Origin of the sequence: Photorhabdus noenieputensis, assembly GCF_018448935.1 — a bacterium.
GTDB lineage: Bacteria > Pseudomonadota > Gammaproteobacteria > Enterobacterales > Enterobacteriaceae > Photorhabdus > Photorhabdus noenieputensis.
Genome location: NZ_RCWC01000008.1, coordinates 1 through 115343 on the forward strand (window position 1 = coordinate 1; position 115343 = coordinate 115343).

General features: G+C 40.4%; 102 protein-coding genes and 5 pseudogenes (1 of these 107 running past the window's edge). 50 read left to right on the plus strand and 57 right to left on the minus strand.

From position 1 onward, the window contains the following. From EAE91_RS07845 to aptA, 6 genes and pseudogenes are all read left to right on the plus strand, one after another. Positions 1–158, plus strand: a pseudogene (locus EAE91_RS07845) (IS5/IS1182 family transposase); the annotation flags it as partial. A 46-nt stretch (positions 159–204) separates the two neighbouring features. Continuing rightward, positions 205–396 carry a hypothetical protein gene (locus EAE91_RS07850; RefSeq protein ID WP_214088003.1) on the plus strand — a complete coding sequence of 64 codons (192 nt, stop codon included), beginning with the start codon at positions 205–207 and terminating at the stop codon, positions 394–396. A gap of 206 nt (positions 397–602) precedes the next feature. Then, positions 603–4049 carry a molybdopterin-dependent oxidoreductase gene (locus tag EAE91_RS07855; protein ID WP_214088004.1) on the plus strand — a complete coding sequence of 1149 codons (3447 nt, stop codon included), beginning with the start codon at positions 603–605 and terminating at the stop codon, positions 4047–4049. A 630-nt stretch (positions 4050–4679) separates the two neighbouring features. Next, entirely contained in the window at positions 4680–5315 is a 636-nt protein-coding gene (locus tag EAE91_RS07860) for a protein RhiA (protein ID WP_214088005.1), read from the plus strand. 102 nt (positions 5316–5417) lie between these two features. Beyond that, on the plus strand, positions 5418–5756 hold the full coding sequence (locus EAE91_RS07865; protein WP_214088006.1) for a hypothetical protein: 339 nt from the start codon (positions 5418–5420) through the stop codon (positions 5754–5756). A gap of 219 nt (positions 5757–5975) precedes the next feature. Further along, positions 5976–7307 carry an omega-aminotransferase AptA gene (gene aptA / locus EAE91_RS07870; protein WP_214088007.1) on the plus strand — a complete coding sequence of 444 codons (1332 nt, stop codon included), beginning with the start codon at positions 5976–5978 and terminating at the stop codon, positions 7305–7307. Positions 7308–7536: 229 nt separating this feature from the next. Here the strand turns inward: aptA and EAE91_RS07875 are convergent, their stop codons facing one another. Next, positions 7537–9948 (minus strand): hypothetical protein, encoded by a 2412-nt coding sequence (locus EAE91_RS07875; RefSeq protein ID WP_214088008.1) that lies wholly within the window; start codon positions 9946–9948, stop codon positions 7537–7539. Positions 9949–10370: 422 nt separating this feature from the next. Between EAE91_RS07875 and EAE91_RS07880 the strand changes: the two genes are divergently transcribed. The 3 genes from EAE91_RS07880 to EAE91_RS07890 all read left to right on the plus strand — a co-directional run bounded on the left by EAE91_RS07880 (position 10371) and on the right by EAE91_RS07890 (position 12981). Beyond that, a complete protein-coding gene (locus tag EAE91_RS07880) occupies positions 10371–10823 on the plus strand; it encodes a cytidine deaminase (protein ID WP_214088009.1) in 453 nt (150 codons plus the stop codon). A gap of 122 nt (positions 10824–10945) precedes the next feature. Further along, complete coding sequence (locus EAE91_RS07885; RefSeq protein WP_214088010.1) at positions 10946–12139, plus strand: DmpA family aminopeptidase; 1194 nt, start codon at positions 10946–10948, stop codon at positions 12137–12139. 83 nt (positions 12140–12222) lie between these two features. After that, positions 12223–12981 (plus strand): DUF4184 family protein, encoded by a 759-nt coding sequence (locus EAE91_RS07890; protein WP_214088011.1) that lies wholly within the window; start codon positions 12223–12225, stop codon positions 12979–12981. Positions 12982–13159: 178 nt separating this feature from the next. On the opposite strand, the gene EAE91_RS07895 is transcribed toward EAE91_RS07890, so the two are convergent. From EAE91_RS07895 to EAE91_RS07915, 5 genes and pseudogenes are all read right to left on the minus strand, one after another. Then, positions 13160–13420 (minus strand): LCI fold-containing protein, encoded by a 261-nt coding sequence (locus EAE91_RS07895; protein WP_214088012.1) that lies wholly within the window; start codon positions 13418–13420, stop codon positions 13160–13162. Between the two features lie 779 nt (positions 13421–14199). Beyond that, a pseudogene (locus tag EAE91_RS07900) lies at positions 14200–14322 on the minus strand (type II toxin-antitoxin system death-on-curing family toxin); the annotation flags it as partial. After that, positions 14319–14552, minus strand: a complete 234-nt coding sequence (locus EAE91_RS07905) for a type II toxin-antitoxin system Phd/YefM family antitoxin (RefSeq protein ID WP_214088013.1) — start codon at positions 14550–14552, stop codon at positions 14319–14321. The gene EAE91_RS07905 and the pseudogene EAE91_RS07900, both read right to left, overlap by 4 nt. Before the next feature lie 295 nt (positions 14553–14847). Beyond that, the gene (locus EAE91_RS07910) at positions 14848–15090 is read right to left on the minus strand and encodes a type II toxin-antitoxin system ParD family antitoxin (RefSeq protein ID WP_214088126.1); all 243 of its coding nucleotides are present in this window, start codon (positions 15088–15090) and stop codon (positions 14848–14850) included. A gap of 192 nt (positions 15091–15282) precedes the next feature. Beyond that, a complete protein-coding gene (locus tag EAE91_RS07915; RefSeq protein WP_244868731.1) occupies positions 15283–15777 on the minus strand; it encodes a cupin domain-containing protein in 495 nt (164 codons plus the stop codon). Positions 15778–16023: 246 nt separating this feature from the next. Between EAE91_RS07915 and EAE91_RS07920 the strand changes: the two genes are divergently transcribed. Continuing rightward, positions 16024–16605, plus strand: a complete 582-nt coding sequence (locus tag EAE91_RS07920; RefSeq protein ID WP_214088014.1) for a beta-class carbonic anhydrase — start codon at positions 16024–16026, stop codon at positions 16603–16605. 371 nt (positions 16606–16976) lie between these two features. On the opposite strand, the gene EAE91_RS07925 is transcribed toward EAE91_RS07920, so the two are convergent. The 4 genes from EAE91_RS07925 to EAE91_RS07940 all read right to left on the minus strand — a co-directional run bounded on the left by EAE91_RS07925 (position 16977) and on the right by EAE91_RS07940 (position 22291). Next, positions 16977–18578, minus strand: a complete 1602-nt coding sequence (locus tag EAE91_RS07925; protein WP_214088015.1) for an APC family permease — start codon at positions 18576–18578, stop codon at positions 16977–16979. A 60-nt stretch (positions 18579–18638) separates the two neighbouring features. Continuing rightward, positions 18639–20228, minus strand: coding sequence for an aldehyde dehydrogenase (NADP(+)) (locus EAE91_RS07930; protein WP_214088016.1), 1590 nt, complete (start codon positions 20226–20228; stop codon positions 18639–18641). A 41-nt stretch (positions 20229–20269) separates the two neighbouring features. After that, the gene (locus EAE91_RS07935; RefSeq protein ID WP_214088017.1) at positions 20270–21190 is read right to left on the minus strand and encodes a dihydrodipicolinate synthase family protein; all 921 of its coding nucleotides are present in this window, start codon (positions 21188–21190) and stop codon (positions 20270–20272) included. 264 nt (positions 21191–21454) lie between these two features. Continuing rightward, positions 21455–22291 (minus strand): helix-turn-helix domain-containing protein, encoded by an 837-nt coding sequence (locus tag EAE91_RS07940; protein ID WP_214088018.1) that lies wholly within the window; start codon positions 22289–22291, stop codon positions 21455–21457. Positions 22292–22681: 390 nt separating this feature from the next. Here EAE91_RS07940 and EAE91_RS07945 point away from each other — a divergent pair, with 390 nt between their 5' ends. The 6 genes from EAE91_RS07945 to attM all read left to right on the plus strand — a co-directional run bounded on the left by EAE91_RS07945 (position 22682) and on the right by attM (position 28287). Beyond that, positions 22682–23632, plus strand: coding sequence for a 4-hydroxyproline epimerase (locus EAE91_RS07945; protein ID WP_214088019.1), 951 nt, complete (start codon positions 22682–22684; stop codon positions 23630–23632). Next, positions 23629–24756: an NAD(P)/FAD-dependent oxidoreductase gene (locus tag EAE91_RS07950; RefSeq protein ID WP_214088020.1), complete on the plus strand. Its 1128-nt coding sequence runs from the start codon at positions 23629–23631 to the stop codon at positions 24754–24756. The genes EAE91_RS07945 and EAE91_RS07950 overlap by 4 nt, the downstream gene beginning before the upstream one ends. Further along, complete coding sequence (locus EAE91_RS07955) at positions 24753–25007, plus strand: (2Fe-2S)-binding protein (protein ID WP_214088021.1); 255 nt, start codon at positions 24753–24755, stop codon at positions 25005–25007. The genes EAE91_RS07950 and EAE91_RS07955 overlap by 4 nt, the downstream gene beginning before the upstream one ends. A 2-nt stretch (positions 25008–25009) precedes the next feature. Beyond that, the gene (locus tag EAE91_RS07960) at positions 25010–26302 is read left to right on the plus strand and encodes an FAD-dependent oxidoreductase (RefSeq protein ID WP_214088022.1); all 1293 of its coding nucleotides are present in this window, start codon (positions 25010–25012) and stop codon (positions 26300–26302) included. Positions 26303–26441: 139 nt separating this feature from the next. Beyond that, on the plus strand, positions 26442–27419 hold the full coding sequence (locus tag EAE91_RS07965; RefSeq protein ID WP_214088023.1) for a P1 family peptidase: 978 nt from the start codon (positions 26442–26444) through the stop codon (positions 27417–27419). 76 nt (positions 27420–27495) lie between these two features. Further along, complete coding sequence (attM, locus tag EAE91_RS07970) at positions 27496–28287, plus strand: AttM family quorum-quenching N-acyl homoserine lactonase (RefSeq protein ID WP_214088024.1); 792 nt, start codon at positions 27496–27498, stop codon at positions 28285–28287. Positions 28288–28406: 119 nt separating this feature from the next. Here attM and EAE91_RS07975 read toward each other — a convergent pair whose 3' ends face one another. Next, the gene (locus EAE91_RS07975) at positions 28407–29378 is read right to left on the minus strand and encodes a class I SAM-dependent methyltransferase (RefSeq protein WP_244868732.1); all 972 of its coding nucleotides are present in this window, start codon (positions 29376–29378) and stop codon (positions 28407–28409) included. Positions 29379–29915: 537 nt separating this feature from the next. Here EAE91_RS07975 and EAE91_RS07980 point away from each other — a divergent pair. Next, the gene (locus tag EAE91_RS07980; RefSeq protein ID WP_214088025.1) at positions 29916–31151 is read left to right on the plus strand and encodes a stiblene epoxidase; all 1236 of its coding nucleotides are present in this window, start codon (positions 29916–29918) and stop codon (positions 31149–31151) included. A gap of 155 nt (positions 31152–31306) precedes the next feature. Here EAE91_RS07980 and EAE91_RS07985 read toward each other — a convergent pair whose 3' ends face one another. After that, a complete protein-coding gene (locus EAE91_RS07985) occupies positions 31307–33010 on the minus strand; it encodes a glycoside hydrolase family 18 protein (RefSeq protein ID WP_214088026.1) in 1704 nt (567 codons plus the stop codon). A gap of 401 nt (positions 33011–33411) precedes the next feature. On the opposite strand from EAE91_RS07985, the gene stlA reads away from it, so the two are divergent. The 5 genes from stlA to EAE91_RS08010 all read left to right on the plus strand — a co-directional run bounded on the left by stlA (position 33412) and on the right by EAE91_RS08010 (position 38497). Further along, positions 33412–35010 carry a phenylalanine ammonia-lyase StlA gene (gene stlA, locus EAE91_RS07990; RefSeq protein ID WP_214088027.1) on the plus strand — a complete coding sequence of 533 codons (1599 nt, stop codon included), beginning with the start codon at positions 33412–33414 and terminating at the stop codon, positions 35008–35010. 98 nt (positions 35011–35108) lie between these two features. Beyond that, positions 35109–35858: a bifunctional NADP-dependent 3-hydroxy acid dehydrogenase/3-hydroxypropionate dehydrogenase YdfG gene (ydfG, locus tag EAE91_RS07995; RefSeq protein ID WP_214088028.1), complete on the plus strand. Its 750-nt coding sequence runs from the start codon at positions 35109–35111 to the stop codon at positions 35856–35858. Between the two features lie 240 nt (positions 35859–36098). Further along, a complete protein-coding gene (locus EAE91_RS08000) occupies positions 36099–36461 on the plus strand; it encodes a DUF1283 family protein (RefSeq protein ID WP_214088029.1) in 363 nt (120 codons plus the stop codon). Between the two features lie 22 nt (positions 36462–36483). After that, positions 36484–36756 carry a DUF1161 domain-containing protein gene (locus tag EAE91_RS08005; RefSeq protein WP_214088129.1) on the plus strand — a complete coding sequence of 91 codons (273 nt, stop codon included), beginning with the start codon at positions 36484–36486 and terminating at the stop codon, positions 36754–36756. 343 nt (positions 36757–37099) lie between these two features. Further along, entirely contained in the window at positions 37100–38497 is a 1398-nt protein-coding gene (locus EAE91_RS08010) for a metallophosphoesterase (RefSeq protein ID WP_214088030.1), read from the plus strand. A 231-nt stretch (positions 38498–38728) separates the two neighbouring features. Here the strand turns inward: EAE91_RS08010 and EAE91_RS08015 are convergent. Further along, positions 38729–39025, minus strand: a pseudogene (locus EAE91_RS08015) (transposase); the annotation flags it as partial. A gap of 372 nt (positions 39026–39397) precedes the next feature. On the opposite strand from EAE91_RS08015, the gene EAE91_RS08020 reads away from it, so the two are divergent. Then, a complete protein-coding gene (locus tag EAE91_RS08020) occupies positions 39398–39790 on the plus strand; it encodes a hypothetical protein (protein WP_040150683.1) in 393 nt (130 codons plus the stop codon). Between the two features lie 69 nt (positions 39791–39859). On the opposite strand, the gene EAE91_RS24565 is transcribed toward EAE91_RS08020, so the two are convergent. The 4 genes from EAE91_RS24565 to EAE91_RS08035 all read right to left on the minus strand — a co-directional run bounded on the left by EAE91_RS24565 (position 39860) and on the right by EAE91_RS08035 (position 43544). Then, positions 39860–40123 carry a colicin Z C-terminal domain-related protein gene (locus EAE91_RS24565; protein ID WP_280520274.1) on the minus strand — a complete coding sequence of 88 codons (264 nt, stop codon included), beginning with the start codon at positions 40121–40123 and terminating at the stop codon, positions 39860–39862. Between the two features lie 157 nt (positions 40124–40280). Then, positions 40281–40988, minus strand: a complete 708-nt coding sequence (bioD, locus tag EAE91_RS08025) for a dethiobiotin synthase (RefSeq protein ID WP_214088031.1) — start codon at positions 40986–40988, stop codon at positions 40281–40283. A 299-nt stretch (positions 40989–41287) separates the two neighbouring features. Next, positions 41288–42499, minus strand: a complete 1212-nt coding sequence (gene mlc / locus EAE91_RS08030; RefSeq protein WP_214088032.1) for a sugar metabolism global transcriptional regulator Mlc — start codon at positions 42497–42499, stop codon at positions 41288–41290. A gap of 130 nt (positions 42500–42629) precedes the next feature. After that, on the minus strand, positions 42630–43544 hold the full coding sequence (locus tag EAE91_RS08035; protein WP_214088033.1) for a LysR family transcriptional regulator: 915 nt from the start codon (positions 43542–43544) through the stop codon (positions 42630–42632). Between the two features lie 201 nt (positions 43545–43745). Here EAE91_RS08035 and EAE91_RS08040 point away from each other — a divergent pair, with 201 nt between their 5' ends. Further along, entirely contained in the window at positions 43746–44987 is a 1242-nt protein-coding gene (locus EAE91_RS08040; RefSeq protein ID WP_214088130.1) for an MFS transporter, read from the plus strand. A gap of 180 nt (positions 44988–45167) precedes the next feature. On the opposite strand, the gene EAE91_RS08045 is transcribed toward EAE91_RS08040, so the two are convergent. Further along, positions 45168–45704, minus strand: a complete 537-nt coding sequence (locus EAE91_RS08045) for a hypothetical protein (RefSeq protein ID WP_214088034.1) — start codon at positions 45702–45704, stop codon at positions 45168–45170. Positions 45705–46166: 462 nt separating this feature from the next. Between EAE91_RS08045 and EAE91_RS08050 the strand changes: the two genes are divergently transcribed. Together EAE91_RS08050 and EAE91_RS08055 are read left to right on the plus strand one after the other, a co-directional pair. Beyond that, on the plus strand, positions 46167–46385 hold the full coding sequence (locus EAE91_RS08050; protein WP_214053660.1) for an antitoxin MazE family protein: 219 nt from the start codon (positions 46167–46169) through the stop codon (positions 46383–46385). After that, positions 46382–46708, plus strand: a complete 327-nt coding sequence (locus EAE91_RS08055) for a type II toxin-antitoxin system PemK/MazF family toxin (RefSeq protein WP_046394614.1) — start codon at positions 46382–46384, stop codon at positions 46706–46708. Before EAE91_RS08050 ends, EAE91_RS08055 begins: the two co-directional genes overlap by 4 nt. A 188-nt stretch (positions 46709–46896) precedes the next feature. Here the strand turns inward: EAE91_RS08055 and EAE91_RS08060 are convergent, their stop codons facing one another. From EAE91_RS08060 to EAE91_RS08110, 11 genes are all read right to left on the minus strand, one after another. Then, positions 46897–47592: an SDR family oxidoreductase gene (locus tag EAE91_RS08060; protein ID WP_214088035.1), complete on the minus strand. Its 696-nt coding sequence runs from the start codon at positions 47590–47592 to the stop codon at positions 46897–46899. A 109-nt stretch (positions 47593–47701) separates the two neighbouring features. Continuing rightward, complete coding sequence (locus EAE91_RS08065) at positions 47702–47884, minus strand: hypothetical protein (protein WP_214053731.1); 183 nt, start codon at positions 47882–47884, stop codon at positions 47702–47704. 59 nt (positions 47885–47943) lie between these two features. Beyond that, positions 47944–48867: a hypothetical protein gene (locus EAE91_RS08070; protein WP_214053663.1), complete on the minus strand. Its 924-nt coding sequence runs from the start codon at positions 48865–48867 to the stop codon at positions 47944–47946. Beyond that, entirely contained in the window at positions 48857–49780 is a 924-nt protein-coding gene (locus EAE91_RS08075; protein WP_214088036.1) for a hypothetical protein, read from the minus strand. Before EAE91_RS08075 ends, EAE91_RS08070 begins: the two co-directional genes overlap by 11 nt. A 2-nt stretch (positions 49781–49782) precedes the next feature. Next, complete coding sequence (locus EAE91_RS08080) at positions 49783–51600, minus strand: HEAT repeat domain-containing protein (RefSeq protein WP_214088037.1); 1818 nt, start codon at positions 51598–51600, stop codon at positions 49783–49785. A gap of 463 nt (positions 51601–52063) precedes the next feature. Next, the gene (locus tag EAE91_RS08085) at positions 52064–56941 is read right to left on the minus strand and encodes an RHS repeat domain-containing protein (RefSeq protein WP_214088038.1); all 4878 of its coding nucleotides are present in this window, start codon (positions 56939–56941) and stop codon (positions 52064–52066) included. 176 nt (positions 56942–57117) lie between these two features. Beyond that, on the minus strand, positions 57118–58128 hold the full coding sequence (locus EAE91_RS08090) for a hypothetical protein (RefSeq protein WP_214088039.1): 1011 nt from the start codon (positions 58126–58128) through the stop codon (positions 57118–57120). 23 nt (positions 58129–58151) lie between these two features. Next, positions 58152–58712 (minus strand): hypothetical protein, encoded by a 561-nt coding sequence (locus EAE91_RS08095; protein WP_214088040.1) that lies wholly within the window; start codon positions 58710–58712, stop codon positions 58152–58154. A gap of 95 nt (positions 58713–58807) precedes the next feature. Beyond that, a complete protein-coding gene (locus tag EAE91_RS08100; RefSeq protein WP_214088041.1) occupies positions 58808–59053 on the minus strand; it encodes an acyl carrier protein in 246 nt (81 codons plus the stop codon). 12 nt (positions 59054–59065) lie between these two features. Then, complete coding sequence (locus EAE91_RS08105) at positions 59066–59842, minus strand: hotdog family protein (RefSeq protein ID WP_214088042.1); 777 nt, start codon at positions 59840–59842, stop codon at positions 59066–59068. A 5-nt stretch (positions 59843–59847) separates the two neighbouring features. Further along, a complete protein-coding gene (locus tag EAE91_RS08110; protein ID WP_244868733.1) occupies positions 59848–61101 on the minus strand; it encodes a beta-ketoacyl-[acyl-carrier-protein] synthase family protein in 1254 nt (417 codons plus the stop codon). A gap of 731 nt (positions 61102–61832) precedes the next feature. Here EAE91_RS08110 and EAE91_RS08115 point away from each other — a divergent pair. Next, positions 61833–62459, plus strand: coding sequence for an RES family NAD+ phosphorylase (locus tag EAE91_RS08115; protein WP_214088044.1), 627 nt, complete (start codon positions 61833–61835; stop codon positions 62457–62459). Positions 62460–62499: 40 nt separating this feature from the next. On the opposite strand, the gene EAE91_RS08120 is transcribed toward EAE91_RS08115, so the two are convergent. Next, entirely contained in the window at positions 62500–63189 is a 690-nt protein-coding gene (locus tag EAE91_RS08120; RefSeq protein WP_244868734.1) for a hypothetical protein, read from the minus strand. A 179-nt stretch (positions 63190–63368) separates the two neighbouring features. On the opposite strand from EAE91_RS08120, the pseudogene EAE91_RS08125 reads away from it, so the two are divergent. Continuing rightward, positions 63369–64245: pseudogene (locus EAE91_RS08125) on the plus strand (IS982 family transposase). A gap of 247 nt (positions 64246–64492) precedes the next feature. On the opposite strand, the gene EAE91_RS08130 reads toward EAE91_RS08125, so the two are convergent. From EAE91_RS08130 to EAE91_RS08145, 4 genes are read right to left on the minus strand one after another with little or no spacing between them, the layout of a single operon-like run. Beyond that, positions 64493–65872, minus strand: coding sequence for an ATP-binding cassette domain-containing protein (locus EAE91_RS08130; RefSeq protein ID WP_214088046.1), 1380 nt, complete (start codon positions 65870–65872; stop codon positions 64493–64495). Beyond that, a complete protein-coding gene (locus tag EAE91_RS08135) occupies positions 65863–66741 on the minus strand; it encodes an SAM-dependent methyltransferase (RefSeq protein ID WP_214088047.1) in 879 nt (292 codons plus the stop codon). The genes EAE91_RS08130 and EAE91_RS08135 overlap by 10 nt, the downstream gene beginning before the upstream one ends. Further along, positions 66741–67613, minus strand: a complete 873-nt coding sequence (locus EAE91_RS08140) for an aKG-HExxH-type peptide beta-hydroxylase (RefSeq protein ID WP_214088048.1) — start codon at positions 67611–67613, stop codon at positions 66741–66743. The genes EAE91_RS08135 and EAE91_RS08140 overlap by 1 nt, the downstream gene beginning before the upstream one ends. A gap of 59 nt (positions 67614–67672) precedes the next feature. Further along, positions 67673–67810: a hypothetical protein gene (locus EAE91_RS08145; protein ID WP_011146464.1), complete on the minus strand. Its 138-nt coding sequence runs from the start codon at positions 67808–67810 to the stop codon at positions 67673–67675. A gap of 355 nt (positions 67811–68165) precedes the next feature. On the opposite strand from EAE91_RS08145, the gene EAE91_RS08150 reads away from it, so the two are divergent. Then, positions 68166–69773 carry an ABC transporter substrate-binding protein gene (locus EAE91_RS08150; RefSeq protein WP_214088049.1) on the plus strand — a complete coding sequence of 536 codons (1608 nt, stop codon included), beginning with the start codon at positions 68166–68168 and terminating at the stop codon, positions 69771–69773. A gap of 110 nt (positions 69774–69883) precedes the next feature. On the opposite strand, the gene hcaD is transcribed toward EAE91_RS08150, so the two are convergent. The 6 genes from hcaD to hcaE are packed head-to-tail and all read right to left on the minus strand — an operon-like array spanning position 69884 to position 75057. Then, positions 69884–71053, minus strand: a complete 1170-nt coding sequence (gene hcaD, locus EAE91_RS08155; protein WP_214088050.1) for a phenylpropionate dioxygenase ferredoxin reductase subunit — start codon at positions 71051–71053, stop codon at positions 69884–69886. A gap of 1 nt (position 71054) precedes the next feature. Then, entirely contained in the window at positions 71055–72008 is a 954-nt protein-coding gene (locus EAE91_RS08160) for a 3-carboxyethylcatechol 2,3-dioxygenase (protein ID WP_214088051.1), read from the minus strand. After that, positions 71998–72840 (minus strand): 3-phenylpropionate-dihydrodiol/cinnamic acid-dihydrodiol dehydrogenase, encoded by an 843-nt coding sequence (gene hcaB, locus EAE91_RS08165; RefSeq protein WP_214088052.1) that lies wholly within the window; start codon positions 72838–72840, stop codon positions 71998–72000. Before hcaB ends, EAE91_RS08160 begins: the two co-directional genes overlap by 11 nt. Further along, on the minus strand, positions 72840–73157 hold the full coding sequence (gene hcaC / locus EAE91_RS08170) for a 3-phenylpropionate/cinnamic acid dioxygenase ferredoxin subunit (protein ID WP_049581681.1): 318 nt from the start codon (positions 73155–73157) through the stop codon (positions 72840–72842). Before hcaC ends, hcaB begins: the two co-directional genes overlap by 1 nt. Next, entirely contained in the window at positions 73157–73699 is a 543-nt protein-coding gene (gene hcaF, locus EAE91_RS08175) for a 3-phenylpropionate/cinnamic acid dioxygenase subunit beta (protein ID WP_214088053.1), read from the minus strand. Before hcaF ends, hcaC begins: the two co-directional genes overlap by 1 nt. Further along, positions 73696–75057 (minus strand): 3-phenylpropionate/cinnamic acid dioxygenase subunit alpha, encoded by a 1362-nt coding sequence (gene hcaE, locus EAE91_RS08180; protein ID WP_214088054.1) that lies wholly within the window; start codon positions 75055–75057, stop codon positions 73696–73698. Before hcaE ends, hcaF begins: the two co-directional genes overlap by 4 nt. Positions 75058–75193: 136 nt before the next feature. On the opposite strand from hcaE, the gene hcaR reads away from it, so the two are divergent. The 5 genes from hcaR (at position 75194) to uspE (ending at position 80611) form a co-directional block, all read left to right on the plus strand. Continuing rightward, the gene (gene hcaR, locus EAE91_RS08185) at positions 75194–76072 is read left to right on the plus strand and encodes a DNA-binding transcriptional regulator HcaR (RefSeq protein WP_214088055.1); all 879 of its coding nucleotides are present in this window, start codon (positions 75194–75196) and stop codon (positions 76070–76072) included. Positions 76073–76191: 119 nt separating this feature from the next. Then, on the plus strand, positions 76192–77091 hold the full coding sequence (locus EAE91_RS08190) for an alpha/beta fold hydrolase (protein WP_214088056.1): 900 nt from the start codon (positions 76192–76194) through the stop codon (positions 77089–77091). Between the two features lie 69 nt (positions 77092–77160). Continuing rightward, positions 77161–77943, plus strand: a complete 783-nt coding sequence (locus tag EAE91_RS08195) for a fumarylacetoacetate hydrolase family protein (RefSeq protein ID WP_214088057.1) — start codon at positions 77161–77163, stop codon at positions 77941–77943. Between the two features lie 832 nt (positions 77944–78775). After that, a complete protein-coding gene (locus EAE91_RS08200) occupies positions 78776–79531 on the plus strand; it encodes a fumarate/nitrate reduction transcriptional regulator Fnr (protein WP_214088058.1) in 756 nt (251 codons plus the stop codon). A 135-nt stretch (positions 79532–79666) separates the two neighbouring features. Further along, positions 79667–80611, plus strand: a complete 945-nt coding sequence (gene uspE, locus EAE91_RS08205) for a universal stress protein UspE (RefSeq protein ID WP_214088059.1) — start codon at positions 79667–79669, stop codon at positions 80609–80611. Positions 80612–80676: 65 nt separating this feature from the next. Here uspE and EAE91_RS08210 read toward each other — a convergent pair whose 3' ends face one another. From EAE91_RS08210 to EAE91_RS08240, 7 genes are all read right to left on the minus strand, one after another. Beyond that, entirely contained in the window at positions 80677–81642 is a 966-nt protein-coding gene (locus EAE91_RS08210; RefSeq protein ID WP_214088060.1) for an urease accessory protein UreD, read from the minus strand. Continuing rightward, complete coding sequence (gene ureG / locus EAE91_RS08215; protein ID WP_214088061.1) at positions 81639–82274, minus strand: urease accessory protein UreG; 636 nt, start codon at positions 82272–82274, stop codon at positions 81639–81641. Before ureG ends, EAE91_RS08210 begins: the two co-directional genes overlap by 4 nt. 51 nt (positions 82275–82325) lie before the next feature. Then, positions 82326–83012, minus strand: coding sequence for an urease accessory protein UreF (locus tag EAE91_RS08220; RefSeq protein ID WP_214088062.1), 687 nt, complete (start codon positions 83010–83012; stop codon positions 82326–82328). Then, positions 83009–83605 (minus strand): urease accessory protein UreE, encoded by a 597-nt coding sequence (locus EAE91_RS08225; RefSeq protein WP_036775655.1) that lies wholly within the window; start codon positions 83603–83605, stop codon positions 83009–83011. The genes EAE91_RS08220 and EAE91_RS08225 overlap by 4 nt, the downstream gene beginning before the upstream one ends. Positions 83606–83679: 74 nt before the next feature. Continuing rightward, entirely contained in the window at positions 83680–85395 is a 1716-nt protein-coding gene (locus EAE91_RS08230; protein ID WP_214088063.1) for an urease subunit alpha, read from the minus strand. A 78-nt stretch (positions 85396–85473) separates the two neighbouring features. Continuing rightward, positions 85474–85863 (minus strand): urease subunit beta, encoded by a 390-nt coding sequence (locus EAE91_RS08235; protein WP_214088064.1) that lies wholly within the window; start codon positions 85861–85863, stop codon positions 85474–85476. Between the two features lie 91 nt (positions 85864–85954). Then, entirely contained in the window at positions 85955–86257 is a 303-nt protein-coding gene (locus tag EAE91_RS08240; protein ID WP_011146425.1) for an urease subunit gamma, read from the minus strand. Positions 86258–86629: 372 nt separating this feature from the next. Here EAE91_RS08240 and EAE91_RS08245 point away from each other — a divergent pair, with 372 nt between their 5' ends. The 4 genes from EAE91_RS08245 (at position 86630) to EAE91_RS08260 (ending at position 89322) form a co-directional block, all read left to right on the plus strand. Further along, positions 86630–87655, plus strand: a complete 1026-nt coding sequence (locus tag EAE91_RS08245) for a HoxN/HupN/NixA family nickel/cobalt transporter (protein ID WP_214088065.1) — start codon at positions 86630–86632, stop codon at positions 87653–87655. 113 nt (positions 87656–87768) lie between these two features. Further along, on the plus strand, positions 87769–88059 hold the full coding sequence (locus EAE91_RS08250; RefSeq protein WP_036806311.1) for a CopG family ribbon-helix-helix protein: 291 nt from the start codon (positions 87769–87771) through the stop codon (positions 88057–88059). Further along, positions 88047–88343, plus strand: a complete 297-nt coding sequence (locus tag EAE91_RS08255) for a type II toxin-antitoxin system RelE/ParE family toxin (RefSeq protein WP_214088066.1) — start codon at positions 88047–88049, stop codon at positions 88341–88343. The genes EAE91_RS08250 and EAE91_RS08255 overlap by 13 nt, the downstream gene beginning before the upstream one ends. 94 nt (positions 88344–88437) lie before the next feature. After that, a complete protein-coding gene (locus EAE91_RS08260) occupies positions 88438–89322 on the plus strand; it encodes an IS982-like element ISPlu11 family transposase (protein ID WP_214088067.1) in 885 nt (294 codons plus the stop codon). Positions 89323–89465: 143 nt separating this feature from the next. On the opposite strand, the gene pntB is transcribed toward EAE91_RS08260, so the two are convergent. Both pntB and pntA read right to left on the minus strand, forming a co-directional pair. Continuing rightward, complete coding sequence (pntB, locus tag EAE91_RS08265) at positions 89466–90854, minus strand: Re/Si-specific NAD(P)(+) transhydrogenase subunit beta (protein ID WP_214088068.1); 1389 nt, start codon at positions 90852–90854, stop codon at positions 89466–89468. A gap of 10 nt (positions 90855–90864) precedes the next feature. Beyond that, the gene (gene pntA / locus EAE91_RS08270) at positions 90865–92394 is read right to left on the minus strand and encodes a Re/Si-specific NAD(P)(+) transhydrogenase subunit alpha (protein WP_214088069.1); all 1530 of its coding nucleotides are present in this window, start codon (positions 92392–92394) and stop codon (positions 90865–90867) included. Positions 92395–92797: 403 nt separating this feature from the next. Between pntA and ydgH the strand changes: the two genes are divergently transcribed. Then, positions 92798–93751 carry a DUF1471 family protein YdgH gene (ydgH, locus tag EAE91_RS08275; RefSeq protein ID WP_214088070.1) on the plus strand — a complete coding sequence of 318 codons (954 nt, stop codon included), beginning with the start codon at positions 92798–92800 and terminating at the stop codon, positions 93749–93751. A 217-nt stretch (positions 93752–93968) separates the two neighbouring features. On the opposite strand, the gene stlE is transcribed toward ydgH, so the two are convergent. The 3 genes from stlE to stlC form a co-directional block, all read right to left on the minus strand. Beyond that, positions 93969–94211, minus strand: coding sequence for a stilbene biosynthesis acyl carrier protein StlE (gene stlE, locus EAE91_RS08280; protein ID WP_036775642.1), 243 nt, complete (start codon positions 94209–94211; stop codon positions 93969–93971). 79 nt (positions 94212–94290) lie between these two features. Beyond that, on the minus strand, positions 94291–95439 hold the full coding sequence (stlD, locus tag EAE91_RS08285) for a beta-ketosynthase StlD (protein WP_214088071.1): 1149 nt from the start codon (positions 95437–95439) through the stop codon (positions 94291–94293). Beyond that, the gene (gene stlC / locus EAE91_RS08290; RefSeq protein ID WP_214088072.1) at positions 95440–96387 is read right to left on the minus strand and encodes a stilbene biosynthesis aromatase StlC; all 948 of its coding nucleotides are present in this window, start codon (positions 96385–96387) and stop codon (positions 95440–95442) included. 1072 nt (positions 96388–97459) lie between these two features. Here stlC and EAE91_RS08295 point away from each other — a divergent pair. Further along, the gene (locus tag EAE91_RS08295) at positions 97460–98851 is read left to right on the plus strand and encodes an amino acid permease (RefSeq protein ID WP_214088073.1); all 1392 of its coding nucleotides are present in this window, start codon (positions 97460–97462) and stop codon (positions 98849–98851) included. 378 nt (positions 98852–99229) lie between these two features. On the opposite strand, the gene EAE91_RS08300 is transcribed toward EAE91_RS08295, so the two are convergent. Next, positions 99230–100072, minus strand: a complete 843-nt coding sequence (locus EAE91_RS08300; RefSeq protein WP_214088074.1) for an alpha/beta fold hydrolase — start codon at positions 100070–100072, stop codon at positions 99230–99232. Between the two features lie 593 nt (positions 100073–100665). Here EAE91_RS08300 and EAE91_RS08305 point away from each other — a divergent pair. The 9 genes from EAE91_RS08305 (at position 100666) to EAE91_RS08345 (ending at position 108727) form a co-directional block, all read left to right on the plus strand. Beyond that, the gene (locus tag EAE91_RS08305; protein ID WP_214088075.1) at positions 100666–101196 is read left to right on the plus strand and encodes a fimbrial protein; all 531 of its coding nucleotides are present in this window, start codon (positions 100666–100668) and stop codon (positions 101194–101196) included. Between the two features lie 115 nt (positions 101197–101311). Further along, positions 101312–101986, plus strand: a complete 675-nt coding sequence (locus EAE91_RS08310) for a fimbrial biogenesis chaperone (protein ID WP_214088076.1) — start codon at positions 101312–101314, stop codon at positions 101984–101986. Positions 101987–102028: 42 nt separating this feature from the next. Beyond that, positions 102029–104569 carry a fimbria/pilus outer membrane usher protein gene (locus tag EAE91_RS08315; RefSeq protein WP_214088077.1) on the plus strand — a complete coding sequence of 847 codons (2541 nt, stop codon included), beginning with the start codon at positions 102029–102031 and terminating at the stop codon, positions 104567–104569. Between the two features lie 19 nt (positions 104570–104588). Beyond that, positions 104589–105581, plus strand: coding sequence for a fimbrial protein (locus EAE91_RS08320; protein WP_214088078.1), 993 nt, complete (start codon positions 104589–104591; stop codon positions 105579–105581). Positions 105582–106059: 478 nt separating this feature from the next. Next, a complete protein-coding gene (locus EAE91_RS08325) occupies positions 106060–106425 on the plus strand; it encodes a tlde1 domain-containing protein (protein WP_214088079.1) in 366 nt (121 codons plus the stop codon). Beyond that, entirely contained in the window at positions 106422–106955 is a 534-nt protein-coding gene (locus tag EAE91_RS08330) for a hypothetical protein (protein ID WP_214088080.1), read from the plus strand. The genes EAE91_RS08325 and EAE91_RS08330 overlap by 4 nt, the downstream gene beginning before the upstream one ends. A gap of 48 nt (positions 106956–107003) precedes the next feature. Beyond that, positions 107004–107531 (plus strand): hypothetical protein, encoded by a 528-nt coding sequence (locus tag EAE91_RS08335; protein WP_214088081.1) that lies wholly within the window; start codon positions 107004–107006, stop codon positions 107529–107531. A 574-nt stretch (positions 107532–108105) separates the two neighbouring features. Further along, positions 108106–108618 carry a hypothetical protein gene (locus EAE91_RS08340; protein WP_214088082.1) on the plus strand — a complete coding sequence of 171 codons (513 nt, stop codon included), beginning with the start codon at positions 108106–108108 and terminating at the stop codon, positions 108616–108618. Next, positions 108590–108727, plus strand: coding sequence for a hypothetical protein (locus EAE91_RS08345; protein WP_158537745.1), 138 nt, complete (start codon positions 108590–108592; stop codon positions 108725–108727). The genes EAE91_RS08340 and EAE91_RS08345 overlap by 29 nt, the downstream gene beginning before the upstream one ends. A gap of 267 nt (positions 108728–108994) precedes the next feature. Here EAE91_RS08345 and hrpA read toward each other — a convergent pair. Then, positions 108995–112726 (minus strand): annotated as a pseudogene (gene hrpA / locus EAE91_RS08350) (ATP-dependent RNA helicase HrpA); the annotation flags it as partial. A gap of 303 nt (positions 112727–113029) precedes the next feature. On the opposite strand from hrpA, the gene EAE91_RS08355 reads away from it, so the two are divergent. Next, positions 113030–113632: an FMN-dependent NADH-azoreductase gene (locus EAE91_RS08355; protein WP_214088084.1), complete on the plus strand. Its 603-nt coding sequence runs from the start codon at positions 113030–113032 to the stop codon at positions 113630–113632. Positions 113633–113710: 78 nt separating this feature from the next. On the opposite strand, the gene EAE91_RS08360 is transcribed toward EAE91_RS08355, so the two are convergent. The 3 genes in view from EAE91_RS08360 to EAE91_RS08370 are tightly spaced (at most 12 nt apart) and all read right to left on the minus strand, a layout consistent with a single transcriptional unit that may run on beyond the window. After that, entirely contained in the window at positions 113711–114037 is a 327-nt protein-coding gene (locus EAE91_RS08360; protein ID WP_214088085.1) for a YdbL family probable chaperone protein, read from the minus strand. A gap of 12 nt (positions 114038–114049) precedes the next feature. Beyond that, positions 114050–114247: a YnbE family lipoprotein gene (locus tag EAE91_RS08365; protein ID WP_214088086.1), complete on the minus strand. Its 198-nt coding sequence runs from the start codon at positions 114245–114247 to the stop codon at positions 114050–114052. Continuing rightward, a protein-coding gene (locus EAE91_RS08370) for a YdbH family protein (protein ID WP_214088087.1) crosses the window boundary here: on the minus strand, positions 114244–115343 show its end. Its footprint extends 1528 nt past the window's final position; only the last 1100 of its 2628 coding nucleotides appear in the window; its start codon lies off the right edge, out of view — the gene reads right to left on this strand; it ends in the stop codon at positions 114244–114246. The genes EAE91_RS08365 and EAE91_RS08370 overlap by 4 nt, the downstream gene beginning before the upstream one ends.

Consider the following 115343-nt stretch of genomic DNA (forward strand, 5'->3'; position numbering starts at 1 on the left):
AACAGGCTTATTGTGACCGTAATGTTGTCGAACGCTGTTTTGGTTTTTTGAAAGGTAATAGACGTATTGCAACACGCTATGAAAAAACAGCACGAAACTATCTGTCGATGGTGAAATTAGGCTGTATTCGACTCTTTTGCCGGAGATTATATAATTAAGGGACACTACCTAGGTGTCTCCCCCGCAAAGAATTCGGTATCCACAGTGCAGAATATTACCCGCTCAGTCATTAATAACGGATATAGTGGTATGATGGTATGGTCACCTAATACAATATTTACAATTGACCAAGCATCCCAATATTACACCCAAATCATTAAAGCAGAAGAGGGGGTAAATGAAGAAGTTATCTATGTCCCGGATACCAGCAAAGACAATGCAAGTAATTATGAATAATTACATTGTTAATACTTTAGTTGGTTATAAAAATAAATACCGTTGAATTTTTGATTTTATTGTGTAGCTTGAAAAGCAATTACACATTACCCAATTTGATGAAAAATAATAAAAGAGAAGAGAAGAGAACCAGTAATACGTACTGGTATTAACCATCCGCAAGAACCGTGAAGTAAATATTTTGTGAAGCCGTATGAGGTTATCTTATGAAGAGCGAGTTTAAAGAGGGATATTGTACTCTCTGTAGATCAAGATGTGGCACTGTCAACGAAGTTCGTAACGATACACTGATAAAAATCCAACAAAACCCAAAACATCCGACCGGCAACGCCATGTGCATGAAGGGTAAAGCAGCACCAGAACTGGCTCATAGTCCTAACCGGATTCTTTATCCTCTCCGTAGAACAAATCCCAAAGGTGATGCCGATCCAGGCTGGGAAAAGATCACCTGGGATGAAGCGTTGAAGTATGTTGCAGAGAAACTGGCTTTCTATAAAGCTGAGTCTGGTGCAGAATCGGTTGCTTTCTCAATCACCTCACCAAGTGGCACACCTCTTAGTGACAGCCTTGAATGGATAGAACGCTTCATTCGGAATTTCGGCAGCCCTAACGTTTGCAATAGTACAGAGGTGTGTAACTGGCATAAAGACGAGGCGCATAAGTTTACCTTTGGGTGCAATATTCCTGTGGCTGATTACAGAAATGCCGAGCTGATCATTCTATGGGGGCACAATCCAACAAATACATGGCTTGCGCAAGCAGAAGCCCTTGGAGCGGGAAGAAATGCAGGGGCCAAACTTATCGTTGTTGATCCTAGATATACGGCTCTTGCTAAAGAATCTGATAATTGGCTCAATATAAATCCTGGGACGGATGCCGCGTTAGCCCTCGGGCTCATAAATATCATCATAAACCGAAGAGGATATGATCAGGCGTTTGTAGCACGCTGGACGAACGCCTCATTGTTAGTACGAAATGATAATGGTCTTTTCTTGAGAGAAAAAGATATAAACATTTCAGCTAAGAAAAACAGATATGTTGTCTGGAATAACATAACTCAATCTCCGCTACCCTATGATATTCACGAAAATGAGCCATGTGCTGAAAATGATAATTATGCTTTATTAGGCGAATTTTTGGTTAACTCTGCGGAAGATGTAAATAAAAAAATACCATGCAAATCTGCATTCCAACTACTTCTAGATGAGTGTCAACCATACACACCTGAATATGTAGAAAAAATCACCGGCATAACCAAAGAAAAACTCCTATATGCCGCAGGTTTAATCATCTCTTCCAAACGAATTGCTTATCATTCTTGGACTGGTGTAGCTCAACATACCAATGCAACCCAGACTGAACGAGCAATTGCCGTGCTGTACGCATTAACCGGGTGTTTTGACACGCAGGGAAGCAACAGAGTGTACAATAAGCATCCAGTTAATCCTGTGAATGCCCGCAGACTTATGCCGAAGGAACAACAAGAAAAAGCCCTTGGCTTTAAGGAAAAACCGTTGGGGCCACCTCTGGATGGTTGGGTAACATCACAGGATCTGTATCAAGCAATCTTGCACAAACGGCCTTACCCGATTAGAGCTATGATGGCATTTGGTACCAATATGTTGTCATCTCATGCTGACACCAAGATTGGGATAGATGCGCTAAAACAGCTTGAATTTCATGTTCATTGTGATCTCTTTGAAACGCCTACTGCACATTATGCTGACATCTTACTACCCGTGAATACGCCTTGGGAGAGAGAAGGGCTACGTGTAGGATTTGAGATTTCAGCTAAGGCAGAAGAACTTGTTCAGTTAAGACAAAGAATGATTTCGCCTCGGGGAGAAAGCCGGTCAGATAATGAAATTGTCTTCGACTTGGCCTGTCGCTTAGGCATGAATGAGCTATTTTTTAATGGCAGTGTTGAAGCAGGATGGAATTATATTCTTGAGCCTATTGGCTTGACCGTAGCGGCGTTAAGAGAAAAACCGGAAGGAGTTTCAATTCCATTAATTCAGCATGACAAGAAATACGCAGAAATCGATCCTGTTAAGAACACAGTTAAAGGTTTTGATACCGAAACAGGAATGGTTGAAATCTATTCTGAGAAATTGTGGCGGCATGGTTATCCACCACTACCGATATATGATGAACCAAAAGAGAATTTAAACTCTGAGTCACATTTCCCTTATCGACTGACCTCGGTAAAAAATGGTTTCTATTGTCATAGCCAGCAGAGAAGTTTAACCAGTCTGCGAAAAAAATCACCTTATCCTAAGCTTGAGATAAACAATAGATTGGCTGAAAAGAAAGGTATTAACAATGGAGATTGGGTAGAGGTCATCACTCGCAACGGCAAGGCGCGTTTTAAAGCATCGTTAGATGATCATATTGCTTACGATACGATAATTGCCGAGTTTGGTTGGTGGCAAGCGTGCCCTGATTATGGGAAAGAGGGTTTTCCCGTCATAGGAAAAAACAGCAGTAACTATAATGCGCTTATTTCTGACGACTCTTGCGATCCTATCAGCGGCGCTTCTCCGCTCCGTTCATTCCGCTGTGATATTAAACTCGCAGAAGATATCAACCCGGAGAGAAGGCCGTGGCAGGGCCGTAAAGCATTTCGGGTTGTAAATATAAAACCCGAGGCCAAAGGTGTCAAAACCGTTATTTTTGAGTCACAAGATGGAGCAATGTTGCCTGATTATGAACCTGGCCAACATATCACAGTACAAGTTTCCATACCTGGGCAGGATGACCCTGTTATCAGGGCCTATTCATTGACAGGAACGGCAACACTGGCGGGTAGAAAAACTTACAGTGTCTCCGTACGGCATCAAAAAGGCATAACTTCTGACGGGGAAACTTTTGAAGGTGTCATGTCTTCATATATTAACAGGGCGCTGGTAGCCGGAGCCGAGGTGAATCTGACACCTCCGGGAGGAAACTTTATTATTCCGCTTAATGCTAAGCAACCTGTTGTTATGTTGGCAGGAGGAATTGGTGTTACGCCATTTATAAGTTATCTTGAATCTCTTTCAGCTAATGGTGAAAAGCCCGAACTCTTATTGTTGTATGCTAATCAAAACAGCAATACACATGCCTTTTCCAAAAGGCTAAAAGAGCTTGAGTCAAAAATTAAACAGTTGAAAGTAATCAACTATTACAGTAATCCGCTGCCAGTGGATATTGAGGGTATTAATTACCAGCATCATGGATATATTACTGCGAATGCCGTTCCTGAAACATTGATCAAGCAGCAAGCTCGTTTTTATATGTGTGGCCCGGCTCTTATGATGAAAACTTTCGAAGAAGGTTTACGTACTCTAGGAGTTCCGCCTTTTGATATCTATAAAGAAGTGTTCCGATCGCTAACTCCGGTAAAAATTAAAGACGGGAAGAGTTTTGCCGTTAAATTTGAAAAATCTGGCATTCTTCTTGAATGGTCTCCTGACAAAGGGACACTCCTTAATTTTGGCGAAAAAATGGGTATTAAGATGGCAAGTGGATGCCGGGTTGGACAGTGTGAAAGTTGTGCTGTGAAATTAAAAAGTGGCGAAGTGCAACACTTGAATGACGTAGAACTTTCAGAGCAAGAGATGTGTCTTACTTGTCAGTGTATACCTATCACTGATATTTCCATTGATGCCTAAAAAAATACTAAGGTAACTTACAGCGGCGTTCAGGGAGAAATGTACGATGACGACATTTCTCCCTCGCTCATTGTCAAGGTCACTGATGCCGTCAAAAGGATGGGGGAGTGAATGGCGGAATCGTCCAAAGCTAATATAGAATTTATATCTAGTGAAAATTAAGTCCATAAAATAACTTGTATATATTTAATTGAATTTATTGAAAATAAATTTAAGCTTGGTTTTAGTGAGTTTTTATCATATCTAAGATAGTAAATTCAGCATTCAGCACTATTTAAATCACAGGCTCAAGTATCAGGCATAATCTTAAACATAATCATATAGTTGATAACCTAATCTCCCATATAAACACCAATCTCATATCTTTTAATAACAAAACATGTCAGTTTGTAATAAAATAAATAATGACATGATTAATTTATATTAATTAAGTTAAATTGGATTTTTAAATTCCCTGTACTACTCTTTTCTATAGCAGCTTTTGATTTATATAAACCGTCTCTGTCTTTGCAATATAATTAATTGCTGCTACAGATCTATATTATTATCACGGCAAACATAAATAACCACATATTTCACTGAACATGTTATTTATATGGTTTATTCATAAACTCATAGGAGTAATAACACATGAGCCAATTAGACATATCATCTGCAAGTGGTACACCTTATACTGTTAGGTTCGAAAATAAATCACCTTCTGCTTGGACAGTTTATCTTTACCAAAAAATGCCAGAGCAACCATCTGATGTTTTTTCTTTAGCATGGCAGGCAAGTCCTTTTAAAATAGCGTCAGGGGCATACTTTACTTTTAAATGGTCAATTGAGTATTCATTTATTTGGGGTATAACAGGAACATTAACGGATGGCGTTGTTTTCGAAGCGGGCCAAATTGTAGATGCAAATCTTATAGACAGAAATATAATTACGTTTAATACAAATGATAATACTCCAGCATTTGGGGCAGCAACTGATGGAGGAGAAAGTGGAATTTTAACGATAAAGGAAAACAAAAATATTCCAAATAACCTTTACACAACAGGTATTGGAATGTCTAAACAGGGTACATTTGTTCAACAAGTATTGGCAAATACAATCCAATTTTATACACCTGAACCAAAATATCATATTGCCGTGGGAGTTGGTGTTAAAATGGGGCAAGTGCTGGCTCACACAGTCAGTCAATCATCTGAATTATTATTTAAACCCAACGTATATAACCTGACAGCAACTTTAACTGATTCACAAACATGGTCAATTAGTTAATTTTTTACTTACAATTAAATTAATACATTATAAATTCCGTGATTAATATTTTTATATTGTAGTTAATCATATAATCCTAATACTTTGTTTATAGGTGAAATTATGTCATCAGAACACAAGAAAGAATCGGAAGTATCCGGCGTTGAAGAGCCTATCCTTTACATAATAGGTGTAGCTGTTACCTTGGCAGCAGGATTTACCTACAAGACGCTATTACCAATTTTACAACATAAAATAGTGAAACACCTGTTTTCAGATTATAAATTGCAGGAAATAAGTATTATTGACTCTGGTTATGCGTTGAAATATACCAAAGATGAAGAAATGGTCATGTTAAAGAGTAATAAAGATAAGGATTATCTTGTGAGGATAACTAAAGAGGTTTTGGATGAAGAGAAAGGAGATATAATTACGGATTATAAAATAACCGCAATATTATAAAATAAGTTTCCTCACCTTATTATAACTTCTTATAGGGCGGCATCGCCGCCCTATATTTCACTCTATTCTACTTCACAACTGTAAAATAGGTTAAAGATAAAGGATTTAAATATATAATTACGTCCAACATTATTTGTTATCTAATAATACTCGTCATTGTTGGAAAATAATAGGAGATTGAACTAAACTCAAATTTCATTCTTTTGGAAGGAGTTATCGATGTCTAAAACCTATTATTCTGAATCATTAAACCTAAAATCTCACTGGATGCCATTCAGTGCCAACCGAAATTTCCAACGCGATCCACGCCTTATCGTTGCTGCCGAGGGTCAATGGCTAAAAGACGATAAAGGACGCCAGATTTATGACAGCCTATCCGGTCTTTGGACTTGTGGAGCGGGCCATACCCGAACCGAAATTCAAAAAGCTGTCGCTACTCAATTAAGCACCCTCGATTACTCACCAGGCTTTCAGTTCGGTCATCCCTTGTCGTTTCAACTGGCAGAAAAAATTGCCAATTTAACACCAGGTGATCTCAATCACGTCTTTTTCACCAGCTCAGGTTCTGAGACTTTAGACACCTCAGTCAAAATGGCGCAAGCCTACTGGCGTGTGAAAGGCCAACCCACAAAAACCAAACTGATTGGCCGTGCACGTGGTTATCACGGTGTCAATATTGCAGGTACCAGTTTGGGAGGGATTGGTGGCAATCGCAAAATGTTCGGGCAGTTGATGGACGTAGATCACTTACCCCATACGCTACAGGCCAATATGGCATTTACGCAAGGTATGGCAGAAACCGGCGGCGTGGAATTAGCCAATGAGATGCTCAAGTTGATCGAACTGCATGATGCCTCCAATATCGCGGCAGTGATTGTCGAGCCTGTGGCCGGTTCTGCCGGTGCGATTATTCCGCCCAAAGGGTATTTACAGCGTCTGCGTGAAATTTGTGATCAACATAATATTTTGTTGATTTTTGATGAAGTTATTACTGGCTTTGGTCGCATGGGGCGCTGGACTGGTGCCGAATATTTTGGTGTGACGCCAGATATGCTTAATTTTGCCAAACAAATTACCAATGGTGCCATTCCTCTGGGAGGCGTAGTGGCAAGCAGTGAAATTTATGAAGCATTTATGTCTCAGCCACTGCCGGAACATCTTGTGGAGTTTAATCATGGTCATACCTACTCGGGACATCCGGTAGCTTGTGCCGCCGGGTTGGCAACCTTGGATCTGCTAGATAAAGACCACCTTATCCAGCGCTCTGCTGAACTTGCCCCTCATTTTGAAATGGCCCTTCATTCTCTCACAAATTGTCCAAATGTGACTGATATCCGCAACTGTGGCTTGGTGGGGGCAATTGAATTGGCTGCCCGTGACGGTGATACCGCTGTACGTCCTTTTGATGCCAGCATGATACTTTGGAAAGCGGGCTTTTACGTACGCTTTAGCGCTGATACGCTGCAATTCGGGCCTATGTTCAATGCTGAACGCGCTGATTTGGATCGTCTTTTTGACGCTGTTGGAGAAGTATTGCATTACATTGACTAAGGAAAGTATGTACCCATAAGATCTTCAATATTGCTAAACTCAAAGGATTATACCCTATGGATTTCAAGATGCATCGCGACGGCAAAGGAGTGAATCCCCGGGAGCATAGCAAACTATGTGACTGGGGTGAGCGAGTGCAGCCAACAAAGAGGCAACTTGAAAGATGACGGGTATAGAGTAAAGCCCAAAAGTACAGCTACTCTTGGGCTTTTTAAATTTCAATCCTTCCTTATATTATATTGGCACGCTGCCATGTGGTTTCAGAGAACAGGACCATCCCGTCTCCATCGGAGCTATGTGAGAGCATGACATCGATAAAATAGATGGTTTGAGGGGTTGTTAACATGGTTTCACAATAGGTTGCGTCAAATGTTGTCCAACGCTCACGAATTACCTGTGTTGTTGCATGTACGTCAGGGATAATCTGGACATTAGAAGCAGTAAACAAAGACAAATTACGCGATGATGCAGCAAGAAAGGTCTGTTTTGTATTATTCGTCGCACTCCGCATATCGATATATGATCGAATCATCGACAGCATGCCATTGCAAAGATAAAACACAGAAATATTGATCTTCTGCCGATGAGGATTTTGCATCAATGCTCGTTCAACATGGGACTCAATGTTTGGGATTAAATCTCTGGCACCATCACCAATAAATGCCAGAATATTCTGGGATGATGTCCGAGCCAAATAAGGCAATGACATCAACGCATCCCCCATCAGTGCCCGACCATACCAACCTGAAAACCCTTTCCCTGTTTTCGGTAAATTCCGCATCGCCCCGATTCCGCACTTCCCTACATCATAAACACCGGTATAGACAAACCCCTGCTCACTAATCAGATTATGCAACTGTTTCCCTAAATGGGCATAAAAGTAATTGGGTGACATCGGTACCTGTGGCAACCAATCTATCGGGGTGGTGTTAGGGTAATTCTGAACTCGCTCCAGTTCGCGACGACGATAAGCAAGTACCTTTTCATCCACATTAAGTCGAGTAAGAACGGTTTTTAAGAACGAGAGTAAATAGCTATGTACAGCCAGATCAGTGTAAGGTGACATATGCTCTAAACGACAATTCACCTGAATAATATGACATTTATTTTTAAGTTTACTGGCGGAAAATGGCGAGGATACCTCATCGACTTTACTTTTAAGGAAAAAAATACTCTGGCTTTCAGGATCAGCAAGCTGCTGCCCCTCATGTAGGTAATGAAATACTTTGCTACTAAAGCCGTAAACCGACAGAGTTCCAATATAGTTACTAACAGGCTTTTGCTGGTAGTAATCACTGACTGCCCCCGGAGATACTATCGTATCTACTAACGCTATCCCTGCTTTTTCAGCAATCTGATAAATCAGTTCACGTTCGTGATCCGTTAAATGACAACATTGCCACAGTATACGACGTTTATCATGGTTGATCAGAAACATCACTGCATCCATGACGGACGCTTCATTATCCTCAATCTGTGGAACCAAAAGGCTCCACTGACTCGGGAGGGGTAGCTGCTCAGGTTTCAGTGTACATTCCAAAACTGATTGGGTCGCAAGAATAAACACTGGGCCGGGTTGAGAATGTAATAAATCTATCGCCTCATTTAACCGCTCAGGCAAGTTCAATTGATTATCGATATAAACGCATGGAATTCCTTTTGCTTCAATCGACTTCTTACTATCATAATCTCTATGCATCGTACCTTGAAATGGGAACCAGCTACTTCTAGGACTATCTGCACAAATGATGATGCCTGGCGCATGAGCACGTTTCAGATTGTATAGTGTGCCGCGAAACTCATCGATCATGCCTGAAGTCACCGCAATCACGTAACCACGCTGATAAAACTGCCAGCCACAAAGCGCAGAAACTGCCAGACTGTGCTCATTCGGCCCACTTTCACACAGGGTAGATGTACCATCACACAAACGAAGCATGGAATCGATAAACCCGGAGATCACCGACCCAGTATAGTAGTGGAAGTCCCAACGCTCCTGGAAGTGGTACTCCATATAATCATGAATAAACTGTGCCATTGATGATATTGTTACTTTAGACGTCGTCGCTCTAACAAGTAATGGATTAATATAAGTACTATCCAAATGATTCATTAGGTTTTTTAGCACCTGTATCTGCCAAACAAGCGGATCTGGCTGCCAAATATTGAGTGTCACTGAATCCATCACTTGTACCCGTGCACTACCAGGAATCATCTCTGACAAAGAGAGTAGGAAAGAATAGGGTGATAATTTCCCAGGATTCGACTCAAACAATCGGAAAAACTGATGACTGACCTGCTCGTAATGTCCATGTTGTAAAAACAGATCATCAGCAATTACCAAATCGAGTGTTCTGTCTGGATGCAGTGCGATATCGGCCAGAGCTTCATCCAGCGTTTCATAGGTCATAACATGAAAAGAAAATTGATGCTTTTTCTGATAGAAAAGTAAATATCTTCTAGCTTGCTGAAGCAAGTACGTCATAATAAGATCAACTGAAACTGTTGAATTAAGTTTACAGACTTCACCATGATTAGATTCAGCAGCAATTGACAATTCCAATTTGTTAATCGCTTCTTTCACTCCTTGGCTCACGATTTGGGACTGAGCAACCACACAAATTCCGATGTAATGATGCATTGACTAGCTTCTCTACAATTAATTATCAAAATGTACTGGCTTTAATCATGCCTCAAGCCACAAGTAAAGCCTGATACAGTAAAAAGTATCCATAAGGTATATAAGGTATTTATATGATTTTATGTTTTATATAAAATCGGTATAGCAATGTCCATTATCTTATCTCGTTAATTATTATTGATCTTAGTCTTTATTCAATATTGAGAATACAAATTTTCACTATTTTTTTAAGTTTTATGTGATCTTTGTAGGTATACCACAAACATGGAGACAGAAAGGATCAATAATAGGCTTGGCGGTGTTGTCGATGTCCTTATTAAGATCGGTTTTTTCTTGGTCGAAAGTTATAATCTTAGAACAAGCACTCAATATTATCTTTTATCTATAACTCAAGTTAATTAGAAATAATGCGAGAAATAATAATGATTCCAAACAATGAAAACGTCGTTCTTGAAGAACAAGATGTTTCCCTAATTGAAGCAGCAAAAGCCGCGATCATATCTCGATACAAACCGGATTGGCATGTTGTGGGTGCCGCACTGCGTCTGTGCTCTGGCGAAATTGTAACGGGCGTGCATCTTGAGGCAAATGTTGGTCGCATCGCAGTTTGCGCAGAAGCCATTGCGCTTGGGCGTGCTGTGACAGAATACGGCTCCGCCGACATCGACACTATAGTGGCTGTTTATCACTCTCGTGAAGGGGAGATTAGTATCGTGTCTCCATGTGGTATGTGTCGAGAACTGATTTCTGACTATGCGCCACAAGCAATGGCGCTTATCCAAGACGAGAAACACAACTGCGTGAAATGTCCAATCATGGACTTACTCCCGGCTAAATATCAGCGGAATATCACAATAAATTACAAACCTAAATAATATAATTACGGTAATGGTACAAAAGGGTATACCGACTGGTCAAAAACGTATCCCTTTCGTATCGGATCTTCATATTCAGAATCTTAAACCTTAGAGTTAATTTGGTATAACAAGGAGTAGTTATGAAAATATTAAATGCTATCATTTTATCTATATCGACAGTGATAGCTTCCAACTCTTTAGCCGATGAGATTAGAGCAAGGGATTTAGGCATTCCTTTCTCTGGAGTAACCGGGAAATATAATGCGATTACCGATGTTAGCGGTGTAGAAGTTGGCTATTCAACCATAATAGAAGGCGATGGAAAGCTAGAGGTTGGAAAAGGCCCAATAAGAACAGGCGTGACAGCGATATTGCCAAGAGGAAAGAAATTTAGCCCGGTATTTTCTAGTACATTCTCTTTAAATGGAAATGGAGATATGACAGGCAATCAATGGGTCAAAGAAAGTGGTTTTCTGGAAACGCCAATATTAATAACCAACACTCATAGTGTTGGTGTTGTTAGAGACTCAACAATTAGCTGGATGTTTGATAACAATCTAACATCGCCACTAAAAGATGATTTATTTTGGTTATTACCTGTGGTTGCAGAAACGTGGGATGGAATATTAAATGATATAAACGGTATGCATGTAAAAAAAGAACATGTATATCATGCGTTGGATAGCGCTAAATCAGGAGCGATAGAAGAGGGTAATGTCGGCGGTGGAACGGGAATGAACCTTTTCAAGTTTAAGGGAGGCACAGGTACCTCATCAAGAATTCTAGATAAAAAAGATGGCGGATATACTGTTGGAGTTCTTGTTCAAGGCAACTTTGGTGATAGGGACGATTTGATTATTGCAGGGATTCCAGTTGGTAAAGAAATACAGGATCTCAAGCCGATATATCATGGAAACAAGAAAGAAATAAAGGATGCCGGTTCTATAATAGCCGCAGTGGCTACAGACGCACCATTAACTCCTCACCAATTAGACAAAATAGCTAAACGAGTATCTCTTGGACTGGCAAAGGTTGGTGGGGTAGCCAGAAATACCAGCGGTGAGATATTTATTGCATTTTCGACCGCAAATAGTGATGCATTCTCTAGAAAAGATGTAAAAACAATAAAAATACTGTCAAATGACCAACTAGATCCTTTGTATGAAGCCACAATAAATGCAACAGAAGAAGCAATAATTAATGCTATGATCGCCGCAAAAAAAATGGTTGGGAGAAATGGCAATACTTCGTTTTCTATTCCTAAAGATAGAGTTCAAGAGATATTAAAAAAACATAATGTCTTAGCTCAGACTCAATCTGACACTTCAATTTAAAAGAAATGAGTTACCGACTTTGATTAAACTGCAATCGAAGTCGGTAACTTTCATGTTTCAACAATATTTCAGGATCTTTCGCAATGCCGTGGACATTTTCACATCCAGCAGCCGTTTTTCCTTTGAAAAATCTTCCGGGGGGAAGGTTATTGAATTTGCCTGCGCTAATTGTGGGTAGTTTGTCTCCTGATTTCTTTTACTCTGTTGGGTTATATAATGTAGCAACGACTGCGCATCACTTACTCGGATGGTTTTATACTGCATTTCCTCTATGTTTATTGATATTTTTGATCGTACGCCTCTTGTCACATCCTTTATCCATCCTTTTCCCAATACCCTTTGTTCGCTATGAAAAACAGGGCTACAAGGATAGAGTTATTTTTGTGATATCGTTATTTCTAGGGGCTGTAACCCATATTGTCTGGGATGCATTCACACACGATAAAGGTTTCTTTGTCGAGCTAATTCCTCTACTGCAATTCCGAACTTTCCATTCCATTACCAACGGGCAGGGGATAAGTATATATAAAATTCTACAGCATCTCAGTTCATTGTTAGGGTTATTGTATCTCACCATAAAGTATTGGCGATATCAGAAAACATTAGCTCCTGTTATTCAAAAAAAGAACAAAAGAAAACTTTATTATTTGATTGTTATTGGATTTATCTCAGGGTTTCTAACATGCCCTGTAGCATTGTTTTTATCCTGGGAGGTATCGGGAATAAATATTGGCAGGTTTGTTTTTAAGGAACTTACTCTGTCTGTATCAGTATTTTTTATTATTTTAGTACTTGTTGCGTTATGGATAAGGTATTACTCTGCGAAGATTAAATCTGTTTAGTCTTCATCGAAAGAGAAATATTATTTTTAAAGTCAATCAACACTTTGAATATATGGTAACTAAAAGAAAAACAGAAAATATTATTATTCATGATAAAAGCAAAAACCCCGTTATTTTAAACGGGGTTTGTCAGTGTTCCAAAAAATCCTTTAATTAAAGGATTTTTGGTAAAATTTTTCTACCTTTCATAAAGAGCGACATATTGTAGTCCATCACCACAAGATTTAGAAGCTTTAAAATACCATTTAAACCCATCTCTATAAAGTACATTAGAAAAATTGTTATAAGAATGGACAATAGATAGAACATTCTTCCCACCATCGTATCCTTGCAAACCGTCTATACAGTAAGTATATCCGCTAAATTCTGCCGATGCAGTCCCAATTCCTCCGATTAATGCTGTTGCTAATGCCCCAACTGTTAATAATTTCTTTAACATAAAACTCTCCTTAAATAGTTTCAGAATTTACATATTTAAACGTATTATTTACCAAAATCATATGTGATAATGTATGCAAAATCTAAATCATCACATTGATGATGTTACAATTTTAAAATTCAAAAACTGCTTATATATATTTCTCATCCTAGGTGGAATTAGGTTGGAAACCTAAATTCCATTTACCATAATAGTGCCAGGAATTAAAAAGGGCAAATCTAATATATAATGATAATTTATTTTCCTATAGTTTTCCATGAAACTATCTTTAATGCCAGTATATTTAACCTATCTGGAATTTATGATTTATCTCACATATTTAATCTGGAAAGGTAACAGTATGGTGGTGTTTTAAATAAGGGAAAGTCGGCGCTGACAATTGAGATCGTTTATATTTTACTCACTCGCGCCGAATGGATTTTCTGGTAATAATGTCAACTATCCTGACTCTGGATGTTCTTAATGTGATTAACAGCAAACATTTTACTTCATTATTTTTTCAGAATAATCATAGTAAAAAATTATTTTTATAATTATTGCCTTTAAATGCTATATCTATTAACTATAATACTTACGAATAAGTACTTTCATCGTAATTATGTGGCTTCCAAATAAAAACATTCATTATTCCCTAAAAACATCATTTTTATTTTCATAATAAATTCATTTTTTATATTTTCATATAAAAAATGAATTTAATTTAACGGTTAATCGTCAAACATGGGCCTCAAAAAATACCAGTGTGCTCATCCAGAAAAGTAGGAGAGGAGGGCAATAGAGTTTTGCACACGATAAATCAATGCCTGCGCTCTACCAGGATCTGCTATCCCGGCAACGCCGGGAAAACGTCGCAATATGCGATCGTGGAAAGCAACAACTTCTTGAGCACTCACCCAAATCATCGGTCAGTCAACGCTGCTACTGTATGACCATGACGTTGCATCATTGCATCAAACTCGGCATCCAGCTTTGCATTCTGATACACCTCGAATTCTGCTTTACTGATCACTACAGCAGCGCTGCCGTCCCGACGGGTGATTTCAACAGGCTCACCATTGACTGCGGTATCCAGCACCACAGAAATATTGGCCTTGGCCTGAACACTGGAAAAGGAAAGGGTGTCAAAAACCACCTAGTTCTATGTGAAGTCGTTTATCGTTGAAGGCTATTTAACATAATATACATTAGACGCACTATGATAGCCGAGGAAGAAATCTGAACCGATAGACCGAATATTAGACCTGGCTTAATTGATGAACTTTAAATCGATTCGCCCTGGCTAAATGCCGGTACTGATCCCGCTGACACGTTCTTTCGTCTCCGACCATCAGACAACCCGTCCGCTTAACGAAAGACATTTTTCAGTTCATCGTGATAACGCCTCGCCTGGTTTTGACCAAATTGCTGTATCAGCCAACTCGGAAAACTTATACATTTAAGTCCTTCGCTGCCATTACAAAAATATCATCCATGCTGTTTTTGCTGACAGGGGAATTCAGGCCAGCCAGCACCATTTCACGAACATTCTGAATACGCTGCTCGCGAGCCTCCATCAGGCGCAAAGCATCGAGGATAACTTCGGATGTGTTGCCATAACGACCAGATTGGATCATATCACCAACAAACCTGTTGAAATGCTCACCAAGGGTAACGCTAGTTACTCGTGCCATAAATTCGTCTCTTAATAGCAAGGCATAATAATGATCGCCAGCGGACCATGTTGGTACACCGCCCGCTAGCTGACGGGAAAAAGGAGGCACGCCTGAAATGGGGTCATCCTTCCCTACTCCACTTATCTGTACCAACAGTTCTCAGGTTGTTAAAGGTCGTCTAGAGTGCACCTTGTCGTACATGAGTGATTTTCATTCAACGGTTTTAGAAAGAGGAATCCCTTTTTGCCCCGCGTAGAAGACCACAAGAGTAGCACCTTCTTTGCCTGTGTAACCGCGATGTGTACTGTCAACCATCTCCGGTACCGCCTCTCCCGCCTTTATAAGACGTTTTTCGCCACTGGATTTTTTCTCTGCCGTTAACACCCCGTCCAGCACGTAAGCGACATTAGGTATCGGGTGCTGATGCCAGGCAAGACTGGTATTTGGAGCAATAGTAATTTTGAGAACTGAAAGCTGAGGAGTGCCTTTAGGGTATTCCTGATAAGACACGCCATCCCAAGACTTTTCAGTCTCAAGCAATTTTTCAACGTTAATACCAGCAGTATTGCCGCTATGTGCTTGAGTGAGAAACGGAGCAATGAAGAAAGCAAAAGATGTAAAGGCTGATAAGGTTCGAATAGATAGCCGCATATGGATTCCTTGTGCATAGTGCATAAATTGGGTAGGTGACCTGTAGCGAACCATACCATGCGCACCATGATTACTTTAAAACTTTTTTAAGATACAACTTTCTCCACTGAAAACTCCGAAAACATCATTACATCACAATGTCTATTGAAACACTTAGGATTTACTTGACCAGTACCAAGGATACGAGGTATATATTTTTCATAAATTTTTTTTATATATCTGTATTTTCAGCCTCATATTCATTTATCTAGATAGATGTTCTAGCTTTTTATTAAACCAGAAAATATGAAGGGAGGAAGGATGAGCCGTGTTATCAGAGAAATAAGTGATGCTAATATTGCATATGCAGAAACTTTTGGTGATAAAAAAAACCTTGGTTTACCTGCTGTCAGACGATTTGCCATATTGACGTGTATGGATGCTAGGTTAGATCCAGCAAAATTTGCAGGTTTATCTGAAGGTGACGCTCATATTATTCGTAATGCAGGCGGAAGGGCCAGCGATGATGCCATTCGTTCACTTATTATTTCCTATAAACTTTTTGGCACAAAAGAGTGGTTTGTAATTCACCATACTAATTGTGGGATGGAACTTTTTACAGACAATATCATGGGCGATCTACTGGAAAGCAGCCTGGAAAGCGCGATAATGACGGATGAAGGATTTAAAGATGTCGGCAACGGCACAGGATCATCTGAGGGAAAATATATCAAATGGCTTACCATTAATAATCAAGTTGATAGTGTAGTTGAAGATATTCATCGTATTCGTACCCACCCTCTTGTCCCCGCAAATATCTCCATATATGGGTACATATATGATGTGAGGTCAGGAAAATTAATTGAGGTTCCTGAGGCAACAAGCATTGCAGAAGGTGCTTGATTTTTCAGGAAATGAAGGCGTTCTGGCTAGAATGAATCTATGCTCATCTCCGTTTTTGTAACTATTGATCTTAATTTATGATGAGCTTGTTTAAATCTATCCAGCATCAATGTGGACAAGGATGTCCCGTTAATCTCCCGCTCAGTTATAGTTAACCAGACTAAATAATTTGGGGAATATAGCTCATATTAAGGCACCCATTCTCCCAAATTAAAACTAAATTCAATTGAAACAAAATATCACCGGTTTAAAAAAAGTTTAAACATCACATTAGAGCTTTGAACGTCAATTACCCTTCTCTTCCGAACAAAATAATTAAGCCCTGAACTCTCTTTCTGAATGAAGTTGTTTTTTTACATAATCCACCAGCACTAATCCTCATCCTCCGTTGGTAAAATAGCATTGGGTAAAGCACTAAAAGTTCCCCAATAGAAGGCGATTAGAGAAATCACTGCTACTGCAACAATATCCCAAGGCGCAGGAATAATGCCTTTACCGCCAAATGTGCCCAAATAGGACAGAATAATCATGGCACTGTAAAAACCAATCAACCACAGGGCTGAGATTATCTGTTGGCGCAGACTCACTTTTCCTATCGGAACTTTATTTTTAAATAACAAGTAGATAAAAAACAAGACAATCTGTAATCCGAGCAACCAAGAAACGGTTTTCCAACCAGACCAGTAAACAATGAAAGCAGAAATAATAAAGGAAAGCGGGCCAATGAGTGCAAACCATTTAACATAAAAAGGGCGTTTTATCTCTTTAGCATTACGGCGTAAGGCAGAAGCGGTTACTGGCGCTAATGCGTAACTCAGAATTAACGCCGCAGAAACAACACTGATAAGTTTTTCCCATGAAGGAAAAGGTAATGTCCAGAAAACAGCAAGAATAAACGTCAACCAAAGTGCAGGACGTGGTATCCCCGATTTTTCATCGACATGGGTAAACACATTAAATAACGTCCCACTTTTTGCCCAACCATAAACTACACGGGGAGTGGCATTCATATAAATATTCCCAGTACCGCTTGGAGAAATCACCGCATCACATACCACCAAAAAAGCGAGCCACCCCACACCGAGGATTAAAGCTATATCACGAAACGGCAATGAAAAATATTGCCCAATGTTATTCCAGCCACCAACGAGTAGATCAGAGGGTATCCCGCCAAGAAACGCTAACTGTAATAAAACATAAATAACCGTAGACAGTGAAATAGACAGAATGAGGGCAATAGGAATTGTTTTTTGAGGTTTTTCTACTTCACCAGCGACAGAAATAATGGGTGTTAGGCCAAGATAAGCAAAAATAATGCCACCTGCTGAAACCGCAGCTTCAACACCCGATACCCCAAAAGGAGAAAATCCGTGAACTTGCAGATTACTCGGATTGAAATAATTAAACAGGATAATAATGACGAGCAGCGGAACGATGAACTTGAAAATACTAATAATATTGTTGGATTTCGCAAAGGTTTTCACGCTGTTGTAGTTAAGGTAAAAGAAAAATGCTAATAAGATAAATTGAACCAGCCAGCCTGTCAGAGTCGGATTACCCGAACCCGGCTGACTAAGAGACGGGAACCACGCCGCCGCATATTGTCGAGCAGCGACGACTTCGATGGCTATTAGGCTGGAAAACGCAATTAAGGTGATGGAACCCATTAAATATCCCATGAGTTCACCATGAGAAAACACCGGATAACGAATCATGCCACCTGATTTCGGCAGTGCCGCACCCAGTTCGCAATAAACAATACCGAGTAAGAGCACAGCAATACCGCCAATCACCCAGGAAAAAATCCCTGCTGGTCCTGCAATAACAGATACATGACTGGCCGCAAATAACCAGCCAGAGCCAAAAATAGCCCCTAACCCGATGAAGGTTAAATCCGTGAGTGTTAACTGTTTCTTAAATTTACCCTGCCCTGAACCGGATTTTGGCCGTGAAGAGGCTTCGTGTAGCGCCATAATTATTCGCCTTTTTCTGTTTCTTATTTGATATATGTCAACGTGGGATAACTGTGGGTTTTACAACACTTCCCGACTCATTACCCCATTGATTAATCGAGAAATATTTAACGGATTATGGTCTTGCAGTGCAGGCGGAAGTAAGGATTTGGGATAGTTTTGGAAACAGACCGGGCGCAGAAAACGCCAAATGGCCAGTGTGCCAACTGAAGTCCCTCTCGCATCTGAAGTCGCAGGGTAAGGCCCGCCATGAACCACGGCATCACAGACTTCAACGCCCGTTGGATAGCCATTGACAACCACCCTGCCTGCAATGTTTTGTAATCGTTGACTGAACTCGTGTGCATTCGCTAATTCATCATCCTCACCAATCAAGGTAGCGGTAAGCTGCCCCGGCAAACAGTCAATTGCACGCAAAAGCTGATATTGGCTTTCGGCTTCGACCATAATCGCAACAGGGCCAAACACCTCCTCTTGTAACAGGGCATTTTTACTCAACAACAAAGCAATATCGGCGCGATACAGCATTGCACTTGCCTGATTTTCATGATGTTCACCAATGGCTAACCGTGTCATTAAGGGTTCATCATCCAGTTGATGAATACCTATTTGGTAGTTGAGTAATGTGCCTCGGTTTAGCATTGACTGTGCCGGACGAAGCGTGATCTCCTGCGTCAATTGCGTAATAAATTGATCAAATTCGGGTGAACGAATACCCAAGATTATTCCTGGCTTGGTACAAAACTGACCGCTACCTAATGTGAATGAATTCACCAACTCTTGGGCGATCTGTTTTCCTCGCAGTGCTAAGGCGTTTGGCAGCACAATGACCGGGTTGATACTCGACATTTCAGCAAAAACCGGAATAGGTTGTGGTCGCTGCATAGCCATATCGAACAGTGCACGTCCACCAGCGAGTGAACCGGTAAAACCAACAGCCTGAATAATTGGGTGTTTGACTAGATCTGCCCCCACACTATTGCCATAAATCATATTAAATACACCGGCGGGCATTTGTGCGGCGATAATAGCGCGTTCAATGGCTTCTGCGATGATTTCGGCGGTAGCCATATGGCCGCTATGCGCTTTGAAAACAACGGTACAGCCTGCGGCTAATGCTGACGCCGTGTCACCACCAGCCGTTGAAAAAGCCAACGGGAAATTACTGGCACCGAAAACCGCAATAGGGCCTAGAGGAATATGGCATTGGCGAATATCAACTCTGGGGAACGGTTTTCTCTCAGGTTGCGCAGTATCAATGCGGGCTGCATGAATATCACCACGGCGTAACAGCGTGGCAAACAGCCTCATTTGCCCGCTGGTTCTCGACCGTTCACCTTGAAGCCGGGCTGGGGGCAGAGCCGTTTCTTCTGATACAAGGGTAATGAAGTCGTCACCGAGAGCATCAATTTCATCGGCAATTTTATCTAAAAAAACGGCACGTTCTTCTAATGATGTCTGGCTATAACGGGTAAATGCATCGGCTGCTGCCTGGGCGGCAAGATCGACCTCATGTCGTGTAGCCTGATAAAACACATAACCTATTGGTAAGTTATCCACCGCTCGCCGGTTGTGCAAACAGCGTTCGCCCTCGGCTTGCCTGCGACCACCAATAAACTGCATACCTGAATGTGTTACCAACATAGTCATAGTGATTCCTCCAAGGGTATCAGAAACGGTTACAGCCCAATTCAGAGACCTACATCAGGCAGCGCAGGACGATTAGCAAGAGCTTTTTCTACAATGGTACGTACCTTAGCCAATGTTTCCCCTTCGAGTGGTAAACGCGGTGGACGGGTAATGGCACTACCACGGCCAACCATTTCTTCACACAGTTTGATGCATTGCACCAAATCAGGACGGAAATCCAAATGCAACAGAGGCATAAACCAGCGATATAATTCCCGCGCTTCTTCATAACGTTTCTGTTTAGCCAGACGGAATAAAGTTTCTCCTTCCCGTGGAAAGGCATTCGACATACCTGAAATCCACCCTTCTGCGCCCACTGCGACTGACTCTAAAACCACGTCATCCAAACCTGCAAAAAGAATGAAGCGATCGCCTGCTTCGTTGGGAATATCACTAAAAGGACGGGTATTGCCTGATGAGTCTTTAAATGCAACGATATTTTCGCAATCGGCCAGGGACGTCAGCATTTTCGGCGTAATATCATTTTTATACAGCAGAGGGTTGTTATATAGCATGACGGGTAAATCGGTAGAGGCAGCAATTGTACGGAAATACGCCCTGCTTTCTTTCGGTGTTGGGGTATAAATCAGAGGTGGCATGATCATCACCCCATTAGCGCCTGCCTGACGGCATTCAGAAACCATTTTGCACGCATTATCGGTTGTCAATTCCGCGATACCTGAAAGAACGGGAACTTTCCCACCAGCAACATCTACGGCGAGTTCAACGATAGCACGCTTCTCTTTCATAGACAGAGACGTGTTTTCCCCCACAGAACCATTGACGACTAAACCGGAAACCCCATCTTTAATCAGGTTTGTCATTACCTTCTGTGTGGCATCCCAATTAATGGAAAAATCGGGGTTAAATTGTGTCGTCACTGCCGGAAAAACACCATGCCAACTAACCTTTCTCTTGCTCATAGCCTTATCCTTTCAATCGTCATTGATTTACTTGATATTTAAAATGCAAATTGTTTTTATTTTGTTAACAAAATGTGACTCATTGGTTTTAGTGGAATGATGGCTATTTCACTACAGAGAAGCTTGTGACTTTTCACAGTGAACAATGACGAAATTAGCATAATAGGAATGGCAAACTTAAAGCGAGAGACCTTGATGGAGCCCTAATGACAGGTAAAAAGATCGGCTTCTCAAATATATGATTAATTAACCCAATACGGCAAATTACTCCGGTCCTATTGACTGACGAAAATCACTGGGCGTGAGTCCAGTTGACGCTTTAAATTGCCGAGTAAATGCGCTGTGATCCGTATAACCACATTGCAAGGCGACATCTGTGATAGATAATTCTGTAGCCAACAATTCAGACGCTTTTTCAATTCTAATTTTGTGGATCATTTGCCGAGGTGTCAGGTGAAAGATACGTTTACAGTAACGTTCCAATTGAGCAACCGAGAGACGTGTTAAATCAGTTAACTCTTCGAGACGAATTGTTCGATCAAAATTTTCACGAATATAATCATCAACGATAGCCAATTTTTGGTACACAGGGTGATTTTCCTTAACTTCCATTAAATCATGAGAAATTCCTGCCATACCAATAACTTGATTATGCTGATTATACAATGGCAATTTATATGTCATGCACCAACCTGCTTTGCGTCCATGATAAAAATGTAGCTCCAGTTGGTTTTGGATAATTATCCCTTGATGCAACACACGTAAATCCTGTTCGGTGTAACAACTACCCATCTGAGCAGGAAAGATTTCGGAAGAGGTTTTACCGAGTAGCGCAGAGATCGACTTAAATCCGCAGCGTGTGGCTAGCGTAAGGTTCGCAATTAGATAACGTGCTTTGATATCTTTGATAAAGAAAACCACGCTGGGAATTGCATTTAACAATGGTGTAATTAAAGCAACCGCATTGAGAATATCTTGCAGGTTATTGGGTTTGTGATTAACTAATCCACTACAAAGCGCCGATAAAAACTCAACATTACAAGCATCATGACCATTTGTACCAATGCCATTTTTTTCATTGTTCTGGTATATATTCATCATCAATATCTCCACTCTATTACCATTAAAATGGGATTTTTGACCCATGTTTAGTTATTTACCTTGATTAAAAAGATAAATATCAGATTCGACATATTAGCAATATTCAAAAGAGCTATTTTATGTTCATGTGATAATTGTCACAGAAAGTTATTCCGGCCTCCTTGTTTACCTATTTGATTTTATAGATTAATGCATAAATTTTTTCTGGTAAAAACAGAAATAACACTCATCGGGTTTATGTATAATTTTTCATTTTATTGAAGTGCCTCTATGATAATTCAATGATTTTTTCATTGTGCTGATTTCAGCATATTGCAGTATGAAATTCATCAAGCGGCAAACGAAATACTACGCCACCATTTACTAAAAATACGTTAATTGGATGGCTTTATGGCAGATAAGCATGATTATCAGATTGTTCGCGTCATTGATTCACACACAGGTGGAGAACCTACCCGCACGGTAATCGAGGGATTTCCATCTCTTGGCGAAGGAACCGTCGCCAAACAGCGTCAACGCTTTGAAGCCGAATTTGATCACTGGCGCAAGGCTCTCATTCTTGAGCCAAAAGGGAATAATATGTTGGTAGGTGCACTTTTATGTCCGCCTACTACACCTGACGCAGATATGGGGGTTATCTTCTTTAATAACACGGGATACTTAGGCATGTGCGGCCACGGCACGATGGGCCTTATTACTTCGCTCTATCATCTGAGCTGGTTGACCCCCAACAAATATAAAATTGAGACCCCTGTTGGGATTGTCGAGGCGGTACTCCATAAGGATGGAGCAGTGTCTGTTTATAATGTCCCCTCTTATCGTTATCAGCAAAATGTCACCGTGAACGTGCCTGATATAGGTGATGTTAATGGAGATATTGCCTGGGGAGGAAATTGGTTTTTTCTGATCGGTCAGCATAACCTGTTTCTAACCCCTCACCATATCGATGAACTTACGCAATACAGTTGGGCAGTCAGGCAGGCTCTGGAACAAGCGGGGATCACCGGTGAAAATGGTGAATGTATTGACCATATTGAATTGTTCGCTCCTGATAACGATGCTGATAGTCGCAATTTTGTGTTATGTCCGGGGAAAGCCTATGACCGTTCACCGTGTGGCACTGGTACAAGCGCTAAGTTAGCCTGTTTGGCGGCGGATGGAAAATTGCAGCCGGGTGAGATTTGGCACCAATCCAGCATTATTGGTAGTGTTTTTGAAGCCCAATATCAGTGGGTTGGTCGGAAAATTGCTCCAGTGATCAGGGGAACAGCGCATGTTTACGGTGATAACAAGTTAATCATTGCCAAGAGCGATCCTTTTGTCTGGGGAATCAATGTATGACTCCCTGCCAAATATCGGATGTCATTATCGTTGGCGCTGGCATCGTTGGAACCGCATGTGCTTATCAATTGGTACAGGATGGTTTGAAAGTCGCTGTAATTGATGATGGTGGTAAAGGGGCAACACAGGCAGGAATGGGGCATCTCGTGTGTATGGACGATAATCCTGCTGAACTGGCACTGAGTAGTTACTCATTAGATATATGGCGAACGTTCACCCCACATATGCCAGAAAATTGTGCCTGGCGTAGATGCGGCACACTTTGGCTGGCGGATGCAGAGGATGAAATGGCACTGGCTGAGGAAAAAAGCGCACGTCTCGCCGCCTATGGAATTGAAAATACCCCGATGACAGCGACACAGATTCACCAACTGGAACCTATGGTGAGAAGTGGGATTGCCGGTGGTTTGTCTGTTCCTGAGGATGGGATGGTCTATGCACCGAATGTCGTACACTGGTTTCTTGCTCGCTGTAATGAAAAGACTCAGTTTATTAAAGGGCAAGTACATGCCTTAGAGCCTCAGACCGTTGTGCTACATGATGGAAAGAAATATTGCGCGCCGAGAATATTGTTGGCAAATGGGCTGTGGAGCACACATCTATTACCTGAATTACCGATTATCCCTAAAAAAGGGCAACTGGCGATTACAGATCGTTACCCTACCTGCATCACACATCAACTGGTGGAATTAGGGTATAGCGCCAGTACACATGCATCGAATGGTACGTCAATCGCTTTCAACGTTCAGGCTCGCCCTACTGGTCAGCTTCTAATCGGCTCCTCACGCCAGTTCCATAATGAACAACACACTATTGATCTCGCCCTACTCCGTTCTATGCTCCAACGCGCACTTTATTTCTTACCTCAACTTGGTCAGATGAATATCTTACGTTGTTGGTCTGGCTTTCGTGCTGCGACTCCAGATGGATTGCCGCTATTGGGGCAACATCCTGATTACGAATGGCTATGGCTGGCTGTGGGCCATGAAGGATTAGGTGTGACGACCGCACCGGGCAGCGCCAAAATCATCTCTGCATCGATGCTGAACAGAAAAACGGAGATTGATCCACTGCCTTACCAACCCGCACGTTTCACTGCTATGGCCTGTAAGAGGTCGCCATGACACTCAAAAAACCACCATTTACCGCTTTATTTATTGATGGCGAACTGATCACCGTGCCTGCGGGGATTACTGTAGCGGCAGCGCTAGCGTATATCGGTGATGAGCATTGCCGTATCTCTGTATCACATCAATTGAGAGTGCCTTTTTGCGGTATGGGGATCTGCCAGGAATGCCGTTTGATGATTAATGGTCGCCGTCGTGTAGCGTGCCAGACAATTTGCGAAATGGGTATGAAAGTCGAGAGGATCTGAACATGACAACACCCTCTTCTTCTACGGTATTGCACTGTGATGTTCTGGTTGTTGGCGCAGGACCGGCAGGATTAGCTACCGCACAAGCTGCGATACAAGGACAACAATCCGTTATCCTGATTGATGACAATCCCAAAGCAGGCGGGCAAATTTGGCGTCAAGGACCATTTCATACATTGCCACCGATAGCGAAACGTTATTTGTCGGTACTATCAGAAGATGACTTGATCTATTTACCGGGTTGTAAAGTGATTGCAGTAGACAGCCAATGTGTGATTGTTGAAACGGCAAGTAGGCACCGAATGGTTCACTACCAACGCCTCATTCTTTGTACTGGAGCCAAAGAAAAATTACTTCCTTTTCCCGGATGGACGTTGCCGGGTGTCACGGGCGCAGGCGGATTGCAGGCATTGATAAAAAATGGCCTGCCCATGACTGATGAGCGTGTCGTTATTGCCGGTAGCGGTCCCCTTCTGCTCGCGGTTGCGAAGACGGTAAAAAAAGCGGGAGGGAACGTGGTTGGTATCATTGAACAAGCGCCTTTACACCGCTTATTTTCGTTTGGCTTGCGACTGCTGCGCTGGCCTAACAAGTTGCATCAAGCCATCGCTCTCATGCCACTTAAAAATTATTACAAAAACAGTATGGTGTTAGGCGTGGAAACCTCGATAGAAGGCAGGTTGACCGGAGTGTATATCAGTAATAAAGGGCAGAAACAGAAATTACCCTGTACACGTTTAGCTTGCGGTTTTGGTTTAAGACCAAATACAGAATTGGCACAATTACTTGGTTGCTTGCTGGATGAACAAGGAAATGTTCAGGTAGATGCGTGGCAACAGACGACTATACCTAGTGTATATGCAGCAGGAGAATGCACAGGTATTGGCGGCAGTGAACTTGCACTTTGTGAAGGATTTATTGCCGGGTTTGCAGCGAGTGGTAAATACGCACTGGCTGCAAAATGGCAGCAGAAACGAAGAAAATGGCACTGTTTTGCCACAGCGGTAGCACAAACGTTTAAATTAAATAAAGAGATCACACAGGCACTTCCCGCCGATACCTTGATCTGTCGTTGTGAAGACGTAAGTTTAAACGAGCTTGAACCATTCCAAGATTGGAATAGTGCAAAAATGGCAACACGGTGTGGCATGGGAGCTTGTCAGGGAAAAATCTGTTCTGCCATTCTCCACGATATCAAACATTGGGCAATACCAGCTCCTCGCATTCCACTATCGCCTACCAGTCTTGAAACGCTGGCAGCAGGAGCCACGGAAAAAATTAATTTTTCTGACTGATAGATCAATGTCCCCTTTCGTTTATCAAACAGAACTCCCACTAAACATCACAGTTTGTTTGGTCGCCTTTGCTATGATTCACATCGAAAATCATTAAAACCTGTAATGAGTTATTTTAAAGATTAAGGTGTGAACATTTATGTATAAGACAAATGGAACCATTTTAGATGTACCGGGTGTTAAGGTTGGGCATGCTGAGGATGAGTTGGAACAAACCGGTTGTAGCATTATCATTTTTGACAACGGAGCTGTTTGTGGCGTTGATGTCAGAGGCTCTGCCCCGGGGACAAGGGAAACCGAGCTTTTAGATCCCATTAATACTGTTCAGAAAGTCAACGCGGTGGTGTTAAGCGGAGGTAGTGCTTTCGGGTTAGATTCCGCCTCTGGCGTAATGCGCTATCTTGAAGAAAGAAAACAAGGGTTTGATGTCGGTGTTACTGTCGTACCTATCGTCCCTGCCGCGATAATTTTTGATCTAAATTTTGGCGATCCTGCTGTGCGCCCTGACGCTAAAATGGGCTATGTTGCCACGCAAAACGCTTCTGTAAGTCCTTTTCCATCGGGAAATACTGGTGCCGGTGCCGGAGCCACTATAGGTAAAATGGCCGGTTTTGACAAAGCCATGAAAGGTGGCCTTGGAACCGCATCGGTTAAATTACCTGGGGGGCTGACAATTGGCGCAATGGTTGTTGTAAATGCTGTTGGTGAAATCAGAGACCCTAAAAATGGTAAAACCATTGCAGGTGCATGTGATAAAAACGGTCATCTTATCGATCTCACTCCCTACATTATAAAAAATAATAAAGATAATAATTTCATTCAGGGAGCAAATACGACTATTGGCATAATTTGTTGTAACGCCAATATGAACAAAAGCCAGATGAAAAAAGTTGCCCAGATGGCTCATGATGGCCTGGCGAGAACGATATACCCCGTTCATACCATGAGCGACGGGGATACTATTTTTGCAGCGGCAACAGGTGGTGTGAACTCATCAGTGAATACGGTTGGTATTCTTGCTGCCGAGGTCATGGCTGCTGCGGTTTTAGATGCTGTAAAATCAGCTAAATCAAAATTTGGTGTTAGAGGCTATGCTGATTTAGCACTTTCGATTTAGCACTTTTAAGGTAAGGTGATGCTGGTAGCCTTCCAAACTTGAACTACCCTACAAACCCGATAAAAAGGTTAACGTTATGTCAGACATTCGCCTGTATATGCTGCAAACCGGAACCATAAAATGTAAGGTTCACAACATCAAGATGAATCAAGGCAACGGTGCCGATTATGAAATTCCGATTCCATTTTTCTTACTCACTCATCCTAACGGCCATACACTAATTGACGGCGGCAATGCAGTTGAAACTGCAACTGACCCCAAAGGCTACTGGGGAAATATCACCAAAGCCTACTGGCCGGTGATGCGTGAAGATGAAGGTTGTGTCGCTCAAGTTAAAAAGTTGGGTATCGATCCCGCAGATATCCGCTATGTAGTGCAATCCCATCTTCATCTCGATCACACTGGCGCAATAGGACGCTTCCCCAACGCGACACATATCGTACAACGACGTGAATATGAATACGCCTACACACCTGACTGGTTTTCTGCTGGTGGCTATATCCGCAAGGATTTTGACCGTCCCGGTCTGAAATGGGAATTTCTCGATGGGGAACGCAATGACATGTTTGATGTTTATGGCGATGGCACGTTAAAAACGATATTTACTCCAGGGCATTCGCCGGGACATCAATCACTACTGGTGACCCTGCCGAACAGCGGCAACCTGCTGTTAACGATTGATGCCGCTTATACCCTCGATCACTGGGAAGAACGTGCATTACCTGGGTTTCTCACCTCTGCCACTGAAACCGTACGTTCGGTGCAAAAACTGCGGCATCTAGCCAAACGCACGAATGCAATTGTGGTAACAGGGCACGATCCGGATGCCTGGCCAACATTCCGTCAGGCACCGGAATATTACGATTAACTCGAATTTGTCAATGCAAAATAGCCAGTAACGAGAAAGTAGACGTTTCTGGCTTGGCACTCACTTTACGAAAGTTTAACTTACTATCCGAAATAACCGTTATTCCTCCTATTATCCTATTATCCTCTTAGCCAATCATTGACAAAAGACTGGGCATTTTCAGATTTAAACCCAATTGAAGATATACCGGTTGGTTTCCACAAAAGCTCAATAACACGCACTTTCTGGTTATAATCAAGAGTATTAAATAGTTGACTTAACTGTTTATCTAAAAGCAAATCTCGATATTGAAGAAAACATTCATCATTGAATTGATCGCCACATCCAGCAAAAAGCTTACTGCCGTTTTCACGATTAAACCCACAACATTTCACACACTTAAAGCCAGATTTATAATAAAAATCGCATATCTCATCATATCTATATGCATTGACAATAGGATTCAAAAATGCGTCTACATTAACAGCAATCTGATCAACACTATCATCCAAATGATTAGCTGTTCTATCGCCATATTGATTCTGACTTAAGTTTTTGCATAGTTTATTCATTAAATCAGTATGTAAAAAATATTCTTCTGTATGAATTTGTTTTGCAAAAATCTGTAAAAGTTCTCGCTGCCTTAATCGTTCATATTCTCCTATAGCATTGTATAGCCAAATAAGCGCCATACCTTCTTCATTTAATGAACGTGACGCTGTTAAAAAACCCTCTTGTGGACACTCCATATGATGAATAACACCGGTAGAAACAACAACATCAAATTGATTATCTCGTGTTAGCTTCTCAATCGTATTATTTTCTAACGTGACGTTATCCAATCGATGATAAGAGATCAACTTATCTGCTACCTCTAACGCTTTATCCGTCATATCAACGCCCACAAATTGGGTATCGGGATACATACTTGCCAGCCCTACCAAACGATGTCCCGTTCCATACCCTAAATCGAGCACATATTTTCCCGTTAAATAACCCGGCTTAAATATCAACCCTACCACCGTGGCCATATCATAAATAAGATTATCCCCAATGGCAGAACTAGGATATGGATATCGGTTATACATCGCTTTAACATCCTGATTACTCATATCTATTTCTCCGAACAAAATGATAAATCAGTGGTACTAGCTCATAATGACCAATCATAGTTAGTATAGTGGTCACCCTCACTAAATTCATGACAACAAGTAATTAAAGTATTTCATAACGGGAAAAATATATTAGACTTAATTAAAGTTGGAATAATTTCATATCCATAAGAATATAGCTAATAATTTATTACATGATCTTTACCCTTATCATATTTATAATCCATTTGAATAGTTTAAGACAATAACAATCAAAGCAAGATGAATATTGATTTAATAACGAATCAAAACCTGTAAAAAATAAAAGTTCACTTCTGTAACTTAAGCATTCAATTATTTAATAAACAGCAATATAAATTTTTGGCGAAATATTTTTAAAAAAATAACTAGAGAACACCTTGCTCTCTTTCTATGTACCGTATATTTTTATTTTAAATACTACAAAAAAAATCATGGCTACGATTAGATAATATCAGATAGATATAGTCTCACCTGATCTAGCCAGAATCTCTTGTATCTACAACTGGAGAAAATATTATGCACGTTGGTATTATTGGGGCAGGAATTGGGGGTGCATGTTTAGCTCATGGATTACGTAAAAATGGAATCAGAGTAACGATCTATGAACGAAACCCTGCGTTGTCATCCGAACTTCCCGGTTATGGAATTCATATTAATACATTCGGCAAGCAGGCACTGCAAGAATGCCTCCCGGATGCAAACTGGCTAACCTTTAAGGAGGCATCAAGATATATTGGCGGACAATCACGGTTTTATAATGAACGTATGCGTCTTCTCGCCGTTCAGGGTGGTATTTCGCCAATGGCAGGAAAGATTATTTCCGAGCAACGTCTGTCAATCAGCAGAACTGAACTGAAAGAAATACTAAACAAGGGGCTTTCAAGCATAATTCAATGGAATAAAACATTCGTCCGTTATGAACATATTGAAAACGGTGGTATTAAAATTTTCTTTGCCGATGGCAGTCACGAAAATGTCGATGTGCTTATCGGTGCAGATGCCAGCAATTCAAAAGTACGTAAACAATACCTTCCTTTTATCGAAAGATTCGATGTTGGTGTTAGTATGGTCATTGGTCGTGCGCGTCTTACCCCGGATCTCACAGCTTTACTACCCCAAAATTTCCTGGACGGCACACCTAACAGCATCGTACCTAAAAGCCCCGACTGGTTGTTCATCTCTATGTGGCGTGCCCCAGTTAATATCCATGTAGACGCCGCTTTAGCAGAAATCGATAACTTTATAGTATGGGTTTACGTAGCGGCAACAGATAGTCTTCCTTACAATATCACCGATTTTTCCGCAGAAGCCCTCTGTGATCTGGTCCGAGCCCGTATGATTTCATGGGACCCAAGCCTACATACTCTGATTAAACAAAGTGATATGGAAAACATATCTCCGCTACATTTACGCAGCATGCCTCATCTTCTACCTTGGAAATCGAGTGCTGTCACATTACTTGGGGATGCTATTCATAACATGACGCCAATGACAGGCTCAGGAGCGAACACAGCGCTGCGAGATGCTCTTTTACTCACACAGAAGCTTGCCAGTGTAGCGTCGGGCCACGAAGAGTTAGTCAAGGCAATTTCAGATTATGAGCAACAAATGCGCGCATATGCTAACGAGATCGTTGGAATTTCACTGCGCAGCGCTCAGAATGCGGTAGGACATTTTTCAATACCACCATTAAAACAACGGCATTTGAGCATAAGAAGAAATACATCTCAAGGTTATCAACACCGGCGTTAATATTCCGAGTGAATTGTCATACCTGAGCGGATATATCATTACATATCATTACTCCAGATACACTGATTACAACAGTAAGAAAAAAGTAAAGATAAAAAAGAACTAAAAAGGAGCCGCCACCAGTATATATCATACTGGTGGCTTGGTTTAATTAATTATGCAATTTTTACCCAAGGATAAGCATCAGATGTTTCTGCACCGTCTGGCACGGTTCCTCTATTCCACCATTTAGCTTCCCAATTTTGCTTGTTCCAACTCACTCTATCGCCAGCCTTATACACTTTATTTGCATCCCAGACAGGGTAATCACTCCCTGTATCTGGATTAACTGGATCAACCGGTTCAACATTAATACCTTTGAAATAGAATGGTGCCATATCTATCTTTTTCGTGATTAACTCACAACCAAGACCTTCTCTAGCTGCATTGACTAATAAACCACGATCTTGGTCTGCGGTCCATGTAAATATTCCCCCCAGATTCTTTTCTAATGCATATTGTGCCTTAGCTTTAACGGAACGAGGAGTATCAAGAGAAATAAACAACTTGCTTTCCTTATTATAGAGATAATCAGCATCTGCTATTTCATCAGTATACAAGTCAAAATTATATATCCCCCTCTTTTCTTCCAAATCTAAATAATTATATATCGTGTCGTACCATTCTGTTGTCCCTGATTCAAATGAGCCGGTCGTTGTAATCTTCGGATCTTTTTTCGGGACATAGCCAGGATCATAACTGCCAGATAATGGAGAATAACTATCAATAACCGTATTTCTTCCATTGCGTGAATAGCCGGTGTAACCAATGTTGATTGCAGACGCAGGCACACCAAGGCTCAATAAGTATTCAACCGCCTTTTCCACACTATTCTCACCGCCAGGATAATTACGGAGATTCGTGTGATGTAACAACCTTTCAGCCCACGGAGTACCAAAGAAATCATAGGTCATAACGTTAATACCATATAGCCCAGCTTGCAGTAATTCAGGTATTTTTGATTTTTCCATTTTCTCTGGTACCGCCGAACAAGCGATACTTATTTTTATATCTGAACGACCTGCTTCTTTAAAAGCAGCAGTTAAATCTTTAATTAAACTAACATAATAATCGCCATCGTCTGGCGCATATATGTTACCTTCATTTCCAGCAACTCCCGGATACTCCCAATCAATATCAATTTCTGTAAACATAGGGAAACGTTGGAATATATCAACTAGACTCGAACAGAAATAGGATTTTAATGTTTCGTCTCTGACCATATTATAAAAGCCATTACTCATGGTCCAACCGCCAACACTAAATGACATAATAAGGTCATGGCCTTGAGCTTTTGCCGCTTGTTGAACTTTAGCCAATCCACCTAATACGCCCATACTTTTAGATTGTTCAAAATCCCTTGGCATTTGGATATCTTGCCAACCAGAATAAGTACAATTCTGATAAGATTGGCAATCTCCCCAAGCATCTGTGAATGTTACTTCTCCATTATTGGTGCGGGCAAATAATGGCGCTTGCTCTTTAATTTGCTGCTTTTTTTCACCCTCATCACCTAATATTCCACAGAAACCAATAACTAATTTATCATAAGCAAAAGGATTATCTAAAAGGTGCTGTAAATCTATTCCTCTACCTCGACGAATAGGATCTTGATTTCCTTGTAATCTACCATCATATTGCGACCAATCTGTATAATAGCCAAAAACTTTAGGTTTATTTCGTGTGTCATATTTATTGTAGACTGGTAATGCGGTTCTTCCCGATGTGTAACTGAAATTTATTGTTTCAGTTGATGGATTGAAATTATCTATCTTATAAGACTGTTCACTAAGAGAATCTGTCTGGATTATTTTTGACATAAATCACCTCGACTAGATATCAATTTATTTTTCGATGAACACTCCAGTTGCTTTACTTGCGTGGTAACATAATCACATTCTAGCTTGTATTCTTAGGAAAACAAATAATTGCTATTTGTTTGATTGTTAATGGTCAACTCAAATTTATGTCAACGGAATTTATATTACCGACAATTTATTGTCAGATAGTAAAAGCAAATAATTGCAAATTGTAAATATATTCATTGTCATTATTGCATCATCCACCTCCATTAAATTTGTAAATTAATTTTTACGAATTATTTATTTTAATTTTGTTTTCAATTGACTAATTCTTATATTTTATATCTATACTAATTTGTATCCTTAGGGGTGTTCGTTTCTTTGAAATATTATTACCATACTTATATATGGAGATTAAAATGAAAGCTAAAGATGTTCAGCCAACCATTATTATTAATAAAAATGGCCTTATCTCTTTGGAAGATATCTATGACATTGCGATAAAACAAAAAAAAGTCGAGATATCAGAGGAAATCACTGAGCTTTTGGCGCATGGTCGTGAAAAATTGGAGGAAAAATTAAACTCAGGAGAGGTTATATATGGAATCAATACGGGGTTTGGGGGGAATGCCAATTTAGTTGTACCATTTGAAAAGATTTCAGAGCATCAGCAAAATCTGTTAACTTTTCTTTCTGCTGGTACTGGGGACTATATGTCCAAACCTTGTATTAAAGCGTCACAATTTACTATGTTACTTTCTGTTTGCAAAGGTTGGTCTGCAACCAGGCCAATTGTCGCTCAAGCAATTGTTGATCATATTAATCATGACATTGTTCCTCTGGTTCCTCGCTATGGCTCCGTGGGTGCAAGCGGTGATTTAATTCCTTTATCTTATATTGCACGCGCATTATGTGGCATCGGCAAAGTTTATTATATGGGTGCAGAAATTGATGCTGCTGAGGCAATTAAACGCGCAGGGTTGACACCATTATCGTTAAAAGCAAAAGAAGGTCTTGCTCTGATTAACGGCACACGGGTAATGTCAGGCATCAGTGCAATTGCCGTCATTAAACTGGAAAAACTATTTAAAGCCTCAATCTCTGCTATTGCCCTTGCTGTTGAAGCATTACTTGCATCTCATGAACATTACGATGCCCGCATTCAGCAAGTAAAAAATCATCCTGGGCAAAAAGCGGTGGCAAGCGCATTGCGTAATTTATTGACGGGTTCAACTCAGGTTAATTTATTAACTGGGATTAAAGAACAAGCCAATAAAGCTTGTCGTCATCAAGAAATTACCCAGCTAAATGATACCTTACAGGAAGTTTATTCAATTCGTTGTGTACCACAGATATTAGGTATAGTGCCAGAATCGTTAGCTACCGCACGGAAAATATTGGAACGGGAAGTTATCTCAGCTAATGATAACCCACTGATAGATCCAGAAAATGGCGACGTTCTACACGGTGGGAATTTTATGGGACAGTATGTCGCCCGGACAATGGATGCATTAAAACTGGATATTGCTTTAATTGCCAATCATCTTCATGCCATTGTGGCACTGATGATGGATAACCGTTTCTCACGTGGATTACCTAATTCACTTAGTCCGACACCCGGCATGTATCAAGGTTTTAAAGGAGTCCAACTTTCTCAAACCGCTTTAGTTGCTGCAATTCGCCATGATTGTGCTGCATCAGGCATTCATACCCTCGCCACAGAACAATACAATCAAGATATTGTCAGTTTAGGTCTGCATGCCGCTCAAGATGTTTTAGAAATGGAGCAAAAATTACGCAATATTGTTTCAATGACCATTCTGGTAGTTTGTCAGGCGATTCATCTGCGCGGCAATATTAGTGAAATTGCGCCTGAAACCGCTAAATTTTACCATGCAGTACGCGAAATCAGCTCTCCTTTAATCACTGATCGTGCATTGGATGAAGATATAATCCGCATTGCGGATGCAATTATTAATGATCAACTTCCTCTGCCAGAAATCATGCTGGAAGAATGAAAAGAAAATCACTGAAAGTTTTTCAACCATCGCTTGACTAAAAATACAGAACCCCCTTTACTGAGGTAGAAACAGTGTAAGTAAATAAGGGGTTTTGTATGATCGTTTTTGTGACAGGAGCAACGTCAGGTTTTGGTGAATCAATTGCCAGAAGATTCATTCAAAACGGTGCTAAAGTTATTGCGACTGGACGACGTAAAGAACGGTTAGAGAAACTAAAAGCTGAACTAGGTGATAACTTTTACTTTGTTCAATTTGATGTAACTGATCGGGCAGCTATCAACCAAGTTGTAGAACAATTACCAGAATCACTCCGTCATATCGATATTTTAGTCAATAATGCAGGTTTAGCGCTTGGATTAGAACCTGCTTATCTGGCTAACCTGGATGACTGGGAAAGCATGATTGATACTAATGTCAAAGGGCTTGTCAATATGACCCGTGCTCTGCTGCCTGGAATGGTAGCAAGAAATCATGGGCATATTATTAATATCGGTTCTACCGCTGCAAGTTGGCCATATTCCGGTGGGAATGTTTACGGCGCAACTAAAGCTTTCGTCAAACAGTTTAGTTTAGGTTTACGGGCCGATTTACAGGGAAAAAATATCCGTGTTACTGATATAGAACCCGGTTTAGTTGGTGGAACTGAGTTTTCTTTAGTACGTTTTAAAGGCGACAATGATAAAGTAAATAAAACCTACGATGGCACCCAGGCATTAACCGCTGAAGATGTCACTGAAGCTGTTTTTTGGGTAGCTAATTTACCTGCACATGTCAACATTAATACATTAGAAATGATGCCAGTTTGCCAATCATTTGCCGGACTTAGTGTGCACAGAGATGAATAATCACATTCTTCTTGATAATTTGTTGAACATCTTGATGCTATCTTATAATTTATCTATCTGATAATTTCTTGTTGTGCCATCTATACCCTATGGATTTCAAGTTGCATCGCGACGGCAAGGGAACGAATCCCCGGGAGCATAGATAACTATGTGACTGGGGTGAGTGAGTGCAGCCAACAAAGAGGCAGCTTGAAAGATGACGGGTATAAATTGACTCCATCTCTTTCAAGAGGATAAAAGATGAATATTTGTAATTCTTTAATATTAAAAGCTATGCCAGCTATCGCTCTGGCAATACCATTGTTATGGCAAACACCGGCACTGGCGGCAACTTGCACTTCGGGAAGTACCTGCGTCACAGTGCATGGCAGCGGAGATTCTGTGCTTGATAAAGAAGCCGCCCGTCAAAGCAAAGAACAATGGGATGAAACCAAAAATCTTCGCACTAAGGTTAATAAACGTGCTGAGAAAGAGTTCGACAAGTTCGATAAAGCCATTGATGCTCGTGATGCATGTATGAAAAGCACCAATATCAATGCTTATTGGGAACCCAATACCGAACGTTGTTTAGACAGCAATACAGGTATGCCTATCAGACCGTAATATAAAGGTAATGATAATGAAGATGAAAAAAGCACTTTTATGTAGTGCGCTGCTCCTTACCCTATCCCCACTTGCACTTGCTGCACAAGCTTCATGCGAAAGCGTGAAAGAACAAATTGCGCAGAAGATTATCAATAATGGTGTGCCGGAATCTGGCTTTACATTGGAAATTGTTGCTAATGACCACGTTGAACAAGCTGGAAGTAAAATCGTTGGGCATTGTGAAAATAATACCAAAAAGATTGTGTATACCCGGCAAGGAAACCAATCTCAACCTCATCCAACCTCAAACTAGACCCACATCATCTTTCTGAAGGAAAACACATACAGTTCAGAGAAAATATTACGCCAATATTTTACCATTAATGAGTAGAGGTCGAGGCTATACGCTTCGGCCCTTTTTCATATTGTCTCTCGATGAACAGCGCGTTAGCAGTGTCTTCCGTGGCAAGTTGTACCTGAATGATAACTTTAATATAGTTTCATATATAAACCATTAGTTTTTTTAAAACTGACAATTCAAATAACCAACTCTAATATTATAAAGTTTTGAAACATAAATATTTACCGAATAATGGTGAGTTAAATATCTTTTTAGCTCAAAAAATCACATTGAAATTTTAAAATAGGAAACCGTTATGAGTGATCTTATCGCTAAGAAAATTCTCTCTATTATGGTGTTTTTAATAGCATTAGCGATATCAGGATGTAGCGCTGTCGCAGGAAATCAAACAGAAACCGAGAATTTTAATGGCAGCAGCAGTGAGCAATATGTGAAAATTTATTTGCATAATAATACATCACGTTTATTAGTGGCTGAAAAAACAAATTTATTTTGGGGAAGTTGGATTGAAAAACCATCGTCATCAATACCTGCATATAGTCGCGATTCATTTACCTCAAAAGGTAAGATTTTTAGTGGCACTGAGGGTGAAATTATTTATCGTTTACCCAATAGTGAGGATAAGTTAAATGTTCACTGGAGCCTTTCATATTGGGGTGCTCAGAACCACAATATCTCTCTCTCCGCAGTATCAGCTAATTATAAAGTTGAGAAAACAGTTAAAAGTTTGTCTTCTTCGGGCATAAAGATTGATATTTATCTCACTGAAAAAAATATAGATAGCAATTATAAAATTGCCGTAATGTCAGATCCCCAGCCGTGGCGTTTAGATCCTGAAAAAGGTGATCCTAATGCCGACAAAAAACCGTGGGAAGAATTAAATAGAAAAGTAGCAGACAGTATCAATAATATTTATGAACGCAATCATCTTGCCTTTGGTATCGTTAATGGCGATCTTACCGAGTTTGGACGCGCCAGTACCAGAAGAAGCCTTGAGGAGATATATACATCAAAAATCAAATTCCCGCTATTTATGGGATTGGGAAATCATGATTATGCAAATAATGTTAATGATTGTACTTCCCTCGAAAATCTTGATTTCAGTCGTAATGCCTGTGCCAGATCCGCTGTATTTGATATGGCAGAGAGAATAAGTAATTATAGTAAAGAATTAAATAATTTCTCCTATGACTATGACAATAAAGCATGGAAAGGAAGTCTATCTTATTCATGGGATTTTGGTGATATTCATTACGTTCAATTACAAAATTACCCTACCTATAGCGTCAATTTGAACCACTATATCAGCCCAACTGTTTATATTACAAAATCCCTTGACTGGTTGGAAAGCGATCTTAAATCTGCTCAAACAAGAGGAAAGGCTGTGGTTTTAAATTTTCATGATGGGTATGACCATTTTATTAGTAACAGCAGTTATGCTGAAAAAGAAAAATTTAAATCACTGATTAAAAAATACAACGTTATGGCGGTTTTCGTTGGACATTCACATTTTCTTAAAGAATACAACGCCCCTGTATTTGGAAATGCCATAGTCTATGATAGCGGAGCACTATTTAAAGGTGATTTCTTTATCATTAATGTTAACAAAAAATGCATGCAAATATCTGCATATAATGGAATAAATGGCATTCCCAAGTTTGTTAAAAAAATGACAAGTGTTTGTGGTAAATAGAGATCAAACCTATTATATCGAATTGAGATTTTAGATTAATAATAAACCTCACTTTTTCGCAAGTGAGGTTTTCTTATTGATTGCTTATAGATCACAATCACGATATTTATGTATAAATAAGATTCCAAAATAGCGCTACATCTTATTCCACAAATAATTATATGTATAACAATGGGTTGAATAAGGCTGCGTGTAGCAGAATTATGAAACGTTATTTATACCCGTCATCTTTCAAGATGCAGTTTTTAGCACCTGAAAATGGTCGTTAATTCCAGACATCAGCGAGTCCGCTATATCAGGTAGCGTTGTGGTGAAAAATTTGAATACTTTGTCTCGAAATTCATGTTTATCAGCGAAATAACGGTTATTTCGAACAGGTTCATTCATAACCTTCCATAATCGTTCTATCGGGTTTAAATTTGGGCTATATGGAGGAAGGTAATGTCACTCAATGTTGCTAACATAAGCCTACTCCTCCACAAGATGAGCTTTGTTGTCACCCGCACCATCCACAATAAGATGAATTTTTTAATATTTGCCATTTATTAACCATCCTGAATTCGATGATAGGAATATTTTTGATATTACGTCCCAAATATCACCCGCTAAAACACCATTATCTCAAGAGGAGATACAAGCTCATATTGCTGCCGGCAATAAAAGAAGAAATAAAAAAAGCAAATAATCTTATTATTAGGGAGTAGCATAGGATGCTCCCCTGATAACATTGCTGATAAAAGATCACAGGAAACAATGTACTTGATTAGAAAACCGAACTCTTTAATAAATTTACCCGCTCTTAATTAATAAAACCGACAAAGAAAAAAATAACTTGCATAAAATAACTTATTTTGGTAGCTATAATTGAGAATACTAATGTCAACAATGAGGGCAAACTGAATGACTAAATTCATCCTTACGCTGTCTATTATCCTTGGTCTTACAGGGTGTGTTTCGCAGAAACAACCACTTTCTCTTGATTACATCGCAGGTAATGAAACATTTCATTTATCCAAACCTTGTATAGAACAAGCTCTTCCTGTAGGAGAAGTCGGTGATGATTTAGCTGTGAATGCCAATAACATTTTTATTAAGGTTAAAAAAGGACTGAATTGTAGTGACCGGTTCAAACTTTTTTTAGCAAGAAACTTAGGGAAAGAGTTGTTTATTTACTTTGACGGTAAGCCAGTCATAAAAACCAGACTTGTTTCTATGATTCATCCAGAAGAAGGCTTCCATCAAGCAATAGAATCGAAATCATTGTCAGATGGAATTCTTAGATCCTTGAATTAATGAAAAGCCTATGGTTGCTACTCTTGTGTTTCATTTATCCATCAAAAAAAGCAAACCATAGGCTCAACTTTAAGCGTTGTAAATGATCCTAATGACTTGACCTATAGAGTAACTTTTAAACCTAATACGATCCGTACCAGCACCATTATTATCCGTAATTTGATGTGATCCAGGTCCCGTTGTACTTATTCGTTTCACTCCAGTCGATACGGGATATTCAATTTCAACACCAAAAGCTGATGGGGCCGATGAGTCGGTATCAAAACTTATGGTATATACTGAAATTCCTGAATGCATCCGAAGATCAACCCACGGTCCCCATGTTTTAGACAGAAAATTAACTAAATTCTAATTAATATAAAATTATAACTCATTATAGTAATATTTTATGTAGATTAATGAGTTATTAAATGATATATATCCAAAATGGAGGAAGGTAATGATCTCCATTTCGGATAAAATCAAGCATCTTCAATGATTACGGGTATATTTATGTATATTGGTTCTCTATACCAACTTCACTCTCACTTCCCCCAACTTGTTTAAATATAGTGGCGACATCCAAGTAGCAGGATAAATCTTTCTCTTCGGGGCGTAAAATATAAGGAATTTCACCTAATTGTGGCGCATTAATGTGACGGCGTAATCTACCCATCACTTTAGTATAGTGCGATAAGCCAGGATTAATTCTGTTAGCTACCCACCCGACTAATTGCAATCCATCATTTATTATTGCCTGCGCAGTTAAAATTGAGTGATTTACACAGCCAGGCTGAATACCAACAACTAAAATCACTGGGATTTTTTCCCTAATCACCCAATCAAAATAAAAAGTTTCATCATCCAATAATACACGCCAACCACCGTTACCCTCAATAATAACGCGATCTGCTTTATTACTAAGATTATTCAATCCTTTTTTCATCTGTTCGAAATCAACCTGATTTCCTTCACAATACCTGCTTTTCCAGATAACTGGGTTAATTTCTTCATAGTTAAGCGGAACGGGAGAAGATTTTTGTAGGATCACGCCATCTCGATTACGTATACCTTCTTCTGTTTCATACCCTTCTGTAGCTATAGGCTTATACCCTACTGCCGTTGCTCCGTCACGATTAAAAACTTGTAATAATGCACGGGTAACAACCGTTTTACCTATGTTGGTATCTGTCCCCGTAACAAATAGGCGCGTTAACATAAATTCTGTTTTCCATAATGACAGATAGAATCCGATTAATGAGCGCTTAAGTCTAGAGGATGCAACTATAAGGGAGATTGCGTTAGCTCAATGTTTTGTTTAATTGCCAGGTCAATTTAGCAAAAAAATCCATATAAAGTTGATATTACAACCAGAAAATCGCTATCAAGCATATACCCTATGGATTTCAAGATGCATCGCGACGGCAAGGGAGCGAATCCCCGGGAGCATAGCGAACTATGTGACCGGGGTGAGAGAGTGCAGCCAACAAAGAGGCAACTTGAAAGATGACGGGTGCATTATCCTTTCATTAAATTGATCAACAATGAACCATCATATAAAGCTTTTTTAATTGATGCTACCGCAGATAATGTGCCTGAATTATTGAATTTTGTCGCAACTAACTCAATCTGTTTGCCATAAGCAGGCAAAGAGTGTCGTTGAATACATTCATTAATCACCGGATACAAAACCTGCTGTGAAGCATTAAGGGGTGAACCCATCAAAATTTTTTCTGGGTTAAATAAATTAACCATAATTGCGATAATATGACCAATTTTCACCCCGATATCACGAATAATATCTATTGCCAAAGTATCGCCGTTATTAACCGCTTGACAAAATGATTCAATAGTCAATGGCTCACCGTTCAGTAAAGAATCTGGTACCACTGACAACTGCTGTTTTGCTCTGGATAAAATATGGCTGATACCCGCAACTGTTTCCAAACACCCCAAATTCCCACAATAGCAGCGTTTACCATCAGGTTCAGCCTGAATATGTCCTATCTCCATTACACCACCGTTGCCAGCATGTAATGTCTGCCCCGCAATAATCACGCCAACGCCAACATATTCATCAATGACCATTTGGATAATATTCTGACAATTTTTTGCCGCTCCATATAATGATTCAGCTATCGTCCAGGCGGTTATTTCATGTTGAAGAAATACCGGTAATCCAGTTCGACAATGCAGGTATTCTCCTATTGGTAACTCCTGAACCTGATAATAAGGGAAACTATGGATTAAACCCTTGGTCGGATCAACAATGGCATTTATAGTTATGCTAATTGCCGTCAAACGTTCAAGACGAGATTGATAGCGACCGAAAAATGCATCAATCTCATCAATAATAGTATCTAAAAAGGATTTTTCCTGGTTGACCGGTAATGGCAATACATCTTCAACAATTAACTTGCTGCTTAAATCACGCAGTCCCAATATTAAACTTCCCAAGTTAATACCGACACACAGGAAATGCCAACTTTCAGAATCCAGCTTCAATCCGGTCGCCGGACGCCCTCTGAATCCTAAATCCAGAAATTCCGTTTCCATGACTAAATGCGCATCAACCAATTCACGGACAATCTTAGTAATACTGGCTGGAGCAAGTTGAGCTGTTTTGGATAGTTCAATACGGGAAATTGGCCCATATTGATCAATTAACCGATAAACAGTACCAATATTAATCTGTTTTATCTGATCAATATGCCCCGGTTGTCCATCCATTATTTATCCTTTTACGCTCTAATTAATTCACGTTCCAAAATAATTGTTGGCTGATTATGTCTAGGTTTTAGGCAAAAAGTATGATTTTTTCAGTAAATATGTGATATTCAGCACGAAATTTAGCTGATTTCTACTTATTTTTTCCATCTAATATATTAGATATGAGCAGGCTTATCAGCCTGTCTGCGGCGGCCGATATTGGCCTATTTTTGTGATTTACCAACCAGACCTCAGAGCAAGAGTGGTTATCAACGATTGGAATATACTGAACACCATCCACTTTCATTCGAGTAAAAGATTCAGTCACAATACTGACGCCTAATCCCGCCGAAACCAGCCCAAGAATAGTCATTGCTTCGCCTGCTTCCTGTGAAATCATCGGTGTCACACCTGCTTGAGCCAGTAATGTCATGATTTCATCATACAAAGCCGTTCCTACTTCGCGCTCAAAAAACACCATCGAATAACCAGCCAACATTTCGAGCTTTATTCCCTGTGAGGCATATTCCAGCAAAGGATGTCCATCATAAACAGCAAGCATAAAAGGTTCTCGAAATAATAGCCGATACTCAAGATTATCTGGCAATTGGGTATTACGCATGATGCCAACATCGATCCGCCCAGTCAGTAATGGCGCAATTTGTTGTTTAGTATTCATCTGATGCATATGAATAGCGACTTCCGGGTAACGTTCCCGAAATTGCCGTAAACTCAGAGTAACCTTATGCATAAAGGGTGTCGTAGAGGTGAAACCAATAGATATTTCACCTAATTCTCCTTTCTGCATTCTTGCTGCTTTTGTTGCGGCAGCATCAACCTGAGCCAGGATCTGATAAGCTTCTTTTAGAAACATGCTACCGGCTGGCGTCAAGCTCACATTCCGGTTATTACGTTCTAACAACTGCGCATTTATACTATTTTCAAGTGATTGAATTTGTTGGCTTAACGGAGGCTGTGAAATATTAAGCCGTTCTGCCGCACGACCAAAATGTAATTCCTCTGCCACTGCAATAAAGTAGCGCAAATGCCGTAGTTCGATAGCCATAATCACCTTTGAGATCTAATACATATTATTATCAATGATTAATATATTAGACAAAATATTTTGCAATTCATATGCTTGATCTTCATAAAAATATAAGCCTGCTAATGCGTTAAGTAAGGAAATTATGTGAGCGCCAGCCCTAGTAGTAATACCAACCTTAGTCGTAATACCGACCTTAGTCGTAATAGTAATAATAGTAGTATCAGTGAAAATCCGGCTCTTGGTCATCATCTTGTCCAAAATGTTCAACATAAGAAAAACCACATTCAGAAAGACGATCCTCTCTATGTTAAAGTTACATTGTCACTCTTTACCGTAGGGTTAGCTGCATTTGCCCTACTCTATTTCGTTCAACCAATCTTACCCATGCTGTCGGATGATTTTGGTGTTTCTCCCGCTACCAGTAGCTTATCTCTATCCCTTTCAACTGGCATGCTAGCATTGGGCTTATTAATCACAGGTCCTCTGTCTGATGCTATTGGCCGTAAAAATGTGATGGTAACGGCACTATTTGCCGCTGCATTTTTCACTTTGCTCAGTGCATTTATAACCAGTTGGCATGGAATCCTGATTGTACGCGCTCTGGTTGGTTTATCTCTTAGTGGCGTAGCCGCCGTGGCAATGACTTATCTTAGTGAAGAAATCCACCCTAACTTTGTTGCTTTATCAATGGGACTTTATGTTAGTGGTAATTCTATTGGCGGCATGAGTGGACGATTAATATCGGGTGTTATCACTGATTATTTCTCATGGCGGGTTTCTGTCATCGTACTAGGTTTATTAGCATTAATTGCGGCAATGATGTTTTGGCGTATGTTGCCTGAATCACGTCATTTTAGACCAAGCTCTCTCAAGCCTAAATCTTTATTAGTCAATCTGAGATTACATTTTCGTGATAAAGGATTGCCATTACTGTTTTTTGAAGCCTTTTTACTCATGGGCAGTTTTGTTACCCTATTTAATTACATAAGTTATCGTTTATTAGATTCACCTTACCATTTTAATCAATCAATTGTCGGTATGTTATCTATTGTTTATTTGGCAGGGACATTCGGCGCATCTAAAGTGGGCACATTAGCTAATCAATATGGACTCGGAAAAGTGCTGATCGCGACGATAAGTATGATGCTGATCGGTACGCTTATTACCTTATTCTCATCTGCGGTGATGATTATCATTGGGATGATAGTCCTCACTTTTGGTTTCTTTGCTGCACATGCTGTTGCCAGTAGTTGGGTCGGACGTCGTGCTCGCCGGGCCAAAGCACAAGCCTCTTCCCTTTATCTGTTTTGTTATTATTTTGGTTCAAGTGTGGTCGGCACTTTTGGCGGTATATTTTGGCTCCAATTAGGTTGGAATGGCGTTATTTTATTTATTGCCATTCTTATCTTCTTGGCTCTACTTTTAGGGTTTAAACTCGCCAAACTTACAGAAGCAAGGTAATAGAAAGAGAGAACGAGGCAGTTAAAGAAACCTATTTATACCCGTCATCTTTCAAGTTGCCTCTTTGTTGGCTGCACTCGCTCACCCCGGTCACATAGTTTTCTATGCTCCCGGGGATTCGTTCCCTTGCCGTCGCGATGCATCTTGAAATCCATTGGGTATATACAACCAAGCCATTGACTAATTAATAATGACTTCAAAATCTGTGGAAATTAAATTTGCTAAAAAATTTGAACTCACTTTATTTTTTACAAAAAAAGAGAGATTTGGAAAAATAGAGCCTTTACCACTATAACTTAATTCACCCTCTTTTATAATATAACAACAGGGTTCAATTAAATTTATGCTGTACTCTCCGGCACCTGTATCATCGGAATAGATGCCAAAATTATCAAAACCGTTCTCAACGTATTCCCCATTATTGAAAAACCAATCTTGAGTTGGCTTCTCCCTAGACATTTCTGCTGTAAAATTTCGTGGAGTGAAAAACTGTGCTTTAAACGTGAATGCAAGATAAAGATTTGAAACATTTGGATAACAAAATAAGTTGCGAAATTCTGAAATATTCCGGCCATCCAACCATATAAATCCTGGAGTACCAATGCGAAAATTCAAATTTTCTGCTTTCCACTTCTCTATCTTTCTATCGGGTGCTAATGGGAATTTCATGACGATACCATTTGGAGCATATTTGTTTACATAAATATTAGTCATCATTGTGCCTCATTTTTTAATTGATTTACTTGGCTCAATCGCCCCAACCTTGTTTATTATCTCTTTTTCACAGTATAATGCCATAATCTGATTACCGCTAATATTCCACGGTTAAAATCACTTCATATTCATCATATTGCTAAGAAAATAACAAGATGATTAAGAAAATAGTAAAATACCGAAATTTATTTAGGATAAATGCAAAATATTCACCTATTGAAAAATTATTATCAACACTGATATCAATATTAAAATAATATACAAGAAGATTATTCCCATGTGGAAATAAACAGGAAATCGAGTAACGAGAATACGCCGGATTAATACCTTAAAAACTTTTTGGGATTTTAACTCGATATCTCCGCCTACATTGAGAGAAAATTTACAACAATTTTTACTAACGTGTTGCATGTAACGTTTTTTTGGTTATATTATAGACATCGTTACATGTCACGAGGGTGAAGTATGAATAAGGTTGCAGATCGTGTCAAAAAACACAGACAACAGCTCAGGATGTCAGGATTAAGGCCCGTTCAAATATGGGTGCCTGATACACGCCTTCCTCATTTTAAAGAAGAGTGTCGGCGTCAAAGCCGTCTGGCTATGGCAACACAGGACAAGGAAACGGATACACTATTGGAAAACGCGATAAATGAACTAGCTGATTCAGGAGACTGGGAGTGAAACGGGGAGACTTGATAACAGTTGCTCTACAAGGGGCTTATGGCAAGCCCCGCCCTGCGCTGGTTATCCAATCTGACAACTTTGATGAACATCCCAGTGTTACTATTTTGCCCGTGACCTCAACATTAATTGATGCACCACTTTTCCGGGTGATGATCGAGCCTCTTCCTGAAACAAATCTTGAAAAACCGTCACAGGTCATGATTGATAAAACCATGACTCTCCCGAAAGAAAAAGCTGGCGCAGTATTTGGTAAACTCGATTACGCGACGATGCAACAAGTGGATCGATGTTTAGCTTTGTTTTTAGGTATCGCAAAATAAAAAAATCATCATCATATAACTTCTTGCAAAATAGTTTTAAATTCAATTTTCGACTTCTCATAAAAGGCGACATCCATGATAACTATGTGACCGGGGTGAGCGAGCGCAGCCAACAAAGAGGCAACTTGAAAGATGACGGGTATATTTAATCAGTCAAAAACAACAGACAAGCAAGACTTTATTTATGATTAACAAGTCGCTATCGGCCGTAAAACAATTTCTGCCGGACAACTACCTACTGGATGCTGAAGAATAAAAACAATCGCGTCAGTGACGGATGAAAGCGGGACAGTTCCTACACCATTTGGTAATACCGCACCTAACACTTCAAGCTGACCCGGTGAGATTGCACATACTCGTACACCTTGTTTCCATAGTTCTTGTTGTAACGCTACAGTAAACCCAACGACTGCCCATTTTGATGCTGCATAGCAACTAGCCCCAGGCAAACTGGCTTTTCCAGCCAAAGAGCTAATATTGATAACCGAGGGCTGTGCGCTTGATAATAGATGTGGCAAAGCGAGATATGTCATATGAATTAAAGCAGTGACATTAGTCGTAATAACCTGATCAATTTCTTCCGGTATTAGATCCACCAGTTTGCCAAAATGGAAAGCGCCGGCATTATTGATTAATACATCCAATCCACCCAACTTTGCACAGGTGAAATCTATCAACTGCTGGCGGAAATTATCATGACAGATGTCCCCAGCAAATGAATATATTTCGCAGTTATCCTGATATTGTCGGGACAATTCTTTAAGTCGATTCTCACATCTTCCGGTTACTACCATTCGAGAATCATTGCCTGCAAGCATTTCAGTGATTGCGTGACCAAGCAGGCCACTGGCACCGGTGAGTAATACACGTTTACCACGCAACACCTTCCCTCCCTAATAACTCAAAATAGCGGACCTCCATCCGGTGGTATTATTCGCCAATTAGAAATCCGCTCAACTTTATATTGCTATCAAATAGCTACAGAATTATTTATCATTCGTGTTTTGATGATTCGGTACAAGAACGACAACCAAAGCCAAGCACCCTTCCCGCTTCACTACCAGATAAGGTACGCGGTACGGCCCCAGCCAGACTAACCGGTTGGGAAAAAGTCGCTAACCGGAGAGAATTTTCCATTTGGCCTGTTTCAATCTTGCCCAATTTAGTGTTTTTCATATAATTTACCTCTTTTTTATATTAGTGCGTCTGATATGACGCGGTACTATTAACGCTCGCTAGGCCAGCGCTAACATACATTGCTGAGCTTGCACACGGACATAACTACTGGGATCACTCATGGCAAGGTGATAAATCTGATCACGATATTGTGTATCGGTAGAAAAACTCAGCATGGAAACAAAAGCGATAGAACGTAGCTCTTCACGAGTATGGCTGCTGGCAATTATATGCAGTAGCTCTCTGCTACGTTCATTGCCTTCTTTCATCAAAACAGAAAACAAGGCTTTATGTGCACGAAATCGTTCAAACCGCCCGTTTTTAATACGTGCAACCTGAAAGCCAGAATTATTTTCCCTATCCAGATCAAATTCATATTGGCGCTGTCCATTCCCTCTGGGTTGAATGATGATATTGATAGAGACGGATAAATTTGGTGGTGGAAATTGAATATGCATATCTTTACTGCGAAAGAAAAATATGACTTTGCCTGGGGATAACATTTGTTCGCCAAAGTAATTCATAGCGACTTCTTCACCCTCAACGCCATCAACACTGTCATAGTCGTATTCATAAAGACGTGTCGTATAGCCATCACCAAAAAAGTTAGTTGTCAAAAAATCAAAATTATGGTCATGAGGTTCTAGCCAGGAAAATGGGGCGGGTGCTGACTGAGGACCAGGTGGTAACCATAGAACCATGCGAATAGCAAATCTCCAGTCGCTGTACAGAATAAATGTCGGTGGCTGAACATCGTTTCCAGACTGGAACTGGTTAGGGGAGACTAATTGGTCACAGATGATGTCCAATATTTCTTGCTTGTTAGCCGCAAAATCTACCAACCATTGACTGGCTATCTCTATCTCTTCCCGCTGGTAATGGCCACAGGAAACATTGTCCACCATATTACTGGTCTTCAAAAGCTGAACCAACTCAGGCAATGCCAATGGCTTACCGGGTTTAGGCGTGAATTCAAGCGTCATGAATTTTCTCCTGCAAAGTTGCCAATACTGCCTGAATCGCATTACGAACATAGTTGCTATTGTCAGCCAATGCGCTATCAATCAACGATTGTGGGGCCTGATGACGAAGAATAGCAGCCCATGCCATTGCCCTGGCTTCTTCCGACTGGTGAGTTTTAGCAATATGGATCAACAGTTTTTGTGTACGTAGATTCCCCTGATGCGCCATCAATGAAAAAATCGAGCGTTGGGAAATTACCCGTTGTAAGCTATTGAATATTGGTTTACCAACAATACGCCCTTCCGATTCCGATAATTCAAAAATCGTTTGTCGAACTGAAGGAATACTTTTAGGAATAATGAGATTCAAAGATGCTGATAACGAAACAGGTTCATGCTGAATGTGCACATCCTTATTCGCGTAATAATAAATAATATCCCCTTCTTCCAGAAACATATCCCCTGCGTAGCTGAAAAGTGTTTCCCCGCTGTCACTCTGCTCGATCTGAGAATAGTCAAAACCATACAGAGAAGTACGATATCCAGGACCAAAAAAACCCACACTCATCAGGTCAAATGCATGATCATGGGCATAACGATAGGAAAAAGGGATACTCCGAGCCTGAAATCCCGTAGGTATCCAGACCATTAAACGCAATGTAAAAACTGGGCAAGTGTACAAAACATAGCTTTGTGATTGTCCATTATTGGTATCTTGGAAAGTTTCAGGTGTCACTAAGGCATTACTTATATGTTGCAACATTTCATGGCGATTAAGCGCTAAAGCCTTAAGATGAGTTGCTGTATTTAACATATCATCCTGGCTATAACAGGATGCTCTCAAACTCTCAAGCACGCCGGAATCGGTCAGATATTCAATTAAAGCCGTCAAAGTGATTTGAAAGCCAGGCTCGACTGCCAATTTTATCGCCATGTTTAGTCCTCCCTTGCAACGTCAAACCCACTGAGCCGTAAACTATTTTTTGCCGTTTCTCGCATCATCATATCGGTATCTTCACGAGCTATCTGGTGTAACAATGCCAGACACGCAGCACTATCAATCTGTGCAAGACTTTCAACCGCCTCCCAGCGAACAAAATTGGCATAATCAGATGTCGCAAGTTTCTCCAGTACAGCACTTGCGCCATGATATTTCATCGCCCCCAGCAGCCGGACATATAGCTGAATACGTGACGCACTTAAATTAGTACAAATGGTTTCGACGGGTTGTAAGCTCACTCGATCGTAAATCCAACTAATCCACCCTTTAGCATCTGAATGTGCAATGAGTAAGAAAGAGCCATTACGATTCTCATAACCGAAATCAAGAATATCCTCGTAAGCTTTAAAGCTATATAGCTGGTTTGGTTCGAAAGTAAAAACGCCTAATGAAGTCAATGCTTCTGGTTGTACAAATGGATCATTATGATTAATTTTACATTTGTAATATGGAACTTGTATTGCCTCTTGTGATGGATTGATGATAAAAGTATCGAATTCATTGACGTACAGTCTTTCATTATTGGTTTTGCCAATAAAGCGAACAAGTAAATGAAAGTTTTTCTGTCGGTGAATATAAATACTATCTTCAGAAAGAAGTTCATATTTATCAGTAATTTCTTTCTTTTCTAACAGATCATTTAATATATCGATAATGTTATCACGTGATAACTTACCCAAAACCTCACCAACCGACCAGAAATCTCCACCATTATCCGCCATCTTCTTGGTAATTATTTCCTGCAATTGGGCTAATTTGGCAATTTCTTCCGCTGCCTGCTCATCAAAATGTAACTGTTTACTCTTGCTAGCTTTGGGTAATCCATGTTTTTCATATAGCGAGGAAAAATAACTATCACGTGAAGCACGTAACCAGTCTGATAGAGAAATATTTTTTTCTTCTGCCTCAGTGATAAGATTATCAATGCCTTTTTTCGCGATTAACTGGGCAATACCTTTATTAATGAGCATGTTTTCCAAACGATCTTCTGTTTCTTTATTCACTACAATACCCATTCCAACTGAATATTGTGGCGTATTGCCAATATGATAATGATGTGGTGGAAGAATAAATATATCACCAGCCTCTATTATCCAGTTATCGGCATAAGGCCGTAGTTTCTCCATATTAAACCGATATTTTATTCCCTCTATTTCTTCAAAAATATCCTTATTAAACAGAGACATTTCTTTGGCATTAGGCCCACAATGGAAATGCACTACCGAGCTATAAGGATCATCAAGATGAACACCAAATGGCGTGTACCCATAGTTACCAATAAACAGACAAGTCCCTATGAAAGTATTTCTTTCGCCAAGAATTTTTCGCAAAGGAGCGAAAATAGAAGAAACTGCTTGAACAATATAATCAGACCAACGTTCAGTGTCATTGACAATCACACAGAACCGTTCCCCCCCAGTAGCTCGTGATATCCAACTCTCAAATGTCTCGTTTTCATGAAGCTCCGTATAAAGAATAGGATCAATATGTTCCGCGCTCAATCTCCCTTCTATATATACCCGAATTAAAGACTCCTGAGAAACCATCATTTCTTTTTTCAATATGCTGAATAGTGAAAATAAAACATCATCAGAAAACAACTCAGGATTAAAAGCTTCTTTTATTAACTTAGCTGACATAATCACAGGTTTATTAACTTGATCATAAACTTTTTCATCTTCTCTTATCTTATGCATCTGATAATGTTCACAAACCTCATTGAATTTTTTAACGTACTTAATATAAGCGTTCATATGTGATCCCGCCTTTTGATGATAACGAAGAGAGAGATAGGTAGGTAGATAAAAAAAATAATAGGTCAGGATGCTAGAATAGCAAGGGACAATTATATAAGCACTCATTCATGTGAATAGGTCAAGATCCACTTTAGAACACGTTAATTAAAACAGGAACTGGATAAAAAAAACAAACCCAAGAATATGATCTAGAAATAATTTATTTTGGTTTCATAATGAGATAATAATTTATTAAAAATAAAATTATAAGGTGATTTCGCATAGTAAATGCAATAAAGTTAAATAATCAGAAGCATTATATTGACATATAAATGCGAATAAAATCACATATTTTACAATTAACTATTATAATCCTTGACAATATCTCACTCTATCTTTTGCCTCAAAAAAACCAAAAGGCGACGCAAGCGTCGCCCAATAGCTCTTTTTCGTGAGACTTAACAATCAGCCCACAGGATTTTTATATGGTCAAACGGCCTCGCAACACATTACGGGTTTCAATGGACGATTGACTAAATAGATTCCCGGTACTATTGCGAAATGCTTGATTCACTTCAACGGCTCGAATAGAGGGGTGAACATTTACCGCTTCCGGTTCCAATTGCGTAAGACGAGATAAAGTATAGGCTTCGCTTCCTTCAGAAGTGCCTGCCGATGAGCTAAGTTCCCAAGTATGATGATTCACTGCATAAGCTGTACGCGCAAGATTAATTAGCCCCGAAGTTGTTGACACAGCACCAAAACCCACAGAGACCCAGCCCAAGATATTAGCGGCATTCGCATTACTATTCTCAACGGCGGAAGCCGCTATCCCCGTAGAGAGGGCCACAGCATTCGCACTCAATGATACTGTGGATAAAGCGATGTCCCAACGTCTGCTAGAACGGCTGGCAATTTCACCAAATTCAATAGGTACTGACCCGATAACACCCGCGCTGGCTACCTGAGAACCACTCCGTGCCGATTTTATCAGCGAAGAGGTAAAGGTTATTGCGCTGATACCAAAGCTTAAAACCCCCAACCCCGAACTAATCCAATTTAATATCCCGGCTGTTTTCGGATCTTTTTCCGATAATGCGGCTGACGCAATCCCTATCGAATCAGCAGCCAATCCAATGACGGTCGCAGTAACTGCAAGTGTACTGGTAGAAGCAACCGCCCCCAGAGCTCCCCCTGCGGCAATTAAACCTGCGCTAATTGCCGCGCCAGCCCCCAGTGATACAATCCCAACAATGATACCAATTGCCCCTAGCACAATACCTAATATCCCACCGGCACTAAGATGACCGTTAAGATCAATCCGATTTATAGGATCGCCCTGGCAATAAGTATAGAGATTAACCCCTCCCCGACCAAAAGGACTCCAACTGTCGGGACTATGAAATCTCATGAGAACCGGATTGAAAACACGATATCCGTTACCTAAGAAGTACCATCCTGTTACCGGATCAATCTGCGCACCATTCAAACCCGGTAATGAAGAAATTAAACTCCTAAAACCATAAGGCGTGTAGGACAAAGCCATCAACTCGTTTTCGTTTTGGCTGGCTATCACCGTGTTATTATGATCAGTGCCATATTGATAGTAGGCGGACTGGCCATTTTTGGTACTCTGATGACCAAGCCGTTGCTTATCGCTGTTCAACCAGGTAATGGTTTCATCACCCAATTGGATATTCGTCACTTTACCGGAAGCATAATACTGACGATTAATCGTCCCATTCGCTAAAACTTGTGCGGTTAATTTGTTCAATGCATCATACTGATATTGGCATACCAGAGTACCCTTACTGTCTTTGACCTGTACCAAGCGATTATTCTGATCGTAAATAAGCGTCTGCCCTTTTTCGTCGCGCGTCAGATTACCGTTGGCATCATAACTTAACTCTATTTGCTGTTTGTCACTGGTAATACGAATAAGTTGAGTTGGATCAGTTTGACTGAAATGATAATCCACGGTTTCTTTACCATCTCGATATATATTATCAAGCCGTTTGATATTACCCCATTGGTCATAATGGTAAATTTGCTGATTTAACACACGGCCAGTATGATCAATCGGAGACTGTTCTCCCTCACATTGGTACTGGCTTAAGCGCTGATTACTATCATATTGATAACGTTCATTTTTCATAACCACCCCATCGGCGGAGGTGATACGTTGACTGATTTGATTATTTTTTGTATAGCTTAAGGTAATGACTTGTATTGAGAAATCACTAATTAGCGAGCGTTTTATCTCTCGATCAAAAACATCATATTCGATTTTTGTAACTAATTGGGATAATGATGTTGTGTCTTTTGTCGTCGTTGTTATTAGCCGTCCAACACTGTCATATTCAAATGTCGCGTATTGCGAACTCTGTTCTGTTTTGACTAATCTTCCTTGGGCATCGTAGCTATAAACATGATCATGACCAAAACTATCTTTATGACGTTGAATTAAGCCGGACATCGTATAACGGTAATCGCCCGATGAAACGGGTTTATTATCCCGCGAAAACGATTCGTGCTGTAATACACCCGATGGGAAATAACTGTAATTGCTCTGGGATACCCCTTCTGACGCAGATAATAATGCCCCCGTTTTCGGATGGTAACGAAAGTTTTGTTGGCTTGTCTCTGTGGTAAATTTGGACATCACACTGCCGAGAGAGTAAAGATAATCGATGTTTTGTTTATTATGTGCAGGAGTGACAGACTGGATAGGTTTATCACCTTGAGGACCATATAAATATTCCGTTTTGCGCCCACCCACCGTATCGCTGGTTACTCGCCCAAGACCATCATAAGCTAACGAGCCTAATTGTGTTCCATTCACGTTCAGTGCAGAAATTAATTCTTCATGGCTAAAGCTGGCATAAGCGGATTCTAATATTGTTCGGTCTGGCAACGTTTTTTTCACTATACGATCAAATACATCGTATTCAATTTGGGTAGCATAACCTTCCGCATCTGTTTCAGTCACCGTACGACCAAATCCATCATAACGATAGGTTCGAGTGCTATATATCACACCATCAGGATACACAACTTTAATTGAAGCAGGTTGTTCAAAGTTATTTTGCTGAATATTTAGCATCCCCAATCCTTTGACCCCTTGAGTAATTGTTCTCGTAATAGGATCATGGATTTCTAGCTCTATCCGACCATCGCTGTATTCAGTGCTGTAACGATTTCCCCAACCATCATATTGATAGGTTTTCGTTGCAACCAAAGGAGTCGTCAAGCGAGTCAAAGGATTAGCAGATAAATCCCATAACCAATCATTTGAAATTTCTTTGATCAATTGCCCCAAAACATCATATTGTCTGGCAAGAACTTTTCGATATGTACCTTGATAAACCCCCGATGTTCCCCAAGTACCATCATCATCTTGTTCTTCAATCGAACAAATACGCCCCATTCCATCGTAATGGGTTTTACGCCTGACACCTTGGGAATCAATTTCTATCATCACCGGCCAAAAATCATTTTCGTCACCACCGGGATATTGATAAACATAATTACGTTTAGTTTCTTTTGTCGTACCAGGGTCAATAATTTGACCTGTAATTCGGCCCAGAAGATCATAAGACTGATCTGTAATCACACGGTTTACATCAACTTTACGAAGCTGGCGATGTGTATAAATAGAGGTCACATTTTTCGATTCCATATGCGCCCCATCAAACCCCGTCACCGTAGAGTTTGTGGTCATCTCACTTTCTGAATATTCATATTTAAATGTTGTGACCGTTTGCTGATTATTCATTACCGATGTTATTTTCGCTAACGAGCCATGAGATTTGCTCGTCGGTGAATTCACATAACTAAACGTTCTCACTATTTTACTATCTATGGTTTCTGAAACTTTGCTGACATATTCCTTTATATAAGCACCTGTAAAAGTCGGCAATTTTTGATATGTGTAGTGAGTTACTCTATTCGCAACACTTTGAGCGGCATCAGGCGATCCTTTTTGCGTCGCTGATTTTAAAAACCGGGAAAAGCCCAATGGATCGGCAGGACAATTATTACCTTCACCATTCACCGGATAATAAACATATTCTTTCTGTACTCCACTGGTTTCAGTAATAAGTAGAGTATTTCCCCAATCATCGCTTTTAATATTAACGGTCTCTTCTCGTGAAGTATTGGTCTGTAAGTCTGTGTAATGCGTTAACACCCGAGAGGGTTGTTGTAAATTTTCTGGTTGCTCGGAGAAACTTTTTGACGGATCTTCATTGTAAGTAATTTCTGTTGTAATTCTCTTATTATCTTGTGTTCTTGCTTCTTTAGTCATTAAATGGAATTTATTAAACACTCTTTCTGTTACTGAAATGACATTTTGACCATCTAAAATACGTTCAATGGATGAATAGGTATATTTTCCTGTGACCAAATACAAATTATCCTGGTTAGAATCAAAACTTGTCCGGCCAGAAGAATAGCCCAAGAAATTATGTACTGAACTATATTCATAGGATTTGCTGATCGCAGGCTGCCCATTACCAGGTTGAATAGTCAATGCAGCAGCATAAGGAATAGATTCCGTGTCCGTCACTTTATGTCCATTCTCTTTATAACTTACCAGCTCAACATAGCCTGTTGGTGTACGAAAAGCGCTAATAACCGGAAATATTCCTTTTAATGTCTGATAGGTCATCTTAAATCTGGCAGAATCAATAGGGCCAGAAGCATCATAAGGTACCGTCACCGTAATAAGGTAATCATTACGATAATCGAATGAGATTTTCGCAGAGATATTATTATCATCAGGGTATTCGACTGATGTACAATTATTTCCAGAGTAATTGAGTTTAAGGTAGGTTTTACCCGTCACACGGTATTTTATTTCAGACAATGCAAATCTTGAATTATAAATTAAATCAAATGCTTCACCATCTGGAAATTCAAGTGCCACCGTTTTTGCAATGTCACTTGATCCAATTCGTTTAAGTGTTTCTATAATACCATTCTTATTATAAACATAGAAAGTGTTACTATCGAGTTTATATACACGTAAATCTTTTAATTTTTTATCTTTAAAACTAATGTCATTATTATTTGGTGGCAATGGCTTACATTTAAATTGCTCTCCATTTGCCCGGCTAAATGTGAGTGTCTTTACATCTAGTGTTGTTAATGAAAACCGCCAGCCAATCCCAAATCCATTATTTAACGTTGTTAATGGCGAAAATGATAAATTAAGTACCTGTTCAATATTACCGACATTATTTGGTCTCAACGTGATAATGTTGATATTTGCGCTATATTGACCTGTTCTGGGATCGACACCGGTATCAATATAAGATCCAAAATTAAATGCATTGGAATATATATCGTTAGCCTTCATTTTAAATTTCCTGTTTAATTAATTAAGAACATAGCAAAACCAAATATCTATTTAGCTATTCATTTATGTACAATAACAGATATCGCTATATTCCTATTTCAATAATGGAATATCTTAATTGCTGGTAAACACATATGCGATTACCAGCATAGACAAAGGTTATTTACTAAGGAAAATCAACTTATTCTCGCTATACTTAGCGCACGTCCAATATTAGCCGAGGATATTCTAAATTTATGCTGGCAACCGTAGTTATCAATGATTGTGACATCATGATATCCATCATGATAACCACTTGTCCATGAACATCCTGTCACATGGAGTACTTCAGCAGCAAGCTGCGTATCTGGAACAGTTACGGTGTAAGAATAGTCCATGACACATCCTCCACTTACATTATCACGTGCATTCACATATGAAGTTCCTCGTTTAAATACCCTTCCTCTTGTCAGGAATCTATCGTCTGATGGATCTTTACCAAGGACATATATTCTATTAACAGTACTATCATTCCCTTCAAGAATTCTCAGATGATATGGCAATGTCCAAGTATAAAGATTAATGGTTTGATGGTGAGTATCCGATTTCGTCGGTTCTTCTGTTTTATCAAATAATGTATTGATGTTTTCATGCAATTGATTTGCATTAATTGCATAAGGAGCAATAGCTTTTAATAAAATCTTGCTGTCAAAAACTTCATCGCCAACTGACATATTCGTTGTTAGTGTGCGTTTCCCGTCTGTATCTTCGAAGGTCATTTTTGCTATTAGATACTCTGTGCTTGTTCTATTACTACTAACATAACGATAGATATATTCAGGAACACTTTTCACACTGTTCTGATAGCTTTCATTTGTACAACAATCTCCTGCATGATCCATTGTCGGCTCCTTAATAGAAGCGTCAATACGATAAACACCATTTAATAACCCAAGATCATATCTATTTCTTGTCTCTGTTGTTGTCCAACCTGAAGGCATTTTTAATTGGTCATATATGAGGCTATCACTTAATGCTGCCACCTGAATCGATCTTTTTTCAGCATCACTAAGTGCTAATTTTACCCAATCACCATTCTTATATTCTTGTTTAAGTACAGAGATTTTCACCATACATTGATGCCGACCATTAGCATAAAAACTATCATCAGTTTTCTCAATGGTAAATGTTGTTATTCTCTTTTCCATAACATTCTCCATAATATTGTAAATTAAGCTGTAATAGAAATAATATCAAGTTCAAAGCCATAATATGGCCCTTGCAATTCTGGAATAATTCTTACGCGATAGCGTTTTGATAATTCATCTTCAAAGTCTCTCAAGGCGTTCATGATAAATTCGCTGTATTTTCCTTGTGCAAAAAAGATAAATTGCGTGGTTGAAGGATTAATAGCAACATATTTGCCAAGAGCATGGCGTAATGTCTTAATAAACAGTGTTCCATCTTCATTTAATTCGAATAGCTTTTTATCTGTCGTCGTTCTATCCATAAAATTACCTTCACCTAAAAGATAAATATTTATCTCACGATGGTCACGACGCAGTAAAAATTGTTTATTGATATCCAAATCGAATATTCTGGGTTTAACCGTTTTATCAAGCAAATGATCTGGAATAACAAATTCAATCAAGAAACGACGCCCATTCACGATAATAGGCAAATGCTCTCGATCAATTGAGAAACAGCACAAATTTCCAACCCACGAAGAACCTTCCGTCTCTGAATAGGCTGAATATAAAGCAGCGACTTTACTTTGCTCTAGAATGTTCATTTTAACCTCTTAAATATTAATGGTAAAAAATAAGGTTAGTGAAAGACCACCTCTTAAAGAGCAGGTGGTTTAAAGATGACAATTAAAATTTCAGTTTATAACTTAGATTTCACATAATCAGTGAGTTCATTTAACGTTAAAATAGAATGATTTGAAAAAAGCTCAGCTTTAATGCTAATACCATATACCTCCAATACAAAAACCTGAATTTCCACATAATCAAGGCTATCAAATTTAAGCGAAATAAAAGAAGATTCTGGTGTTATTTCTTCCTCTTCTATATCCTTCATCATTAATATTCTATTCTTTATTTTAGTAAAAATATCACTTTGTGTTGGCATTTCGCTTTCCTTTTATTTCATCTTAGAGATAATTGAAATCTTTGACACAAAAATAGGTTTTTTATCATATAAACATCGATAATAAAAAATACGAATATAGTCTTTAGGGCCATTCTTAATTATTAATGGTGGATTTAATTCAATACAGATATCCGGCACAGATGATAATGATGTACTATTAACAACTGTTTTTTTTATCTTAATCGCTTGTCCAGTATGCACAGTAAAGGATTGGTTCAAATAATCTTGTAATTGGTTAAAATGGTAGTGCTCAAAATTAAGAAAACTTGTCGAATTAATAACAAGATGAAAAGCAAGCGCATCCAGAAACCACCCAATAGAAGTGACACTCGGGAAATAGAGTCTAAAGAGAGCATATTTTTCACAAACTTCTCTCTCTGTTATCGTTAATTTTTGACAGTTATCCTGAACAATCCAATCTTCAATTGACTCCATTGTATTTTCTACGTTGGTATTGCCGGACAATGTGCTTTTTTTACTAGGATTTTCTAATTTAAACGTTTTGTTTTCAGTATTAATCCTCAGTTGATATGGTAATGCGGTATAAACATATTGCCGGAACGACGCATCAATGTTCAATATTCCAGTTGTAAGCGCTGAAGTTAATTGAGAAAACTGTTGCCGCACATAGAGCAAATTCAACATCCCCTGTACCGGATGTTGCTGCATATTGTGTGAAGACTCACTTTTTGCCGGATAATGAATGGGATTAAAATCCCCGGAAAAATCCGACCAATGTTCAATATCTTCCATTTCAAAAATCAACATAGCAGTTACCTTACCTTAGAGATAACCAACGCAGCATTATGTCCCCCAAAACCCGCACTAATATTGAGCATCACTTCTGGTCGAGCGGTGTAGCAATGTTGATTAGGTAAATAATTGAGGTCGCAATCTGGATCGGCCCGATGTAAATTCAAGGTTGCCGGCAAGCAATTTTCAGTCAATGCCTTTACACATACAATAGTTTCGAAACTACCGGCAGCAGCAATAAGATGACCGGTATACGATTTTGTACTTGATATGGGGACCTGATAAGCATGCTGCCCCAGTGCCGCTTTAATTGACTGGGTTTCATAAAGATCATTTAACGGTGTAGAAGTGCCATGAGCATTAATGTAGTCAATCTCTTCCGGCAAAATCTGTGCCTGCTTAATGGCTTTGGTTATCGCTAATATTTTAGGTTCAATATCTTCTGTTGGCCGAGTTAAATTAGCGGCATCTGAATATTGAGCATAACCTTTAATTTCCGCCAGAATCGTTGCACCACGCGCGACGGCTGAATCATAATCTTCCAGACAAACCACCGCCGCGCCTTCGGCTAATACAAACCCAGAGCGATCAAGGCTAAATGGACAACATGCGAGATTTGGGTCCGTTTGCTCTTTCGATAGTGCATTCAATACATCAATACTCCAAATATTGCATTCCCGGGTTAGTGATTCAGAAGCTCCGGCAATCATACATTTTGCCCGTCCTGAGCGAATAATTTCAAAGGCGTCACCTATTGCCATTGTGCCCGTTGCACAGGCGGCCATAACGGTATTCTGATAACCACGTAGTCCATACATAATCGAACATGCAGCCGTCATGGAACTTGGCATGGTGATAAGATTACTCATAGGATGAGCTAATTTTGTTTTCTTATATTGGCAAGCATAATCTGCGACATTATCAATAGCCCCCCAACCACTGCCAAGGATTACTCCACATTCATATTTATCGTAATATTCAACAGGTGATACATTCACTCCAAACGCTTGGGTAAAAGCTTGATACGTCGCTTTCAACGCCATTTTTCCGCAATCCGAAAGCATATGAGTTAACTTTTTTGGTAATAACTGATAACGGGATGGGTCTGGTGCGAGGAAAGAAAAGAAACGTGAATTAATGAATGAGTCGGGAAATTCAATTCTGTGAAATTGATGTTGTTTCTCGATAATACTTTGCCAACATGATTCAACATCTTCACCAATCGGTGTTACCGCTCCCATACCTGTAATAACAACTCTTTGAGTTCTCTGCATATTGATTACCATTTATACATGGATTGAGAATGTCAATTTTTCTAGTTATAAAAGTAGGCTAATGAAGATATATCACCATAATCATAAATAAGTATTTTCAATATTTCTGCTTATTAGCATCGCCATTTGTGAATTACGTAAAACTAATTGACAGATTATTCCCCCCCTGTAATAGAACCGATGATAAATATCCATGATAAAATATATTGTTATTTTAATACCATTATGCTACCAATCTGTTTGTAGAATAATTTTCCATACCACATTCGGCTGTAATATCATGACAAATCCTGAGAATTTATTTATCATCAACTCATTATTCTATTTAATAAAGCATATCATTGTATAAAAACAAAATAAAAATAATAGCTTTAATTATTACGAAATTGTTTATTTCATCACATATAAATTCAATTATTATATTAATAATTCAGAAGTACAATTAAATAAAAGAAAATAATAAATATTTCATATTATTCTCGTGAATGAGTACATTAACAATGAATACATTAATATTGTCCTACCGCATATTCTCACGGCTAACTGACAGCATACAATGAGGTACATTTTTCAATCATTTTCTGTATCAAAACATATACCCTGCCCCGTTGTCTGTAATATACTGACACAACTGGATAAATACACAGCCTTGCGCGTCTTCGCTGTCCAGTTAATGTAATAAAACCGGAGGCAACATATGGCTGAAACAGGCAAGAATACAGGAGTGTTCAGTGGTAACAAAATCAGAGGCAAGCCCTGACTCAGTGACAAAGCAACAATTAGACACCCTCACCATCGATAAAATTACGCAAAGTATCATTATCATCTCAGTCGGCACAGTTTTTTACCGACTACAAGAGGGTGAACACGGAGGCAGTGGCGTATTCTTTAACCTCGATGGAGAACATACCCGGTACGGGTTAACGAACGGCACAGTTGGTAATTTATATCTTGCCAACTCGCCAAGAACATCGATGAAGGAGGTGTTTCAAAGTCTGCCAGCCATAACAGACCGGGAACTGGATGGGTACCATATGGCTACATTAGTGACAGAGAAAGATTTACGCATTGTAGACATTACCCGGCTTGCGCCGAAAATGCATATCACCGCCCATCAGCTAACTGGCACAGACTATCGGATCACACAGCAACTCGCGGCGAAGCTGTCACCGCACGCGGATGGGCTGGCCTACATGTCCAACGTCACGCTTGAGCCTTGCATCGTGCTCTGGCATGACGAGCCTTCTGGTAAAGACGTGATACGCACCGAAGAACTTAAAGTGCTCAGGGAATTTGAGTATGAAGGAGAAATTGCCGAAGATATCCTGGTGAACGACCTGGATATCCCCGTAATATGACAAAAGGGGGAGCTAGCATGTGCCTGTTCCCCTTCTTTATTTATGCAGCATCTTGAGTGCCAAACAACTTGGCTAAGCGGATTATCTGTTGAAGCTTATCATCCGAAACATCCTCTCTCAGCAAATCAATAACAGTGAACTCTTGACCTTCTGGTAAACGATGATCCAGTACATTACGTTTCTGCACGAAAAATCCGTACTGCATCACACCGCTAAAGTGATTGAGATGAAACAGAATCTCCGCCACCCCCCTGAGCACACCTTTTTCGCCTTTGCTTTCATCATCGGTGAACTGAAAAGCCGGATAAATAAACTCACCATCGTATTCCAAGGCCAGTAATTTACCGGTGTCCTTTTTCTTTTTAACGGTTACTTTACTGACACCTAGCAAACTCGCCACCTCGGCCGAATTTAACACACCGCCGTTTTCACGCACATTATCAAAAAAGCGCGCTCGGCTACGCACACGATTGAGTAACCTCTTCTTTTCCGGCGTCAGTTCAGCAAGCGCCCGTGCCGGTATCGCCAAAAACAACATATTCATCAGAAACTGATTATCCGGCAACGCTAGCTGACGCTTGATGTTAGCCTTACCTTTACTGCGAATACCATCAGCCAGTTCCTTAATAATATTCTCAAGGCGATCAGCCGCGGCATTAGCGTCGTCATACTCATCATGAGGTGCCGACACGTTATTATCGAATCTGGTTTTCCTATACAAAGTTTGCATGACGCACCTCAAGTTAACGATTGATATAATCAAGAATATACATACAATCGTTAACCAATGCAAATTTTAATCAGTCTGTACACTAACTTAACCTGAAGTTTGCTTAAGAAGGGAACCAAGTGCCTGAGGCACGATCAAAGTTTTTGTCAAAGAAAACAAAATCGTGGAGATCCTCAGGCATGTTTAATTTAGAAGAACTTTACTGCTGCATCGATGACTTTTGCCAAAAATTTATTCCTCTCTGGCATCAACAGTTAATTGAACATGGTTTGCTCAAACGTCGCCGCGAAGCTTCCCTTTCTCTCAGTGAAGTCATGACGATACTCATTTTGTTCCACATGAGCCATTATCGTGATTTTAAAACGTTTTATATTCAGCATGTTAAACACTATCTTCAGGCCGATTTTCCCCGGTTGGTCAGCTACACCCGGATGTTAACCTTGAAGCAAAGGGCGCTCATTCCCCTCTGTGCTTTTCTTTCGTCACGCAAGGCTGAAACCCAGGGGATCGCTTTTATTGATTCAACCAAAATTACCGTTTGCCACAATCTCCGTATTCCCGTCATCGCGTATTTCAGGGCGTCGCACAGCGAGGGAAAACGAGTACAGGCTGGTTTTATGGCTTTAAACTTCATCGGGTTATCAATGATTGTGGTGAACTTTTGGCGGTTAAGTTGACCTCAGGAAATAAAGATGATCGTCATCCCGTCAAAGCACTGGTACAAGGGTTAACAGGGTGTTTGTATGGCGATAAAGGGTATTGTCACAGGCTTTGTGCGATGAACTGGAAGAAGAAGGAATAACGTTAATCACTCATGTCCGTAGTAACATGAAGGCAAAAGCGTTATCTCTCTGGGATAAGCTGATGTTAAGAAGGCGATTTTTGATATAAACGGTCGTGGATCAGCTCAAAAATATTTCGCAGATAGCGCATTCAAGACACCGCAGTCAGCTCGGTTTTTTATTGGAAATCGTCGCTGGCTTAATTGCTTATACATTCCAACCTAAAAAACCGAGCTTGAATTTACGGGATTGTGATATCGCTATTTTTAAATGAAGCTGAGATTAACTTACCGATCCTTTGTGCTCAAATTTACATCTATTTTTGCCACTTTCTAATGGCCTTATTGTCCATAGGGTTGATGCTACCGTAGCTATGGGAAAACGATGTTCTTCATTACTAGTGAGCAATGAAGCGCTAGAAGGTTTCATGGTAAATTAGGATGTATAATAATTTTGACACATCGCTGCATCCGTCTAAAGTAGATTATCTTTACCTTAGAAAGGTACTCCCAAAGAGTCGCTTACACGTTGTGGCGAACTTCTATAATTAGCAGAGACTCACTTAGCTTATCGATAAGCTCGCTGAATACCTGACGAGATTGAATATCTAAATTAGCATCCCACTCATCTAACATCAGGATCTCTATCTTATCCACTGCCTTAACAGAGATTTCCTTAAGAAATTCCCGCAGTTCCTGCCCAGTCGACAGATTCTTTTCATTAGTTTTTTCAAAAACAAGTTCATGATGTGCCGGAAGGTAATAAGCCGACTCACCCAGCTGCTCCTTGAGCCAGCAAAGAAAAGTAGACTTACCCACTCCATTTGGCCCTCTAATTGTGATTCGGCCAGACGACGGAACTGGCTTAATAATAAGTTCTTTTAAACTCGCCAAGTCTGGCAAAGTGCCATGAGTTTCGTATTTCAAGCGATTCCATTGGATTCGCTCCTCCAGATTCTGCGATGTCCTTGGAGTCTCTACAGCCTGTCCTAACCCCTTGAGCCTCGCACTCAATGCCGACCAACTCGTAGAATAGAAAATCACGACATATGCGTGCTGAAGAATAAGAACTTGGCGAGGTAAGGTTGCAACTAAAACCGTGAGAACAGGAGGATTGTCCATATTTTCCAAGAAGAGAACACTTGTCCAGACAAGTACCGGTGCCATCATTAGTAGCATTCCCAACGCTGAAGCAAGATTATTCCAGTATTGGCTACGAACCGCTGTTCCTAAAGCCAAACTCTGTCGGACCTTCAGTTCACTTTGATAAATAGACTGATTGTATTTATTGCCCAATAGGAAATTGTCCCACGCCAAAGATAAAACACGTTGAAGGGCTGTTCTGGCAGATTGAGCTTCTGTTCCCTTTGCATGAATTCTTTTTCTAAAGAAAAAAATGACGCTCGAAACAAAGGCAAGACCAACAAGGTAGGACCATGCAATCGACGTATCAAGGACAAAAGAAAGGGCAAGTACATTCAATGAAACATTTAGAACAACAGAGGCCCAATCAAAGATAAATTTGGAACTTTCATTAAAAACCAAAAACCCTTCTGAGGACACATAGGGCAAATGATAGTCTTTAAACTCTTTACTCGTTCGAATAGAAGCCCGATTCCAGAAATTAAGACGAAACCTTTCGACATATTTCTCAAGTGCAAGAAACTTAGACTTCTCAAGAAAAACAGCAGCTAAGCTAGAAGGAATATAGACGAGTGTAAGAGAAAGTATAAAAAGGACAAGATACAGAGTAAAATTCTCATTGGCACTTACCTGTTTTGCCAGCCCCGCTATCCAATAAGTAGAGGAGGCCACAATTAACTGTTGGACAATAAGAAAAATCAAAGCAAAGGCAAATGCTTTATTAATTAAAAATTCAATAGCCGACTTTTTTACTTCCATCTTAATCTTATTTTTCTTTCAGTAGATACAAACTTCAATTGTCCACTAGAGATTCCCTTGGGAATTCCTGCATAACTGTGAAGCCAGTGCGTCTTAGGTTCGAATACGTAATTACTTAACTTAACACCGTCTGCAAGCTCAGCCTCAAAATAAAAATGGATAGCATTTGCACGTTGAGACGCCTTGCATTCGACGGAATACTCTGTGTCTGAGTTCTTATCCAGTCCAAGATTAAATCGACGAATGAGTTTTGGTTCAGAGCAAACTTCCACTCCATCTGATTTGATAATTTTTTTTCTAATCAAATTGCAGAATAAGCGTTCAAACTCGGACACTAGTTCTGCCGGAACAGGACCAAATCGAGAGGCGTAACTACTCAATAAAAGATCAAAATCGGCGTTTAGTTCAGGCAAGTGTATAAACTGATATTTAAGACTCACTTTAGAAGGAATCAGCATTTTGATACTTGGGTGTCTAGTACAAAAATCGTGGCAGATCTCAACAATACCTTCATCGATTCCAAAATAACCCAAGGTTTCTGTCACAAGAACATCCGGCAGATTCTTCAACTGGACATCAAAAGATTTTTTGCTAATGTACTGGATATTTTTACTTAAACCCCTATTGAGTATTTGAGCAACAATACTACTAGCTTCCAACATGTCTATATAAGTAACCAATCCATTAGTTTTCTGAGCTAACATCTGAGTTAGAACTCCAGTCCCTCCCCCTAAATCAACTACATGAGAATCCTCTTGAACAATTCGATCGATTGCAGTTTTGAAGCAGTTCAAACGATGTTCATCAGCAAGCATTCTCGAATGGTACAAAAGTGGAAATGTTTCCATAGAGCCTTTTATTTCAACCATTATGCAAGCTTCTTCTCTCGTCCTACCATTAGATCAAGATACCCCTGACACTTCTTCATAATTGACTGGCCTCTTTCCGTGATTAAATCCCTATAGTTAGGAAGATCAGCCAAAGAATTTAATGCCTCCAGCGCCTGTGTAAGCATCTTATCCGATGGCGGATGAACGTGGCATTTTTCTGGTTCTCCGAGATAGTTTCGTCTCACCAAGAGAACTTCTACAGCTACGACGATACTATGAAAGACTTTATCGATAGGGCGCTTAATGTTGAGTATTGCTGATTTTGCAAAATTGGCTTCATTCTGGAGAAGCTTGTAGTCATGGAAGTGCAAGTATCTGAGTTCGTCTATAAAAACTAGATTATGAGTAAGTTCATGGACCAACAATTCCGTGAGATCTTGTACGTGCCAGTGTTTACGGCTGTTAATCCAAATCACACCCACAGCGTTCGAGGTAGAACCGCCCCCTGAATTCTTTGAGTCTCTCAGAAATAAACTATCTATCGCCATCTGAAATACAGCGTATATCTGTGGCATCCTTAGCTTCAATTCTTCTAATGCAGCTAACAAAAACTCCAGTCGTTGCTTACGAACATCGTCTTTCAGACTATCGCCAATCAGAGATGATTGATCTCTATCATTTAGCAAAGCGTCTGTTCGATAAAGCTCTACCAGCTTGTCTTCCATCTCAGGGGTCTCGACTATCTGAGTTCCTACACTCTCTAACCGCGGAACGTTGGGTTGATAGCCCTTTAAAAAATTATGAAATCCAAGCTCCAATTCTTCAGACGTTTTGGGAGCTATTTTTGATTTTAATGCACTAAGAACAGCTAGATTTCTGTAAACCTCGTTAATACCAATGAGGTGTATCATACTATACCCCCTTTGAAAAAAGAGGGGATACTGTCGAATCAAATCCCCCCTATTTATAATTAGACCAAATCATCATAAGCGATCATTCGAACATGAACGAAACAGCCTTCCTCATTTCGCATAACTTCAACATTGTCTTGTGCTTGTATGAAATCAAGTTCGTTTAGATCTTCTAAAATCTGTTCAAGAGTAGCCATATTTTTCCCCTTTTTTACCGTGGTTAAAGATAAAAGTAGAAGTTGATCAGAGTTCTGTCAATTGAGTATTTACAAAAAATTCATGGGACGAAGCTAAGCTATAGCCGCCTAGTTACAGTTATAAACATGTGAATATGCTTGACCACTACTCATTCCTCTTGGTAGAACAAGTCATAAACAGGAATCTCAGACTATTGAATACAACCATAGGATCTGGCCGAATATCATTCGCTTACGTCTTTATTCCATTAAATTTAAAACTAAAATCCCATTTACAGAAGAAATAATATCGGGTATTGCTTAATTTTTTTATAGTATCAATCTGAAAAAATGCATTATTATTGGAGAAATTACGATGAAAAAAACAATAAAAAACATATCATTATTCACAGGAATAATAATTGGAAACTTAACATTATCTTATGCGGCAATTATTCCACCCGGTACACAACTGGCAACCAACCAGAATATTGTTCGTCATAATGGCTCAGAACCTGCTTCTCTTGACGTGCATAAAGTTGAAAGCGATGTTGAGTTTGATATTATAAACGACTTTTTTAGTGGCTTAATTAGTATAGGAAATGATGGTAAGTTTAATCCTAATTTAGCTATCCGTTGGGAAACTAACGATAATAAAACCTGGGTGTTTCATCTAAGAGAAGGAATAAAATGGTCTGATGGTTCACCTATTACCGCTCACGATGTGGTTTTTAGTTGGAGACGTTTAATTGATCCTCAAATGGCATCCCCGTATGGCAGTTATATTGAAAACATGTATATAGTCAATGCTAAAGATATTCTTGCTGGTAAGAAAAAAACCGATGAATTAGGTGTAAAAGCATTAGATAATTTAACGGTAGAAGTAACATTAGAGCAACCGTTATCCTATTTTTTAAATATGCTGGCACATCCAGTGATGGTTCCTATCAGCCAGAAAGCGGTTGAGAAGTATGGTGAAAAATGGACTCAACCGAATATGTTTGTCAGTAGCGGCCCATTTAAACTCTCTGAATGGATCGTCAATGAGAAGGTAATTGGCATCAGGAATCCACAATATTGGGATAATGAACACACCGTGATTAATAAAGTCACCTATCTTAACGTAACATCAGAAACAGCAGTGGTGAACCGTTATTTAGCAGGAGAAATAGATATTACCAAGGGTATCCCATCGGTTTTATTTAAATCATTAAAAAACAAGTTAGGCAGCCAGGTCCATATTTCACCTAAATTATCTGTTTATTATTACGAATTTAACACCCAAAAAGCCCCTTTTAACGATATTAGAGTCAGACAAGCATTAAATCTGGCTTTAGACAAAGACATCATAACCAATAAAGTTTTGGGGCAAGGCCAAAAGCCAGCCTATAATAATACTCCACCAAACGCAGGAGGAATGAACTTAAAACAGCCTGATTATGCATCATGGACGCTGGCAAAAAGAATTGAAAAAGCCCGGCAGTTATTGAATGAAGCCGGTTATAACAGAAATAACCCATTGAAATTTAATCTTCTTTACAATACATCGGAGGATCATAAAAGGATTGCTATTGCAGCTACCTCAATGTGGAAGAAAAATCTGGGCGTAGATGCTGTCTTACAAAATCAAGAATGGAAAACAATGTTAGACACCATGCATCAAAGTAACTTTGATTTGGTAAGACACGCATGGATAGCTGATTACGATAATCCTGCTTCGTTTTTAAATAATTATGTCACCAATAGTTCTAATAATACATCATTATATCATAACGATATTTATGATGATCTGATTAGTAAGGCCAAAGCAACAAACGACATAGAATATTTCCAGCAAGCACAAGATATTCTTACAAGAGATGTCCCGTCAATTCCTATTTATTACTATGTTAGTGCCAGATTAGTAAAACCTTATATTGGTGGATACTATATCAGCCCTCTCGGTCTTATGTCATCGAAAGATCTTTATGTTATTAAACATTAATAAGACATCGTTGTAATATTAAAATAAAGATTACGGTTTTTAACCGTAATCTTTTTCAGAGGCAATCATATTCTTAAGGGTAAATACGGGCAAATCTAACCTATCCAATACTACACCGGAACAACCGTAGGATTAGCAAGTAATTTACGTAAATTGCGCATTTCCCTTCCCTGATTAATCGCCACAGCACCCACTAAGATTTCATTTTCTGTACCAAATAAAATGGCCTTATCTGATTGCAAATCACCCTGAACATGCCACTCTTCAGCCTGCATGTTGCCAACCATCTGGATGTTAATACCCCACTGATCGGTCCAGAACCACGGAGCGCCCGGCCGCGGGGGTTCCAACCCCATCATGGCGTGTGCGGCAATAGTCGCTTGACGGTTAGCATTTTCCCAGGTTTCACGGCGCTGGAGATCACCAGTCAGTGGTTCCCTCTGGAGGCAAACATCCCCGGCAGCGAAAATATCCGGTTCAGAAGTCTGGCAACGGCTGTCAATGACGATACCGCCATTAGTCACCAAACCAGCATCAGCGGCAAGCTGATCCCTGAATTCAGCGCCGATACCATAAATAATAATATCTCCGATCACCTTTTCACCGGTGTTCAATATAAGCACTAATTCACTTCCTTGCTTTTGTGCGGAAACAATATTGGCATCAAGGAAGAACTGCACCCCCTTTTCCTGATGACGATTCAAAAGATAATCCTGTAATAACGGCGGAGCACAACGCCCCATGATGTTATCAGCCTGTTCGATAACCGTAACATTTGCCCCTAATTCACAGGAGGTTGCCGCCAGCTCCAAGCCAATCACTCCACCACCAACAATCAAAATCCGTTTGTCTTTTTTCACCGCCTGGCGTAAGCGTTGCGCATCATCCAACGTTCTCAGGGTATAAATATTTTCACCCAGTTGATCAAGTAGCGGAAATCGTCTGGCTCTTGCCCCCATAGCAAGCAGGAGTTTGTCATATCTGAGCTCGCCGCCATTTTCTAAAACAATGCAATGTCTTGATGGCATAATCTGGCTGACCGATTGCCCTATGCGTAGGTCTATCTGGTTTTTCAGATAAAAATCTTCGGAGAACAGATACTTCGGCGCTTCCTCTGGGTTGATTAAATACTCTTTTGATAAAATTGGCCGCTCGTAAGGCGCATGATATTCCTTACCAATTAAAATAATATCGCCATCAAACTGCTGCTGTCTTAAGGTTGCGGCGGCCATCGCCCCCGCTTGCCCTGCTCCAACGATAATAAAAGTCTGATTTCGCATATTACGCTCCTATCTGAGTTACAGGTTGAGCACTGACCATTGCCATCCCTGCCAGCCACTCCTTAATAGGTTGGTAATAATGCCGTTGCGCTTTATATTCGCCATAAACAGAAAGCGCCGCAAAAGCCGCAATCCAACAACGAATTTCCTGTCCACCTTTCCCGCCCTGAATGGCGATGCCTCCCTCGGTTAATGAAGCAAGACGCCGAATATCGCCACTACAAAAAATACGCAATAACTCGTCATCCCACTGTGGATTCAACGGAGCAACGATATTCTCGTCACGAGCCAACGATTTTCCAACCTCAATTACCCGGTTTTGCCGTTTTTGACGCGCTTCTTTTGTCGGATTTCTTCCGGCAATCAGTCCTTCCTCAACTTCCGCTGGCACTTGTCCCATCTGGGGTATCGGTGGATCATGTGATAATCCACCGGAACCTAGCAGCAATACCCGCTGATCGGTGGTGAATATGAATTGACCAACCGCACGACCTAGCGCAACCGCACGACGGCATGTCGGCAATGGTTTAGCTGCACAGTTAATAAATATTGGGATGGTTGGATAACGCTGTAAATCTTGACAAAGCAGCATCAATGGTTGAGTAAAACCGTGATCAGCCTGCATACGCCAGGACTGGGCAACATCAATATCAGCGTTATACAAGGCGGAAATTAAATCCTTCGCTGTGTTCTCAGGAACATTGAGTGGACCTTTGCCAATATCCCAATCCCCCACTGCATTCGCCCTTACTCCAACGCAAAATGCCGGCATGAGATCATAAAAAAAACCATTAAAATGGTCAGGAGCGAAAATCACTATCAATTGTGGATCGTAGGCTTTTATCTGTTCAGCCAATTGCTGAAAAACCTGCCGAACATGCTTTTGTGTCGTTTCTGGCGGAGAACCAAAATCCATCAAAGGCGTGTGTGAAGTACAAATCAATTTAACAGTCATTTGAACTCTCCTTTTTGTTCGGAGACATCACCCCTGCTGTCGTTTGACGAATACCGCGAATACTTAATCCGGCATCAGCCGTTATCATCACTCCCGTTAAAGTACGGTTATTGGCACGAGAAGCCAGCATGACATACGGACCAGTGAAATCTTCTGGTTGAGGTATGAATTGCAAAGGCAAAATCGCACCGAGACTTTCTAATGACAGGTTATCTGTAATACATCTATCTTGCTGAGATAGTGAAGCCGCCCCACGAAGATCACTTGGCATACCACAAGGCGCAACACCATTAACCCTGATAACTGGCGCTAATTCATAAGCTAACTGGCGGATCATGCCGACCACACCGTGCTTGCTGGCGGTATACAACACACCACCACCACCAGAAAACCATGACGAGTTTGACAATGTAAAAATCATGCTGCCTTCTGATGCGGTTAACGCCGGTAATGCGGCTTTAGCCCCTAGAATATATCCTTTCAGGTTCACACCCATCAGCTCATCAAATCCTTTATCAATCTGCTCTGGTGAGGCGTCAAGCAGGCTGATTTTGTGATCCCATATTCCGGCATTACCAACAAAGCAGTCTAATTTGCCAAAACGCCGAACAGTTTCAGCCACTGCTCGTTCATTGTCCTCAAAAGAAGCAGCATCACCGTGAACAACACAAATATCGTTACCAAAACAGTGCGCCAAAGCGGTCGCTTTTTCTGCCGATAGCTCCAAAACGCCCACTTTAGCGCCTTCAACAATAAAACGTTCTACTAAAGCCAAACCTAAACCGGAGCCACCGCCTGTTAATAAAATGACTTGATCTTTGATCCAACTCATTATTGCTCCTCCGATACAGTGATATAAATGTTTCCGTCTTTAACAACAACAGGATAGGTCTTCAATGGATCTGTTGCAGGAAGGCAAAGAGCCTTCCCGGTTCTGAGACAAAAACTGGCCGTATGCAGTGGACACTCAACTGTCGCATTGTCTTCCAAATACCCTTCGGATATCGAGGCATTACCATGACTGCACCGGTCATCAACAGCAAAGAATTCGCCATCATAGTGAAACAGCGCAATATCCGGTGTGTATTCAACCTTACGCGCTTCTCCGTCGGGCAATTCTTCAACCGTACATACGAATAATTGGCTCATCAGAATAAGACACTCAAGTTATGGAAAGTTAAGACTGCCTGATCCAAAGTAATTTCACGTTTGCAAACCAGCCAGCTATCCGTTTTCGGATTACGGCGAACACAATCCAGCCGTTTTCCAACATAAAAAGCTTCATCTCGCTCTTTTTGTGAACGGTACAGCAAATAATTGGACTGAACATGAAATTGGTCAGGCAAATCCGTTTCAGTAATCACTAAGTTTGTCAGTAAATGACGTGTACGGGATGGGGGTTCTTCTGCCCACGCCATACCGGTTTCCAACCGGGCTATCCGGCGTTCAAGCTGAAATTTATTATCATTGAACAACCAAGTGGTTGGCGGCTGGATACTCTTACGGCGATCGCGGGTTTGAGCATTAACAATGGTGCGCATGGTATAGCTGAGATCTTCTGATAACAACTCAAGCCAATCACGAAATTTCCACTCATCCAGTAATGCAATTTCGTAATACAAGAACTGGCTTATTTCATAGTGCAGTTCCGGCGATACCCTTTTTTCCTGATTAACAATTAATTCTTTCATTTGACCAACTCCTGCTGATAAACCCGGCTTTTTTCCTCTACTTCATCCCAGGTTTCACTGGTGAGTAAGTCAGCCCAACGCTGATACATGCCACGGGCAACAGTTTCGGAAAAAACATAATTGGTCACACCCGGAATTCCATCATCCCGCACTCTTTCTTGTCCCAACCTCATTTCCATACACAATGCGCTGTTACGGGCTTTGTAACCTCTAAGTACCTTCTGGATTTCTACCCAATTTTCTGAATCATCCTGTTCGAGAAAACCTGCCGGACCAAATGCACGGGTAGTACTGTTCTCAAAAGCGGCTTTTACTTCCGGAGAAGCGGCTTTATCTGCGATGCAGAATGCCCACACTTCCACCTGATCAGGTCCACGTGGATGCCACACCCGCATAGTTGCGGTACCGTTAAGCCAGGAAAGTGTCGGGAAGATATTGTTGTGACCGGCAAGACGCCGTGCCCTGACTTTCCCCAGTCGCTGCTCTGCCTCAGCATAGGTTTCACGGTAGTAACGGGCAACGGCACCATCAACCCAAACATTGGCATCGGGTTTTTCAGTCAGGAAAAATCCACAACCGTGACCATTCTGAGCAAATTGCACGGCATCTTTTGCCGTTTCCCAAACTGGCCGTGAAGTCTGATCAGCACCTAATGCTTTGTTACTGTCGCCCTCTTTTACACTTAAAACCTGTACAGCGGAGGCATGACTGAATAAAGCATGGTATTGATCACCGGCAAACTGTTCAGCGGGTAATTTCCAGTTACAATTAATCACCCACTTTTGCACCCCACCAATAACCTCAGTTCCTCCTTCACGGCGATCAAGCGCACCATCAAGATACCAAGCCATATCACCAAGATAATCAATCAGGGAGGGGGCTGTCGTATCCCAGTTACCAAAAATCAATCCCTTATAACTTTCCACACACGGCACTTCCTGAAGTCCCCATTGCTCTTTGCAAAGCCCATGTGGATAAGCACACGCTTCTAACGGAACGTCGATTAGGCTCCCATCCACACCATATGACCAACCATGATAAGGGCAAGTAAATGCACGGGTATTACCGCTATCCGCGTAACAAACCCGCATGGAACGATGGCGACACTGGTTAAGGAAAGCTTTGACGGAACCATCTTTCTGGCGGACAACAACAACACTGTCCTCTCCCATATAAGTATTGAAAAAATCACCCGGCTTGGGGATTTGGCTCTGATGAGCTAGAAACAGCCAACAACGGCCAAATATTCTTTCGAGTTCTAACTGATAGAGCTCGGGATCGATATAAATCTGAGGAGTTACACGACCGGCTCGGGCATCAATCAGGCGGTAAATATCTGAATTTTTGCTCAATGTCATATTATTTTATCCTCAAGTAAAAGAAAGGTTGACTTTTTGCCAACATGCAAAATGAATGCTATTAATAGATTAATATTTTGTGAAATACATTGTTTGTTTAAATTGAGACTTTTTTTCGATATGTGAGGAAACGGCAATGGAATTAAGACACTTACGCTATTTTATTGCAGTGGCAGAAGAATTAAACTTTACTAAAGCCGCAAAAAAGCTACATACTGCACAACCTTCATTAAGTCAACAAATAAAAGATTTAGAAGATTATATTGGTTCCACACTATTAGAGAGAAATAAACGCAGAGTCTCTCTAACCAAAGCGGGAGAAGTTTTTTTCCAACAAGCCAGGCTTATTCTTGATAATGCAGAAAAAGCAAAAAAAATGGCACGCAGAGCGGCGCAAGAACAAATTGTGCTAACTATTGGATTTGTCCCATCAGCAGAAGTTAAAGTATTACCAGAAGTCATCCCAATATTTCGCTTGGCTCATCCTGGAGCAAAAGTAGAACTTATTAGTTTATTTAATCCAGGACAAGAAGAGAAATTATTACAAGGTGACATTGATGTCGCTTTCATGCGTCCGCCAATAAAGAGTGATTACATTGATTTTAAAGTCATTCTTAATGAACCGCTGGTGGTTCTGATGCCTGCTAATCACAGGCTAAGATATTGTGAGAAAATTTCAGTCAACGACCTACACGGAGAAAATTTTATTATTCCCGATCCAACACAATCTGGCGTATTACAACAGATTATAGAAAATTACTTTACCGAACATAATGTCGTTCCTAATATTATTCAAACAGCTAATAATATGCTATTAATCTTAAACATGGTTAGTCTGAATTTAGGGTGTGCAATAGTACCACTCTATATTACCAGCATCATGACAGACGCCGTTATTTGCCGCCCATTATCAGGCTATTCTCCAACAATAGAATTAATAATGGCATGGCGAAAAGACAACACATCAGAATTATTATCGCACTTAATAGATGTTGTTGAAAATAAATACCTGTAAGAATAAAAATAAGCATCATTGTTTTTACCTTTCAGGCTAGACATATTAAGTATTAGTGAATATTACCGGTTGTCGTTATATTAATAACGTATTAACTTAAAATAAATAAGGGAAATATCATGATGTTATCAGCGAATCCTCAACATAAACCTATACAACCTGAATTACGTTCGCTTTGGTCGGCCATTGCCAGTGGTGAAATCCACCTACATCATCTCAATGTAAAAGGGATAAAAACCCGTGTTCTTGAAGCAGGTAATGGACCTATTCTCATTTTCTTACATGGTATTGCAGGTCATTTAGAAGCTTATATGCGCAACATACTGCCCCATGCTGCCCATTTTCGTGTACTGGCGATCGATATGCTAGGGCATGGCTTCACGGATAAACCTGTCCGTTCCTATGAAATTATCGATTATGTGGAACACCTACGAGATCTTATTGAGACATTAAATCTGAAAAAAATTCACCTTTCTGGCGAGTCGTTAGGTGGATGGGTTGCAGCCCGGTTTGCAGCAAAATATCCGCAATATATTCACCGTCTGGTGTTGAACACAGCAGGTGGCATGATTGCTGATCCAAATGTGATGGAACGCCTGCGCACACTGAGCTTGAATGCAGTGAAAAACCCGGATCGGGAAGCTACCCGCAAGCGTCTTGAATTCCTGATGGAAGATCCTGCTATAGTGACGGAAGACCTGGTTGAAGCCCGTTTTGCCATTTATCGTCAACCGGGAATGTTGTCCGCAATGGAAAACATTATGTGTCTGCAAGATATGGATACCCGCTTACGTAACCTGTTGACCGAAGATGAGCTGGCAAAGATCCAGGCTGAAACCCTAGTGCTATGGACCACACATGATCCGACTGCTGCGGTTTCAGTAGGTCAGCGCCTTGCCGGACTTATCAAAAAGAGCCGTTTTGTCGTGATGGAAAAATGCGGTCACTGGCCTCAATATGAAGACCCGGATACATTCAACCGGCTCCATATCGATTTTTTACTCAACGGCAACAAATAATGTCTCTTTCAAACGAGTGATATTCCAGTTGGAATGTCACTTCTTTGGTTTGATTAGGAGCAACAACAGATGAATAACGTCATAACCCATCTCAGTGAAAAACTATTTCAATCGTGGCAAAATCGCCAAGCTATCGATCCTATCTCTGATGAATATCCAGAACTAACATTACACGATGCCTATCTCATCCAGCAAAAAGTTATTGTTCGCCGGTTGGAAGCAACTGGAGCACAAATTGTCGGTAAAAAGATCGGTATCACTAGCCAGGCAGTTATGGATATATTGGGCGTCAATCAACCCGATTTTGGCATTCTCACCTCAGATATGCATTACAAAAACAACGCCACTGTACCCATTGAGCAATTAATTGCGCCGAAAGCTGAAGGTGAAATTGGCTTTATCCTGAAACACAATCTGAGTGGACCAGGTATTACGGCGGGAGATGTACTCAGAGCAACAGATTATGTCGTGCCCTGTATCGAAATTGTTGACTCCCGTATCCGTGACTGGAAAATAAAAATCACAGATACGATTGCTGATAACGCCTCATCAGGATTATTTGTCATTGGCGATGGTACCCGTTTGCCATCAGAAATTGATTTAGCTGCCGTTACAATAACGCTAGAGAAAAACGGTAAACTGGTTGACACTGGCATTGGTGCCGCTGCACTAGAGCATCCCGCTAACGCTGTTGCCTGGCTAGCAAATATGTTGGGAACACTGAATATGGCATTACTTCATGGAGAAATCATTCTCTCTGGCTCCCTTACCACAATGGTGCCAGTTAATACTGGAGACCAGTTGAAAATTAACTTACTGGGCGTGGGATCTGCCAAGGTAAGTTTCGCCTGAAAAATTAGCCTTAGTTTCTTAATAGGAGTCATAAAAAGCCCCCACCGAAGTCACTACAAAGTTACTAGCAACTTAGTGGCAGGGGCGTAAATGGCTTATTATCATTTTAAGCTTAATTGAAAAATACAATTAATATCTTTATGAGAGTGTGGTAGGTACCAACATCGACTAATTTTTATTAAAATAATTTCAAATTTAAATAATTACCAATAGGTATCATATGGCGTGTCCAAATAGATACATGAACACCGACTCGATTCAAGTAGATGAATAAATTTTCTAGCAATGAAGTCACAAACATATATTCGGCTTCAATGAGCCAAGATGAAAATCCGTATTACCTGCCCTCATTATTTCAGTTGATGCTATAGGGTTAATTCTTATCGCATTAAGTTACGTTTTAACAAATACTTCGCATAATAGGGAGGTAATAATCGAATGGTCTATTGTCGATATTGGTTGCCATCGAAGGACTGGCAAATCTACTTAGTCAGCAACATCATTCACACTGCAATTGATATTTCCACAAAACATAATAACCAAGTTGCTGTAGATGTGCTGGTTGAGCAGGAAAAGGCGCTTTTAATGTTCTGTCATTTATCAGTAATATTATCGATAATATCATAAATATTAATAAAGAAATCACAATCCCTTAGTCTTGCGATGACAATAAGTGAACATCAACTCCATACCATGCAATAATTTCTTATGGATAGGATCAACAGGTAATACATTTTCCTAAATAAATTGCAGAAAACTATTATAGCTCTTACCAGAATCATCAAGAAATGCTAAAGTTGAAGGATATGAATATTTCAAATGAGCGTGCCATATGATCCAGGAAAAACGTGTTATTCGTCGAATCCAGTCTGGTGGTTGTGCGATCCACTGCCAGGATTGCAGCATTAACCAGCTATGCATTCCTTTCACCCTGAATGAGCACGAGCTTGACCAGCTTGATAATATCATTGAGCGTAAGAAACCTATCCAGAAAGGGCAAACGTTATTTAAAGCAGGCGATGAGTTGAAATCTCTTTACGCTATCCGTTCTGGCACAATTAAAAGCTACACTATCACTGAAGAAGGTGATGAGCAAATTACAGGTTTCCACCTCGCGGGGGATTTAGTCGGTTTTGACGCGATCCTCAATACTAAGCACCCAAGTTTTGCTCAAGCTTTGGAAACATCAATGGTCTGTGAAATTCCATTTGAAACATTAGATGACCTGTCCGGGAAAATGCCTAATCTTCGCCAGCAGATGATGCGCCTAATGAGTGGGGAAATTAAAGGCGACCAAGAAATGATATTGTTGCTATCTAAGAAAAATGCTGAAGAACGGCTAGCTGCATTTATTTATAATCTCTCTCGTCGTTTCGCTCAGCGTGGTTTCTCACCAAGAGAATTCCGTTTAACCATGACCCGCAGTGATATTGGTAACTACCTGGGTTTAACGGTTGAAACTATTAGTCGTCTGCTTGGACGTTTCCAGAAAAACCAAATTCTCGGTGTAAAAGGTAAATACATCACGATTGAAAACATGGATAAGTTGTCTGAATTAGTCGGAAAAAAATCCGTTTCAATTACCTGACCTTAAGACCAGATCATCTTATTTTGTTGATCTGGTTATCCTCTGACCTGTTCGGTTTGCTTATATTGGTTTATCTTTAGTATTGAAGCATGAGTATTGAAGCGTGTTTTGTCTAGCCTCTGTGAGGATACCATTATGGCAAACTATCAAAACCTTTTAGTTGCAATTGACCCAAGTCAGGACGATCAACCAGCGTTAAGACGCGCAGTTTATATAGTGCAACGCAACGGTGGCCGGATTAAGGCTTTCTTGCCCATTTATGATCTTTCTTATGAAATGACCACCTTGCTCTCCCCAGAAGAAGGTAGTGCTATGCGTAAAGGTGTTACCAGCCAACGCACTGCCTGGCTTAAGCAGCAAGCGTACTACTATCTGGAAGCCGGTATTGATATTGAAATAAAAGTGATATGGCATAATCGACCTTATGAAGCGATTATCCAGGAGGTCATTACAGGTAATCACGATTTACTTCTGAAAATGACGCATAAACATGACAAGCTAGGCTCCTTGATTGTTACCCCACTTGACTGGCAGTTACTCCGCAAATGCCCATGTCCAGTATGGATGGTAAAAGATCAGATATGGCCGGACCAAGGCTCCGTTGTAGTCGCGGTCAATTTGTCTAATGAGGAATCATATCATCATGAGCTGAACCTGAAACTGGTTAAGGAAACTCAGGAACTGGCAAATCAGGTAATGAAAAACCCGGAAATTCATTTGGTCAGCGCTTATCCTGTTGCGCCACTGAATATCGCTATTGAGCTACCCGATTTCGATCCAAGTGTTTATAACCATGCTCTACGTGGCCAGCATCTTATTGCCATGAAAGAATTGCGCCAAAAATTCTGCATTGATGAAAAATATACTCATATCCATGAAGGGCTACCAGAGAGTGTTATTCCCAAAATGTGTGATGAGATGAATGCGGGTATTATTGTTCTTGGTATCCTTGGCAGAACCGGGCTATCCGCTGCTTTTCTAGGAAATACCGCAGAACATGTGATCGACCATCTTAAATGTGACATTCTGACAATCAAACCTGATGGTTTTGAATGTCCAATTAAAACCGCTAAAGAGTGATAGAGTAATAGCATGATAATTATCCATTTGGCGATAAAACCCGAAACAGATTTTCATCTCAGGTTTTATCGCCAGATAAACGGTTCAGGCAGTGTAACACCCAAGATCTCTTCACGGGCTATACGCCAGAAAAAACGAATACCCGCTTTAACTTGATAAGTTTCTTTTCCCAATACTTTAAAGATTAGACCACACTGATTGGGTAAACGGCTGGTACCACTCGCTATACCCGTTTCAGCATCGTACTGAGGAGGCATACGCGCCAGAATACGATCGTGGTGAACCTGAGGCGTTAGCAAGACCACATTACCGAACACATGGAACGGCCCCATCACCCCTACGCTGTTCAACGGTTGTTTTTTTGGCTCCAGTACATAGCGTTCCGCGAACAATACCTTGCCATCAAAATCAGTTGCCGCAATGCGTGATGAGTAAACATCAAATTTAAACCCTTGATCAGCTAGATGATACTTGCGACCAGACATAATCACCTCAGAATAAATCAGGGTGGCTGTCGGATGAATGGTTATCTGAGTGTCAGTAATAAACCGAGAACCACTGTGAGGTATAATCGGATCAGGCATCATTTCCAGATAGCCTCCCTGCTCTATCTGGATAGTCTGCACTTGCGCCGCGTAGTTATTCACCATCGAATGAATCTTAGTCGCCGATTGGGTCGTGACATGACCAAGCGCCTCTGGAGCGACATGAATGTCCAGAGCCAATCTATCCCCTTGCAATATACATCCCGACGTGGAGATCATAAATACGCACGGCATCTGCGGTAATGCCTCATCCCAATACAGCGCCCGCTGCACCAAATAAGGAACCCGGCGTTTCATTTGCGCTAAAATGCTACGATCACCACGCCGGGCAAATCCCAACCGCAGATAACCACTTTTACCTACATCACCGCTTGCCATTTGGGGAGGTTCATCCTGAAATCGAGCAAGTTCTGGCGCATTGACACCAAGATTATTTGCCCGTTGACATGCTTCTCCAATATTTTGCGGTGAGCTGGTGGAAGTCATTGCGTCGCCTGTAATGAATGGGTAAACAGGAAATCACGCATGATCATGTTTACCAACGTTTCAACACCCTCACCAGTTTTGCAATTGGTAAGGATATAAGGACGCTGACCACGTACAACTTGAGTGTCATGCTCCATTACCTCCAAACTGGCACCAACATAAGGCGCTAAATCAATTTTGTTGATCACCAGAATATCGGCCTGTACCAAACCCGGTCCGTTCTTACGCGGAATTTTCTCCCCTTCGGCGACATCAATCACATAAATATAAAAATCGGCCAGCGCCGGACTAAAAGTGAGTGTCAGATTATCACCACCACTTTCAATCAACACAACGTCGCTATCAGGAAAACGCGCTTCCATCTCCTCTACCGCAGCAATATTCATACTGGGATCTTCGCGCACCGCGGTATGAGGGCAAGCACCGGTTTCTACACCAAGTATCTTTTCTTCATCTAAAATGCCTTTCAAGGTACGTTTAACCTGTTTAGCATCCTCAGTAGTAACAATATCATTAGTGATAATCAGAGGTTTTATTCCACGCTGAATCAAGATAGGCGTGATCACTTCAATAACGGCAGTTTTGCCTGAACCCACCGGACCGCCAATACCAATTCGGGTAATTTTTTTCACAAGGATTTCCTCATACGATTAAGAGGTGGTTAAAAGCGATATCAGGATCAATTAATTACTAAACAGCCGGGTAAACGCGCTAACGTGCAATGCTGCCAGAACATCGGTCATCGGTGCATAAGATGTCATCTGTTCAATCCCTCCCTTTTCCGCCTCATCACAAAACAGTTCAATATCTTGATTCAATGAAAACAAAATACGTTGAATTTCAATATGGGTAACACGCATCAAGCGTATAGCCGCACTGAGTATCGTCATTGCAACGCCATATTGATGCATGACGATCACTTCACGTGGAGCCGCACCCAATGCACTCATGACGACCGCCAAAGTAATCGGATAGGTACCTGCGGCAATATCGCTCTTTATTTGTGCTAGCCACCATGCAATTAACGACTCACCGGTGACTTCAACCGCCATTTCCGCTAACTTTTTCCCCATCCGCGTGACCATCGTGCGGCTTTCTTCATTTAATTTGCGGTTAAGTACTGCCCAATCATGGGAGATAGCGGCATCATGCTGTCCACTATTCAGCGCTTGACACGCGGCTACTACTGCTCGGCCATCACTACTCACCGCCTGTAGCAACGCTGTTCGCGTAAACTCGCTTAGCGTTGCCACGTCATACACGATTTTGCTCTGAATAGCCGATTCCAGACCGTTTGAAAAAGAAAATGCGCCAACAGGCAGTACTGAATCAGCAAACTGCATGATTCTAATTAAGCGGAGAGCGTTCATTTTAGTTTGATCACATGCTGGTTCAGAAATGTATTATCGACATGAACGTGTGTCGCGGAATCCTCTGCACCACCGAATAATAAGCGAGCCTCTGAGTTGTTAAGAGAAGGCAATATCTCTTCACCTTTAACAAAGGAGTAAGGCAATGCATGAAAACCGTGAGTTTTCATGACTGAATCCATGACCTTAGTTGATACTGTCAGCGGAATATAAATCTGATTATTTTTAATCACTGACTTCCAATGCTGGTTACCTAAAGCATGACCAAGTTCAAAGCTGGTTTTCATTACCGTCTCTAAATCTAATGACAACAATGACTTCAAGTGAATAACCATCACATCACGCAAACTCATTTGAACAATAACCGCCAGCCCTTTAGCTTCGTCCCACAACAAAACGTCACCATCAGACAATACCTGATGACGGTCAAGGGAAATGCCTAAATCCAATCCGTTAAGGGTGGATTTACGACAACGGCTTTTTTGCGCTTCCCATTGCGAAAGCACCAAGATATCCGGCGAGATCCCTTGTAAGCGATCTCGCCAGAAAACATCCTTTTTGGCATTACCAAGAATCTGTTCAATAACAATCATAAGATAATCCTCTGAACGCATGGATCGGTTAATCCGGCCAGAAACATATTCTCTGACCGGCAGCAAAAAATAGATTAACTAAAAAAATAGCGCTGATTGAGCGCGACTGTCCTGACCGGTTTTACTGTGGCATATTCACCATTCACCTTGACAGCAAAAGTCTCTGCATCCACTTCAATCGCGGGCGTTTCAGCATTACGCACCATATCTTTCTTAGAGATAGCCCGGCAGTTACGCACCGCCATAACCTGACGTTCCAAACCAAGGCTCTCTTTTACCCCCAGTTCCATTGCCGCCTGAGACACAAAAGTGACACAGGTTTCCTGAAGGGTTTTGCCTAATGCGCCAAACATCGGACGATAAAATGTCGGTTGTGGCGTCGGCAATGAAGCATTTGGGTCCCCCATCACCGCCCAATTAATCATACCGCCTTTGATGACCAACTTAGGTTTTGCGCCAAAGAAACGTGGCTCCCACAGCACAAGATCAGCCATTTTCCCCACTTCAACCGAACCGAGCACATGACTTATTCCCTGCGCAATCGCCGGGTTAATCGTAATTTTGGCAACGTAACGTAATACGCGGAAGTTATCGTTATATGCTGCATCCTCCGGCAACTTGCCGCGTGCCGCTTTCATGGCATGAGCAGTTTGCATCACACGCAGCCAGTTTTCTCCCACTCGTCCCATTGCCTGAGAATCACTGGAAAACATCGACAGTACGCCTATATCATGCAAAACATTCTCCGCAGCAATGGTCTCTGGACGTACACGGCTTTCCGAAAATGCAACATCAGCCGGCACTTTGGGATTAAGGTTATGGCAAACCATAATCATATCAAATAGTTCTGCCTGACTATTGATACCGTAAGGCAGTGTGGGATTAGTCGAGCTGGGCAACACATTCATCTGGCTGGCAACTTTAATGATATCCGGTGCATGTCCGCCACCGGCACCTTCGGTGTGGAACGTATGAATGGTGCGACCTTCAAAAGCATCAATGGTATCCTCAACATAACCGCTTTCGTTCAGGCTATCAGTATGCACTGCGACTTGGATATCCATTTCATCCGCTACACGTAAGGCATTACGCAATGCGGAATTAGTTGCGCCCCAGTCCTCATGCACTTTCAACCCGGCAACGCCCGCTTTGATCTGTTCAACCAACGGCATAGCCACCGCAGCATGGCCTTTTCCCAAAATACCTACGTTAACCGGTAAACTTTCAAAAGCACGCAACATACGGTGGATATGCCACGGACCGGCGGTAACAGTGGTGCCATTAGTGCCGTCAGTGGGGCCAGCACCACCGCCAAAAAAAGTCGTCACACCATTGGATAAAGCATGTTCAGCCTGTTGAGGAGAAATAAAATGAATATGGGTATCAATGCCCGCAGCCGTGAGGATAAGATGCTCTCCAGATATAGCATCGGTACTCACACCAACGACCATACCGGAGGTAACACCATTCATCATGTTAGGATTACCACTTTTACCTATCCCGACAATGCGTCCCCCTTTTATGCCGACATCCGCTTTAATAACCCCTTGCCGGGCATCCAAAATAGTGACGCTGGTAATCACCAAATCCAAGACGTTTTCGCTGGTCATACGGTTATCCGCACCCATACCATCACGCAGCGATTTACCTCCTCCATAGACCGATTCATCACCATAGCCACGCAGATCTTTCTCAATTTCAATAAATAGATTGGTATCACCTAAGCGGATCTTATCGCCGGTCGTTGGGCCAAAAAGACCTACATATTCCTGTCGGGAAATGGTTGGCATAGTTTATTCCTTTGTTCGAAAAATTTTCCGACGTTCGTTAACTCTACCTTAAATTTATTCGATAATAACTCAATTCTACTACCCGGCATGTAACCAAGTTTTCTCCACAGGTTCATCAATAGCAACCTGACTTTTACCCGTCCAACCATCGACTAAATTATTAAATCCATAAACGTTTTGTTTCCCACCAATCGGGATTAATGACACCTCGATTTCATCACCGGGTTCAAAACGGATAGCAGTTGTTGCTGTGATATTAAGTCGTTTACCAAACGCAGCCGCACGATTAAATTGCAAAGCTTTATTTACTTCGAAAAAATGGAAATGAGATCCTACCTGAATAGGACGATCACCTGAATTACGAACTTTTAATTGAATAACTGGACGATCTTCATTAAAGGAGATCGGGTCTTTAGCCAGAATATACCCCCCCAACGGAGTAATATCTTCTTTATTATTTTTTTCCATCGGAAAATCTCCACGTTAAGACGTGAGTCAAGACATAAGTTAATATTTTGTCTAGATAATTTTTCCTGCGATTTACAATTTGTTTCAGCAATTATTGAATGGGATCATGCACAGTGACCAAACGACTACCATCAGTAAATATTGCTTCAACCTGTACATGCGGAATAAGATCAGCGACACCATCCATTACATCTTCTTTAGTCAGAACATGCCTGGAATCATCCATCACTTCTTCCAATGTCTTCCCCTCTCTGGCACCTTCCAATGCAGCCGCAGTAATAATCGCAACGGCTTCAGGATAATTGAGTTTTAAACCACGAGACTTACGCTTTAATGCGACATCAGCCAGTGTATATACCATGAGTTTTTCGATTTCCCTTGGTGTTAATTGCATAAAGCCCCCTAATCATTGGTTATTCCATACGGCCACACTGCTATGTCAATATATAACCTAATACAATTTTTCCAACAAACTTTATTCAAAAGCTGCTGTCCCTATCCGAATATTGATTTAGATAATCTTTTAGTAAAAAAGCTTTGACACAAAGACCATAATATGTCAATTAAGATCATTCTTTTCAACACAGGTTAGTCCTCTTACCTCTTATTTAAGTTTATCCAAGGTAATATTACAAGCTGATTAGTATGTCCACTTGGTAAAAAAATTATAGGTCATGAAGTCAGAAAATACTTACTGTTTTTTTGGACTTCTAGCAATCACCCGTAAGACGGGTTTTACATTTACAGATTTACAGGTATTCCATATATGAATAATTTAACGGATAAAAAACGTGCTGTATCTCTTCTGGTTGTTTTGATTGCCGCCAACATACTGGCCTGGGTTTGGGCATTTATCGCTTTCCGTCATCATGCGATTATGATGGGGGCAGCCCTGCTGGCTTACGGTTATGGCCTGCGCCATGCGGTCGATGCTGATCATATCGCAGCAATTGATAACGTCACCCGTAAATTAATGCAACAGGGTAAATCCCCCATTGCTGTCGGCGCTTTCTTTTCTCTTGGGCACTCTACCATTGTTATTCTGGCCTGCTTCGCCATCGTTCTAACCTCTATGGCATTTAAAGATCAAATGGGCTGGGTTCATGACTATGGCGGCATTGTTGGTACCTTAGTTTCTGCCTGCTTTCTGCTAGCCATAGCACTGATTAATTTGCTGATATTAAAAAGCGTCTATCAGAAGTTTCAGGAGATCAAACGTGGCAGAAATCTGGCTAACAGTGATTTGACTGTACTAGAAACGACGCCGGGGGGAATTATGACGCGCCTGTTTCACTCGGTCTTCCGGCTGGTAAGCAAAAGCTGGCATATGTATTTGGTCGGTTTTCTGTTTGGATTGGGTTTCGACACCGCTACCGAAGTTGGGCTATTAAGTATATCTGCCGCCGGTTCTCTCAGTGGACTTCCTCTGTGGTCGTTGATGGTATTCCCGGCGCTATTTACCAGCGGTATGGCACTCATCGACTCACTGGATAATTTTGTGATGGTAGGGGCCTATGGTTGGGCGTTTTCCCAACCGACCCGCAAACTCTACTACAACATGACCATTACCGCCGCTTCCGTCGCCGTAGCACTGTTCATTGGTGGATTGGAAGCGCTTGGACTTATCGCTGAACAATGGGATTTGCATGGCATTTTCTGGGACACTATCGGAGCATTAAACGACAACATGGGAAATGTTGGTTTTTGGGTTGTCGGGATTTTTATTCTGTTCTGGACTTTATCAGTGATGAATTATCGCTGGCGGGGATACGATACGCTGGAAATTAAATAACAAACGCAGAACTCTTCACATAACCGTGCGATGTATTACATCCTGAAATGTTGTTATGCTCGCTATCTAATGATAGCATTTGTGTTACTAGTGATATCATTGTGAGAAAGGTTATGCATAAACAAACGAAACAGACAATAACCCTTCGCTTAGATGAAGGGTTAAAAACACGCATTAAAGCGTTGGCTGACACGCAAGGCATTTCTGCCCATTCGCTTATGGTACGTTCAATCGAAAGTGAAATTGATACTTTGGAGGCCAGACAACAATTTTTACGTGATGCCGAAAACGCTTGGTTAGAATATGAAGCCACCGGTTTACATTTAACTGGCAGTGAACTTTGTAATTGGCTGGATGCGATTGTACGTGGCGAGGATAAGGAGCCACCTGAATGCCATCTGTAATAGTCACTCCCGCAGCAACAAGGGATATAAATCGTCATATTGATTTCTTATATCAACGCGATACAGTTGCTGCGAAGTCGGCACTTAGTATCATTAGCAAACACATCCAAGCACTGGAATCTAACGTCTTATCTGGACGGCCAACAGAAATTTATCCACTCTTTGAGTTAATTATCCCTTTTGGTGGTACAGGCTATATATTGTTATACAGAGAACTTCCCGGAAGTAATACGCGTTACATTTTGGCTATCCGTCACCAGCGAGAAATCAACTATAAGCACTAACTTAACCAGAATTCTGGATAAGAAATTGACATGAAGCCTGTTCCAGGAGCAATGTTTTGGTGCACGCCGAAACAGCTCCGGGGAGGAACAGGCTATGAACAAGTTAGTTGAAATTTTCTGCGATGTCGATGATTTTTGCCGCTTCTTCATTCCTCAATGGGAATTATTTTGTTTCGAAAAAGGGTACCGCCAGCGTCATCGGCAAGGCCATATGTATCCCAGTGAAATCATGACTATTTTGATCCTTTTTCATATGGCGCATTACCGTGATTTTAAACATTTTTATCTGGAACATATTTGGAAATATCACCACAAAGATTTCCCCACCCTGCTCAGTTATACCCGTTTTGTCAGTGTCGCCCCTTCCGTTTTGGTCCCACTATGTAGTTATCTGACTCAATTAAAAGGAAAACCGACCAAGATTGCTTTTATTGATTCCACGAGTTTGTGCGTCTGTCATAACATCCGTATCCCGCGTCATAAGGTTTTTAAGGGAATAGCCCAGCGCGGAAAAACATCAATGGGCTGGTTTTACGGCTTCAAATTACACTTGGTTGTTAACCATTTGGGCGAAATTCTCGCGCTAAAAGTGACTCCCGGTAATGTGAATGATCGAGAGCCTGTACGCGAATTATCAAAATCGTTAACGGGTTATCTTTACGGTGATAAAGGTTATCTCAGTCAGGAACTGGCCGATGATTTAGCCAAAATCGGTGTGACTTTCATCACGAAGAAACGCCGTAATATGAAAGCACAAGCGCTGTCTGAGTGGAATAACTTAATGTTAAAAAAGAGATTTATCATCGAAACGATTAATGGACAATTAAAGACCATTTCTCAAATTGAGCACTCGCGCCACCGAAGTATAAAAGGCTTTCTGTTGTGTGTTTTAGGTGGATTGATTGCTTACAGCCTTAAATTGAAAAAGCCATCACTGAAAATTTTCTACTCAGAGAAAGATATTTCAATGACGGCTTAAGCAGAATTCGGGTTAACTTAAGCATTAATAACTAGTGAATCGCAAATAAAGTAAAACAACGAATGTAATTTCTGTCTCTTAATCAAGAAATCTGACTAAGAGACAGTAAATCCATCATAGCTGTAAGTTAAAACAATAGAAAATCACAGTGCACGCAGGATTGCCTCTACGCTCGCCTTCGCATCACCGAACAACATCTGGCTATTGTCTTTAAAGAACAATGGATTTTGCACACCGGCGTAACCTGTGTTCATAGAACGTTTGAACACAACAACATTTTGTGCTTTCCAAACCTCCAGAACAGGCATACCCGCAATCGGGCTGTTGGGATCTTCCTGTGCCGCAGGGTTAACGGTGTCGTTGGCACCAATGACCAACACAGTATCGGTATCAGAGAAATCATCATTGATTTCGTCCATTTCCAAAACAACGTCGTAAGGCACTTTTGCTTCTGCCAACAGCACGTTCATATGCCCAGGCAGACGCCCCGCAACGGGATGAATACCAAAGCGGACATTAACTCCCTTCTCTCGCAATTTAGCTGTGATGTCATGTACCGGATACTGCGCCTGTGCAACAGCCATACCGTACCCCGGCGTGATGATAACAGAAGTTGAGTTTTTCAATAGTTCAGCAACCTCTTCCGCTGAGGTTTCGCGGTACTCGCCCATCTCCTGCTCATCACCGGTTGAAGAACCATCGGTACCAAACCCGCCGGCAATCACACTGATAAAAGACCGATTCATGGCCTTACACATGATGTAAGAAAGAATCGCCCCCGAAGAACCAACCAGTGCACCCGTTACAATCAACAAATCATTGCTCAACATGAAACCCGCAGCAGCGGCAGCCCAGCCAGAATAGGAGTTCAGCATTGAAACCACCACTGGCATATCCGCACCACCGATGGAAGCGACCAAATGCCAACCAAACGCCAATGCAATTGCTGTCATGAGCAACAACGTGAACACTTGCAGGCCCGTACTTTCCGTTTTCACAAAGGTAATCAACAGCACAAAGGAGATCACAAGCGCTGCAAGGTTTAATTTATGACGATTTGGCAACATCAACGGCTTAGAAGATATTTTTCCACATAATTTACCAAACGCCACAACAGAACCGGTGAAAGTAACCGCACCAATGAAAACCCCTAAGAAGACCTCTGTTAGATGGATATTCTCCATCACGGGTTCTGCAAAATTATCGTGAGCAATAAAACTATTAAAACCGACCAGAACGGCGGCCAAACCGACAAAACTGTGCAGAATAGCAACTAATTCCGGCATTTCAGTCATTTCAACTTTATTTGCCAGACGAATACCAATAACCGCACCGATCACCATCGCCAGAATAATCCAGACAACACTTCCGGTATCAGGCCCGAAAATAGTCGCAATCAATGCGATTGCCATCCCGGTGATACCAAAAATATTTCCGCGTTTAGAACTCTCATGACGAGATAAACCTGCCAGACTGAAAATAAATAAAACGGCGGCAACAATATATGCTGCTGTAACGACTCCACTCGACATTAGTTACCCCTTAGTCCTTACGAAACATTTTCAGCATGCGCTGAGTGACAGTGAAGCCACCGAAGATATTAATGCTGGCAATAAGAACGGCAATAAATGAGAAGAAACTTACCCATCCACCATCACCAATTTGTAATAACGCCCCAACGACAATAATTCCCGAAATGGCATTAGTTACCGACATTAACGGTGTGTGCAAAGCATGGCTGACATTCCAAACCACGTAATAACCCACCACACAAGCCAACGCGAAAACAGTAAAGTGGGATAAGAATTCTTTTGGCGCAACATTGGCTAACCAACCGAACAAGATAACAGCCAATGCCAATAAACCATATTTCAACCAAGGTGAAACGGGTTTCGCCGCTGGCTTTTCTGCTTTAACTGATGCCGGTTTTGCCTGCGGCTGGGCTGAAACTTGAATGGGGGGTGCCGGCCAGGTAATTTCACCCTCTTTAACAACTGTCACGCCACGAATAACAACATCGTCAAAATCAATATTGATTTCGCCATTTTTCTCTTTGCACAATAACTTAAGCAAATTAACCAAGTTAGTGCCGTAGAGTTGTGAAGATTGTGTTGGCAAGCGACTTGGCAAATCTGTGTAACCAATAATTTTCACGCCATTTGCAGTAATAACCAATTTATCTGCTTGCGTTAATTCACAGTTCCCTCCCGTCTGAGCGGCCAGATCAACAATTACACTACCCGGCTTCATGGATTCAACCATCTCTTTGGTAATAAGACGTGGAGCCGGTTTCCCTGGAATTAACGCTGTGGTTACAATGATATCAACTTCTTTTGCCTGTTCGGCAAAAAGCGCCATCTCCGCTTTAATGAAGGCTTCGGACATGACTTTTGCATATCCGTCGCCACTACCGGCATTCTCTTCAAAATTCAGCTCAAGGAACTCCGCCCCCATGCTTTGAATTTGTTCTTTAACTTCAGGACGAGTATCAAATGCACGAACAATTGCTCCCAAGCTGCCCGCAGCACCCACAGCAGCTAAACCAGCAACACCGGCACCAATAATCATCACCTTGGCTGGCGGAACTTTTCCTGCCGCAGTAATCTGACCAGTAAAGAAACGACCAAATTCGTGAGCGGCTTCGACTATTGCACGATAACCGGCAATATTTGCCATAGAACTCAACGCATCCAGCGATTGTGCTCTGGAAATACGCGGTACTGAATCCATTGCCAACACCGTGACTTTACGGTCTGATAATTTCTGCATTAACTCAGGGTTTTGTGCTGGCCAGACAAAACTAACCAACGTACTCCCTTCCTTCATTAATACAATTTCGTCATCCTCAGGAGCATTAACCTTTAAAATAATATCGGAACGCCAAATATTATGACGATCAGTAATTTCAGCACCTACTTGTTGGTAAGCACTATCCTCAAAACTGGCTAAATGCCCTGCTCCACTCTCAACAACGACATTAAATCCCAATTTCAGCAAGTGTTCTACAGTGTTCGGTGTGGCTGCAACACGTGCTTCATTGACAAGTCGCTCCTTCGGTACACCAATACGCATAATGTTCCCTTCCTAAAGCCTAAGATTAATGATGATTATTGCTTGCTACAGTCAATTTAGCGACTAAATTAACTTTATTACTGCCATCAGTAAAATCTATCAACAAATATTTTAGGAACCAACTGAAAATATTATCGGTGATCGATCGCTAATGGGTAAAAAAATAACTAAGTAGTATTATAAGTAGTATTACCAGTGCAAATCGCACTTTTCACTGGACCACTCCCTATGTTGCTAAAAACTTATGGTACCCTATCCTATAAACTTGCATTCATTCATACTGATAGCATAAATTCGTGGGACATTAGCTATTATTACATGTAATAATTATCGGCTATGTGATACACAACCATGTTCAGCAAGTTACAACTATTATTTAATGCGCAAGGTGGAAGAATTTTTTATGAAGCTGAAAACAACGATGATTGCAGCGGTGGTACTCTCATTAACGGGTATTACCACTGTTCAAGCAGCCCAGGAGTTATCCCCGGAGAAAGCAGCGGAACTGAAACCGTTTAAACGTATTACGGTTACAGGCCCTTTTAATGCTATTTATGAAGCTGCCGATGCGGTTTCCCGTCGTGCAGATAAAATGGGGGCAGATGGGTTTTATATCCAAAGCCTTGACGATCTGAATAATAGTGGCAACCTGCGCGTTGTAGCTGATCTGTATCACAAAGATGCAGAGAAAATTGATAATTCACCTAAATATCGTGAGTTTCGCGGCATCAAAGAATTACCCAAAACAGAAACTGTAACGCTGGAGCCATTCGATACTGTCACTATCAGCGGTTTTTACGACAATGAACCTGATTTGAATGAAGCCATTGCAAAAGAAGCCAAGAAAAAAGGCGCTGCGTTTTTCTATATTGTTCGTCAGGTTGCAATCAATGATGGCGGTAATCAGACGGTTACCGCTTATGTTTATAAAGATGATGCGCCAAAACGCCAAATTCAGTCTAATGAAGCTGTCATCCCGGCAGATTCCGATTCTGGACGCATTGCATTGGCTGCTGGTGGCGAATCAGCTAAAAAAGTAGAAATTCCTGGTTTAGCCTCTTCAACTTCAACCAGTAATTCTGTTGGCCGCTTCTTTGAAACCCAATATTCTAAAGGTGAGCGTTACACCGTAACTCTTCCTGATGGTACGAAAATCCAGGAATTAAATAAAATCAGCGCTGCTCAAATGGTACCTTTTGATTCCATCACCTTTTCAGGTTTCTACAACAGCATGCCTGATGTTTCCTATGAAGTCGCTAAACGTGCCGCGGCTAAAGGCGCTAAGTACTATCATATTACTCGTGAATGGCAATCCAGTGGTGGAACCTCCACTATTAGTGCCGACCTGTTCAAATAAAAACCTATACCCGTTATCTTTCAAGTTGCCTCTTTGTTGGCTGCACTCACTCACCCCGGTCACATAGTTATCTATGCTCCCGGGGATTCTCTCCCTTGCCGTCGCGATGCATCTTGAAATCCATTGGGTATATTGAACCAAGAACAAAAAAGGCACACATGATAATCATATGTGCTTTTTTACTTAAAATAGTATAAAGATAATAAAGTTCTTCAAATTAGTTAGCAGATTCCAACTTCGAATCGATACAATCAATGGCGTTCTGTATGGTCACTATTTTTTCCGCTTCTTCATCATCAATAGTTATTCCGAAATGCTCTTCTAGAGCCATAATCAGTTCAACATTATCTAACGAGTCGGCACCTAATTCCTCGAATGTTTGTGTATTAAGAATCTGGGTTTCAGGTATTCCAAGTTGTTCTGCAACAACACTCTTGACACGATTCTCTAAATTTTCCACGCTGTATTTTCCTAGATGTACCCATTACGAGGGGAAACCGGTTGTTTCCCCATTCTTCATTAACACTAAGATTAAATATTTACACGACAGTCAGGTGCATGAATGCCCCTGTGAATCTGGCACTTTCAGGGATAAAACATAATAGACGCTGATCTTTTTTCAACTTACCCGACTTCATAAGCTCATCCAACATGATATAAATAGAAGCCGATCCGGTATTTCCTTTCATTGTTAAGTTAGTAAACCAACGCTCTTGTGGAATACCAAAATTAATATCTTCAAGACCCGCGGCAAATTTCATGCGGAAATATTCAGATGAGTAATGAGGCAAGAACCAATCAATAGATTCTGACGATAAGTTACGATCAGCAACTATCCGTCTCAATGGTTCGGTAAGTGTGAATTTAACAACCCTCTCATTTAAATATCTGACATCTTGTTTGATGCAGAAAACAGAATATGCAAGCCAATCAGCCTGACTCATTTGAGCCCAACCTTTCAAACTGCCATCTGCTAACTTTTCTCCACCTGAGTACATACATGTCTCTTGCTCATTAGCAAAAGAGTAAATATCTATCCAATCAATTCGTAATGAAACACCATCAGGTCGAGGCTTGTTTTCAAGTAAAGCAGCGCCGGCACCATCAGAAAGCATCCAACGCAGAAAATCTTTTTCAAAAGCGATTTCAGGACGTCGTTCCAGTTCTGCAACCCGAGCTTCGTTTTCACTCTGGAAATTGCGGGCATGCAATACAGTGGAAGGTACTTCCGACGTTGTTGAAACCGCATTACTTGTCGTTCCTGAGAGAACGGACAAATAAGCATATTTCATCGCTGTTATACCCGCAGCACAAGCACTGGAAGTTGAGATAACTTCACATGGTTTATTTTTGAGCTCTCCATGAACCATGAGACCGTGACCCGGTATAATTTGATCAGGAGTACCACTGCTTGCTGCCAGAATTTGCATATCGTCTAAAGAGAAGTGTTCATCAACCAAACCTTTTACTGCCTCAGCCGCTAGTTGAGCAGATGTATAAGTTGCCTCACCTGTCTCCGGATCCAGTGCATAATGACGATATTTGATACCATTATTGCGAAGGACTATATGACGAGATCTTGATGGACGACCACCAACAAAGCCAAGAACAGATTCCATTGTATTATTATCTATTGGGTTTCCCGGCATAAACGCGGAAACTTTAGTGATATAAACGTTGTTACTCATTTACTTATTTATCTCCTTATCATCATAGCGGGCAGAACCAGAAGGTTGTTCATAGTATTTCTGTAATTCATTAAGACGTTCTTTAAGTAATGGGGTAAGCAAACGGCGAACAACTACCGAAATAGGAAAAACAACTAGTACCATCAATATCAAATAGGTTACAAACAACGCTAATAAAGAGCGTCTTACCCATATCCCTCGTTTGCCTACACGGCAAATCAGCCCGGACCAAAATCTAAACCCTCGATGCGCCGCACGTTCACCGAAAATAAAAGCTTGGTCGACAACCGCCGCTCCCATACCTTTCAACATTGGAGCATCAACTTTCTCTTTATCCGTTTTGAGCGCAGCCAATAACGCATCACCAAAACGTGTGGCATCTTTAACGTCTTCCTCCGATACGCCCGCCCGCGGTAAGCTAGGAAATGGCTGTCTTTTTCCTGTCATTAGCCATATCGGGGTTGTGAATACTGTTGCAAAAAAGTTTGCTTTATCAACAAAAACCACGTTATCGCGCAAATACGCGCCACTTTCATGCAACAATCTTTTGACAGTTTCCTGAGCTATCAACCACATGTTTCGGCAAGCAATAACTGTCACCACCGGTCGGCCATTAAGTACACGCTTTCCTTCTTTACTCTTAAGAAATGCTGTTATCGGAGGAGCCGGCGATAAATACCAAACCTGGTAGCCTAATATGACCAAATCAAAAGGTTCTTCGTCTTCCAGATTCAAAGGCGCTAGCTCAGGCGGGTGTAACTGCACTGTTTCTGGAAAAACATCAACAAACTTGGAAAACTTCCAGGGAAACTCAAATTCTGGAACCGGTTTCAGAACAACTTCACGGATGTATATCTCGTCAGACTCTTGCAGGGGAGAGATTAAGCTTTTTACCACCTCGGTCAATTGACCACTTTGGGAATATGACACTACAAGAACACGTTTCATATGTTCTAACCTTTATGAATATTTAATACTGAGCCATTCATCGGCACCTAAAAGATAAGAATTTGAATGACAGTTGTCCTCTAACCATCTGAGAATATTTTTTGGCATATGTACATATAATCATTCCTGAAAATTAAAAACATATACAAGAAAAACAAGTTAATAAATGGCAGAGTAATATTTTCACAAACAATATAAATCAAAACAGTCGTTGTCAACATGATTTTTTTATTTTTATATAAGATTAGTTTTATATCACATTGTAGAAATTTAATTAGTTACTGATAGAAAATTCAATGAAAAATATATTAACTTGAATATAAAATTAACAAAGTCAATTAAAATAAAACAAACATTTAAATTAAATCAACAAATTAAAAAAACATTCTAAGTGTTTTAATTTAATGAAATATTTATAACATCATGAAACTACATGTTCAATAGATTAATTTAATAATTTGACATGAAAACAAAAGATGATTATTACTTGGCAATAATATTACATAACAAAATAAAAATTAGAGATAAAATTTTTCACAAGCATTTTTATTAAATTTTGATATCGATCGAAAAAATTAAAATAAAAATTACTTAATTAGTAATAACATCATAGCACTTCATAATTATCACCTATTCACCTCAATACAAAAAACAGCATTATAAAAATAACTCATATAAGCTTATAAAAATAAATTGATCTTACTATACCTTATGGATTTCAAGATGCGTCTCGGCGGCAAGGGAGCGAATCCCCGGGATCATAGATAACTATATGACTGGGGTGAGTGAATGCAGCCAACAAAGAAGCAACTTGAAAGATAACGGATATACACTTAATCATCCCTAAACTCACCATCAAACAATGCATAAATTTTACAGTTAGTTGCATAGAAAACCATTGCATCCAGCTCATACCCTTCGTAGAATCCCCCCTCTATTTCTAGGTTCAATCAGTCTGTTTTTCCGTTCTGTACAGCTTGGAAGCGACGAAAACCCGATACCCAGTTCATCTTTATGATCGGGGTAACAAATTGGGTAACAATGCAGTTTATGTCACATTAGGAACACATCTTTGGAAAAGAAACTAGGTCTCACAGCTCTTACTGCTCTGGTACTCAGCTCTATGGTCGGTGCAGGCGTTTTCAGCTTACCGCAGAATATGGCTGAAATCGCCAGCCCAGCAGCGTTAATGATTGGTTGGGGAATAACAGGTGTCGGTATCCTGTTCCTGGCTACCTCGCTATTATTGCTCTCTCGTCTTCGTCCGGATCTTGATGGAGGGATTTTCACTTATGCTAAAGAGGGCTTTGGTGAACTAGTAGGCTTCTGTTCTGCCTGGGGATATTGGTTATGCGCAGTTATTGCCAATGTTTCTTATCTGGTTATCGTTTTTGCCGCCCTAAGTTTCTTTACTGACAAAGAGGGTACCGTCATCTTTGGTGATGGCAATACCTGGCAGTCCCTATTGGGAGAATCTATTCTACTCTGGTTCGTACATTGGCTGGTACTCCGCGGCGTTCAAACCGCAGCCGGAATCAATAAATTGGCGACAATGGCAAAGTTGTTGCCTTTAGGTGCTTTCATCATACTTGCCGCCATAGCCTTTAAAATGGATATCTTTGCTCTCGACTTTAGAGGCATCGAGCTAGGAGTTCCTGTCTGGCAACAAGTAAAAGACACTATGTTGATTACTCTCTGGGTTTTTATCGGTATTGAAGGTGCTGTCGTAGTTTCTGCCAGGGCGAAAAAACGGACAGATGTTGGTATTGCAACCATGCTAGCTGTCGTTGCAGCATTAGCAATATACATCTTAGTCACCCTACTCTCCCTTGGATTAGTACCACGACCTGAGTTAGCAGAAATACGCAACCCGTCAATGGCAAACCTGATGGTAGGACTTGTTGGTTCCGCAGGTGAAATCATTATTGCTGCCGGATTGATTATCTCCGTCTGTGGTGCTTATCTGAGTTGGACGATCATGGCAGCAGAAGTGCCATTTATCGCTTCCCAACACGGTTCTTTTCCAAAAGTATTTAGCCAGCAAAACCGCAATAATGCACCATCATCTTCCTTGTGGTTCACTAATGGCGCTGTACAACTCTCTCTCATTTTGATCTGGTTGAGTGGAAGTAACTACAATTCATTACTGGCAATTGCATCAGAGATGATTTTAGTGCCCTATTTCCTTGTCGGAGCATTTCTTTTAAAAGTCGCTTTTGAGCGTAGCAATAAAGGATTATTACTCGTTGCTATTGGAGCCTGTATTTATGGCATATGGTTACTTTATGCATCCGGTTTGATGAATTTGCTATTGTCTGTTGTTCTCTATGCACCAGGTCTTATTGTTTTTCTGTATGTACGCCGTCAAAACCCACAGAAAAATAGCTTACATCTGGCTGAAAAGCTCACTATTGTCGTGTTGCTGGTAACAGCAATTCCTGCCACTGGGTTGCTAATCAAGTAGTCCCGTCAGATTCAGGCCATTACTTTCCTGTGATGGCTTTCTGGGTTTTTCATATAGCAGTTTGTTTAATTTTTTGTGGTTCTGCCATATTTTTGTTGGTGTTATCTTTAACTGTATGTTGTAACTAATATTGTTAATACAACTTGATAGGTATGGTACTTTAGTCAATTTTGTCGATGCAAAGTGTTGAAGAACGAAACTAAGATGACTTTCAAGGCAACGATGTTGGTGGATCTATTCCAGCTCATCATAAGCAAAGGTGTAAAACTTGAGGTAGAGCGTCTATTTCGCCCTATTGGAATCATCTCTGATTGGGGCATTCGCACCGCAACAAATTCAGTACGAACGCCCTGATAAAGACCGGATATTGTCCTTAAGTTATTTCAATTTGTCGGCCCAATTCGCAATTGCATCCGCTGTTTCGAGCGGCTTCTCAGCAGGTAATGCGTGGCTGGCCCCTTCAATCACTGCGACAGTAACGCGGTTACCGAACTCATCCTTCGCCTCCATTCGAGACGATTCAGGTCGAAATGGGTCGGAATCCGCCTGTAGATCGAGGATTGGTGCTGTCCCGCCAGCCCACCAATCCTTGCGATTGGTCAGTTCACGCGCCGAGGACTGGCTTTTTATGACATCAGAATGCCAACCCTCAAGCCAAGGCGTTGGGTCATTGCCTTCCGCGAAGAAGGCAAGTCTAAGTTTGGCCAGCCGCTCCTCACGAGTGGATTTCGGATCACTAATCACCATAATCGCATCCGAGAGCTCTGAAGGCCAAGATTTCGCCGCCCCTGCCAGAAGTACTATGCCACGCGTCATTTCGGGATAATCCGAGGCAATCGTCTTAGCGATCCAGTGGCCATAAGCGTGCCCCACTACGATTGCCTTGCCTCCTTCCGCCGCAACTACAGACGCAAAATCGTCGGCAAAGTCGTGGAAGGTCACATTTTCCATCGGGCCGACTGACCTTGAGATTCCGCGTGGTTCCGGCAGAGCAACGCGATAGCCACGCATCGCCAGTCGATCCGCAAGTGGCGCGAATTCCGCGGTTCCTCGCCCGGTTGAAGCAATCACCACAAGCAGTGGCCCTTCCCCACGCACCGAATATTCGATCGATGCCACACCATTGGTAGCAATTTTTTGCTCTACATGCATGGCCGAAGCAGGACGCGCGGCTGCAAGCACGATGGACAAAAAGCCTAATATCAAGACGAACTGTTTCATTTTCCTCCCTTACAGGGTTAATTGTGTTGAGTGTTTATAACGTCAACTAAGATAGGCATCGCTATAAACAATAAAATAGAAAGATCACATGAGAAGACTCTAGAGTAATTTAAACCAGATGACTTACTCTATTAGAATAAAAATTCTCAGAGGGCAAATGATAGCGAGAGGTAATAACATGAAAATAATAGAACAAAAAAATAAATTCTTAAGCGTGATAAATTAATTGTGATCTATATCACAATTAATTTTATAACCAATTATTAATTAAAAAGATATTCTCATTAATTAGCATAATGATTTATTACATACAATAAATCACCTTAATATTAAAAAATAATCCTATTTAAGAAGCAAATACAGATAAAAATCTTAAATACAGCATATTATCCAGTCATTCTTTGGATTTTTCCTAATTAATCGCTATGATCACTCAGCTTTATCCCAAAAAAGACACAGTTTGAGTTATCGCTATTGTTATTGGGTAAAAGTCATAAATATTTACACGCTGTATTGATGTTTATACAGTTCCCATTAAATCAATATTTCTATTTCCCTAACGCCATACTTGGCAGGGTTAGGATCTATTTAAAATGAAAGCTAAACTGATTATTTCATGCTTACTTGCATCTTCTGTATTTATTTCTGTAGCAAATGCAGCCGACGGAAAAATCAACTTTACAGGTAATATCATCGCAAATGCCTGTAAAATCGATACTGACTCTGCAAATCAAAACGTAAACATGGGAACAATTGGCTCAAATGCATTTAGTGGTGTAGATAGTACCGCAGCAGCAACACCCTTTAGCATTAAAATGAGTGATTGCCCACCAGAATATACTCATGCACAAGTCAAATTTGACGGGCAAATAGATAGTAGAAATAACAGTCTTCTGGCCTTATCCAATGATAAAGGCGATAACGTCGCCGATGGTGTTGCTATTGGTATCTATGAAGAAGATAACTCAACGCTGATCCCTTTAGCAAAAGCTTCCAAATCTCAAGCTTTTACTGACCAAAAAACAGCAGAGTTGAAGTTTATTGCAAAATATGTTGCTACAGCTCAAGACATTAGTCCAGGTTCAGGTGATGCAGTCGCCAATTTTACGATCGTTTATAACTAAGACAGGCTAAATTTAGAACAGAACTTTGATTCACGTTTTGTTTCTAATAAAGCAGTATAGGGAATGGATGCCCACAAAATAACGCATAAAAACACGATAAAACGGAGATGCCACCGTGCAGTATCAACGCCTATTCACAATAGTTTTTCTATATATTATCAGTATAAATTTCGCTATCGCAGGTGTCGTCATTGGTGGGACTCGTGTTATCTACATGAGTGACAAAAAAGAAGCCTCCATTTCTATAAACAACCCAGAAAAAGATGCACCTTATCTGATTCAGTCTTGGATGCAAGATGAAAATGATAATACGAAGACCCCTTTTATCGTTACTCCTCCCATCTTTAAACTCGCCGCAGGCCATGAAAATATCCTGCGTATTGTAAAAACAGAAAGCAACCTGCCTCAAGATCGGGAGTCACTTTTTTGGTTAAATATAAAGTCTATCCCTACCTCTGTGAAATCAGATCAGAATCAATTACAAATAACAGTTAAGTCAAAGTTTAAATTGTTTTACCGTCCTGCAAGTTTGGCAGAAAAGTCAAGTACTGCATATAAAGAGCTAAAATTCCGTACAGAAAACAACTCATTGATCGCAGAAAATCCTACCCCTTACTTCATTTCATTCTCTTACCTTAAAGCAGATCAACATGAAATAAAACCTGCGGGCATGATTAAACCCTTTAGTCAACTAAGTTGGCCTCTGCCGACAAAACACATAAAGCAGGTAAATTGGAAAGCAATTAATGATTTTGGTGGTGTTACTGCCGAGGAAAAAACAGCTATTTAATAAAACCGTTACATTACTTTACTCTATACTAAAAAGTTAATTATGGGAAAGTGCTCACAGCATAAGATTAATAAGCAACCATATGATATTAAACATTCATGGCTCTTATTATTGCCATTTATCGCTGCTGGCATATTTTTTTACCCTACAAAGACTTATTCTGAAGATTATTTCAACATTCATGCACTGGAGATAGGTACTGATTCTGGTTCACCAGAAAACATTGATCTCTCTATTTTCACACAAGATGACTATCCGCCCGGTATTTACTGGGTAGATATTTACCTTAATAGAGAGAAAATAGATACCAGGAACGTAACCTTTGTCACGATAAATAACAAATTGCTGCCTAAGCTGACAATTCAGCAATTACAGGATATGGGAGTAAAAATTGATACATTTCCAGAGCTGATCAGTTTACCATCAGAAACAGAGTTGTCTGATTTAAGTCAATATATTCCATCAGCAAGCACCCTCTTCAATTTTAGTCAACAAAGACTGGATATCAGTATTCCACAAGCAATGCTAAACAATCAGGCAAGAGGTTATGTTTCGCCTGAATTATGGCAGCAAGGATTAACTTCACTATTAATTAACTATAATTATAGTGGTTCAAATACCTGGCAAGATAATCCATCTAGCTCTACGCAGACCCATTATCTGAATCTTCGAACAGGCGCTAATTGGCAAGCATGGCGTCTACGCAATTATTCTACCTATACCAGCCGTGACAAGAGTTGGAAAAGTATTAACACCTATTTACAACGGGATATTCACACTCTAAAAGGGCAATTAACGCTAGGTGACAGCTTCACCCCTTCCTATATTTTTGAGGGTGTCCAATTCCGGGGCTTACAATTAGCTTCTGATGATAATATGTTACCAGACAGCTTGCAAGGTTTCGCCCCTAGTGTTCGAGGAATTGCTCAAAGTAACGCTCAGGTTACAATCAAACAAAACGGCTATATCATTTATCAAACTTATGTTTCACCAGGCCCATTTGTCATTAATGACCTTTTCCCAACCACAACAAGTGGAGATTTAGAAGTTATTATCAAAGAAGCAGATGGTCAGGAATACCGATCTACTCAATCTTTTTCAACTATACCGATTATGTTACGAGAAGGCGGTCTCCAATATTCGATAACACTGGGCCAGTATCAATCATCAAATCATCATGGGCAAGAACCCAATTTTGTCCAAAGTGCATTGGTCTATGGTTTTTCTAATAATATCACTACCTATGGCGGTACGATTTTTTCAAAAAATTATCAATCCGTCGCTTTAGGATCAGGTTATAACCTTGGTATATTAGGTTCTCTCTCTTTTGACATTACTCATGCTAACACTGATTTACCATCCAATATAAGTACCAAAGGGCAATCTTATCGTTTTCAATATGCAAAAGATCTTTCATTAACAGGAACTAATTTCACTTTGGCAGGATATCGCTATTCGACACGTGGTTTTTACGATTTTAAAGAAGCCAATGACATAGATGATGCTAATAAAAATGACCGGCGTTACCGCACCAATAAAAGAAGTAAATTGCAACTGCATATTAATCAATCTTTAGGAAATTTTGGCAGTTTATATCTGTCCGCTCTTCAACAAAATTATTGGCAACAATGTGGCTATGAACGTAATATCAACGCAGGTTATAGCATCAATTATAATAATATTAATTACAGCCTGAATTATACCTATAGCCAACTTCCAGATACGGATAAAAATGAACAGCTCTTTTCATTCAGCATACAGATTCCATTAGATCGCTGGCTAAAGAATAGCTGGACCAGTTACAATTTTAATACCAATAAAAACAAAGATATTTCCCACCAAATCGGTTTAAGCGGCACAGCGCTGGAAGATAATAATTTAATCTATAGTTTGCAGCAAAGTTACACAAATCACGGTACTGGCGCTGGCGGTCATATTCATGCGGAATATAAAGGTGCTTATGGTCAACTCAGTACCGGTTATAGCTATGATCGCCATTCTCATCAACTGAATTATGGCCTTCAAGGAGGCATTGTCGCTCACCCATACGGTATTACTTTTTCACAACATTTGGGAGATACATTAGCATTAGTCCGGGCTGATGGTGCTCAAGGAATAAAGATCCAAAATAATGTTGGTATTGCCACCGATTGGAATGGTTATGCGATTATTCCCTATGTCAGCAGTTACCGGAAAAATCGAATTGCATTGGATACTCATTCATTAGCAGATAATGTCGATATTGACATTAATGCCCAAACCGTTATTCCTACTCGGGGAGCATTAGTTCTGGCCGATTTTAAAACCCGGATAGGTCACAGAGTTCTCATCAATCTCTACTATCAAGAAAATCCTATTCCTTTTGGCGCGGTTGTCACGTTAGAAAAACACCATGACATTGATGAAACAAACAGCGCAATTGTCAGTCACGGAGGGCAAGCTTACCTCACTGGTTTACCCGATAGTGGACGATTATTAGTTAAATGGGGTTATAAAGATATTCAGGAATGTATCGTTAATTACAAATTACCGGAAAAAACTCCTTTATCCGGTATTTACATAATAGCAGCGCACTGTAAATAACTACCCACAGGAAAACGCTATGTTTAATATTTACAATAAACTTAAATATTTTCTCATTATCATCAACTTATTAATTGGTTTGATAGTCAATTCTTATAGTTTTGCCGCTAACTGCCTGTTTGAGAAAGGATTTAAACCAGAAATCACTCATCTCTCTTTTGGAACATTATATGTACCAAGGGATCAACCTATTGGCACAACCATTTACGAATATCGTGCAGATGAATTAGACAATAAAAACAATATTTTCTATTGCGATACAAACGTTAATACATCATGGGGATATACATCCTATAAAAGTACGGATTATAACAAGGATGCTATTTACGAGTCCGGTGTCCCCGGTGTTGGTATCAGAATAAATACTTGGGGTCCCGGCTATGGTATCGACTGGTTACCACGAATTGCTAATAACCCTGTAAGCTGCGACAATTCTGGTCGTTGGTATTGTGGTAAGACATGGGGTTATTTGACAATTCAGCTAATAAAAATAGCACCAACAACAGGTTCTGGTTTTGTCAAAAATGAACAATTAATTCAGGCACGGGTAAATAACCACATCGTTCATACTTACCGTTTGGGAAATACCCGAATTATTACTAAAAGCTGCTCACTGAAAAATAGCAATATTACTGTTCCTATGGGCGATATTAAAAAAATCGATTTTTCTGGCATTAACAGCACCGCAGGAGGGAAGGATTTTGAAGTTATTTTAGATTGTGATGATGATGTCCAGATTCAATTAATGCTTGACGGAAATAAAGCAAAAAATAACTTATATCATGTCTGGGCGCTTGATCAAAATGATAATCGCACAACTGCTTCCGGTGTGGGTATGCAAATTCTTTACAACAACCAACCTGTCATTATCCATTCACAAATAAATATTGGTAATAGCTATTCAGGCGGGAAGTTATCTATCCCTTTACACGCCCGCTATTTTCAAACCGATCGCAATATTACCCCTGGGCAGGCAAATGTAACTGCAACAATGACTTTAACTTATCAGTAATAAATTTATCTGCATCAGTTATAGAAAGTTTATTTCTTGGCTGATGCTCGGTTATTTTATTGTTTTTATCTGAAAAATCTTTGATAAAATTCAGTCTGAAATACTGTCTAATAGAAAATTCAACAGTTTATGTCAGTTAATTAATATGTTATGAGTTAGTTCCATTTCTCCTGTTGAAGTTAGTGGAACAATTAAATTACTTCCTATGCTCAAAGTTATGCGCATAATTGTAATTCAATGAACCTAAAAAAACAAAGAGATTTTAGTGTAAGATTTTATTTTTCACTGAATTAACTTAAGAGCTAAACTTACGGATTTTCTTAGGAAGGTTTTTTCTTCAATTATACTTTAAATTCCTTCCTATCCCTTCATTTATTTTAATTTACAAAAAATTTATTTTATTTACAAAATTATGCTTTTAAAAATGTTTTTTAAGTTTAAAGTTAAATTTCTTAATGTTTACTAATGGAAACAAATTATGACGTGGCAATATTCACAAAGCACTGGTGTACTTACACATAATGGCTCTTTTATTGCAAAGGGCTATAGCGGTCATGGCGCAGGAGTAAATAATCCATCCATGCAGGACGCATATTTAACAGGACCTATTCCACAAGGTCATTATAGAATTAATGGATACAATAATCATAAAGGCCCATATACTGTAAAACTCGTTCCCATTTTAGGAACAAACACTTATGGCAGAGATGCTTTTAGAATCCACGGAGATAGAAATGATGGTTCATATCATCAAGCTTCTGAGGGGTGTATCGTTATAAACGGGGCTGAATTGAGAAAAAGTATTGCTTCATCCAGTGATGATATATTAGTTGTAGTACCATGAAAAAATTACTTCCAATACCAATAATAGCTTTAAATCTTTTAGCTTTTAATTCCTTTGCAACTGAGTTAGAGAAGAATAATCCATACCCTAATCTGACACCAAAGCAAATTATTGAAAAAGTAAATTCAATGGGAGCAAGGAAATTCGTAACATCGACCTTACCTAATACCGATGACAGCACATGGGATTACATTTTATCCCATATATCAAGTGGTGATCCTGAATGGTTGAACATTGTTCCGATATTATCAACTGGGGTTGATGCAGGCTCAGCAGAAGATCTCACAATAGCTGTTGCAACAGCAATACCAAAGAATGCCGCTGTTGTTATGTCTGTCCTTAATAACGCCAACATTTCAATTAGCACTGAATCTGTATGTTCATTGCCTTTTTATTCAGGTACCGAAGCAGAAATAAACAAATATGTCGTCGAAAGCATCAGGGCACTTTACAAATCAAAAAAAGGAGAAAATTGTTTGAAAATACTTGTTAATACTATCGGTAAATCAAAAAAATTTCAGGAATACTGAACTATGGCGTTAGATATTCTATTTTAAAAATATAATTTTGGTGGTTAAATGAAAAAACTGATTATGTTATTAATGCTAGTATCATTTAGTTCACTGGCCGTGGATCGCCATATTACAGCTAAAAATCCATATCCGAATTTAACACCAGAGCAATTGATCCTACAAATAAAACAGCAAGGTGCAAGAGCAGTAATTGAAAATATGCCAGAAGGAGATAACGGAGAATGGGATTATATAACAGATCATATTGCAAGTGGAGATATAACGTGGCTCAAGGTAGCTCCTTTACTTGCAAAGGGAAGTGATACCCATTCATCAGAAACGCTATCAACAGCATTAGCAACTGCATTACCTAAAAACGTAAACGGAGTATTATCTATTCTTGATGATTCCAATGTTTCAATTAGCACTGATTCTGTTTGTTCTCTACCTTTTTATCAAGGAACAGAAGCAGAATTAAATCAGTATGTCGTTGATAGTATTCGTGCACTGTATAAAAGTAAAAGTGGTGAAAAATGCTTACAAAAGCTTATTTCTGCCACCGGTAATTCAAAATCATTTTCTGAAGGGGATTAATAATGGCTATTTCTCTATAAATCGACTAAATAGCCATTAACCACGCATTAAATACGCGACTATATTAAATATATTTTTCGACTAGAAAATATTTTGATAAAGAATTGTTGTGGCAAAGAGGCTGAATATGAAAATAATAGTCATTAATAACGATACCCATATGTTTTTTTACATTTCGTTCTAATATGAAAAAATAGTTAACTAGTATAGTTAAGAAGAAAAACGTTATAATTGACATAAAAAGCATGGCCATGAATGGCATTTTTTACACCCTGTTTAAAAAAATCCATAATATCATTATGGATGAGAATGAAATGAATCATTAGTAGTAAAAATGGCGTTTTTTGACACAATTAACAATTATTTTCAATAAATTTTATTGACGTGTTGTTTAGGTTCAAGTAAGTCAAATACGTCACAGATAAATTTGTGACCGGGCGTGGAAACCCGATTAGCTGAATGGCACAATTACATAAAATTTGGAACACGCTCGCATATTAGACAATTAGAAAGAATAGTGACAATGTAATATTGGTATAATAAACCACTATCAAAACAGCAACAGTGTTAAAGAATGACCAAGTATCATAGTCTCAAGAATAAAGCCATTGGTGGAATCGGTAAGGTTAGCAGTTATGACATTGAATTCACTTTTAACAGTAAAAAACCGCAAACCTTTCGGTTAGTATTCTTTCCATTAACTGACGATATTGTCGGAGCCGAAAGAATTGCTGAAATATACGATGTTAATCCAAACATTTTATTCGCTGTATCTATCATCTTCTTCGATCAAGCTTATGAATCAATCCCGATAGACGAATTAAACGGTAGGACTCCATTTGATAAAATAGATAAAACTGTTCATTACAATAGAAATGAAAATAACTACTTTTTTAATGTCTTAATATCATACATTCTGGATTATATTGAAGAATCTAAAGTTCATTACTTGTACTTTAGTGGCTACAGTGATTCTCACAAAAGAACCTATGAAAGACTTTTACAAAAGGTACAGTCAAGATTAATATTAGAGTATGAAGATTTAGGAGGAGGCGATTATGTTGTTAAAACGTGCTACAGCAACTAAGAAGAAGGCAACTCAGGCTGACTACGCTCGTAACCGCAAAAATAAAACCGCGATGGTTAATGCTTTCGTTGAGGCTAACAAAACCAAACATACGGAAAGTACCTGCTAACCAGTTCATTCGTTTCAGTCTATACCCTATGGATTTCAAGATGCATCACGACAGCAAGGGAGTGAATCCCCGGGAGCATAGATAACGATGTGACCGGGGTGAGCGAGTGCAGCCAACAAAGAGGCAACTTGAAAGATAACGGGTATAAGTAAAAAGCCACCTTTAGAAATAGGAGGCTTTCAGTTTGACGATTTAACTGACCGATAAAAAACTGCATCACAAATGTAAAACTTGGGATGCAGTTTAGAATATGACCGTCTTCTTTGATCAGGAAGCAATTTGCTCCATCGTTTGCAAAATTCTCTTATCCGAGACCGGATATGGCGTGCCCAGTTGCTGAGCAAACAAGCTGATCCGCAGTTCTTCAATCATCCAACGAATCTCTTGCACCTCAGGTAACTGTTTCTGTTGCAGTGATAATTTCGCCAGCCATTGCTGCCACTGTTGCTGAACATTTTCGACACGCCCCATTTGTGCTCTATCTCTGTGCGGATCAACCGCCAATTTTTCAAGACGGCGCTCAATGCCTTGCAGATAACGCAGGACATCCGGCAAACGTTTCCAACCATTAGTGGTGACAAATCCTTTAAAAACCAAACCAGAAAGCTGCGCTTTGATATCCGATAACGCCAAGGCCAGAGAAATATCAATTTTCCCCTTAAGGCGTTTATTAATGGCAAAAATGGTGGTGAGTATCTGTTCCACTTGCTTAGCTATTTCCACAACAGTATCGTTCAACTCAGCCCGAACTTTGTATTGTAGCTGAATAAAACCCTGTTCATTCCAAGCCGGCCCACCATTCACTGTCATCAATTTATCCACACCACAAGAGATACAATCGTCAATTAAATCCAATACCTTGCCATAAGGATTAAAATAGAGCCCCAATTTGGATTTATTCGGCAATTTCTCATGTAAGTATTTAATTGGTGAAGGAATATTAAGCAACAACAGACGACGAGTACCTTCCCACATGGCAATCTGTTGCTCCAATTCAGTTTCAAACAATTTGATACCGATACTCTCTTTTTCATCCACCAGCGCAGGAAATGCTTTAACAGAGTAACCACCACGTTTTTGCTCATATCGTCCCGGCAATTCACCAAAACTCCAAATATGCAGCCCACTCTGTTCAATCCCATCATCAGCAACAGCAGAGAGTGTTTCCTGAACTTTCTCCTTCAAGCGTAATTTCAGTGCCGATAAATTTTTACCTTCCGCGATAGTCCGATTCTTCTCCCCCACCACTCGAAATGTCATTTTGAGGTGATCGGGTACTTGTTCTAACTGCCAATCATCACGTGACACCGTAACGCCAGTTATCCGCCGTAACTCCCTCTCAAGACTATCCAACAAAGTGGATTGAGGTTGAGATACTCGCTCCATAAATGCCTGAGCATAGTTTGGCGCAGGAACAAAATTACGACGAACTGGTTTTGGCAGTGATTTAATTAGTGCAACAACTAAGTCATAGCGAATACCTGGGATCTGCCAATCAAATCCTTCATCTTTAACCTGATTCAGTACCGGAAGCGGAATATGCACCGTCACGCCATCAGCTTGCGTGCCCGGTTCAAACTGGTAGCTAAGCCGTAATTTCAGAGTATCCTGATACCAATAATTAGGGTAATCCAACGCACTGATTTTATCGGCATCACCTTTGATCAACATATTTTTTTCAAAGTTGAGCAAGTCTGGTTGCTCTTTACCTGTCTTCATCCACCAGCGATCAAAATGGCGAGCAGAAACCACATTCTGAGGTATCCGTTGATCATAGAAACTAAACAAGGTTTCATCATCCACCAAAATGTCACGGCGACGGGATTTATGTTCTAGCTCCTCAATTTCCTCACGTAATTTTAGATTCGCTCGGAAAAATGCATGCCGAGTTTGCCAGTCGCCCTCCACCAGCGCATGGCGGATAAATAACTCACGACAGAGCATTGGATCAATTTTGCTGTAATTAACCTGACGACTAGCCACAATTGGCAAACCATATAAAGTGACTTTTTCCTTAGCCATTACCGCGCCCTGCGATTTTTGCCAGTGCGGTTCGCTATAGTGATACTTCACCAAATGCCCGGCTAACGGTTCAACCCATTCAGGTTCTATCCGCGCCGCAATACGCCCCCACAAGCGACTAGTTTCAACCAATTCCGCTGCCATTGACCATTTAGGCGGCTTCTTGAATAAACCAGAACCAGGGAAAATAGCAAAACGCGCATTACGCGCACCGGTATATTCCTGTTTATCTGCATCTTTTTGACCAATATGGGATAACAGCCCAGTAAGTAACGCAGTATGAATACTGCGGTAATCTGCATCCTGGCTATTTATCGACAAACCAATTTCTTTCACAACTTGTCGTAACTGAGCGTATATATCCTGCCACTCCCTGACTCTCAGGTAGTTAAGGTAATCTTGACGGCAAAGCTTGCGAAATTGCGAAGAAGAGAGTTCCTTTTGCTGAGCTTTCAAAAAATCCCATAATTTCAGAAATGCGATAAAATCAGAGTCTTTATCAGCAAATCGCCGGTGTTTCTCATCAGAAGCCTGCTGTTTCTCCAGTGGCCGCTCCCTTGGGTCCTGAATAGACAGCGCAGAAGTGATAACCATCACTTCACGCACACAACCATGATGACGAGCTTCCAATACCATACGTGCCAACCGGGGATCAACCGGAAGCTGAGCAAGTTGTCGGCCAATTGATGTAAGACGGTAATTACTCTTAGTCGTTGTGCTCTGATCAATTGCCCCAAGCTCTTCCAGAAGCCGAACACCATCCTGAATATTACGTTTATCAGGTGGTTGCACAAATGGAAATGCGCTAACATCCCCAAGACCAATCGCTGTCATTTGTAGAATGACCGATGCCAAGTTAGTGCGCAGGATTTCTGGATCAGTAAATTCTGGCCGAGAAAGGAAATCATCTTCTGAATACAGCCGGATACAGATCCCGTCAGATACACGTCCGCAACGCCCTTTCCGCTGATTAGCCGACGCCTGTGATATTGGCTCAATCGGCAATCTCTGTACTTTCGTCCGATAACTGTAACGGCTAATACGTGCATATCCGGTATCAATCACATATTTAATTCCCGGTACCGTCAACGAGGTTTCTGCCACGTTAGTTGCCAGCACAATTCTCCGCCCCGTATGTGGCTGGAAAATCCGGTTCTGATCACTGTTAGAAAGACGCGCAAATAGTGGCAGTACTTCGGTATGACGCAGATCCAGTTTATTTAGCGCATCGGCTGTATCACGAATCTCCCGCTCACCACTCATAAAGATCAGAATATCCCCAGGCCCTTCCCGGTTGAGTTCATCAACAGCATCAATAATTGCCTCAAGCTGATCCCGCTCTCCATCATTATCTTCCCCCATGACTGGACGATACCGCACTTCTACCGGATAGGTTCGGCCAGAAACTTCAATAATTGGCGCATGGTTAAAATGGCGGGAAAAACGTTCAGGATCGATAGTCGCCGAGGTAATAATCACTTTCAAATCGGGGCGTTTTGGCAATAATTGGCGCAAATAACCTAGAATAAAATCAATATTCAAACTACGCTCATGCGCCTCATCGATAATGAGCGTGTCATACTGTTTAAGCAACCTGTCATTTTGCAGTTCCGCCAGCAAAATACCATCGGTCATCAGCTTAACCAATGTGTTATCGCCCACATGATCACTAAACCGGACTTTATAACCGACAGCAGAACCCACAGAGGTTTCCAATTCTTCCGCCAGACGATTAGCAACCGCGCGAGCAGCCAATCGACGGGGTTGAGTATGACCGATTAGGCCCTTTATTCCCCGACCTAGTTCAAGACAAATTTTTGGGATCTGGGTTGTTTTACCCGAACCGGTTTCACCAGCAATAATGACAACTTGATGGTCACGAATAGCTTTGTAGATATCATCTTTCTTCTGGCTGACGGGCAAGTTTTCTGGATATTTGATCGTTGGACAAGCAGCCTGACGGTTAATGATTTTCTGAGACTCTTTCACTTATATTGATCCTTGTAACTTCTTAACTTTACTGATTAGCCAGCTTTTATTGATGACACCGTTCTTATTGATGACATGGCTCTTATGAACGACATAGTAGCACATCTTATTTATTGGCAATAATTTCGGCGGATATTTCCCCGCCACGCTATATCAACGTGGGTAAAAGTTTTTCAATAAATTTGAATACTGAGCACTAAATATTGCTCTATTACCAGAAGATAATAACTCATAGAATCACTATATCGTGATTAACAAGTGAATTACCAAAAGTTAACTTAAGGAATAAAAATGAGTAAAGTTCTGGTTCTTAAATCCAGCATTATGGCGCAGCATTCACATACTAACCAAATGGCAGATTTCTTCATTGAAAAGTGGCAAACCAATCATGCTGATGACAGCATTACGATACGTGATCTGGCCGCACAGCCCATTCCTATTCTGGATAATGAACTGGTTCATGCATTACGTCCGAGTGGCAATGAAATGACTGTTCGCCAAAAAGAGGCGCTAGCATTATCTGACGAATTGATTGCGGAATTGCAGGATAATGACGTTATTGTTATAACTGCGCCTATGTACAACTTCCACATTCCAACCCAACTGAAAAGCTATTTTGATCTGATAGCCCGTGCTGGCGTAACTTTTCGTTATACCGAAAACGGCCCTGAAGGTCTGCTAAAAGACAAACGTGTAATCGTCCTAACCAGCCGTGGTGGCATCCATAAAGACGGCCCCAGTGATCTATTAGTGCCTTATTTACGTCTGTTCCTGGGTTTCATTGGCCTCACTGATGTAGAGTTTGTTTTTGCCGAAGGTGTAGGGTTAAACCCTGATGCCGCAAATCAAGCGCAACAAACTGCTCGTGAAATTTTAGACGCAATAGCTTCCTGATAGTCACATTTTTGTTCATAATTCATACATTACCTATATTTTTATATTGCTGTTTTTTGCGCGTCATTCGACGCGCTTTTATTTTTTCAACCATTTGCCATTAATACCAAGCACATACTCACCAGATTCAGCTCTGTTCACCAATTTTTCGCCAGTAAGTTTAGCCACTTGCTTTGTAGAAATATTATTGCTAGCCGCAATTTCTGCGTATTTTTTCTCACGAGCCTGATTAATCTCTGTCACCAAAGCCTGCGCCTGACTATCTGCTTTCACTATAGCCAGATAACCACTGAATGTTTCACCGACCAACCCTTTCTGCTTCGCCTCATTTAAGGTCATTCCCCCAACAGAGGAGCTGAACAATACACTGACCAATAACAATATTCCCGTACCTGTTCTCTTCATAATGCCAACCTCCTAGAATAAACCCGTGTTATTCTTGAGCATCTCTTCAACTTGCCGGTCTACTTTTATCTGAATTTCATGCTCAATTTTGACATTCATATTAATATTAATGGGCTTCTCAGGTGTTGCCACTTCAAGGCGTATACAACCTGACAGCATTAAGGACCCCATTGATAGTAAGAACAGCTTCGTTATGGTTTGTTTTGTCATTTATCACTCCCATTTAATACAGAGATATTTTGCTGTAACCAATCTTCAAGATTGTTGCCAAACCGTAAGCTACGCCATAAGTGAAAGATATTCTCTTCATGATGGTAATTCAGCTTGACTTGCCGCTTTTTATCTCTTAATGAATTAACACCTTGAATTTCAGCATTAAGTGTCAAAACCCCTAAATTATCAAGACTGACTTGCGCCCGTAACAGGCTGATTTCTAAATAACGTAACCAATCCATAGCGGCACCAGCGGAAATATTATCTTTGTTAATGGAGTCTATCGTGTCTTTATCCAGACGTAAGGTCATATGGCCGATATTAGTAATCCGACCTTGCTGAACTATCCAACGTTCATTATTAATAAACAACGGCAATTGTCCGCTGATTTTGCCGGACATCGCAAATTGTTTAACTTTCAACACAGTAAAAAGGCGACTTAACTCCAATTTATCAAGCGTCAAAATAGCAGGATGATGCTGAGGAAATCTTAATTTATCCAGGTTAATACGCCCATCCAACATACCTACATTCACATTAGTCAATTCCAGCGGTTTTTGTTCCGATGGCGGATAAAACCCCTGTAAATCCGCCGTCAAATTATGCATTGCAAACAGATTATTAATTGTTTTCACTCGTAGCTGAACCGGCGATTTAACACCAAATTGCCAGATACTATCTTTCAACCGCCACGGTAAGACAAAATTAAGATCACTGATTTCACCATCTTTAAGCCACATGCTGCCATTTTTTACCGCCCAATGACCCCCAGCAACAAAACCTTGCTCTTGTGTGGCAGAAAAAGCGGCCTGTGCATAAAGATCACCTGAGCGCAAATTTATCCCCAAATCTTTAGGTACCAACGGCTGAAATACGAGTAAGGATTGAGTAGGCCAACGCGCTTCACCACGTAATCTTGCTCCATCCCAACGACTGTAAAAAAGGATCGGGCCAACATTTCTTGATGAAAGATCACCATTAACAATAAAGTTGTTCGGGCTTTCTCCTGTCAATTTTGCTGTCAGTTCAGTGGGAGGCAAAAAGCCACCGGACCGGAACGATATTTTTTTCGTTGCCAGTCGTAACTCCCCCT

Excerpts from the sequence above, each read along its gene's own strand:
- EAE91_RS07855 (WP_214088004.1), top strand. The coding sequence starts at position 603 with ATGAAGAGCGAGTTTAAAGAGGGATATTGTACTCTCTGTAGATCAAGA.
- EAE91_RS07860 (WP_214088005.1), top strand. The coding sequence starts at position 4,680 with ATGAGCCAATTAGACATATCATCTGCAAGTGGTACACCTTATACTGTT.
- EAE91_RS07865 (WP_214088006.1), top strand. The coding sequence starts at position 5,418 with ATGTCATCAGAACACAAGAAAGAATCGGAAGTATCCGGCGTTGAAGAG.
- aptA (WP_214088007.1), top strand. The coding sequence starts at position 5,976 with ATGTCTAAAACCTATTATTCTGAATCATTAAACCTAAAATCTCACTGG.
- EAE91_RS07875 (WP_214088008.1), bottom strand. The coding sequence starts at position 9,948 with ATGCATCATTACATCGGAATTTGTGTGGTTGCTCAGTCCCAAATCGTG.
- EAE91_RS07880 (WP_214088009.1), top strand. The coding sequence starts at position 10,371 with ATGATTCCAAACAATGAAAACGTCGTTCTTGAAGAACAAGATGTTTCC.
- EAE91_RS07885 (WP_214088010.1), top strand. The coding sequence starts at position 10,946 with ATGAAAATATTAAATGCTATCATTTTATCTATATCGACAGTGATAGCT.
- EAE91_RS07890 (WP_214088011.1), top strand. The coding sequence starts at position 12,223 with ATGCCGTGGACATTTTCACATCCAGCAGCCGTTTTTCCTTTGAAAAAT.
- EAE91_RS07895 (WP_214088012.1), bottom strand. The coding sequence starts at position 13,420 with ATGTTAAAGAAATTATTAACAGTTGGGGCATTAGCAACAGCATTAATC.
- EAE91_RS07910 (WP_214088126.1), bottom strand. The coding sequence starts at position 15,090 with ATGGCACGAGTAACTAGCGTTACCCTTGGTGAGCATTTCAACAGGTTT.
- EAE91_RS07915 (WP_244868731.1), bottom strand. The coding sequence starts at position 15,777 with ATGGTTCGCTACAGGTCACCTACCCAATTTATGCACTATGCACAAGGA.
- EAE91_RS07920 (WP_214088014.1), top strand. The coding sequence starts at position 16,024 with ATGAGCCGTGTTATCAGAGAAATAAGTGATGCTAATATTGCATATGCA.
- EAE91_RS07925 (WP_214088015.1), bottom strand. The coding sequence starts at position 18,578 with ATGGCGCTACACGAAGCCTCTTCACGGCCAAAATCCGGTTCAGGGCAG.
- EAE91_RS07930 (WP_214088016.1), bottom strand. The coding sequence starts at position 20,228 with ATGACTATGTTGGTAACACATTCAGGTATGCAGTTTATTGGTGGTCGC.
- EAE91_RS07935 (WP_214088017.1), bottom strand. The coding sequence starts at position 21,190 with ATGAGCAAGAGAAAGGTTAGTTGGCATGGTGTTTTTCCGGCAGTGACG.
- EAE91_RS07940 (WP_214088018.1), bottom strand. The coding sequence starts at position 22,291 with ATGATGAATATATACCAGAACAATGAAAAAAATGGCATTGGTACAAAT.
- EAE91_RS07945 (WP_214088019.1), top strand. The coding sequence starts at position 22,682 with ATGGCAGATAAGCATGATTATCAGATTGTTCGCGTCATTGATTCACAC.
- EAE91_RS07950 (WP_214088020.1), top strand. The coding sequence starts at position 23,629 with ATGACTCCCTGCCAAATATCGGATGTCATTATCGTTGGCGCTGGCATC.
- EAE91_RS07955 (WP_214088021.1), top strand. The coding sequence starts at position 24,753 with ATGACACTCAAAAAACCACCATTTACCGCTTTATTTATTGATGGCGAA.
- EAE91_RS07960 (WP_214088022.1), top strand. The coding sequence starts at position 25,010 with ATGACAACACCCTCTTCTTCTACGGTATTGCACTGTGATGTTCTGGTT.
- EAE91_RS07965 (WP_214088023.1), top strand. The coding sequence starts at position 26,442 with ATGTATAAGACAAATGGAACCATTTTAGATGTACCGGGTGTTAAGGTT.
- attM (WP_214088024.1), top strand. The coding sequence starts at position 27,496 with ATGTCAGACATTCGCCTGTATATGCTGCAAACCGGAACCATAAAATGT.
- EAE91_RS07975 (WP_244868732.1), bottom strand. The coding sequence starts at position 29,378 with ATGAGTAATCAGGATGTTAAAGCGATGTATAACCGATATCCATATCCT.
- EAE91_RS07980 (WP_214088025.1), top strand. The coding sequence starts at position 29,916 with ATGCACGTTGGTATTATTGGGGCAGGAATTGGGGGTGCATGTTTAGCT.
- EAE91_RS07985 (WP_214088026.1), bottom strand. The coding sequence starts at position 33,010 with ATGTCAAAAATAATCCAGACAGATTCTCTTAGTGAACAGTCTTATAAG.
- stlA (WP_214088027.1), top strand. The coding sequence starts at position 33,412 with ATGAAAGCTAAAGATGTTCAGCCAACCATTATTATTAATAAAAATGGC.
- ydfG (WP_214088028.1), top strand. The coding sequence starts at position 35,109 with ATGATCGTTTTTGTGACAGGAGCAACGTCAGGTTTTGGTGAATCAATT.
- EAE91_RS08000 (WP_214088029.1), top strand. The coding sequence starts at position 36,099 with ATGAATATTTGTAATTCTTTAATATTAAAAGCTATGCCAGCTATCGCT.
- EAE91_RS08005 (WP_214088129.1), top strand. The coding sequence starts at position 36,484 with ATGAAAAAAGCACTTTTATGTAGTGCGCTGCTCCTTACCCTATCCCCA.
- EAE91_RS08010 (WP_214088030.1), top strand. The coding sequence starts at position 37,100 with ATGAGTGATCTTATCGCTAAGAAAATTCTCTCTATTATGGTGTTTTTA.
- EAE91_RS08020 (WP_040150683.1), top strand. The coding sequence starts at position 39,398 with ATGACTAAATTCATCCTTACGCTGTCTATTATCCTTGGTCTTACAGGG.
- bioD (WP_214088031.1), bottom strand. The coding sequence starts at position 40,988 with ATGTTAACGCGCCTATTTGTTACGGGGACAGATACCAACATAGGTAAA.
- mlc (WP_214088032.1), bottom strand. The coding sequence starts at position 42,499 with ATGGATGGACAACCGGGGCATATTGATCAGATAAAACAGATTAATATT.
- EAE91_RS08035 (WP_214088033.1), bottom strand. The coding sequence starts at position 43,544 with ATGGCTATCGAACTACGGCATTTGCGCTACTTTATTGCAGTGGCAGAG.
- EAE91_RS08045 (WP_214088034.1), bottom strand. The coding sequence starts at position 45,704 with ATGATGACTAATATTTATGTAAACAAATATGCTCCAAATGGTATCGTC.
- EAE91_RS08050 (WP_214053660.1), top strand. The coding sequence starts at position 46,167 with ATGAATAAGGTTGCAGATCGTGTCAAAAAACACAGACAACAGCTCAGG.
- EAE91_RS08065 (WP_214053731.1), bottom strand. The coding sequence starts at position 47,884 with ATGAAAAACACTAAATTGGGCAAGATTGAAACAGGCCAAATGGAAAAT.
- EAE91_RS08070 (WP_214053663.1), bottom strand. The coding sequence starts at position 48,867 with ATGACGCTTGAATTCACGCCTAAACCCGGTAAGCCATTGGCATTGCCT.
- EAE91_RS08075 (WP_214088036.1), bottom strand. The coding sequence starts at position 49,780 with ATGGCGATAAAATTGGCAGTCGAGCCTGGCTTTCAAATCACTTTGACG.
- EAE91_RS08080 (WP_214088037.1), bottom strand. The coding sequence starts at position 51,600 with ATGAACGCTTATATTAAGTACGTTAAAAAATTCAATGAGGTTTGTGAA.
- EAE91_RS08085 (WP_214088038.1), bottom strand. The coding sequence starts at position 56,941 with ATGAAGGCTAACGATATATATTCCAATGCATTTAATTTTGGATCTTAT.
- EAE91_RS08090 (WP_214088039.1), bottom strand. The coding sequence starts at position 58,128 with ATGGAAAAGAGAATAACAACATTTACCATTGAGAAAACTGATGATAGT.
- EAE91_RS08095 (WP_214088040.1), bottom strand. The coding sequence starts at position 58,712 with ATGAACATTCTAGAGCAAAGTAAAGTCGCTGCTTTATATTCAGCCTAT.
- EAE91_RS08100 (WP_214088041.1), bottom strand. The coding sequence starts at position 59,053 with ATGCCAACACAAAGTGATATTTTTACTAAAATAAAGAATAGAATATTA.
- EAE91_RS08105 (WP_214088042.1), bottom strand. The coding sequence starts at position 59,842 with ATGTTGATTTTTGAAATGGAAGATATTGAACATTGGTCGGATTTTTCC.
- EAE91_RS08110 (WP_244868733.1), bottom strand. The coding sequence starts at position 61,101 with ATGCAGAGAACTCAAAGAGTTGTTATTACAGGTATGGGAGCGGTAACA.
- EAE91_RS08120 (WP_244868734.1), bottom strand. The coding sequence starts at position 63,189 with ATGCAAACTTTGTATAGGAAAACCAGATTCGATAATAACGTGTCGGCA.
- EAE91_RS08130 (WP_214088046.1), bottom strand. The coding sequence starts at position 65,872 with ATGGAAGTAAAAAAGTCGGCTATTGAATTTTTAATTAATAAAGCATTT.
- EAE91_RS08135 (WP_214088047.1), bottom strand. The coding sequence starts at position 66,741 with ATGGTTGAAATAAAAGGCTCTATGGAAACATTTCCACTTTTGTACCAT.
- EAE91_RS08140 (WP_214088048.1), bottom strand. The coding sequence starts at position 67,613 with ATGATACACCTCATTGGTATTAACGAGGTTTACAGAAATCTAGCTGTT.
- EAE91_RS08145 (WP_011146464.1), bottom strand. The coding sequence starts at position 67,810 with ATGGCTACTCTTGAACAGATTTTAGAAGATCTAAACGAACTTGATTTC.
- EAE91_RS08150 (WP_214088049.1), top strand. The coding sequence starts at position 68,166 with ATGAAAAAAACAATAAAAAACATATCATTATTCACAGGAATAATAATT.
- hcaD (WP_214088050.1), bottom strand. The coding sequence starts at position 71,053 with ATGCGAAATCAGACTTTTATTATCGTTGGAGCAGGGCAAGCGGGGGCG.
- EAE91_RS08160 (WP_214088051.1), bottom strand. The coding sequence starts at position 72,008 with ATGACTGTTAAATTGATTTGTACTTCACACACGCCTTTGATGGATTTT.
- hcaB (WP_214088052.1), bottom strand. The coding sequence starts at position 72,840 with ATGAGTTGGATCAAAGATCAAGTCATTTTATTAACAGGCGGTGGCTCC.
- hcaC (WP_049581681.1), bottom strand. The coding sequence starts at position 73,157 with ATGAGCCAATTATTCGTATGTACGGTTGAAGAATTGCCCGACGGAGAA.
- hcaF (WP_214088053.1), bottom strand. The coding sequence starts at position 73,699 with ATGAAAGAATTAATTGTTAATCAGGAAAAAAGGGTATCGCCGGAACTG.
- hcaE (WP_214088054.1), bottom strand. The coding sequence starts at position 75,057 with ATGACATTGAGCAAAAATTCAGATATTTACCGCCTGATTGATGCCCGA.
- hcaR (WP_214088055.1), top strand. The coding sequence starts at position 75,194 with ATGGAATTAAGACACTTACGCTATTTTATTGCAGTGGCAGAAGAATTA.
- EAE91_RS08190 (WP_214088056.1), top strand. The coding sequence starts at position 76,192 with ATGATGTTATCAGCGAATCCTCAACATAAACCTATACAACCTGAATTA.
- EAE91_RS08195 (WP_214088057.1), top strand. The coding sequence starts at position 77,161 with ATGAATAACGTCATAACCCATCTCAGTGAAAAACTATTTCAATCGTGG.
- EAE91_RS08200 (WP_214088058.1), top strand. The coding sequence starts at position 78,776 with ATGATCCAGGAAAAACGTGTTATTCGTCGAATCCAGTCTGGTGGTTGT.
- uspE (WP_214088059.1), top strand. The coding sequence starts at position 79,667 with ATGGCAAACTATCAAAACCTTTTAGTTGCAATTGACCCAAGTCAGGAC.
- EAE91_RS08210 (WP_214088060.1), bottom strand. The coding sequence starts at position 81,642 with ATGACTTCCACCAGCTCACCGCAAAATATTGGAGAAGCATGTCAACGG.
- EAE91_RS08220 (WP_214088062.1), bottom strand. The coding sequence starts at position 83,012 with ATGAACGCTCTCCGCTTAATTAGAATCATGCAGTTTGCTGATTCAGTA.
- EAE91_RS08225 (WP_036775655.1), bottom strand. The coding sequence starts at position 83,605 with ATGATTGTTATTGAACAGATTCTTGGTAATGCCAAAAAGGATGTTTTC.
- EAE91_RS08230 (WP_214088063.1), bottom strand. The coding sequence starts at position 85,395 with ATGCCAACCATTTCCCGACAGGAATATGTAGGTCTTTTTGGCCCAACG.
- EAE91_RS08235 (WP_214088064.1), bottom strand. The coding sequence starts at position 85,863 with ATGGAAAAAAATAATAAAGAAGATATTACTCCGTTGGGGGGGTATATT.
- EAE91_RS08240 (WP_011146425.1), bottom strand. The coding sequence starts at position 86,257 with ATGCAATTAACACCAAGGGAAATCGAAAAACTCATGGTATATACACTG.
- EAE91_RS08245 (WP_214088065.1), top strand. The coding sequence starts at position 86,630 with ATGAATAATTTAACGGATAAAAAACGTGCTGTATCTCTTCTGGTTGTT.
- EAE91_RS08250 (WP_036806311.1), top strand. The coding sequence starts at position 87,769 with ATGCATAAACAAACGAAACAGACAATAACCCTTCGCTTAGATGAAGGG.
- EAE91_RS08255 (WP_214088066.1), top strand. The coding sequence starts at position 88,047 with ATGCCATCTGTAATAGTCACTCCCGCAGCAACAAGGGATATAAATCGT.
- EAE91_RS08260 (WP_214088067.1), top strand. The coding sequence starts at position 88,438 with ATGAACAAGTTAGTTGAAATTTTCTGCGATGTCGATGATTTTTGCCGC.
- pntB (WP_214088068.1), bottom strand. The coding sequence starts at position 90,854 with ATGTCGAGTGGAGTCGTTACAGCAGCATATATTGTTGCCGCCGTTTTA.
- pntA (WP_214088069.1), bottom strand. The coding sequence starts at position 92,394 with ATGCGTATTGGTGTACCGAAGGAGCGACTTGTCAATGAAGCACGTGTT.
- ydgH (WP_214088070.1), top strand. The coding sequence starts at position 92,798 with ATGAAGCTGAAAACAACGATGATTGCAGCGGTGGTACTCTCATTAACG.
- stlD (WP_214088071.1), bottom strand. The coding sequence starts at position 95,439 with ATGAGTAACAACGTTTATATCACTAAAGTTTCCGCGTTTATGCCGGGA.
- stlC (WP_214088072.1), bottom strand. The coding sequence starts at position 96,387 with ATGAAACGTGTTCTTGTAGTGTCATATTCCCAAAGTGGTCAATTGACC.
- EAE91_RS08300 (WP_214088074.1), bottom strand. The coding sequence starts at position 100,072 with ATGAAACAGTTCGTCTTGATATTAGGCTTTTTGTCCATCGTGCTTGCA.
- EAE91_RS08305 (WP_214088075.1), top strand. The coding sequence starts at position 100,666 with ATGAAAGCTAAACTGATTATTTCATGCTTACTTGCATCTTCTGTATTT.
- EAE91_RS08315 (WP_214088077.1), top strand. The coding sequence starts at position 102,029 with ATGGGAAAGTGCTCACAGCATAAGATTAATAAGCAACCATATGATATT.
- EAE91_RS08320 (WP_214088078.1), top strand. The coding sequence starts at position 104,589 with ATGTTTAATATTTACAATAAACTTAAATATTTTCTCATTATCATCAAC.
- EAE91_RS08325 (WP_214088079.1), top strand. The coding sequence starts at position 106,060 with ATGACGTGGCAATATTCACAAAGCACTGGTGTACTTACACATAATGGC.
- EAE91_RS08330 (WP_214088080.1), top strand. The coding sequence starts at position 106,422 with ATGAAAAAATTACTTCCAATACCAATAATAGCTTTAAATCTTTTAGCT.
- EAE91_RS08335 (WP_214088081.1), top strand. The coding sequence starts at position 107,004 with ATGAAAAAACTGATTATGTTATTAATGCTAGTATCATTTAGTTCACTG.
- EAE91_RS08340 (WP_214088082.1), top strand. The coding sequence starts at position 108,106 with ATGACCAAGTATCATAGTCTCAAGAATAAAGCCATTGGTGGAATCGGT.
- EAE91_RS08345 (WP_158537745.1), top strand. The coding sequence starts at position 108,590 with ATGTTGTTAAAACGTGCTACAGCAACTAAGAAGAAGGCAACTCAGGCT.
- EAE91_RS08355 (WP_214088084.1), top strand. The coding sequence starts at position 113,030 with ATGAGTAAAGTTCTGGTTCTTAAATCCAGCATTATGGCGCAGCATTCA.
- EAE91_RS08360 (WP_214088085.1), bottom strand. The coding sequence starts at position 114,037 with ATGAAGAGAACAGGTACGGGAATATTGTTATTGGTCAGTGTATTGTTC.
- EAE91_RS08365 (WP_214088086.1), bottom strand. The coding sequence starts at position 114,247 with ATGACAAAACAAACCATAACGAAGCTGTTCTTACTATCAATGGGGTCC.